The organism is Streptomyces sp. MUM 2J (assembly GCF_022414535.1).
In the GTDB taxonomy this organism is placed as follows: domain Bacteria; phylum Actinomycetota; class Actinomycetes; order Streptomycetales; family Streptomycetaceae; genus Streptomyces.
Genome location: NZ_JADWYM010000007.1, coordinates 57,672 through 171,903, shown reverse-complemented (window position 1 = coordinate 171,903; position 114,232 = coordinate 57,672). Strand labels below are relative to the sequence as shown.

The following is a 114,232-nucleotide window of genomic DNA, read 5'->3' as shown; positions in this document are numbered from 1 at the left end:
GCGCGTCCAGGACCTGGGCGATGTACCAGGCGCCGTAGTTCGAGGGCCAGTTGGAGTGCTCGGTGAAGGCCTCGGGAGCGGCGATCCAGGAGATCTGCGGGAGCGTCCCGGCCCTGACGTCGGCGCGCAGCTCGTCGAACCAGCCGTCGCCGTTCTTCACGTCGGTGCCGGTGCGGGCCTTGTCGTAGAGGGGGTCGCCGGGTCGGGCGTCGCGGTAGGCGTCGAAGTAGAGGAGCGAGTTGTCGCCGTAGTTGCCGCGGTAGGCGTCGCCGATCCAGCCCCAGGATCCGGCCGCGTCCAGACCGTCGCCGCTGTCCTGGTAGATCTTCCAGGAGACGCCCGCCCGTTCCAGGCGCTCGGGGTAGGTCGTCCAGCCGTAGCCCCGCTCGTCGTTGCCGAGGACCGGGCCGCCGCCCGAGCCGTCGTTCCCGGTGAACCCCGTCCACATGTAGTAGCGGTTCGGGTCGGTGGAGCCGATGAACGAGCAGTGGTAGGCGTCGCAGACGGTGAAGGCGTCGGCGAGGGCGTAGTGGAAGGGGATGTCCTCGCGGGTGAGGTACGCCATCGTCGTGGTGCCCTTCGCGGGGACCCACCTGTCGTACCTGCCGCCGTTGTAGGCCGCCTGGCCGTCCGGCCATCCGTGCGGCAGCCCTTCGAGGAACTGCATGCCGAGTTCGTCGGCGTCGGGGCGGAACGGGAGGACGTCCCTGATCCCGTCGGGCTGGTACCAGACGGGCTTCCCTCCGGGGTGGAGCACCGGGCGCGGGTCGCCGAAGCCCCGCACGCCGCGCAGGGAACCGAAGTAGTGGTCGAAGGAACGGTTCTCCTGCATCAGGACGACGATGTGCTCGACGTCCTCGATCGATCCCGTGCGGTGGTTGGCGGGCAACGCCGCCGCGCGCTGGATACTGCCGGACAGCGCGGAGAACGCCGTGGTGGCTCCGGCCAGTTGGAGGAATCGGCGCCGGTTGACTTCGGGCATGACGGAGGAACCTCTCTGCCTGAGGACGAATCGGCCGGCCGGGTGTGAGCGAACGCGCGCGGAAGGAGTGTTCCAGGAGCACCGAACGTCAGGGAAGGGTGCGATGGCGCGCGCGTGAAGGTCGTCGGTACGGGCGGTGCGCGGGCCCGACTCGCCCCGTTCACCCCGTCGCAGCAGGGGCGGACGACGACCGTGCCGGTGTCGCGAGCAGTGGCTCCGTGGGCCGTCGGGCACGCAGCCAGACCGCGGTGTCCCGCGGTAGCAGCCCCCGGCCGTCCAGGGGGCCGCTGCGGAGGAGGATCTCGGAGTGCGCGGGCAGTTGGACGGGTGTGGCGGCGAGGTTCACCACGCACAGGGCCCGGCCGCCCGCGCGGGCGAAGGCGAGAACGCCGTCGGGAGCCGGCAGCCAGGTCATCGGGCCGTCGCCGAAGACCCGACGCGCGGCGATCGCCGCGCGGTAGAGGGTGAGCATGGAACCGGAGTCGGCCTCCTGACGGTCGACCGCGTACGAGGCCCAGTCGTGCGGCTGCGGCAGCCAGGGCTCCCCGCGCGACCCGAATCCCGCCCAGGGGGCGTCGGCCACCCACGGCAGCGGCACCCGGCAGCCGTCGCGGCCGGGGTCGGTTCCGCCGGAACGGGCGTGCATCGGGTCCCGGACACGGTCCACCGGGATCTCCGCCTCGGGCAGACCCAGTTCCTCGCCCTGGTAGACGTAGACCGTGCCGGGCAGTGCGAGGGACAGCAGGGCGGCGGCCCGCGCCCGCCGCGTTCCGAGGTCCGGGTCGGAGGGTGTGCCGAAGGTCTTGGCCGCGAGGTCGAAGCCGGTGTCGGCGCGCCCGTAGCGGGTGACGGTGCGGGTCACGTCGTGGTTGCACAGCACCCAGGTGGCCGGGGCGCCGACCGGCGCGTGTTCGGCGAGGGTCTCGTCGATCGACGCGCGCAGCCGTGCGGCGTCCCAGGGACAACTGAGGAAGGCGAAGTTGAACGCGGTGTGCAGTTCGTCGGGGCGCAGGTAGCGGGCGAAGCGCTCGGCGTCGGGCAGCCAGACCTCGCCGACGAAGATGCCGCCGTGGTCGTCGGCGATGCGCCGCCAGGAGCGGTAGACGTCGTGGAGTTCGTCTCGGTCGAGGTAGGGGTGCGGGTCGCGGCCCTCGGTGAAGTCCGGCAGCAGGGGGTCCTTGACGAGCAGGGCGGCGGAGTCGATACGGACGCCCGCGACGCCCCGCTCGAACCAGAAGCGCAGGACGTCCTCGTGCTCCCGGCGGACGGTGGGGTGGGACCAGTTGAGGTCGGGCTGTTCGGGTGCGAACAGGTGCAGGTACCAGTCGCCGTCGGGAAGCCGGGTCCAGGCGGGGCCGCCGAACTGCGACTGCCAGTCGTTGGGCGGGAGTTCCCCGTGCTCTCCGCGCCCGGGCCGGACGTGGAACAGGACGCGCTCGGGCCCCCCGGCCAGCGCGGCGCGGAACCACGGGTGCTGGTCGGAGACATGGTTGGGGACGATGTCGACGATGGTGCGGATGCCCCGTTCCCGGGCCTCGGCGATGAGCCTCTCCGCCTCGGCCAGTGTGCCGAACGCCGGGTCGATCGCGCGGTAGTCGGCGACGTCGTAGCCGCCGTCCTTCAGCGGTGAGAGGTACCAGGGGCTGAACCACAGCGCGTCCACACCGAGTCGGGCCAGGTACGGCAGCCGGGAGCGGACGCCGGCGAGGTCGCCGGTGCCGTCCCCGTCACCGTCGGCGAAGCTGCGGACGTACACCTCGTAGATCACGGCGGAGCGCCACCAGCCGGGTCGGTCCGGGGCGTGGACGGGCTGTCCCACGGTGCCTGCCTTTCGTGATGCGCTGTGACGCCCCCGCGGCCCGCCGGCGGCTGACGGCGCCCGGACCGCGGGGCCGCCGGGCCGGGCGCCCAGGACCCGTGAGAGCACTGGGCAGCGGTGGCGCGCCGGTGGCGGAGGGGGCCGTCGGCACACCCCCGCCGCCCGGGGCGCCGTCGGCGACCTGAACGCCGGCGGTGCCCGATCAGGGTTCGGGGGTGGACACCACCGTGAGGTGGGCGGCCTGGCGGCGCGGGCGGCGGGGCCGCGATGGCGGGGCGACGCGGCGAACCTCCCGCAGGACCATCGTCAGCCGGGTGCACCCCAGTTCCTGGAGCGTGCGGGGCGTCTCGTCGACGATGCGGCAGTCGGTGGCGCCGCGGCGGGGATCCGGGTGGATCAGCGGTCGGACCGCACCGTCGTGGCGCACCGCCTCCTGGCCGACCGCGCTGATCCAGTGCGGCAGGCCCTGCCGGTAGGCGGCCTCCATGATCGGGTCCAGGGCGAGGTCCCGGCGGATCGCCTGGAGCCCGTGGTCGTGGGGGTGGTTCTCCAGCCCGGTCCGCAGCTGCGCCAGCATGGGCAGGCACCAGCTCGACTCGTGGTCCCCCAGCACCGCGGCGGCGTCGGGGTGGAACAGGACGAACCGGAGGAAGTTGTCGCCCGGCATGGCGGTCGGATGCGGGCCCACCCCGCGGAAAAGTGACGCGAAAGCGCTGTTGGCCGTGCGCACGTCCCAGCGGTGGTCGACGACGAACGACGGAACGGAGACCGCCTCCACGAGCACGGCGTAGTCCTGGAGGTACGCCTGCACCTCGGAGCTCTCGGGGACCGGCCGCGGCGCCGGCCACTGCCCTCCTGCCTGGTATGCCATCGGGAGGTCACCCCTCTTGCCTCTGCGGCCTTCACGCGGCGCCCCGATCCTGGTGCCCCGACACAAGTCGTGTCAACTATCGTGGCATTTCACGCTCGTTGACGGCTGAAATTGGCCACAGTTGTGGCGAGACCTGGATGTGAGTTCGAACCACCGAGTAATCTCCGGGCAGTTCGCAGTAACCGCGCCAGCGCGGCCCGGCCGCCGGTGAGCGGGCGGTGAGAGACGTAGGAGATCTGTCGGTGACGGATGGCTTCGAGGTTCCCGGCGCCACGGCGACGTCCGGTCTGACCGCCGTCGCCACCCGCGTCGCTGTGCTCGCGGACCGGCTGGGTGTCCCGCACGCCGAGGTGTTCGACACCGCGCGGCTGTCGGTGGCCTGCGGCGTTCCCGAACCGGTCGTCAGGGCCCTGCTGCGCGGCCGGCCCGCCGGGGAGCCCGACGTGCAGGCCCGTTTCCTGCAGCGTCTGGACCTGCTGCGCCGCACCCGGCTCAAGCCCAACGGCCGCAGATACACGCAGCAGGAGATCGCCGACGGTGCCGGCATGTCGCGGCAGCAGGCCGGCGCCCTCATCAACGGCGACCGGCGCCCCACCATGGAGCACTGCGACGCGCTGCAGCGCTTCTTCCGCGTGCACGCCGGCTTCCTCACCGCCGAGGATCCCGAGGCGCTCGCCGGTGCCCTGCAACGCACCGAGCAGGAACTGCTGCAGAAGCTCGCCGACCGCGAGCGGGAGGCGGCCGAGGCCGTGGACGACCCGCTGGAGCGACTGCTCCAGGACCACGGCGTGCGCGGCATCGCCTGGCGGGCCGCGCAGCTGCCCACCGACCAGCATCGCGACAAGGTCGCCGAATGGCTGGACATGCTCCTGGAGAGCGTCAAGCGGCCCGAGTCGTGATCGCGGGAGAGAACTGTGGGCATCGGTAAGGACATGCGCCGCCTGTGCGGCGAACTGGTCGACGCGCTGGATCTCCCTGCCCCGGCCCCGCCCTCCGCTCTGTACACCGCGCTGTGCTCGGCGATGAGCCGGCGCCGCGGGCGACCCGTCCACTTCCGCACCTCCTCCTTCCCGCCCGGAACCGCCAGCGGACTGTGGCTCGACATGGCCGACCAGGATCTGGTCGTCATCGAGGAACGCACGGCCCCCGAGCACCAGTTGGTGATCCTCGGCCACGAGCTGTGGCACATGCAGGCCGGGCACAGCGGGCACCACGTCGACGGCGCGACGGTGGCGGCGCGGCTGCTGCACGACGACGGCGACCTCGCTGCCGCCGTCCGCGCCGTCGCCGCGCGCACCCGCTTCGACCTGGACGACGAGCGGGAGGCCGAGCGGTTCGGCCTCCTGCTGGCCACCAAGTGCCGTACCTGGCTGACCGGGTCGGCGCTGCGGAGCGCCGCGCGCGGGGAGCATCTGGCGGGGCGGATCGAGGCGTCGCTGGGATACCGGGGCTGAGCGCACGCCGGCCGGTGGCCGCCCCGCCACCGTGCCGGACCGGCGGCGGCCCCACCGGAGGCCCTCGCCGCTCCCGGATCCCCCGGGCGGGCGAACCGCGCTTCGGTTCGCCCCGGTTGTCAGTGGGGGGCGGCAAGCTGGTGGGGCGGGGAGACTTCCCGCCGTGCCCGGATCGACACGGGGAGATCCGTACCATGCCGACCGCCGTACCGACCGACCGCGAACGCACCGCCGTACAGGCCTATCTGCGTCTGCTGCACACGGTCCGGGCCGCCTTCGCGCACGCGGACACCGCTCCGGACGGACCGCGGGAGGCCGCCGTGGTGCCGCCGGCCGTGCTCGCCGAGGCCGAGCAGGCGCTGGACCGCGCGGGCCTGGCGGGCAACGAGGTGGCGTTCTTCCGGCTGCTGGAGCTGTGGTGCCCACGGCCGTGACGGCCCCTCAGCCGTGCGGCACCGGCACCGCCGTCGCCACCAGCCCCTGCCGGACCGTCCAGCGGCCCTCGAAGGTCTGGACGCGGCGGCCGTCCACCGTCGGCCCGGGCACCAGGAGTTCGGCGCGCAGACCGCCGTGGCCGGGTTCGGCGGAGCCGGGTTCGGCCCACAGGTCTATGTCGGCCTCGGAGAAGTCAAGCCAGAGCCCGGTGAGCGGGAACCACGCCTTGTAGACCGATTCCTTGGCACTGAACAGCAGGCGGTCCCAGTGGATGTCGGGGCGGGCGGCGGCCAGCCGCAGCAGCCGGTCCCGCTCCGCGGGCAGCGTCACGACGGGCAGCACACCTTCGGGCAGCGGCCCGTGGGGCTCGGCGTCGATGCCGAGGGACGCCAGGTCCCCGGTGCGCACCAGGGCGGCGGCACAGTAGCCGTCGCAGTGGGTCATGCTGCCGGTCAGGCCCTCCGGCCAGCGCGGGGCACCGCGTTCGCCGGACAGCACGGGCTGCGGCGGTACGCCGAGCTTCTCCATGGCCTGGCGGGCGCAGGAGCGTACGGCGGCGAACTCGCGGCGTCGCTTGGCCACCGCCTGGGCGACGAGCGCGGCCTCCTCCGGGTGGAGCAGGGCCTCGTCCGCCGCGGCCGCGGCTGCGTCGTCGTCGACACGGGCCTCCACGGCCACCACCGACGCGGGCAGCAGTTCCTCGATCACCGGGCTGCGACCTCCAGCGGCAGGATGCGGCGCAGCCGACCGGGTTCGTCCGCCCGCTTGCGCCATTCGCGGGGGTAGCCGACCGACACCTCCTCGAATCGGACGCCCTCGTGGTGGGTGGTACGGGGGATGTGCAGATGCCCGTAGACCATGGCCGCGACGCGGAAGCGGCGGTGCCAGTCGGCGGTCATCCCGGTGCCGCACCACATGGCGAATTCGGGGTGCCACAGAACCTCGGTCGGGTGCCGGTGCAGCGGGTAGTGGTTGACCAGCACCGTGGGCAGGTCGTCGGGCAGTTCCGACAGACGGCGCTCGGTCTCGGCGACCCGGGCCCGGCACCAGTCCTCGCGGCTCGGGTACGGGTCCGGGTGGAGCAGGACCTCGTCGTTGCAGACGATGCCGGTGCCGTGCGCGTAGGCCAGGCCCTCCTCCTTGGTGGTGCAGCCCTCGGGCAGGAAGGAATAGTCGTACAGCAGGAACAGCGGGGCGATCGCGACCGGGCCGCCGGGGCCCTCCCACACGGGGTAGGGGTCCTCGGGCGTGAGGACGCCGAGGTCGCGGCAGATCGCGACGAGGTGCTGGTAGCGCTCGACGCCGCGCAGGGTGACCGGGTCGCGGGGGTGGGTCCACAGCTCGTGGTTGCCGGGCGCCCACACCACCTGCCGGAAGCGGCTCGCCAGGGTCTTGAGGGCCCAGCGGATGTCGGCGGCCTTCTCCGAGACGTCGCCGGCGACCAGCAGCCAGTCGTCGTCCGTCTCCGGGCACATCCTTTCCACCAGAGCACGGTTCTCCGGGTACCCGATGTGCAGATCGCTGATGGCCAGCAGCTGCCCGGCTCCACCGGCCGTCGACGCCACGTTCCCTCCCCCGTCCGGTCACACGAATGGGATCACGACAACACATTCACCGGCGGTGGACAAGCACATTCCCAGCCGGTCACCGAGATCGTGGAAGCACGGGCCTTCCGGTCGGAAATCCGTAACCCGGGCGTTGCACGCGGGGGCACGGGAAAGCCGTATGATCGCCCCCAACACCGCCGCCGGAACCTCTCTTCGCGCAGTGCGGTCCGATGTCCTTCCCTCTCTCCGTCCTGCCCGGGCACGGGCCCGCTTCGCCCTGCCCGCGACCCCTGAAAGGCGGCCTGCATGGCCTCTCGCGTACGCGTCTGGCTCAACCGCACGTACGCGGAGAACGTGTTCTTCATGGATCAGCTGCGCCGAAATCCAGCCGACCGGGCCGTGGAGATCCATGCCACGCACGGTGACGCGGACTCCCCGGTGCTGGCGGCGGCCGACTCGGCGGAGCTGGAGCCCAAGGGCCTGTCCGCGGCGGGGTACGTGGAGTACGCCCTCGACCAGTGCCAGCGGCGCGGCATCGACGTGTTCGTGCCGCGGCTGCACCAGGCGGCGATCGTGGCGCACCGCGCCGAGTTCGCGGCGGTCGGTACGGCGCTGCTGGCGCCGCCGCCCGAGGCGGTCGCCGTCTTCCAGGACAAGGTGGTCGCCTACGAGGCCGTGCAGGCGATCGGGGTACCGGTGCCGCCATGGTGGCGGGTCCGCACGGCCGACGAACTCATATGCGCGGTGCAGGAGTTGGAGGCTGCGGGACACAAGGCTTGCTTCAAGCCGGCGTCCGGTGCAGGTGGGGTGGGATTCCGCGTGATCACTCGCACCCCCTTCTCGCTCGTGCACCTCGGCGGCTTCCCCAGCCCGTACGTGCCGCTGGAGCTGGTGGTGGACGCGGTGCGGCGGGCCGGGGAGCCGGTGGACTGGCTGGTGATGCCGCGTCTGGAGGAGCCGGAGGTGTCGGTGGACTGCCTGACCGGTCCCGACAACCGGGTCCGGCTCGCCGTGGGCCGCACCAAGAAGGGCCGGCGCCGGGGCTTCACCCTGCACGAGCAGTGGCTGGAGCCTGCCCGGCGGATCGCGGAGGGCTTCGGCCTGCACCATCTCTGCAACATCCAGTTCCGGATGTACGGCGACCGGCCGGTGCTGCTGGACGTCAACACCCGGCCGGCCGGGGGGCTGCACCAGCTGTCCCTGTGCGGCGTCAACGCCCCCTGGGCCGCCGTCCGGTTGGCGCTGGGGGAGGACCCCGGGGAGGTGGTGCCGCCGTTCCTCGGGCAGGACTACACCGTGGTGGCGGGACCCCGGCCGCTGTGGCCGGTGACGCTGCCGCAGCAGCGGGGACCGTCTGCGTCGGCCTCCGCTGCGCCCGCCCGGCCCGTCGAGCCGGCACAGACGGCACAGGCGCTGCCCCTCTGACCCGAACTCCCAACAGGTATGGACCAGTTCACCGCATCCTCTTGACAGCGCGATTGGTCCATACCAACTTGGTTGCGCACCATCGAGCACGTCCGTGCCTCCCGAACACCCCCACTCCTCCAGGGAGATCGTGTGCGCACCTCACTTCCCCGACGCCCAGGACGCCGTCTGCTCGCCCTGCTCGGCACCGCCGCCCTCGCCTTCACCGGCGCCGTCGCCCTGCCCGGCACGGCCGAGGCGGCCAACATCCTCGCCAACCCCGGCTTCGAGTCCGGCCTGGCCCCCTGGACCTGCGCCGGCAACCTCGGCTCCGTCGTCTCCTCCCCCGTACACGGCGACTCCAAGGCCCTTCAGGGGGCCGCGAGCGCCAGTGACAACGCCCAGTGCAGCCAGACCGTCGCCGTGCGGCCCAACACGACGTACAGCCTCAGCGGCTGGGTGCGCGGCTCCTACGTGTACCTCGGGGTGAACGGCGGCCCCTCGACCTGGACGACCTCCCCGTCGGCGTACAGCCGGCTGTCGGTGTCGTTCACGACCGGCGCCTCACAGACCAGCGCCACGGTCTATCTCCACGGCTGGTACGCGCAGGGCTCGTACTACGCCGACGACATCAGCCTCGACGGCCCCGGTGGCGGAGGCGGGTCCGACACCCAGGCGCCCACCGCGCCCACGGGCCTGACCTCCACCGGCAGGACCTCGTCGAGCGTGTCGCTGGCGTGGAACGCCGCCACGGACAACGTGGGCGTGACGGGGTACGACGTCTACCGCGGTTCGGGCAAGGTGCTCAGCGTCTCCGGCACCGCCGCGACGGTCGGCGGACTGGCGTCGAGCACCTCCTACACCTTCACCGTCCGGGCACGCGACGCCGCCGGGAACACGTCGGCCGCCTCGAACGCCGTGACCGTGACCACCGGCGCGGGCGGCGGCGGAGGGTCCGGCTTCAAGCAGGCCGCTCCCTACCTGTACGAGGGCTGGGGCGACCCGCCCAACCCCCAGACCGTGATGAACGCGACCGGCATCAAGGCGTTCACGATGGCGTTCGTCCTGGACTCCGGCGGCTGCACCCCCGCCTGGGACGGTCAGCGATCGCTGACCGGCGGTGTCGACCAGACCGCCATCGACCGGATCCGCGCCGCGGGCGGTGACGTGGTGCCGTCGTTCGGCGGCTGGCAGGGCAGCAAGCTCGGCGCCAACTGCTCCTCCGCGAGCGCACTCGCCGCGGCGACGCAGAGGGTGATCGACGCCTTCGGGCTCAAGGCCGTCGACTTCGACATCGAGAACTCGGACGAGTTCGAGAACGAGGCCGTGCAGGCGAGGATCCTGACCGCGCTGAAGACCCTCAAGGCGAACAACCCCGGTCTGCGGACCATCGTGACGTTCGGGACGTCGACGACCGGGCCGACGTACTACGGCAACCGGCTGATCGAGCAGGCCAGGTCGATCGGCGCCGACATCGACGTCTTCACGATCATGCCGTTCGACTTCGGCGGTGGATCCGACATGTACGGCAACACCGTGAACGCCGCCGAGGGACTGAAGAGCAAACTGAAGTCCACCTTCGGCTGGGACGACGCCACCGCCTACGCGCACATCGGCATCTCCGGCATGAACGGCCTGTCCGACCAGCGGGAGAACACCACGCCCACGATCTGGACCCGGATCCGCGACTGGGCCGACGGGCACCACATCGCCCGGCTCGCCTTCTGGTCGGTCAACCGCGACCGCCCCTGCCCGGGCGGCGGGGTGACCAGCAACTGCTCCGGGATCAGCCAGAGCGACTGGCAGTTCACCTCCATCACGGCCGGATTCACCGGCTGACCGCACCCGCAGGCGCTCCGGGCCGGCACCCGGACTCCCCCCGGTCACAGACCGGGGGGACTTTTTTCCGAAGGGGGTGTATCAGGAGACCCGGCTGCCGCTCATACGAGAGTAAGGATGACGGGGGAACCGCACGGGGGAACGGGGGAACGGGGGGGGGAAGCACGGGGGAAGACGGGGGAGGCACACGGGGGCTCGGGTCGGTCGGCCGTGGTACGGGGGTCGGCCGACCGGCCCGAGGTGCTCACGTGCGGCGCCCCGGCTCCCGGCCGGCCGGCTCACCGCAGGTAGGCGAGGCCGGGGTGGACGGCCGTGTATCCCTCCACGAGGCGGCGGGCGACGGACACGGAGTCGACGAGCGGATGCAGCGCGAAGGCCCTCACGGCCGTCGCGCGGGAGCCGGACGCCGCGGCGGCGAGGATGTCCCGCTCGACCGACTTCACCGCCCGGACCAGCCCGGCGGCATGGCCCGGCAGCGGGTCGGCGGTGATCGGGTGCGCGCCGTTCGCATCGACCAGGCAGGGCACCTCGACGACGGCGTCGCCGTCCAGGGCCGACAGCGTGCCGCGGTTGCGGACGTTGAGGACGAGCGTGGTCCGCTCGTCGCGGGCGACGGCCCGCATCAGCGCCAGGGCGACCTTCTCGTAGCCGCCGGACAGGTCCTCGGCCTCGCGCGCACCGGCCCCGGCGGTCCGCCGGTTCTCGGCCATGTAGGTGGCCTCCCGTTCGGCGCGGGTGCGGTCCCAGGCGGCGAGCGCCCGGGCGTCGGGATCCCGCATCTCCTCGTAGAAGCCGGCCTGCTGGTCGCGGAGGAAGGCGCCGCGCGTGCGCTCGGCCTCCTGGTAGGCCCGTACGGTCTCCCGGTTGAAGTAGTAGTAGTGCAGGTACTCGTTGGGGATCGCGCCCAGGGACTGCAGCCAGGAGGCACCGAAGAGCCGGCCCTCCTCGAAGGAGCCCAGCAGGTCCGGGTCGGCGAGCAGTTCGGGGAGCCGGTCCCGCCCGGCCACGCGCAGGGCACGCACCCAGCCGAGGTGGTTGAGGCCTGCGTAGTCGACGAACGCCTCACGGGGGTCGGCGCCGAGCACCCGGGCGATGCGGCGGCCCAGGCCCACCGGGGAATCGCAGATGCCGACGACGCGGTCGCCGAGGTGGCCGGACATGGCCTCGGTGACCAGCCCCGCGGGGTTGGTGAAGTTGATGACCCAGGCCTCGGGGGCGAGGCGGGCCACCCGCCGGGCGATGGCGGCGGCGACGGGAACCGTGCGCAGTCCGTAGGCGATGCCGCCCGCACCGACCGTCTCCTGCCCCAGGACACCCTCGGCGAGCGCGACCCGCTCGTCGTCGGCCCGGCCCTGGAGGCCACCGACGCGGATCGCGCAGAACACGAAGTCGGATCCGCGCAGCGCCTCGTCGAGGTCGGTCGTGACGCTCACCTCCGGCGCGTCCGGTACGCCCGCCGCCTGCTCGTGCAGCACCCGGGCGACGGCCCGCAGGCGACTGCCGTCGAGGTCGTGCAGCACGACCCGCGTCACCCGGCCGGCGCCGCGGTCGCCGAGCAGCGCCCCGTACACCAGCGGCACCCGGAACCCGCCACCGCCCAGAATCGTCAGTCTCACGCCCGCACCTCTCGTACGCGACCGCCTCGACGCCGGCCAACAGCGGCGGGATCCGCGCCACCGCGACGGCCGGCGCCTCCGTCGTCCGGAGGACGGTCCGGTCACCGGCCTCCATCATGGCGCGCGGAACCGGCACCGTGGAGTCCGCGCCACCGCGGTCCGTCCGCCGGGCACGCCCCGGACGGGGAACCCCGCTCCCTGGCGTCCGCCGGCGTACCGACCCGGGCGCGGCGGGGGTCACTGCCACTCCCAGCGGATTCCGGCGTGGCCCGGCTGCTGGTCCAGGGAGACCAGGTGGGCGCTGGCCGAGGCACCGAGCCAGAGCTGGTGGCGGGCCCGGTCGGTGTCGGAGCCCGGGTCGCGCTCGTAGCGGTAGCAGTGGGCGGGGGCGGCGCCGGGGGTGAACTGGACCTGGAGCACATACTGGCGCACCGGTACCGCGAAGCGCCGCCCGTAGCAGGTGGCCGGGCTGTCCGCGGTGAACCGCACCTCGTACTCGAAGACGGTGGTGTCACCGATGCTCAGGGGCGCGTCGAGCAGCAGTTCCGCGGCGACGATGCGTGCCGTGGGCTGGTAGCGGACTCGGCCGAGGCGGGCATGGCGCACCGCACCGATCCGGGGAGGTTCGTCGGTGTCCTCGTCGGCGGCGTGGACGACCAGACAGCGGGAGACACCGTTGGCGCTGGCACGCACCACCTGGTTCATGCGCAGCACGCACTCCCCGGGGCTGGAGGGCACCTGCAGCGTGTCATGGATGCTGAGCCGCTCCAGGTCGTCGTCGAGGGTGACCTTCAGTTCCTCGCAGACCTCCGCGATCCACCGCTCCTCCGGCCACAGCTCGGTGGGGTGGAGGCGTTCGGCGGCCGGTGGTACCGCCGCGTGCCGGCCACGGGGGCGAGGTGGTCCGAGCAGGGCGCTGAGAGCGCCGGGGGGCAGCTCCAGCACCTCCTCGAGCAGTTTGACCGCGAGCATGGACGGGGCCCGTTCGGGCTGGCTGCGGCCACGTCGCCAGTAGCTGAGGGTGGTGACGCTGATACGGACGCCGCGCGCGGCGAGGGCGTGCCGGATGCGGTCCAGGCTGAGACCACTGGTCTCGATGGCGGCGTGCAGGGCGTCGGCGAAGGTGGCGCTCTGGGGCGGGACCGGTCGTGTGGGCTCCTTGAGTTGCCGCGTCGGCGCCATGCCCGTCCTCTCCCTCGCACGGCGGACCGAGAGGTGTCGGTCCGGTTCCGGACCACGCCACCGAGTTGGATGGACAGTACGCAATTTGAGGTGTGCGCGTCACTGCATATCCACTATGAGAATGCCCACGCGAAACGCGGCACCCCGCCGGGGCAGGCGACCGTGGCCTTCCCCGGCGGGGCATCGGAAGGATCGTCAGGAGACGTTCAGGGCGGTGTCGTCGATGACGAAGCTCGTTCCCAGCGAGGAGTCCTCGGTGCCGGTGAACTTCAGCGTGATCGACTTGCCCGCGTAGGACGACAGGTCGAACGACTTCTGGACGTAGCCGGAGGCCGCGTTCAGGTTGGAGTAGGTGGCCAGGGTGCCGAGCACCGTGCCGCCGGAGCTGACCGCCTGCACCTGGAGCTTGTCGTAGGCGGTGCTGCTGGTGTTCTCGTCGGTGTCGACGTGCATCCAGAAGGAGAAGGTGGCCTTGCACCCGGAGGCGATGGTCACGCTCTGGGAGAGGGTGTCCGTGTGGGTGCTGCCGTAGCCGTCCAGCCAGGCCTTCCAGGAACCGCCGTGGGCGGGCTCGGAGGCGGAGCTGTCCACCACGCCGGACGAGGCGGACCACGGCGAGGCGCTGCCGGTCTCGAAGCCGTTGTTGCCGAGCAGCTGTGCCGTGGTGCAGGTACCGTCACCACCGCTGGAGCCGCCGCCGTCGCCTCCGGTGCCACCCATCAGGGCGCTGGTGAGGCCGTCGGCGATCGGGGAGCCCCAGCCGGTGACCCGGTCGTAGCCGGTGGCGGTGCTGTAGTCCTGGTTGCTGCCCGAGGTGATGTCGTGCAGCGCCGAGGAGTAGCCGCTGCCGCTCGCCACCGAGTAGATCTTCGGGTTGACCTCGCCCAGGGCGGACTTGCCGGCGGCCGCGGCCTTCTGGTTGTACAGCGCCGCATAACCGGACCACAGCGGGGCGGCGGCGCTGGTGCCGCCGTAGACCTGCCAGCCGCCGACGGTGTAGATGGCGAAGCCGGATGCCGGGTCGGCGTTGGAGGACACGTCGGGCACGGTGCGCATGGTCGCGGTGCCGGTCTGCCAGGACGGCCTGGAGAAGACGGTGGAGATGCCGCCGCCACTGGTGCTCCACGCCCGCTCGGAGCTGTAGGTGGTACCCGAGACGGACAGGTTGGTACCGCCGACGGCGGTGTTGTACGGGCTGGAGGCGGGGAAGTCCACGGCCCTGACGGACGATCCGCTGGTGCTGCGGCTGCAGTCACGGGAGCCGTCGTCACCGGAAGCGCTGAAGATGCTGATGCCCTGCGCCGCGGCCTGCTTGAAGGAGTTGTTGACCGAGGTCATCGAGGAGGACGTGGTGTCCGGCTCGCAGGAGCCCCAGGAGATCGAGATGACCGAGGCACGGTTGTCCGAGACGATCTTGGCGGCCATGTCGACCTCGCCGGCGTCCGAGTTGGGCGCCTCGTAGATCAGCTGGGTGGCCTTGGGGGCGACCCCGCGGACGATCTCGCTGTCCAGTTCGACCTCGCCCTGGCCGTCGCCGGGCGAGCTGTCGTAGCTGGCACCGTCGACCGAGACGGTGCTGACGGACGGCCCCGTGAGGCCGTACTGGCTGTCGTACGTGGTCAGGTTGCTCTGCTTGTAGCCGTCGAACTCCCAGAGCGCGACGGTCTGGCCGGTGCCGTCCGCGCCGAGCTTGTCGAAGCGGTACGCGCCGTCGTACTGGCTGGGGCCGAGTCCGCTGGACGCCGCCCGGGGTGCGGCGGCCGGCCGGACCAGGTTGTGATGGCGCACCGTGTGGTTGTCGAGACCGGAGACACCCTGGACCGCGGCCGCGACGTCGGACGGCAACGTGGCCGCCTTGTCGTTGGCGTAGAAGTGGCGGTGCCGGGCGGTGTCGAGGTAGTTGGTCTCGTGGGTGCCGAAGGCCTTGTTGATCTTGCTGACCGAGCCGGTGGCCGACACGACCTGACGGTTGCCGCTGACGCCGGTGACGGTCAGGCCCTGGCTGCGCAGGTAGCTGCGGACCCTGTCCAGATCGGCCTTGGTGGGCGCGAAGCGGGCGGCGAACTGGGCCGGAGTCAGGTAGTGGCCGTACTCGGGCGATCCGGGGGTGCCGACCGCCGCGAGGAAGCGGTCGAGCCCGGCCGAGTCGCGGAGCTTGAGGCTCACGGAGACCGAGAGCTTCTGCCCGACGGGGAGGTCGCCGATCCGGTGGGAGTGGCCGACCGAGGGGTTCACGGTCTGGGGGAGCGCGACGCGTGGGTTCGACGCGGCGTCGGCGTTGGTGGCACCGAGCGCCGTGATGCTCAACGGCAGCAGCACGAACACGGCTGCCGCGGTGCCGAGGTGACGGGGTATCACGTGGGGGTCCTCCTGGATGTGTGCGTCCCGTGGGGGTGGAAACGCACGTATGAACCTCGCAGGGATTCCCGTGAAAATTGACAATGTACTGACAATGGCTTGTCAAAGAACAGTCAAACGTTCATATACAGTGAGTGCGCGACCCCGGACGCAGCCGGAGGCACGCCACGTTCCCTCCGGCCGGTGTCCGGCGCCGCCGCGCGGCGCCGGACGTGCCCCCGCCCAGCCGTCGTTCCCCGCTCAGCAGGACGGCGCGGTCAGGGTCCGGTGCGCGAAGCGGTCGCCGAGCCAGCCGACCGCGTCGTTCACCGCCCGGGCGTCACCGAGCAGGTGGTCGGCCCCGTACGTCTTCCACTCGGCGGGGATCCCCGCGGCGCAGTACGCCCTGCGGGTGGCCGCGACGCTGCCGATCGGGATCACCTCGTCGAGCAGGCCGTGGTACTCCAGGACGGGGAAGCCCACCTCGTAGCGGGCACCGGAACCGGGGCGGCCCACACCGACGCCCAGCCGGCTCTCCTCTGCGACGTCGCTCCACGTCGTGCCGTCCGGGCCGCTGAGCGCGTATATCTGCTCAAGGCTCAGATGGTCCGCGGTGAGCCGGTCGACCCGGGTGCCGGCGAAGCGCGCCACGGTGCCGACCGCGCACAGCGTCTCGGCGTCGCGCACCGCCGTGCGGCCGGTGTCGCCGAGGATGCCGTCGAAGGGCAGGTCCGGATGGGTGACCGACAGGCCGATGAGCGCGTCGACCAGGAACCCCGCGAAGGGGGAGCCGTCGAGGTTCCGGGCGGCAGCCTTCAGGTCGGTCGGCGCGCCGCCGGACGCGACGCCGACGATGTTCAGTTCGGGGGCGTAGGAGCCGGCGAGCTGCGCGGCCCACAGGCCGCCCGCACCGCCTTCGGAGTAGCCCCAGATGCCGACCTGCGCCCGCGGGCTCACCCCGCTGCCGGGCACCCGGGCCGCCGCCCGCACCATGTCGAGGACGGCGTGTCCGGCGTCGGGGCCGGAGACGTACGGGTGGACCTCTCCGTCGAGGTAGCCGGCGCCGTCCGTGGCGGCGACGGCGAAGCCCGCCCGGAGCAGGGCGGTGATGTTGGGCCCCTCATAGGCGTCCTGGTAGGCGCCGGAGAGCTGCTTGGAGAACGCGCACTGCGACCCGATGCCGAGCGTGCCGGGGGTGAAGGCGACCACCGGCCGCTCCCCCGCCCCCCGCCACGGCGCGTCCGGCACGATCACCGTGCCGGCCACGGCGGACGGGTTGTCGTGACCGTCCGTCGAGGCGTACAGCGCCTTCCAGGCGTGGAAGGCGGGGGCACCCACCACCATGGGCAGCGAGTCGACCGCGCGGCAGGCGAGCACCGTACCGGGAGCGGCCGTCACGGAACCGGGCGGCCGGTAGATCGCGGAGTCGGCGGCGGTGCACTGGGGCACCGGATCGGCGGCTGCGGCCGTCGAGGGCAGGGCGAAGGCCCCGCCGAGCACGGCGGCGGCGCCGAGGAGTGCGGCTCTGCGCAGCGAGGACTTCCTCGTCCTGTGTGACATCACCTCAGAGCGTCCCTTCTGTGGGGTGAAGCGCCGGAGGAATTGCGGATGGAGCCGAGCAGGGCGTGACGTTACGGATCCCCGGGTGAGCACTGCTAGTTAAATGACGACGAACCGGCGGAGCGACGACTGCGCGTCCATGACAACAAGGCGGGGCACCCCTCCCCCGGCACCCCCGCCAACACCTCCGCCCCCTGGCCACTCACCCCTGCCGGCGTGCGCCTTCCCCGGGTACCCGACGCACGCAAGGGCCCCTCCACGGGCACCCGGGACGGCATGGGCCACCCGGGCGCCATCAGTCACCCCCGGGCGCCACGCGCCCCGCCCGGAGGGCCGGGCCCGCATCGCACCGTTCACCGTGTGAACTCAGCACACCCCGAACGACTTTCACTGTTTCAAGCCTTGACGACCGGATCCACGGGGAGCACATTGAGCGCACATCCTGAGAGCGCTCTCACAAGCAGCCCGGTCAGAGCGCCTCTCGACGGACACCCGCACACCGACACCCCGTACCCGGGAGGGATCCCCCATGAGTGACAGCTCCGGCACCCGCGGACGGCGCCCGCTCCGCCGAGCGCTCGTCGCCGCGCTCGGCACCCTCGGCCTCGCGGCGGCGGCCGCCACGGCCGGCGCCCCGTCCGCGAGCGCCTCGGCACCCACGCCCCCGTCCGGCTGGACGCGGGTCTTCGCCGACGACTTCAACGGCCCCGCCGGCTCCGGCGTCGACACCGCCGACTGGCGCTACGACACCGGCACCTCCTACCCCGGTGGCCCCGCGAACTGGGGCACCGGCGAGGTCGAGAGAATGACGTCGAGTTCCGACAACGTGGCACTGGACGGCAACGGCAACCTGCTCATCACCCCGCGGCGCAATGCGGGCGGCGCCTGGACCTCGGGCCGCATCGAGACCAACCGCACCGACTTCCAGGCGCCGTCGGGCGGGAAGTTGCGTGTGGAGGCGCGCGTCCAGATGCCGAACGCCACCGGTGCCGCCGCCAAGGGCTACTGGCCGGCGTTCTGGATGCTGGGCGCACCGTACCGGGGCGACTACCAGAACTGGCCTTCGGTCGGCGAGCTGGACATCATGGAGAACGTCCAGGGCCTGAACACCGTGTGGGCCACGATGCACTGCGGCACCAGCCCGGGCGGGCCCTGCAACGAGACGTCCGGCATCGGCAGTTCGACGTCCTGCCCCGGCACCACCTGCCAGGCCGGCTTCCACACCTACGCGATGGAGTGGGACCGCTCGGTCAGCCCGGAGGCGATCCGGTTCTCGGTCGACGGCAGCGTCTACCACACCGTCACGGCGAACCAGGTGGACGCGGCCACCTGGGCCGACGCCACCGGCCACGGCTTCTTCGTCATCCTCAACGTCGCGATGGGCGGCGGGTTCCCGAATGCCTTCGGCGGCGGTCCCGACGGCGGCACCGAGCCCGGCCACCCCATGGTCGTCGACTACGTCCAGGTGCTGTCCGCCGGCGGCGGCACCACTCCGCCGCCGGGCGGCGACCGGAACGCCTACAGCGCCATCCAGGCAGAGTCGTACGACAGCCAGTCCGGTGTGGGCACCGAGACCACCGGGGACTCCGGGGGCGGGCAGAACATCGGCTGGATCGCCGACGGCGACTGGGCGCTCTACCAGGGCGTCGACTTCGGCTCCACACCGGCCAGGCAGTTCTACGGCCGGGTCGCGAGCGGCGCCGCCCCCGGGGTGAGCGGTCTGGTCGAGGTGCGTCTGGACAGCCGCGGCAACGCGCCCGTCGGCAGCTTCGCGGTGGGCAACACCGGTGGCTGGCAGTCCTGGCGGACGGTCCCGACGAACATCAGCCCGGTGACCGGCACCCACGACGTCTACCTGACCTTCGCCAGCGGGCAGCCCTCGGACTTCGTGAACGTCAACTGGTTCGGCTTCGGGCACTGACCGCCCTCACAACCCCGGCCCCGGCCGGGCCGGGCCGCACTCCGTGGGTCCGGTCCGGCCGTGCGGGCGCCCGTTCAGGCTGAACGTTTCGGCCGGACGGAGCCACCGACGGTGTCGCGTGGACCGGCCGGCGGGGGGAGGGCCGACAGTGCCCGCATGACGCGTACCCGCAGAATCTGGCTGTGTGCCGCCTCCGTCCTGGCGCTGACCCTGCCCACCGCGCCCGCCGTCTCCGCGCCGGCGCCTCACCGTCCCCCGCACACCTGCGGCCCCACGCCCGCAGCGTCGCACGACCTGGCCCGGAAGATCACCCGCGTCGTGCGGCAGGCCCGCAGGGAACTCGGCCTGAACGCCGTTCTGGCCAGTGCGACCGTGCACGGCCGTGAGGTCGTCACCACCGCCGCCGGCGAGTCGATGACGGGCGTGCCCGCGACCACCGCCATGCACTTCCGCGTCGGCGGGATCGCGATCGGCTATCTGAGCACGGTCCTGCTGCAACTCGCGGACGAGCACCGGGTGGACCTGGACGCACCGGTGGCCCGCTGGCTGCCCCGGCTGCCGCACGGCGACCGGATCACCCTGCGGATGCTCGCCGATTCCACGTCCGGCCTGTACGACTACGTGCCCGACGCCGATTTCCTCAGGGCCCTGCGGGACGATCCCTTCCGGCAGTGGACGCCCCGCGAGCTCGTCCGCATCTCCACGAGCAGGCCTCTGTGGTACGAGCCGGGCACCAACTGGAACTACTCCCACGCGAACTTCGTGCTCCTCGGCGCCGCCCTGGAGAAGATCACCGGCACGCCGCTGGACCGGCTGCTGCGGGAGCGCGTCCTGACCCCCCTGGGCCTTCGTGGGACCCGCAGCAGTACCACGCCCGGCATCCCGGGTCCGGTGCTGCACGCCTTCACCGACGAGCGCGGCCGCTACGAGGAGTCCACGTTCTGGAACCCCTCCTGGACGATCGCTCCGGGCGCGGTGATGACGTCGACCGTCTGCGACGTGGTCCGCTCGGCGCGGGCCATCGGCTCGGGTGAGCTGATCTCGCGTCAGGCCCTGCGGACGCTCCGCGACCCGGGCACCGTCGGCATCGGCGGTCCGACCGCCACCTGCCCGGCGACGGTGTGCCGGGCGCAGACGGAGGAGGCCCACTTCGGCCTCGGCATGGTCGTCCGCGACGGATGGATCTTCCAGAACCCGCGGTTCTCCGGCTACGGAGCCGTCATGGCCTACCTGCCCGAGGAGGACCTGGCGATCGCGGTCGCGGCGACCGACGGGCCCTCCGCCGCCGCGGGCAACACCGCGGAGCCGGTCGCCTCCCGGATCGCCGCGCTCCTCGCCCCGGACCACCCCCTGTTCGGCTGAGGTCCGTGCACCGCCGTCCGTGCGCTACCGCAGTTCCGCCCGGAACCGCGCCGGCGTCAGGTCGGTGCGCTGGTGGAAGAACTTGGAGAAGTTCGCCGCGTCGGGGAAGCCGACGGCGGCTCCGACACGGCCGATCGGCAGGTCGGTGTGGGCGAGGAGGCGCTTGGCCTCCAGGACGACACGCCGGTCGATGAAGCCCTTGGGGGTCTGGCCGGTGGCGGCGCGGACCGCGCGGACCAGGGTACGGCGGGAGTAGCCGAGGGCGTCGGCGTAGGCGCTGACGGTGTGGTTGGTGGCGAAGTCCTGCTCCACGGCGTCCCGGAAGAGGGTGAAGGCGGTGTCGGCCTGGTGCCGGTCCGCCTCCCCCGAGGTTGCGGCGAGGTGCGCCAGGCGCAGCAGGAACGCCGTCAGCGCGTGCCGCAGGACGGCCGTGTACAGGGCCGGCGGCAGGGTGGCGGTGGTGGCGGCGTCCTCGTACTCGCCCCGCAACCGGGTCAGGGCCGCCCGGAGTGCCACGAGCCGGACCGGATCGGGCCGCAGCAGCGGGGGCAGGTCGTAGCGGTACAGGCCGGTGGCCTCCACGGTGGCGCGGGGCAGGAAGCCGGGCTGCATGGTCAGGACGGTTCCGCGGTACGCGCTGCGCCCGGAGAAGCGGTGGACCTGGCCCGGACGGATCCACAGCACGTCACCCGCTGCCGCCTCGTACTCGGCGAAGTCGACCATGTGGCGCACGGGTCCGGCGTCGAAGAAGAGCACGACGTGGAAGTCGATGCGGTGCACGCGCTGCAGGGCGGCGTCCGCGGGCCAGGTGCGGCCGGCGCCCATCGGGCCGATGTGCAGGCCGGCACCGCCGACGTTCGGGTCGACCGGGAAGGGGAGTGTTCTGATCGCCCCCTCGCCGCCGGCTCCCGCAGCAATGGATCTGTCCGCCATGTCCTTCTCGTACCGCCCGGCTCCCGCTCTCGGTGTCCCACTTTCACCACAGACTGGCACACCCCGACCTTCCGGCAAAAAAGTCAGACTTTTAAGTTTGAACGCGTCAGACCAGCGAGATCGCTTCCACCGAGGACTTCTTGAAGATGAGCACGCAGCCCCGCGGCAGGTGTGGCGTGCGCCGCACGCGACCGGTGTGCCGCCCGTCCCACGGACGCCCCGGCGGCCGGTGGGGGTCAGTGGACCGGGAACGGGCATCCGGATGCGGCGCCGCGTCCGGCCCCGCCCGTGGATGCGCCCCTTCAGAAGGTGATGCGAAACGCCCGGCCGCGGGCCGAGCCCCCGGGAACGTCGCCACCGCAGCCCGGGAGTCACCGGCTGCCGCGCATGGTTGATCCGATCGCCAGAAAGAAGATGATCATTGTGACCGAAGCAACCGCCACCGCGGGGGCCTCCGAACGCCTCCGGGACGAGGGCGTGTCGATCTGGCCGGACGACCTGTCACGTGAGCGGATCTCCTCCGGCGATCTCGCCGGACCCGTCGGAACCGGGAGCGTCGTCGACGTCACCGCCGGCCCGTCCGTCTTCCGGGCCGCCATCGGCTCCACGGTGTGGGGGTCCCGCTCGGCCGGCGGGGCGGAGCGCGGGGGAGGCCACCCGGCGTGGTTCGCCGACCTGGCGGCCGTGGAGCGGCTCGGGCTCCCCCACGACGAGGTCGTGCGGCAACTGGAGGAGGAGGGCGTACGGAAGTCCGAGGCGGCCTGGCCGGAGCTGCTGGACGCCGCGGCGAAGGCACGGGACGACGAGGGGGTGGACGCGGAATGACCGCGGCCCCGCTGACGGAGCCGACGACTCCGGCCGACGGCTGGAGGAACCCGCTGCGCGATCCGCGCGACCGCCGGCTGCCGCGCGTCGCCGGCCCCTCGGGTCTGGTCGTCTTCGGCGTGACCGGTGATCTGTCCCGCAAGAAGCTGATGCCGGCCGTGTACGACCTCGCCAACCGGGGTCTGCTGCCGCCGGGCTTCTCCCTGGTCGGCTTCGCCCGGCGCGACTGGGAGGACCAGGACTTCGCCCAGGTCGTGCACGACGCCGTCAAGGAGCACGCGCGCACCCCGTTCCGCGAGGAGGTGTGGCAGCAGTTGTCGGAGGGGATGCGGTTCATCCCCGGCGACTTCGACGACGACACCGCGTTCGCGCAGCTGCGCGACACCGTCGAGGACCTGGACCGGGCCCGGGGCACCAGCGGCAACTACGCCTTCTACCTGTCCGTGCCGCCGAGGTTCTTCCCGAACGTGGTCCAGCAGCTGAAGAAGCACGGCCTGGCGGATGCGCCGGCCGGCTCCTGGCGGCGCGCGGTGATCGAGAAGCCGTTCGGCCGCGACCTGGCCAGCGCCCGCGAGCTGAACGGGATCGTCCACGAGGTGTTCGCCCCCGACCAGGTGTTCCGCATCGACCACTACCTCGGCAAGGAGACCGTCCAGAACATCCTGGCACTGCGGTTCGCCAACCAGATGTTCGAGCCGATCTGGAACCGGTCGTACGTGGACCATGTGCAGATCACCATGGCCGAGGACATCGGCATCGGCGGCCGGGCCGGCTACTACGACGGCATCGGCTCGGCCCGTGACGTCATCCAGAACCACCTGTTGCAGCTGATGGCGCTGACCGCGATGGAGGAGCCCTCCTCCTTCGACGCGGAGTCGCTGCTCACCGAGAAGCTGAAGGTGCTGAAGTCGGTGAAGCTGCCGGAGGACCTCGGCCGGCACACCGTGCGCGGTCAGTACGGGCCCGCCTGGCAGGGCGGTGTCAGGGTACGCGGCTACCTGGGGGAGGACGGCACCGACCCGGGCTCCGCCACCGACACCTACGCCGCGATCAAGCTCGGCATCGACAACCGCCGCTGGGCGGGCGTCCCGTTCTACCTGCGCACCGGCAAGCGGCTCGGCCGCCGGGTCACCGAGATCGCGGTGGTCTTCCAGCGGGCGCCGCACTCCCCCTTCGACACCACGGCGACGGAGGAGCTGGGCCAGAACGCGATCGTCATCCGCGTCCAGCCCGACGAGGGCGTCACGGTCCGGTTCGGCTCCAAGGTGCCCGGCACCTCGATGGAGATCCGGGACGTGTCGATGGACTTCGCCTACGGCGAGTCGTTCACCGAGTCCAGCCCGGAGGCGTACGAGCGCCTCATCCTGGACGTGCTCCTCGGCGACGCCAACCTGTTCCCCCGTCACCAGGAAGTGGAAGAGTCCTGGAAGATCCTCGACCCGATCGAGGGGTACTGGGCGGCGCACGGCAGGCCCCCGGCGTACCCGTCGGGCAGCTGGGGACCGAAGGAAGCGGACGAGATGCTCGCACGAGACGGACGGAGCTGGCGCAGGCCATGAGGATCGACCTGACCGACACCACGGCAAGCAAGATCAACAAGGCGCTGGTGCAGGGGCGGCGCGCGCTCGGCACCCCGGCCGTGGGCATGGTCCTGACGATGGTGATCGTCACGGACGAGGAGAACGCCTACGACGCGATCAGGGCGTCCGAGGAGGCGTCGCACGAGCACCCCTCGCGCACGCTCGTCGTCATCAGGCGGCAGGCCCGCACCCCCCGCGACCGCACCCGGTCCAAGCTGGACGCCGAGGTGCGGGTGGGCGCGGACGCGGGCACCGGCGAGACGGTCGTGCTGCGGCTGTACGGCGAGGTGTCCGAGCACGCCGACTCCGTCGTCCTGCCGCTGCTGCTGCCGGACGCCCCGGTGGTGGTGTGGTGGCCGGTGGACGCCCCGCAGAACCCGGCGAAGGACCCGCTCGGGGCGCTGGCCCAGCGGCGCATCACCGACCTGTACGCCGTGGAGAACCCGCTGGAGGTCCTGGAGATGCGGGTCCGCTCCTACGCGCCGGGCGACACCGACCTGGCCTGGACGCGGCTGACGCCGTGGCGTTCGATGCTGGCCGCCGCCCTGGACCAGGCCCGCACCAGGGTGACCTGGGCCGCGGTCGAGGCGGAGGCGGACAACCCGGCCGCCGAGTTGCTGGCCCGCTGGCTGGGGGCCCGGCTGGAGGTGACCGTGGACCGGGTGGTCACCGCCGGTCCGGTCGTCACCGCCGTGCGGCTGGGCACCGGGGACGGCGAGATCGTCATCGACCGTCCCGAGGGCCCGCTGGCCACCCTGAGCCTTCCCGGGCAGCCCCCGCGTTCGCTGGCGCTGAAGGTCCGCGCCACCTCCGAACTCATCGCCGAGGAACTGCGTCGGCTCGACGCCGACGAGATGTACGCCGTCGCACTGCGCGGCAAGGGCACCAAGGAGAACGTCTGACATGACCGAGACCCCCCAGCTGACGCGGCGTCCCGAGTGGACGGCCCTGGAGGACCACCGCGCCGAGTGGCACGCCCACCTGCGCGGGCTGTTCGCCGCGGACCCCGGCCGCGCCGAGCGGTACGTCGTCACCGTCGGTGACCTGCGCATCGACTACTCCAAGCACCTCGTCACCGACGAGACACTCGCCCTGCTCCAGGAACTGGCCGCCGCGACCGACGTGTTCGCCCTGCGCGACGCCATGTTCCGCGGCGAGAAGATCAACGTCACCGAGGGGCGGGCCGTGCTGCACACCGCGCTGCGCGCCCCCCGCGACGCGGTGGTCGAGGTCGACGGCGAGAACGTGGTACCCCATGTGCACGCCGTGCTGGACCGCATGAGCGCCTTCGCCCGGCGGGTCCGCTCCGGGGAGTGGACCGGCCACACCGGCAGGCGCATCAGGAACGTCGTCAACATCGGCATCGGCGGCTCCGACCTCGGCCCCGCGATGGCCTACGAGGCGCTGCGCGCCTTCACCGACCGGGACCTGACGGTGCGTTTCGTCTCCAACGTGGACGGCGCCGACCTGCACGAGGCGGTGCACGACCTGGACCCGGCCGAGACGCTGTTCATCGTCGCGTCCAAGACCTTCACGACGATCGAGACGATCACCAATGCCACCTCGGCACGGGCCTGGCTGCTGGAGGGACTCGGCGACGGGGACGCCTCGGGGACGGGCGACGCCGGCGGCGCCGTGGAGAAGGCGGTGGCCAGGCATTTCGTGGCACTGTCGACGAACACGGAGAAGGTCACCGCGTTCGGCATCGACGTCGACAACATGTTCGAGTTCTGGGACTGGGTCGGCGGCCGGTACTCCTACGACTCCGCGATCGGCCTGTCGCTGATGATCGCCATCGGCCCCGACGCGTTCCGGGAGATGCTCGACGGCTTCCACACCGTCGACGAGCACTTCAGGACCGCTCCCGCCGAGGCCAACGCTCCCCTCCTGATGGGCCTGCTGGGCGTCTGGTACGACAACTTCTTCGACGCCCAGTCGCACGCCGTCCTCCCCTACAGCCACTACCTGTCGAAGTTCACCGCCTACCTCCAGCAGCTGGACATGGAGTCCAACGGCAAGTCGGTGCAGCGCGACGGCGAGCCGGTGGAGTGGCAGACCGGACCGGTGGTGTGGGGCACGCCCGGCACCAACGGGCAGCACGCCTACTACCAGCTCATCCACCAGGGCACCAAGCTCATCCCCGCCGACCTGATCGGCTTCGCCCGCCCGGTCGCCGAGCTGGGCGACCGCCTCAGGGCCCAGCACGACCTGCTGATGGCCAACCTCTTCGCCCAGGGCCAGGCGCTCGCCTTCGGCAAGACCGCACAGGAGGTGCGCGCCGAGGGCGTGCCCGAGGAGCAGGTCCCGCACCGCACCTTCAAGGGCAACCACCCCACCACCACCGTCCTCGCGCGCGAGCTGACCCCGTCGGTACTCGGCCAGCTGGTCGCCCTCTACGAACACAAGGTGTTCGTGCAGGGCGCGGTCTGGAACATCGACTCCTTCGACCAGTGGGGCGTGGAGCTCGGCAAGGTCCTCGCCAAGCGGGTGGAGCCCGCCCTCACCGAGGGCGCCGACGTCCCCGGCCTCGACCCGTCCACCGCCGCCCTCGTCGCGGCCTACCGCGACCTCAAGGAAGTGAAGTAGCCATGCAGCTCGGTCTCATCGGTCTCGGCAGGATGGGCGGCAACATGCGCGAGCGGATCCGCCGCGCCGGCCACACCGTCGTCGGCTACGACCGCGACCCCGGCGTCTCCGACGTCGCGAGCCTCGCCGAACTGGTCCAGCAGCTCCAGGCGCCGCGCGCGATCTGGGTGATGGTCCCGGCCGGCGCCGCCACGCAGTCCGTCATCGACGAGCTGAGGGACCTCCTCTCCCCCGGCGACCTCGTGGTGGACGGCGGCAACTCCCGCTGGACGGACGACGAGAAGCACGCCGTGGAACTCGGCATCAGGGGCATCGGCTTCGTCGACGCCGGTGTCTCCGGAGGTGTGTGGGGCCTGGAGAACGGCTACGCCCTGATGGTCGGCGGCGACCGGGAGAACGTGGAGAGGCTCCACCCGGTCTTCGAGGCGCTCAAGCCGGAAGGCCCCTACGGGTTCGTCCACGCCGGCAAGGTCGGTGCGGGCCACTTCTCCAAGATGGTCCACAACGGCATCGAGTACGCCATGATGCAGGCCTACGCCGAGGGCTGGGAGCTGCTGGAGAAGGTCCCGTCCGTGGAGAACGTCCGGGAGGTCTTCCGGTCCTGGCAGGAGGGCACCGTCATCCGCTCCTGGCTGCTCGACCTCGCGGTCGGGGCCCTCGACGACGACGAGCACCTGGACAAGCTGCGCGGCTACGCCGAGGACTCCGGCGAGGGCCGCTGGACGGTCGAGGCGGCCGTCCACAACGCCGTCCCGCTCCCGGCCATCACCGCCTCCCTCTTCGCCCGCTTCGCCTCCCGCCAGGACGACTCACCGCAGATGAAGATGATCGCCGCGCTGCGCAACCAGTTCGGCGGCCACGCCGTGGAGTCGACGAAGTAGTCCCGGAGCAGTGGCGGGTCCTTGGCCCGGCACCCCGGTCCCACATCAACACCCGTCCAGCAAAAGCCCGTTGACATGAGCGTCCGGCCGGGTCAGAGTCCCGACGATGGAGATCGGTGATCTGACCCCGGCCGAGCGGCGGGTGCGGGACGCCTTCGCGACAGGCGTCCACCTGGACTTCCGCCCGTCCCCCGACGACCGCGCCGCCGACGGAGCGGGCTGGGGGGCGGAACGGACCGTGCGCGCCCACGTGCTGCGGGCGCTGCTGCTCGACGGCCCGCGGCAGGACGGCGAGATACCGGCACTGAACGTGGCGGGCGCCAGGATCACCGGCCGGCTCGACCTCCAGTACGCCGCGATCGACCACCCGGTGCGGCTGCGGCACTGCCACTTCGCCGAGGCGCCGCGCTGCTACGCGGCCCGGCTGCGCGAACTGAACCTGAGCGAGTCCGTCCTGCCGGGGCTCGTCGCACACGCCGTGCACGTCGACGGCGTCCTGCGGCTGACCCGCACCCGGTGCACGGGCACCGTACGGCTCGGCGGGGCCCGGATCAGCGGCAGTCTGTACCTGGAGGGCGCCGAGGTGTCCGCGCCCGACGGCGACGATCCGGTGCTCCAGCTCAACCAGGCCGCGATCGGCGCCGACCTCTGGGCGCCCGGCCTGCACGTCCGGGGGCAGGCACGGCTCAACGGTGCCGGCATCGCCGGGACGGTCAACCTCAACGAGGCCCGGCTCCACCACGCCGGCCGTGCCGCGTTCGACGCCGAGACCCTCTCCGCCGGCGGTCATGTGCTGCTCCGCGGTGCCGAGGTGCTCGGCTGGGCGGGGCTGCGCGGCGCCCGGATCCCGGGGCGGCTCGACCTGTCGTACGCCCGCCTGTCCAACCCCGGCGGTCCCATGCTGCGGGCGAGCAGCTCGACGATCGGCGAGCTGTGGCTGCGCAAGGGCCCGCCCATGGAGGGCAGCCTCAACCTGCGCCGCGCCCAGATCGAACGGCTGGTGATCGAGCCGGAGTCGATGCCGGGCGAGGTGATGCTGGCCGACCTCACCTACACCTCCCTCACCCCGCACGAACCGGCCGAGCGGCGCCTGCCCATGCTGACGCGGGACCGCAACGGCTACGTCCCGCACGCCTATCAGCAGCTCACAGCCGCCTACCGCCGCATCGGCGACGACCACGCGGCGCGGCTCGTGCAACTGGCCAAGCAGCGACGGCACCGCAGGACGCTGCCCTGGTACGGCCGGCTGTGGGGCCTCGTCCAGGACGTCGCCGTCGGCTACGGCTTCCGCCCGCTGCGCGCGGCCGGCTGGCTGCTGTCCCTGCTGGCGATCGGCTCCGTCGCCTTCGCCCTGCACCATCCGCACCCCTTGAAGGCGGACGAGGCACCACCCTTCGACCCGGTCTTCTACACCCTGGACCTGCTGCTGCCGGTGATCTCCTTCGGGCAGGAGGCGGCCTTCGCACCGGCCGGCTGGTACCAGACGCTGTCGTACGTGCTGGTCGTCACGGGCTGGATCCTGGCCACGACGGTCCTCGCGGGCGTGACCCGCTCGGTCAGCCGCCAGTGAACCCGGCACCGGCTGGCGGCTGACCGAGCGGGTCACGGAGGGCGCTGGCTCCGCCCGGCCTTCGCGCCCCGCGAGTGCACGTGGGCGGTCGTGATGCCTCCGGAGCCGGGACCGGGACGGCGTGGTCACGCGTCCGGCACCCGCCGTCCGGCGTCCGGGCCGGTCCCGGCAGCTGATGGCTCACATCGGCGATCTTCCCCCCGGTGGGCAGGGGAGCGGCTGGTGCACGCGGCGGTCACCGGCCGAGCTGGCCCACGGCGTCCAGGTGGGGCAGGTGGTGGTCGAGCCTCTCCCGCTTGGTCCGCAGGTAGGTGATGTTGCTCTCGCACGGCGGGATCAGCAGCGGCACCTGCTCGGTGACCCGGACGCCGTGCCGTATCAACGCCTCCCGCTTGCGCGGGTTGTTGGACATCAACCGCACCGACCGCACGCCCATGTCACGCAGGATGCCCGCGGCGGCCCCGTAGTCGCGGGCGTCCACCGGCAGTCCCAGGGCGAGGTTGGCCTCGACGGTGTCCAGGCCGTCCGCCTGCAGGGCCATCGCGCGCAGCTTGGCGAGCAGGCCGATGCCCCGACCCTCGTGCCCTCTGAGGTAGACGACGACGCCGCTGCCCTCGGCGACCACCGCGCGCAGCGCCGCGGCCAGCTGGTCCCCGCACTCGCAGTGCTGGGAGCCGAAGGCGTCGCCGGTCAGGCACTCCGAGTGCAGCCGGGTCAGGACGTTCTCCGCGCCCGGCTCGCCGTACACGAGGGCCACCTGCTCGTCGCCGGTGTCGCGGTCCAGGTAGCCGACCGCCCGGAACTCGCCGTACACCGTGGGCAGCGGGGCGGTCACGACGTGTTCCACTCCGATGCGGGCCGGCGACTTGGTTCCGAGGAGGCCGAGGGGCGCGGGGCTGTTTTCTGTCATGATCTGGTTCCTAAGCATTCCCAGGCAGTCCGACCGGAGAGGTCGGGCTGAACGGACTGAGCCGGCTGAGCGAGCCGAGCGAAGCGGGCAGAGGCGAAAGGCCATGAGGCGATGGACGGTTCGGGCAGGCACACGGCGGCACACGGTCTGGTGCCGGCGGACACCGCGGAAGACGTACGGGCACGGGCGGCGGACGTCTCAGCACAGGTCGCCGTCCTTCCCGTCGGCAGCTACGAGCAGCACGGCCCGTACCTTCCGCTGGCGACCGACACGCTCGTCGCCTGTGCCGTCGCGCGCGAGATCGCGGCAGCGCACCCGGTGCACCTCCTTCCTCCGCTGACGGTCTCCTGCTCGCACGAGCACGCGGCCTGGCCGGGGACCGTGAGCATCTCCTCCGTCACGCTGCACGCCGTGGTCCGCGACATCGCGGACTCCCTGCGCCGCTCCGGCGTCCAGGCGCTGGTGCTGGTCAACGGACACGGCGGCAACTACGTGCTGGGCCATGTCGTACAGGAGTCCGCCGCCCGTGGGGAGAGGCTTGCGCTGTTCCCGGCCGCCGAGGACTGGGAGACGGCGCGCGAGCGGGCCGGGGTGGCCACGTCGCTGCTCACCGACATGCACGCGGGGGAGATCGAGACGTCGATCCTGCTGCACACTCATCCGGAATGGGTCCGCCCTGGATACGAGTCCGCCGATCACACCGCGGACGACCGCCGTCATCTGCTCACCGCCGGCATGTCCGCCTACACCGACTCGGGGGTCATCGGCCGTCCCTCCCTGGGCTCGGCGGACAAGGGGAAGGCACTGCTGGCGAGCCTGGCGGACTCCTTCGGCCCGTACCTGTCCCTGCTCGCCTCCGACGTCGCCCCCGGAGCGCCGGACCGTCCCTGACGGCCGCCGGACGGGGCCGTCCGCCGGCGCACGAGGAGGACGAACGCGCCCGGCAGTGCGGCCGCGAGACTGAGCGCCCCGTAGACGACCGCGGTCGCCAGGCCGGTGCCCGCGCCGAGGCCCGCCGCGCCGAAGGCCCAGGCGGTGACGCCCTCGCGCGGCCCGAAGCCGCCGATGTTGAGCGGCAGGCCCATGGCGATCAGGGCGAGGACCGCGAGCGGCAGCAGCGCGAGCAGCCCGGCGTCGGTCCCGGCGACCCGGGCCGCGACGAGAAACGTCGCCACGTGCCCGGCGAGGACCACGACGGAGGACACGGCGACCCGGGGGCCGCTCGGCCGCGACAGCAGCCCCCGGCGCGCCTCGGCCAGCGCTGCCCGAAGGGTCCGGGCCCGCCGCGAGGCGGACGCACGGTGCGGGGTGCGGCTCATCCGCACGGCCAGCACCACGGCCAGCGCACCGACCGCCCCCAGGGCGGCGAGCGGGAGCACATGGCGTACGTGGGCGCGGACCGGGGAGTCGACGACGAGCAGGACGGCCGAGCCGGCCGCGGCGAGGGCCACTTGGCCGGCGGTGCGTTCCAGGACCACCGCCCGGACGCCCCGGCCGAGGTCGCCCGCGCTCTGTCCGTGCCGCACGGCCCGGTGCACGTCGCCGAGGACGCCGCCGGGCAGGGCGGCGTTCAGGAACAGGGCCCGGTAGTAGTCGGCGACGGCGGTGCCCAGCGGCAGCCGGATGCGCAGCGCGCGGGCGACCACGGCCCAGCGCCAGGCACTCCCCACGGTGGTGATCGCGCCGATGCCGAGCGCCGCGAGCAGCGCGGGCGCGTCGATCCGCCGCAGCCCGTCCAGGAACGCGCCGGTGCCCAGCCGCCACAGCAGGATGCCGAGCAGGGCCGCGCCTGCGAGGGTGCCGAGGTGCCGGCGCAGGGCGGGGCGGGCCGGGGCGGCCGCGCGGGGCGGCGTGCGGAACAGGGTCTCCGCGGCGGGCAGCGCCGGTGCGGGCGCCTGTGCCGTACTCACGGGGTGCCTCCACCCGTGCGGGACAGCGCGAGCAGGTCGCTGTGGTGGACGGTGACGTGCAACTCGCCAGCCTCCAACTGCTCCAGGCGGTACGTCAGGTAGGTCTGTGCGTACTCGCGCAGCTTCGGCCGCTGTTCGGCGGCGGCACCGACCCAGCCGCGCAGCCACTGCGCGGTCAGTGCGGCGTCGCCGGGACCGAGACGCCAGGGGCTGGGGCGGACGTGGACGGGCGCGCCATGCTCGGCGAAGGCCTCGCAGGCGGCGGTGACGGCGTCGGGGCCGAGGAGGCCGCTTCGGCGCTGATGGTCGTTGAAGGCGGCGGTGATCTCCGCGTCCAGCGGATCGGCCGGGGTGAGATCGACGCGTCCGGCCACCGACAGGGTGAGCAGCGCGGGGCAGCCGGCACCGGCGCAGGCCGCGGCGAGCGCGCCCACCTCCTCGTGGGTGAGGACGTCCAGCAGGGCGGAGGCGGTCACCAGACCGGCTCCGTCCAGGGCGTCCGGGGTGAGCCGGGCGACGTCGCCGCGGCGGGTCTCGACGGTGACGCGGCTGCCGTCGGCGGCGGCCTGCGGGGAGGCCACGGCGGCGAAGTGCAGCAGGTAGGGGTCACGGTCGTGGAGCACCCAGTGCTGGGCGCCGTCCAGGCGGGGGGCGAGCCAGCGCCCCATCGAGCCGGTGCCGCAGCCCAGGTCGTGCACGACCAGACCACCGGTCCCGCCCGGCGCGCCGGAGGGCCTGTTCCGCAGCGGATCGAGCAGTTCGACGGCGCGCGCGGCGGCGTCGGCGCTCTCCCTCAGCTCCAGCCACTCGGGCGCGTACCGGGGCGCTTCCTCGGTCGTGCTCCCGTCCTCGCGCAGCCGCACGGTGGCCCGTTCTCCGGGGCGGACCACGGGCCCGGCCCCGGCGATCACGTCGTCGTGGCCACGCGGCGCCGGGGCCGCCGACCCGTCCTGCGGGACCGCGCCGGGCGCCCCGGACGGGGGTCCCGCCGGGTCCGCCCCGCGGGGCGACTGCGCCGGTCCGGGCTGGGTGGGCAGGGCTTCGCCCGGCACGGTCGTCGGCCTGCTCATGCCGCCCTCCTCGGTTCCTCCGGGAGCCGGCCCAGGACGCCGGCCAGGCTCTGCGCGGTCGCGGCCCACCCGCCGAGCGCGGCGCGCCGGGCGCGGGCGGCGGACTTCAGCCGGCGGCGTACGTCCGCCTCGCCGAACCAGCCGCGCAGTTCGGCGGCGAGGGCGGCGGGGTCCTCCGGCGGGACGAGGATGCCGGGCACACCGCCGTCGGGTGCGCGGCCGACCGCCTCCGGTACCCCGCCGACGTCGGTGGCCAGCACCGGGATGCCGCGGGCGAGAGCCTCGGTGACCGCCATGCCGTAGGTCTCGGCGTAGGAGGCGAGGACCATCAGGTCGGCGGTGGCGTAGCTGGTGTCGAGCGCGGCGCCGGCCTGCGGTCCCGCGAGGTGGACGCGGTCCACCAGACCGTGCGACGCGATGAGGCCGCGCACCTCGGCGACGTACTCCGGGTCGTGGTTGAGGCCGCCGACGCACACGCAGCTCCACGGCAGGTCGGTCACCGCCGCGAGGGCGTTCACCAGGCGGTGCTGGCCCTTGCGCGGTGTGACGGCGGCGACGCACAGCAGACGGGAGACGCCGTCGGTGCCGGCGGCCAGCGGGGCGATGTCGGCGCCGGGAGCGGCGACGTGCACCCGCTCGGGTGCCAGGCCGTGGTGGGAGACGAGGCGGCGGACGGCCCAGTCGCTGGTGGCGACCACCGCGGGCACCGCCCGCAGCACCTCACGCTCCCGCGCGTCCAGTGCGGCCGCGGTCTGCGGGGCGAGGCCGGTCTCGTCGCCGAGCGGGAGGTGCACGAGGACGGCGAGCCGCAGCCGCTGCGCCTCGGGCACGACGACCTCGGGCACGCCGCAGGCGACCAGTCCGTCCAGCAGGACGACGGCGCCGTCCGGCAGCGCGCCGAGGACGCGGCCGAGTTCCGCGCGGGCGGCCGGGCCGGGGTCGGGCCAGTCGCCGTCCACCAGGTGCTGCGCGACGCGCCAGCCGAAGCCGGGCAGGTCGAGGCAGATCCGGCGGTCGTAGGCGTTGCCACCGCTCGGTGTGGCCGGGTCGGCGACGCCGCCCGGCATCACGAAGTGCACCAGGCGCAGCGACATGGGCACGATGTCGGCCCGGGCGAGCGCCGGGTGCTGGGCGGGGATGTGGCCGAGCCGGTTCCGGGCCCGCTGGTCCGCGGCCGGGTCGGTGACGGGCGCGTGGGTCGTGTGGGTGATGGTCGTGTGGGTCACAGCGCACGCTCGTAACTCGCCCACGCGACGTGCGACTCGTGGAGTGTGACGGCGATGCCGGCGATGCCCCGGGCGCCCTCGCCCAGTGCCCCCTTGTGGATGCGTTCGGCGAGCCGGTCCGCGATGACGCGGGCAAGGAACTCGGTGGAGGTGTTGACGCCGGCGAAGTCGGGCTCGTTGTCGAGGTTCCGGTAGTTCAACTCGCCTACGACAGCGCCGAGTTCGCGGGTGGCCAGTCCGATGTCGACGACGATGTTGTCGTCGTCCAGCTGCTCGCGCCGGAAGGTGGCGTCCACCAGGAACGTCGCTCCGTGCAGTCGCTGCGCGGGACCGAAGACCTCGCCGCGGAAGCTGTGGGCGACCATGATGTGATCGCGGACGGTGACACTGAACAACGGACGACCCTCCAGGTGCGGTGCGTCGGACCCCGGCCGGCGGTGGCCGGGGATGCCGTGTAGTACGGCTCCTGGCTTCCCCGCGTTCAGTGCCGTCTCACCCTTTTCTCAGGTCAGGCGCTTCGGCCGGCCTCTTCGTAGCGGATGCGGTGGCACAGCGCCGGGATCGCGCCCGAGGCCAGTTTCGGCATGACGGCGGGCAGTTCCCCGAACGCGGACTCCCCGGTGACGAGCGCGTCGAAGACGGGGTCGGCGAGCAGGCCGAGGGCGAGGGCGAGCCGGTCGGCGTAGGTGCGGGTGCCGGAGCGGGCCGGGGAGACCGTACCGACCTGGCTGCTGCGGACGGTCAGCCGCCGCGAGTGGAAGGCCTCGCCGAGCGGCAGGCTCACCCGCCGGTCGCCGTACCAGCTCAGTTCCAGGACGGTGCCCTCGGCGCGGAGCAGTTCCAGGGAGCGGGCGAGACCGGCCTCGGTGGCGCTGGCGTGGACGACGAGGTCGCAGCCGCCGCGGGCCTCCTCGGGTACGGCGAAGCCGACGCCGAGAGCTTCGGCGGTCGCGGCGCGACCCGGGTCGGCGTCCACGAGCTGGACGTCGACACCCGGGAAGCGGGCGGCGAGCGCGGCGACGGAGCAGCCGATCATGCCACCGCCGACGACCGCGATCCGGTCCCCCACCAGCGGCGGGGCGTCCCACAGCGCGTTCACGGCGGTCTCCACGGTCCCCGCGAGCACCGCCCGCTCGGCGGGCACCGCCTCCGGCACGACGGTCAGGGCACTCACGGGCACCACGTACCGCGTCTGATGCGGGTACAGACAGAAGACGGTGCGTCCGGCCAGGTCGTCGGGGCCCTCCTGCACCACGCCGACGTTGAGGTAGCCGTACTTGACCGGCGCGGGGAAGTCGCCTTCCTGGAACGGGGCCCGCATCACCGCGTGCTGGCTCGCCGGGACGCCGCCGCGGAAGACCAGCGTCTCCGTGCCGCGGCTCACCCCGGACCACAGGGAGCGGACCACGGCCTCGCCCTCGGCCGGCTCCGGAAGCACGACGTCGCGGATCTCGCCGTGCCCCGGTGAACGGAGCCAGAAGGCGCGGGCGGACCGGTTCATCGGATTCCTCCTGAACGATCGGGAATCAGTTCGCGTAAGCAGAAGTACCAGGCCGCGCACAGTACGCGGCGTTGATCGACTCTGTCACTCGGCCGGAGGGTGTGCGGTGGCCCTGAACAACCTTTACGACGCGAGGCCGGTCCAGCAGGAGACCGCCGTGGGAGCGGGGGTGCAACTCCTGCTGCTGGCCCTGCTCGGCACGGCGATCGGCATGGGCCCGGCGGGCTGGCTGACCGGCCTGGCCTTCGCCCTCGCCAGCTGGGCGGTCCTCTCCCGCGCCCTGCACCGCTCCGGCCTGGCCTCCTTCGGCCCCGCCAACCGTGTCACCCTGGGCCGCGCCACGCTGGTGGGCGGGGTGACGGCGCTGGTGGCCGACTCCTTCGAGAGCACTCCGCCGGTCGCGCTGCTGGTCGCCCTGACCGCGGTGGCGCTGCTGCTGGACGGCGTCGACGGCAAGGTGGCGCGCCGCACCGGCACCTCCAGCGCGCTGGGCGCCCGCTTCGACATGGAGGTCGACGCGTTCCTGATCCTGGTGCTCAGTGTCTACGTCGCCATGCAACTGGGCCCCTGGGTCCTGCTGATCGGCGCGATGCGCTACGTCTTCGTCGCCGCGGCCCGGGCGTGGCCGTGGCTCAACGCCCCGCTTCCGCCGAGCACGGCCCGCAAGACGGTCGCCGCGCTGCAGGGGATCTGCCTGCTGGTCGCGGGGTCGGAGCTGCTGCCGGCGACGGTCAACACCGGTGTGGTGCTGCTGGCGCTGGGCTCGCTGGTGTGGTCCTTCGGCCGGGACGTTTTGTGGCTGTGGGACCGGCAGCGGGGCATCCGGGCGGCCGGCGCGGAGGAGCCGTCGCTGCGGGCCGAGGAGACGCGGCAACTGGTGGCGCGGTGACGAGGCGCAGGTACGGGTCTCCGCCCTCGCCGACGGCGCGGAGGACTCCGGGGGCGTCGTCGACGGCATGCCCGGCGAGAGCGAGACGGATCACGTGACCACCGTCGAGACGCCCGGCAAACGGTACTTCGGTCCGGAGCCGGTCCTCAGGCCGACTCTCGACCGCAGCGCCCGCCGCGCACACCTCGGGGCCCGGCGGATGGTCCGCAGCAGGGAGCGGTGGGAGCACGTCCGACGACATCGGGGCCCGGCGCGGCACATGCGTCGGGCCCCGAGGTGTGCCTCGCGGGTGTGGGTTCAGCGCCCGGCGGCCATCCGGACGAACCCGGCCCACGCCGCGGCCCCGAAGACCAGCCGGTCCCCTGCCCGCCGCTTCGAGTCCCGGACGAGGACCGTCTCGCGAGCCGCGGCGACCTCGACGCACTCGCCCCCATTGCCTGTGCTGTAGCTGCTCTTGATCCACGCGGCCTCGGGCACAGCCGTCTTGCTGTGCTGCACGCTCATGTCTCTCCCATCAGTTTCTCAATGGACGCCATCGATTCACTGGGTGACAGCGCCTGTGACCGGAGGATGCCATAGCGCGCTTCAAGCGTGCGCACGTAGCCCGCATCGGTGTAGAGGCGGCTGTGGTCCTGTACTTCCGCGTACGCGACGCGCTGTCCCCTGTGGGTGTCGATCAACGTGAAGGGCCCGCCAAGTGCGGCGTTGTCCTCGCGCGCGATCGGCATCACCTGCACCTCCACGTTCCTAGACTGAGCCGTGAGAAGGATTTGTTCCAGGGTCTCGCGCATGACGGTCAGACCCCCGATGGGCCTCCTCAGTACGGCCTCCTCGATCACGAAACTCAGCAAGGGGGCCGGTCGTCGGCAGTAGATCTCCTGGCGCACCATCCGCGCTTCAAGCCGCTGTTCGATCACCTCGTCGTCGAGCAGAGGCCGCTGCATCTGGAAGACGGCTCGCGCGTACCCCTCCGTCTGCAGCAGGCCCGGTACGGCATAGACGGCGTAGAGGTTCAGAGCCGTGGCATTGGCTTCCAACCGGGCCATATCGCGGAAGAAGGCAGGGTATTGGGCCCTTCCCACCTCTTCCTTCAAGGCCGTGAGCACTCCCCCGGCCTCCAGCACCTCGTCCGCCCGCTCGATGAAACGGGCCTGGGGGATGCGTCTCCCCTGTTCGATGGAGGCCACCGTCTCCGCCGAGTAGCCCATCCGCCGGCCGAACTCCACCCGGTCCAGCCCCGCCCGCAACCGCAGCAGCTTCAGTTGCCGCCCGAAGGCCGTCACGACGCCCGTTCCCGGTTCGTCCTCCGGCCCGCGTGAGTGTTGCTGCTGCTCCGCCGTCTCCTCGTCCCGCACGGTCACCGCTCGCCGCCTTCCACGTACCGCCTCGTACCGGGGCCGCGCCGTCACGGACGAGGGCCCCCCGTCGGCGCGTCACCCCTGGTCACGCTACGCCACCAACGGCGACGGTGAGTGCATGACCGCAACACAATCACCCCTGACGACACACCACTTCGCGATGTGCTTCACCTCGACGCCGCGCGGAGCCCGCCTGGCACGGCGGCTGTGCGGGCACCGGCTCGCCGCGTGGGGCGTTCCGTACGGCGGCCGCGCGCACGACACGATCACCCTGGTCGTGGCCGAGTTGTGCGCGAACGCGGTGCGGCACGGACATGTGGCCGGACGGGACTTCCACGTCCTGATGTCCGGGGACCCGGACACGGCCACCGTGCGGATCGAGGTCAGCGACACCCGCGGCGAGCTCCTTCCCCACGTGCCGCTCGTCCCGCCCGCCCCTCCGGCCGTGCGGCCGGGCCTCCCGGACGGCGGGCGCGGGCTGCTGCTGGTGCAGGTACTGGCGGATCGGTGGGGCTGCTGCCCGCGCAGTACGGGCGGTCCGGGCAAGACGGTATGGGCGGAGTGCGCCGCCCCGGGCATGGAGACGCCCGGCTCCCCCTCCTGGCGGAGTCCGGCGCGCGAGGGAGGCGGGGAAGACCACGGCGTGGGAGAGCGGTGAACCCTCGACGGACGGCCCGCGGACCGGGTTCACCGAACTCCCGGCCCGGGGCGCCGATGCGCCCGGCCGGCCCCCGCGACCGTGCGACATGGCGGTGACGCTCCCGAGATCCGGGCGCCCACGCGGAGCCGGACGACGTCACCAGCCCGGCTGGCAACAGGCGTGCAGGACCACGCCGGGTGCGCGGCGGATCCCCTTGTGGCCGCCGCGCACCCGCGCGGATGACGTCGTCCGCGGTGAAGCAGACCGACGGGGCGCTGACGCCGGCCCGCAACGGGCCGACGTCGGGAAACCCGCCGTGGGCTCCGCCCGGGGTGTCACCGAGCGCCGACCCGAGTCATCCCGCGGCCCCGGGGCCGCCGCGCAGGAGCCGCCCCCGGTGGTCCTTCCCTTGCGACGGGGAGGCGAACTCCCCGTCGCGCGCCGGACTCACAGGCCCGCGCGCGCCAGCAGCACGGGCAGTGCCTCCGGCTTCACCTTCTGCACGGAACGCACTTGACCCAGCATCAGTTCCTCCCGGCCCACGGGCGTCCGGTACAGCCTCTTCGTGGCCTCGGTCAGCAGGGTCGCGGCGACGACGTGGGAGACGTCGGGGTCCTCGGTCTCCTCCCAGGGCTCCTCGTCGATCCGGGCCACCGCGGCGACCGCCGCCTCCGGGTGGCTGAAGAAGAACCACAGGCGGTCGCCCGGGCTCATGCGGTAGCGGCGGCTGAGCCAGAACTCCAGCTCCGGTTCCTCCTCGGCCAGCCGGCGTATCGTCTCCTTGCCGGACGGCTCCCCGTCCAGCGTGTCCTTGTTCGGGTTGAGGATGTAGATCCAGTCCGCCACTGCGTTTTCGCCCCTCGGTCACGGCACTCGGCCCATGAGTGAGCCGGACACGCACGGCACGGGCGGCAGTCTCCTGCCCTCGGGAGTTCACTCCCCCGACACCCCGTCGCCGGCCGTTCGCGTCGCCACGCGCGTCCGCCTCCTGCACGATGATCGCATGCACGGAGGGGTGGGTGTGAGGCCGGAGACGGCAGTGGGTGTTCACCGATCGTTGAGCGTCTTGAGCCCTCACACCCCGATGGTGACGCCTCGGCACCCGGGGCGAAGCTCGTTGTCGATGAACTGATCGGCCTCGCCCGGCAGAGTGTCGTTGGTGAGGAACAGCCACACCCTCACGTCACGGTGTTCCTGACTCGGACGACCCGACGCCGAACGGAGATCCGGGCGCCCCGCCTGGACCGCGCGTTGAAGAAGGCAGCCCACCACCCGTCCCCTGCGCGCTCTGCTCGCCCTGACGACCCTGGAAGTCAACCGCCGGCAGGGGACCCTCTTCTGGCCGGCTACCAGGAGTTGCTCACCCGCTCGGTTGCCGCAGGACGGATCGGCCCACAAGGGCGGTGTCAAGGTCTCGATTTCGCCTGCGGCCGAAAAATGCCGCCTGTCGTCGGCCGTGCGCTGTGTGTAGCTTTTTGGCGTCATGCCGCACTTGGAGGGGAATCGACGATGCCTGCGGTGAATCCGGAAGTGGGTTACTCGTACGGGCTGAAGAACAAGCGCACGGGCCTTTGCCTGACCAGCGCCGACTTCAGCGCGAGCACCTGCGCAACGATCTCCCCGTCCGTCGCCGGCGGGCAGGGGCGGCTGGCCCGGACCTGGAACGTGCCGAGCCTGGACAACGGCGAGTACCCGATCGAGCAGAAGGTCGGCGGGAGCCGTCCTGACCGCGGACAACTACTCCAGCGGCACGGTGCGGGTCAACCTCGACAACCCGTGGAACACCGCGAACGTCGCCGTCCGTCGAACCAGGACACGGTCGACAGCGTCTACGCTCCCGCCACCGGCTGACGGCCGCAGCGTCGAACTGACCGGCGGCACCCCCGCAGCAGGGGCCGCCCGCCTGCCACCGCCCGGTCGCCGGTCCCGGCAGGGTTCGACGCGGTGAACAGGCTGCTCCGGCACGGGGCGGTGTCCGCAGAACACGACAGGCCAGGCCCGTCCGCCGCACTCGTCGGCCGACGGGGTGCATTTCATCCACAGGAGTACCCGATTGCCGTACGCAGGTGGCTACCAGAGCCAGGTCTTCGCCGCAGGCGGAAGCCCTTTCCCCTTCACCGCTCAGGGGCTGGAGGACGCGGCCCGCGAGGCGCTGCCGCGTCCCCGGTTCGACTACATCGCGGGGGGTGCCGGACAGGAGCGGACGGTGGCGGCCAATGAGGACGCCTTCGCGCGCTGGGGCCTGAACTACCGCGTCCTGCGCGACGGGACGGCCGGCGATCCCTCCTGCACGGTCCTGGGGACCCCCATGGCTGTGCCGGTGATGCTGGCCCCGGCCGGAGTGGCTGATCTGGCCCATCCCGAGGCCGAATCGGCGGCGGCCCGGGCCGCTGCCGACGTGGGGGTCGTGCAGGTGCTGTCGTCGGCGACCTCGACCTCGCTGGAGGAGGTCGCCGAAGCCGCCCCCGGGGGACGAAGGTGGTTCCAGTTCGCCTGGCCCGACGACGAGAAGCTGGCCCGCTCGCTCATCGGGCGGGCGGAGAACGCCGGGTACTCCGCCGTCGTCCTCCAGGGGGACTGCCACGTCGCGGGCTGGCGCACTCGCGAACTCGACTCCGGGTTCTTCCCGTTCCGGCACGGTCACGGAATCGGGAACTACCTCTCCGATCCCCGCTTTTGCGAACTGGCGGGAACGGGCACCCCGCCTGCCCGGGGCGCCGCCCCGGACCCGGCGGACGTGCAAGCCGCCGCAGCCGCCTGGAACCGCCTCTACACCCGACCCGCGCTCCGTCCCGCGGACCTCGCTCTCCTGCGGTCCTGGACCGACCTGCCCGTGGTCGTGAAGGGGGTCTGCCGACCGGACGAGGCCGTACTCCTGGTCGACGAGGGTGTCGACGGGCTCATCGTCTCCAACCACGGTGGCCGCCAGCTCGACAGCGGAGTGGCGGCGCTCGACTGCCTGCCCGGCGTGGCCGGGGCCGTCGCCGGCCGGGTGCCCGTCCTGTTCGACTCCGGCGTCCGCACCGGGACCGATGTCCTGATCGCCCTCGCGCTCGGGGCGAGTGCCGTCATGATCGGCCGACCCTGGCTCTACGGCCTCGCTGTCGGAGGCCGGGACGGCGTCGCGCACGTCCTGCGCTGCTTGGAGGCCGAGTTCACCGGCGCCCTCACCCTCACCGGACACCGTCGTCCCGGCACCCTCTCGCCCGCCGACCTCACCCCCGCCAGTTCCCACCGACCCCGGAGTGCCCGATGACCACCCGCACTGAACGCTACGGCGACCAGATCTTCAGCCACACCGGCGCGGACGAGAGGGCCCGGCTCTCCGCCCTGGCCGACGTCCTGGACCCGGTATCCGTCGACGCCCTGGCCGCGCCCGCCTCCGGCCCTGTGCGGCGCTGTCTGGAACTCGCCGCGGGCACCGGCAGCGTGGCCCTTCGGATGCTCGACCTCTTCCCCTCCGCCCACGTGACGGCGACCGAACTCGACCTCCGCTTCCTCGAAGAGATACGTGGGGACCGCCTGGACGTCCTGCGCCACGACATCACCACCGACGAGTTCCCCGACGGCTCCTTCGACGTGATCCACGTCCGCTACCTCCTGCACCACCTGCCCACCCGTGCGGAGGTCTTCGCCCGGATCGTCCGCTGGCTCGCTCCCGGCGGCCGGCTGGTCATCGAGGAGCCCGCACTGTTCTCCCTGGAAGCCGCACGAGACGAGACCTACCGGAGGGTCTCCCTGGGCGCCCTGCAGGTCCTGACCGACCGCCTCGGCACCGACTGCACCCGCTGGGGCCTCGACCTGCCCCACACCGCCGCCGCCCACGGCCTCACGGACGTCAGCCTGCGCACCACCGTGCCGACCGTCGCCCACAACACCCCCATGGGCCGCTTCTGGCGCCTCACCCTGGACCATCTCGGCCCGGGCATCGCCGAGCTCCCCGGCGTCCTGCCCGGTGACGTCCCTGCCGTCCTCGACCGACTCTCGCGGCCCGGGCCCGTCGAGATGGGCATGGCGACGGTCACCGTCACAGCGACCAAACCCGCGTTCTGACAACGGGCCGCGAACCGAATCCCCCACGAAGGGTCGTTTGGAGGCTGGAAGCCCTTGTTCTGGAAGCACGAGAGGGTTCCTTCACTCCCTCGTGATCACGTCGGGCGATGCGTCCGCTCCCCGATGCGATGGGGAAGAGAATGCGTGAAGCCCGACCCGAGTGTCATGCACGGCCTGCCTGCGTGGCTTGAGGAGACCATCATCCCGGTCGAGGAGATTGAGCACTTCGGGCGGCAGTTGCAGGAGATGGGAGCTCGATAGCAGCTCTTGAACCGCCCGGGGCCCGTATCCCGCGGGGCAGGGCGCTGAATCGTGGCGGGGTCCTGGTGGCGTCGACCACCACCGCGCGCAGGCGATCGCCGGCCTCGGCGCGAGGGTGTCCGACCGCCACGAGGGGTGCTTGAGCCGGTCGATGAGACCGAGCGGCTCCCGGGTGGGGGGATGGCGTGCGGTGACGCTCATGGCGCAGAACGCGGCTGCGGGGATGCCCCCGAGGTGTCAGTTCTCCCGGTGTCCGCTCAGAACAGTGCCAGGTCCTCGCCGCTGGTGTCGGCGATGACCGGCCGGGACTGGGCGGGGAGGCCGTCCAAGCGGTCAGGACCCGCGGCGGCGGCCACGGCGGGGGCCGTCTCGGCCAGCCAGATGTGAAACCGCTCGGTGGCTTCGCGATAAGGGACTTGCGCCAGGACTCGGTGTTCGCCGGAGGGGCAGAAGTCGACAGCGACAGTGAGCAGGCAGGAACGGGGCGCGTTCTGACTGCCCGTCCAGGACACGCGCAGGATTCCGCAGGGTTTGCGCCCGCGGGGGGCGCGGTGGGTGGGGCGCAGCGATCGGCAGGCTGTGTGGGCGGTCCATGCGGCGAGGTGCGGTAGGGGCAGGGTGGTACGTGCGCGGCAGCCGGGGCAGCGGTGCCAGTGGCGAAGCCAGTCGTCGGCGTCGGTGTCGAAGAGGTGTGTGTAGCGGTTCGCCACGCGGATGTCGTTGCCGTACAGGTGGTCGGGGCGCTCCTGCGTGTTGCAGGACTGGCAGAGGGGGGCGCGGACGTAGCCGTGTTCGTGGCAGTGGTCGAGTACGGTGGCGGGCGCGGTGCGGCAGACGGCGCACGCCCAGCCGGCCACTCTGCGGGAGGTGCCGGGCTTCCGGCTGAGCACCGAGTACAGCTGGCCTTCCAGCTCTTTGCCGTACGGGCGCAGTGAGGCGGTGGGGTCCTCACGGCTCGTCGTCTGCCGACCGTCGGTGTCCCGGGCCTGCCGGGGGCGGGAGGGCGGCTCGGTGGCGGCTGCGCCTGCCTGGCGGGTCGGTGCGGCGTGCACCCACTGCTTCTCGGTGTGCTCGGCGAAGTCGAGCAGCCTGACCACGGCGCGCGGCAGCCACCACGTCCGCTGCGTCCCGTCCCGGGCCTGCTCCACGAGTATCCGACGCCAGTCGATCCCCGCCAGGTGGTACGCCCGGCCGTCCGCACATCGTGCTGCCCCCTCGGGACCGTCCGGCTCGCCCAGTTCCCGGGTGATGCGCTGGCGCCAGCGCAGCGGCGGTTCCTTGTTGACCTCCTGCTTCGGCGCCCCTCGGAACGGACCGATGCGGACCAGGTCCCGCCGGTCCATCCCCACCGCGTTCAGTTGCGCGGCCGCCCGGCGCACCTCAGCCTCGGGAACACCCCACCGACCGCCGCTCGTCCTTGCCGTCGCCACCGGATGGCCGCCGAGCAGGACGTACCCCGCCCCGGCATGGGCCGGAGAGCGGGTGAGTGCTCCAGGCGCCGTCGGCACGGCACTGTCGGCCGTCAGATCGACCCACAGAGCGTCCGCGGCACCCAGGGTGATCAGGCCGTCCGTACGACCGGGCATGACACGCTCTGACATACCGACAGGCTATCGGCCCCCGACGCGGCAACCAGGGCGGCAGGCGCCGGAGGCATCGCGGTGTGCGCCGCCGTCAGCCTCGTCATCGGCACGATCGCCGGGCGGTCCTCGGTCAGGGCCGCCGTACGGTGGCGCGCCACCGATGGCTGAGCGCCTCAAGCGTGTGGCCCCCCGTCACGCGGGGCGGGCCCGAGGCGGTGGGCGTGGGCTCCCGCACCCGTGCCCACCGCCCGGCACCGGGTCAGGCCGCCTCGGCGGCCCGCTTCCGGTGGCTGCGGATGATGTCCGCGTAGCGGTGTCCGGAGTCCTTGATCGTGCGGGCCTGTGTGGCGTAGTCGACGTGGACCAGGCCGAAGCGCTTGTCGTAGCCGTACGCCCACTCGAAGTTGTCCAGCAGGGACCAGGCGAAGTAGCCGCCCAGCGGGGCGCCGCGGCGGGCGGCGCGGGCGCACGCCGCGAGGTGCCGGACCAGGTACTCCTGGCGTGCCGGGTCGTCGACCGTGCCGTCGGGCCGTACGACGTCCGGATAGGCGGAGCCGTTCTCCGTGACGTACAGGCGCCGCGCGCCGTACTCCTCCGTCAGGCGCAGCAGCAGCGTCTCGATGCCGCTCGCGTCGACCTCCCAGTCCATGCCGGTGCGCGGGACGCCGGCGCGGCGGACGGCGCGGGCGTGCGGGACCGGGCCGGCGGGGTCGTCGGCGACGGTGGCCGGGAAGTAGTAGTTCAGGCCGAGCCAGTCCAGGGGGGCGGCGATCACGGACAGGTCGCCGGGGTGCTCGGGCAGCTCGACGCCGTACACCTCGCGCATGTCGTCCGGGAAGCCGCGGCCGTGCACCGGGTCCAGCCACCAGCGGTTGGTGTGGCCGTCCATACGGCGGGCCGCGGCGACGTCCTCGGCGCGGTCGGTCGCCGGGTGGACGGTGGAGAGGTTGTTGACGATGCCGACCCGTGCCCGCGGGGACACGGCGCGGATCGCGGCGGTGGCGAGTCCGTGGCCGAGCAGCAGGTGGTACGACGCCCGGACGGCGGCGGTCAGGTCGGTCAGGCCCGGCGCCATCAGGCCCTCCAGGTGGCCGATCCAGGCCGAGCAGAGGGGTTCGTTCAGGGTGGTCCAGTGGGTGACGCGGTCGCCGAGGCGTTCGGCGACCACCGCGGCGTACGCGGCGAAGTGCTCGGCCGTGGCGCGCTCGGGCCAGCCGCCGCGGTCCTGCAGCGTCTGCGGCAGGTCCCAGTGGTAGAGGGTGACGGACGGGGTGATGCCGGACGCCAGCAGGCCGTCGACGAGCCGGTCGTAGAAGTCCAGGCCCTTGCCGTTCACCGGACCGTCGCCGCCCGGCAGCACGCGCGGCCAGGCGACCGACAGGCGGTAGGCGTTGGTTCCCAGACGGCGCATCAGGTCGATGTCCTCGCGCCAGCGGTGGTAGTGGTCGCAGGCGATGTCGCCGTGGTCGCCGTTGTCGGTGCTGCCGGGGGTGTGCGAGAAGGTGTCCCAGATCGACGGCGAGCGGCCGTCCTCCGCCACGGCCCCCTCGATCTGGTACGCCGATGTGGCCGTGCCCCACAGGAAGTCGTGCGGGAGTGCGGCGAGGTCGATGGTCACGGAGGGCCTTTCGGAGGGCGAGGGGGGCAGGTGGGACGTGCGGGGCGGGACAGCGGGGTGCGGGGCCCGCGGGGCGCGGTTCGGGGGCGCGGAGGGGTTCACTTCACCGCTCCGGCCGTCAGCCCCGCGACGAGGTAGCGCTGAAGGAGGAGGAAGCCGCCGACCACCGGGACGCTCACCACGAGGGAGGCGGCCATGATCTGGTTCCAGTAGACGTCGTTGAGGGTGGAGTAGCCCTGGAGCCCCACGGCCAGCGTGCGGGTGGTGTCGTTGGTCATGACGGAGGCGAAGAGGACCTCGCCCCAGGCGGTCATGAAGGCGTAGACGGCGACCGCCACGATGCCGGGAACCGCGGCGGGGACGACGACGCGGAACAGCGCGCCGAGCGGGCCGCAGCCGTCGACCAGTGCGGCCTCGTCCAGGTCGCGCGGCACGGAGTCGAAGTAGCCGATCAGCATCCAGATGGAGAAGGGCAGGGAGAAGGTCAGGTAGGTCAGGATCAGGCCGCCGCGCGAGCCGAACAGGGCGACCCCCGTGGCGTTGCCGATGTTGACGTACAGCAGGAACAGCGGCAGCAGGAAGAGGATGCCGGGGAACATCTGCGTCGAGAGCACCGTCACCGTGAAGACGCGCTTGCCGCGGAACCGGTAGCGGCTGACGGCGTAGGCCGCGAAGACCGCGACGACCACCGAGCAGGCCGTCGCGGCGCCCGCGACGATCAGGGAGTTGGCGAAGTACCTGGCGAGCGGGACGGTCGACCAGATGTCGATGTAGGGGCGGACCGTGAGGCCGCTGGGCAGCCAGCGGAACTTCCCCGACACGTCCGCCAGCGGCTTCAGGGAGCTGGAGACCATGACGTACACGGGGACGAGGACGAAGCAGGCGAGGACGGTGAGCAGGATCCGGCGGGTCCACAGGAAGGAGACCGGGGGCGCCATGGGTGAGGTGCGGGGCGGGGTCGGGGCCCGGCTAGGCATCGGCGGTCCTCCGTCCGCGCGAGGTGACGGCCAGGTACACACCGGTCACGAGCAGCAGGAAGAGCAGCAGCAGGACGGACATGGCCGAGCCGGTGCCGAAGTTCCAGGTGACGAAGGACGCCTGGTAGATGTGGACGGAGATGAGGTCCGCGGCCTGTGGGGCCGCCTTGCCGAACAGGACGTACGGCGTGTTGAAGTCGTTGAACGTCCACAGGAAGAGGACGAGGACGAGGACCTGGTTGACCGGGCGCAGGGACGGCAGGGTGATCCGGCGGATCTGCTGCCACATCCCGGCGCCGTCCAGGGCCGCCGCCTCGTACAGCTCGCGGGGGATGTTCTGCAGGCCGGCCATGACGATGAGGAAGGCGAACGGCCAGCCCTTCCAGACCGAGACGGTCAGCAGCGCCCAGAAGCTGTTGTCGCCGATCAGCCAGAAGGACGGCTGGTCGGCGAGGTGCAGCTGGTCGTGCAGGACGTGGTTCACCAGGCCGTTGTCGTGCTGGAACATGAACACCCAGGTGATGACGGCCGCGTAGACCGGCAGGGCGTAGGGGACGAGGAAGAGGGCCCTGAGCAGTCCCCGGCCGCGGAAGGTGTCCTGCATGCAGATCGCCGCCGCGGTGCCGATGAGCCAGCACAGGCCGACCGAGAGGAGGGTGAAGGCGACCGTGACGAGGAAGGAGTGCAGCAGCGCCTCGCCCACGGGGGCGTTGAACTCCACCGACATGCGGTAGTTGTCGAGGCCGGACCAGGGCGCGGTGCCCCAGTCGCGGATGTGGAACTGGGTGAGTTCCTTGAAGCTCATCACCGTGCCGATGACCATCGGTACCAGGTGGACGAGGAGTTCGAGGACGAGGGCGGGCAGCAGGAGCAGGTAGGGCAGTCCGGCGCGGCGGAGCCGCCCCGGGCGGCGGCGGGGGGTTCCCCGGGGTGCCGCACCGGGGGTGCTCCTGCCCACCGGCCGTTCGGTGGTGGTGGTCATCGTGCTCACTTCGCCGGCATCTGCTGCTGGGCCTTCTCCAGCTTCGCCTTCACCGATGCGACGGTGACCGGGCGTCCGGCGGCGGCGTCGGCGAACAGTTCCTTGACGGCGGTGCCGACCGTCGTCTCGAACTGGGATTCGTCGGCGACCTGCGGCAGGGCGGCGGCGCTCGTGGCCAGGGTGTTCTTCAGCACGGCGGTCGCGGGGGCGCTGAAGGCGGGGTCGTCCTGAGCGCTCGCCACCGGCGGGATGGTGCTGTAGGCCTTGTTGAGGATCTTCTGCTCGTCGTCGCTGGTCATGAACTTCACGAACCGGGTGGCGCCGTCGAGGTTGTCGGTGTTCTCGAAGACGGCCAGGTTGATGCCGGCGACCATCGAGTTGACCTGGGTTCCGGTGCCGGGTGTGCCGGACTGCACGGGGACCGGGGCGATGCCGTAGGCGTCCTCGCTCATGCCCTGGGACCTGAGGTTGGCGGAGGCCGACTGCCACAGCAGCATCGCGGTCCTGCCCTTGGCGAAGTCGCTGACGGACTGGTTCTGGGCGTACTCGGCGTCGCCGGCCGGGATGACGTGGTCCGCGGCCATGAGGTCGACGTACTGCTTCACCGCGGTCACCACGCCGTCGTCGGTGAAGTCGGCCTTGCCGTCGTCGGTGAAGAAGCGGGCACCGTGCTGCCGGGCGAAGACGAAGACGTGGTGGATGTTCTCGGAGACGTTGGCACCCTCGGCGCCGAGTGCCTGCTTGCCCCCGGCCTGGATCTTCTTGGCGTCGGCGGTCAGTTCCGCCCAGGTGGCGGGGGGTTGGGCTATCCCGGCGTCGGCGAAGACCTGCTTGTTGTAGTAGAGGGCGTACGCCATCGAGTACAGCGGCACCGCGGCCGGGTCCTTGCCCGGGGCGCCGGTCGAGCCGAGCGCGGAGGCGACGAAGCGGTCCTTGCCGCCGATCTTCCCGAAGTTCCGTGCGTCCCAGGGCAGCAGCGCGCCGGTCGCCTGGAGGGAGGCGGACCAGGTGTTGCCGATGTTCAGCACGTCGGGGCCCTGCCCGGAGGTGGTGGCGGTGAGGATCCGGTTGAGCAGGTCGGACCAGGGCACGACCTCCAGCTCGACCTTGATGCCGGTCTGCCTCCGGAACCTGTCGAGCTCGGGTTGCAGGACCTTCTTGTCGATCTCGATGCTGGCGCCCTGGTTGGAGGCCCAGTAGGTCAGGGTCGTGGGCCTGTCGTTCGATCCGCCGCCGGCGGACGAACCGCCTCCGCAGGCCGAGGCGGTGAGCGCGAGGGAGAGAGTGACGGCGCCTACGGCCGCGGCTCGGGTGCTGCGCATGGCTCCTGGTGTCCCTTCCGGGAAGTGATCACGACTTAATTTAGGACGTGAGTTAAACCTCGCCGGCCTCGTTCGTCAAGGGTTTGCACAGACCTCGCCGAACTCTGCCGGACCTCTTGACGCATTCATTTCAGCAATGAACCATTCCCCGACAAGAGAGCGCTCCCATCACCACCGGCCGTTCACTTCCCGAACCTGCCGGTGCTCCCCGACGCTGACGACACAGGAGAGCCGCCCCATGTCTTCCGCCTCCCGCGACTCCGCACCCCCGCACCACCCGGCCGTCGGTCGCAGAGCCGTACTCGGCGCCGCCGCCGCGGTCGCGCCCGCGCTGGCCGGGCTGTCGGCAGGACCGGCGTCCGCCGCCCCCGCCTCCCGCCGGCCCTGCCGCCCCGTACTGCGCGGCGGCGGCGACCTCGGGCCGAACGTGCTCGTCTTCGACCCGTCGACGCCCGGCATCCAGGAGCGGCTGGACGACGTCTTCCGGCGGCAGGAGTCGGCCCAGTTCGGCACCGGCCGCCACGCACTGCTGTTCAAGCCGGGTACCTATGACGGGCTCAACGCGCAGCTCGGCTTCTACACCTCGATCGCGGGCCTGGGTCTCTCCCCCGACGACACCACGATCAACGGCGATGTCACCGTCGACGCCGGCTGGTTCGGCGGCAACGCCACCCAGAACTTCTGGCGCTCCGCGGAGAACCTCGCCCTGGTCCCCGCCAACGGCACCAACCGCTGGGCGGTCGCCCAGGCCGCTCCGTTCCGGCGGATGCACGTGCGCGGGAGCCTGAACCTGGCTCCCTCCGGCTACGGTTGGGCCAGCGGCGGCTACATCGCCGACAGCCGCGTCGACGGCCAGGTCGGGCCGTACTCCCAGCAGCAGTGGTACACCCGGGACAGCGCGGTCGGCGGCTGGGTCAACGCCGTGTGGAACATGGTGTTCTCCGGTGTCGAGGGCGCGCCCGCGCAGAGCTTCCCGAACCCGCCGTACACCACGCTCGACACCACACCGGTCTCCCGCGAGAAGCCGTTCCTCCACGTCGACGGCGACGCGTTCCGCGTCTTCCTGCCGGCGAAGCGGACGAACGCGCGCGGTGTGAGCTGGGACGGCGGCACACCGCGGGGCACGTCCCTGCCGCTGGAGCGGTTCTACGTGGCCGCGCCCGGCGACGGCGCGGCCACGCTCAACCAGGCCCTGGCGCAGGGACTGCACCTGTTGCTGACGCCCGGTGTCTACCACCTGGACGAGCCGGTCCGGGTGAACCGGCCGAACACGGTCGTCCTGGGGCTCGGCTACGCCACTCTGGTGCCCGGCAACGGCGTCACCGCCCTGAGGGTGGCCGACGTCGGCGGGGTCCGGCTGGCCGGGTTCCTCGTCGACGCCGGGCCGGTCGGCTCCCCCGCCCTGCTGGAGATCGGGCCCCGCGGCGCGTGGCGCGACCACCGCGCCAACCCGACGACCGTGCAGGACGTGTTCGTCCGCGTCGGAGGGGCCGGCGCCGGACGCGCCGCCATCGGCATGGTGGTGAACAACCGGCACACCATCGTCGACCACACCTGGATCTGGCGCGCCGACCACGGCACCGGGGTCGGCTGGGAGACCAACCGGGCCGACTACGGCCTCGTCGTCAACGGTGACGACGTACTGTGCACCGGCCTGTTCGTGGAGCACTTCAACAAGTACGACGTGCAGTGGTACGGGCAGCGCGGACGCACCGTCTTCTTCCAGAACGAGAAGGCCTACGACGCCCCCGACCAGGCCGCGATCCAGAACGGCTCCGTCAAGGGCTACGCCGCGTACAAGGTCGGCGACCACGTCACCGAGCACGAGGCGTGGGGGCTGGGCAGCTACTGCTTCTACAACGCCGACCCGACGATCGTGCAGCACCACGGCTTCGCCGCCCCCGAGCGTCCCGGCGTGCGCTTCCACGACGTGCTGGTGATCTCGCTCGGCGGCAACGGGCAGTACGAGCACGTGATCAACGACACCGGGGCACCGACCTCGGGGACGTCCACGATCCCGTCCACCGTGGTGTCCTACCCGTAGGTGCCCTTCCGCCCCGCCCCCCGCCACCGCCGCTCGCCCGACCCGGGTGGCCCCGCCCGCGCAGGGGCGGGGCCACCCGGCACCCCCTACGCCGCCGCGGACGGCGCCGGGGCCGGCGCGTAGCCGCTGGGCCGGGCCGTGAAGGTGCCGCGGCCCCGGGTGCGGCTGCGCAGCCGGGTGGCGTAGCCGAACAGCCCGGTCAGCGGCACGGTCGCGGTGACGACCGCGGCCCCCGGGCGGACCTCCGAGCCGGTGACCTGTCCGCGGCGGGCCGCGAGGTCGCCGAGGACCGTGCCGACCGCGTCCTCGGGCACCGTGACGGTCACCTCGGCGACCGGTTCCAGCAGGGTCATCGCGCAGGCCCGCAGCGCCTCGCGGAGCCCGAACCGGCCGGCCGTGCGGAACGCCGTCTCCGAGGAGTCCTTCACATGGGTCGAGCCGTCGGTCAGCGTCACCCGCAGACCGGTCACCCGGTGCCCGCCGAGGGGGCCCTCGGCGAGGGCCTCCCGGCAGCCGGCCTCGACCGCGCGGACGTACTCCTGCGGCACCCGGCCGCCGACGACGGCGGAGCGGAACTCGAAGCCGCCGTCGACGCCCAGGGGGGCGACGTCGAGGACTACGTGCGCGAACTGGCCGGCCCCACCGTCCTGTTTGACATGCCGGAACACCAGCCCGGACACACCACGCGCCACCGTCTCACGGTGACTGACAGCCGGCCGGCCGACGTTGACCTCCAGACCGTGGTCACGCCGCAGTCTCTCCGCCGCGACCTCCAGGTGGAGTTCGCCCATGCCGGACAGCACGGTCTGGCCCGTCTCCGGTTCGGTGCGCACGGCCAGCGACGGGTCCTCCTCGGCGATCCGCGCGAGCGCGCCGGCCAGCCGCCCGGTGTCGGTGCCGCGCCGCGCCTCGACCGCGACCGAGACCACCGGGTCGGCGACGCCCGGCGGTTCCAGGACCAGCGGGGCCCCGGGGGCGCACAGGGTCGAACCGGCGCGGGCGGACCTCGGCCCGGTCACGGCGACGATGTCGCCCGCGACGGCCCGCTCCAACGGCGCGTGCCGGTCGGCGCGCACGCGCAGGATCCGGCCGATCCGTTCGGTGCGGCCGGCGCCGGCGTCCCGCACGGTGTCCCCCTTCTCGATCGTCCCCGAATAGATCCGCAGGTACGTCAGGCGCCCCGTCGGCGTGGCCTGCACCTTGAACACCAGCGCCGCGAACGGCGCCGCCGGGTCGGCGGGCCGCTCCTCGTCCGCGCCGTCCAGGACGCCCCGCACGGGTGGCCGCCCGGCGGGCGAGGGCAGATAGGCCACGACGGCGTCGAGCAGCGGTTCGATCCCACGGTTGCGGTAGGCCGACCCGCACAGCACGACCACACCCTCGCCGCTGCCGGTCAGCTCCCGCAGAGCGGCGGCGAGCGTGGGCGCCGACACCTGCGACGCGGTGCAGAACTCCTCCAACGCGCCCGCGTGCAACTCGGCGACCTGCTCCTCCAGCAGCCGCCGCCGTTGCCGCGCCTGCTCGTCGAGCTCCTTCGGGACGGGCCCCTCGGCCACGCCGTCACATCCGTCCGTCCAGGTCAGCGCCCGCATGCGGAGCAGGTCGACGACGCCGGTGAAGCCGTCCTCCGTTCCGATGGGCAACTGGACGACCAGCGGGGCCGGATGGAGCCGCTTACGGATCGAGGCGACGGCCGCGTCCAGGTCGGCGCCCGCCCGGTCCAGCTTGTTGACGAAGGCGATGCGCGGGACCCCGTGCCGGTCGGCCTGGCGCCACACCGTCTCACTCTGCGGTTCCACGCCCGCCACGGCGTCGAACACGGCGACGGCGCCGTCCAGGACGCGCAGCGAACGCTCCACCTCGTCGGCGAAGTCGACGTGCCCGGGGGTGTCGATCAGGTTGACGCGGTGGCCGTCCCAGGCACAGCTGACGGCCGCGGCGAAGATGGTGATGCCGCGGTCTCGTTCCTGCGGGTCGAAGTCGGTGACGGTGGTGCCGTCGTGGACCTCGCCGCGCCTGTGGGTGGTACCGGTGGTGTAGAGGATCCGTTCGGTGACGGTGGTCTTGCCGGCGTCGACGTGGGCGAGGATGCCCAGGTTGCGGACGGTTCCGAGCGGGTCGACGGGGTGACGGTCGTATGCGTGGCGCACGGCCCTTGGTCCTTCGAAGTGGTACGGCAGGGGGCAGCGCGATGTCCCGGACGTCGTTCGGATGCCGGTACGGCCGATCGGTGGGCGTACTCAGGTGGACGTCGCGGGCCTCCGGTGCCGGCCGCGCAGCGGGCACCGGACGGCAGGAGACACGAGGATCACCTCGTAGCGGGCGCGGGAAGCGGCGACAGCGGTGCGGTCACGCACGGCCGGGCTCCCCTCACTCGTCGACTGCGGCGCGCCGCCGGTCTTCCGTCCTGGGGCGGCGCGCGCTGGCGTTGCGAGTGTAGGGAAGCGGGCCGTGAGGGGGCACGCGGTTTTCCGCGTGCCGGACGCCCGGCATCGGGCGGCGGGTGCCGGGTGCCGGATGTCGAGCGGCGGGTGCCGGGTGCCGGATGTCGGGCCCCGAAAGCCGGGGTCGTCAGCGGTACTCGGCCAGGAAGGCCTTGATGTCGGCCCACACCGAGGGGTGTTCGCGCAGGAGTTCGTTGCCGTGCGCGGCGCCCGGCACGATGTCGAGTTTCGCGCCCGCCGAGTTCCTCGCCAGCGCGCTCAGCTCCCGGGCCTCGTCGGCGGGCAGGCCGTCGTCCTCGGCCGCGATGAAGTACATGGGCAGGGACAGGTCGGGCACGATCGCGGCGGCGTCCATGGCGTTGAACCGGGAGCGGCCGGAGATCGACACCACGGCCGCGACGGACGGCTTCACCTGCGGGACGGCGACGAGGGAGGCGGTGCCGCCCTTGGACGTCCCCATCAGGAGCAGTTTGCGCACGCCCTGGCCGCGCAGCACCTCGGCGGCGCCGCGGATCTCCCCGACCTCGGAGCCGTTGCTGTTGACGGCGATCACCCGGTAGCCGTCCTCCGCCAGTTCGTCGGCCCGCGGGATCCAGGCGCACACGTCGTTGTCGACCTGGTGGGACAGGATGACGCCGGTGGTGCCGCTGCCCGTCTCGTAGGCGTGGACGTCGTTGCCGTCGGTGTCCTTGAAGAGGATCGACCTGTCCTTCTGCTTTCCCTTCAGGCAGCCGAAGTCCTCGGTGGACGGGGCAGCACTCGCGGGCGCCGCGGCGGGTTCGGAGACCGCGGGCAGTGCCTGGTCCTGCGCCCCTGCCTCCGTACCGGACGCGGACGCGCCCGCACTGCCGTCGTCGTCGCCACACGCCCCCAGGGTCAGTGCCCCCGCGCACACCAGAGCCAGCGCGGCCGGTACGGACCGTCTCATACGTCACTCTCCCCATCGGGAGGGTGGGGGCACCTCCCCGGCCTCCACCCGCGATCCGCCGAAAAGTAGCGACAGCGTCGACGCACAGTCAACGGACGGGAAATAACGAAAAGCGATCATGAGGTCGATCCGTCCCGGATCGACTCACCGGCAAGGTAGAAGGCGCGGCGGACACGGAGCAGCCAGGCCTCGGCGGCCGACTCGTCGGGGCGGTGCGGCAGGACGCTCGGGGTGGTGTCGAAGGCCTCCTCGAACCTGCGCATCAGGGGCGCGGCGGCCGTGGGATCCGCGGCGACCCGCTCGCCGAAGCGGTGATAGGCCTCCGGGTCCTCGACCCGGACGGTCAGCCGGCCCGTCGCGTACAGTTCGAGGCCCTGCGCGCACAGCCGCTTCAGATGGCGGGCGTGCTTGGCGGTGCGCCGGCCCACTTCGGCGGAGAGGGCGCCGTCGCCGCGGCCGAGCAGCTTCCTGAACTGCTGCGTGGCGTAGCCGAGGTAGGCATCGCGGACCCGGGTGGCGCTCAGGAAGGACGCGCGGATGCCGATGAGTTCGTCGCCGAGCGGGGTGCGCACCTCGTAGAGCTCCTCGGGCAGCCAGACGAGTTCCGTCACCGTCGGGTTGCCGCCGAGCGCAAGCCGGCACCACTTGCCTGCCTCGTGGAACGTGCGGTCCGGTGCCGTGCCGACGTGGGACTCCTTCGGCCGGTGCAGGCCGTGCAGTTCCTCGGTGGGCGCGGCGAACAGGCCGAGCCGGTCGATGTCGGAGCCCTCGCGGGCCAGGCCGTAGGCGGTGGAGCCGACCACGCCGGCCAGCAGGACGTTCTTGACGGTCATGGTTCCCCCAGGCGGTGCCGCGCCGTGCCGCCGGTCGCGATCACGGCACGCCCATGATGCCGGGAGAGCCTTCCCGCCCGCCTCAGCATTTCCGCGGGGCGGATCGGCGCCGCCGGCGACCTTACCGGCCCGGGCACAGGGCCGGGGCGAGCCGCGGGTGGGGGCAGAGCGGTACTCTCTCGAGTGCACCGGCGCCACGCCCTTCTCTCGGCCGCACCGAATCGCCCTTCGAGCCTGAAGAAGAGGAACTGCGGCTCGGCGGCGAGAAGGTCCGAGATCCACCCTGGCACGGACCTGGGGAGCACGCGTCGGGGACGGTTATCCCGGCGCGCGAGGGCGCGCAGCGCCAGACACGTACCTGTTGCGATCAGGATTGACCTAAGAAAGAGCCATTCGAGACAAATCCCGCGTACGCCCGGAGCCGGAGGCCACACTGGTCGCCTCGACAAGAGGGGGTGCCAGTGGGAACCGTTCGGATGAGGTCTGAGGACGACCGTCTGATGGACGAGCTTGGCGACTGGCTCCGCCGGGAGCCACGATTGCGCGGCCTCCTACGCCGGGAGCATTCGCCGACGCCCGGGTCCTTGGGGTCTCTTCCCGAGTTGGTGATCGAAAGTTGCATCTCAGGGGCCGCAGGGGCGCTCGCCACCACGCTGGGCCAGTCTCTGACCGGCTGGCTGAGATCCCGGCGGGCCCGCGGCACGGGATCGTCGGGGGCGATGCTGACCCTCACCACGCAGGACGGGCGCAGCCTGAGCCTGGACGCCAGGCGTCCTGTGGACGCAGCGGAGGTCGGCCGGTTCCTGGAGGCCGCTTTGGGCGGGCCCGTGCTGGCGCCGGACGCCACGCCCACCACACCGGTCGACGGCGACAGGACCACCTGAGAGTGCGGCTGCCCGACCCCGCGCGATCGCAAGCGATACTGATCGGCACGAGCACCCACCGATCGCCCGACCTCCCGGACGTGCCGGCGGTCCGACGCAACCTCACCGACCTCGCGGCGATCCTGGGGGACCCTGTGCTCGGGTCGATCCCGGCCGGACAGTGCACGGTGGTGTCGGATCCGGCCGACGCACGAGCGGCGTACGGCGCATTGCAGAGCGCGGCGAGGGCGGCCGAGGACACGCTTGTCGTCTACTTCGCCGGTCACGGGCTGCTCGGCGCACGGGGCGAACTCTTCCTGGCAATGGCGGACACGGATCCGGCGGAGCTGAGGGTAAGCGCTCTGGAGTACGACGTACTGCGGGAGGTGTTGTCACAGTGTGGTGCGGACAACCGGATCGTGGTACTCGACTGCTGTTTCAGCGGGCGGGCCGTTCCCGGCCTGGGTGCGGTGCTCAGTCTGACGGCGATCCAGGGGACGTACGTACTCGCCTCGGCCCCGCCGAACGGAGTCGCCCTCGCGCCCGAGGGAGCTGTGCACACCGCGTTCACCGGCGAGCTGATCGCCTTGCTGCAGGACGGCGTTCCCGACGGGCCGGAACTGCTCGGCCTGGGCGAGATCTATCGCAGGGTGCTGTGGGCAGCCGTGAGAAAGGGGCTTCCGCGGCCGGAGGGCAGCGGCACCGGCACGGCGGATCTGGTGGCGCTGGTACGCAACTCGGCCCTTCGCCCGCCGGTTCCGGCTACCGCCGCAGACTCAGAGGTTCCCGACACCCCGGAGCCACCCCACGCCCCTTGGGTCCCGGACAGCCCTGGGGGACCGGAGCGCGTCCCGCCGACGCCGCCCGAGGCCGCCAAGGCTTCCGGTACACCGTCCGATATCCCGCTCGCCGTGTCACCCGCCATGTGGCCCGGCCCCACTCCTGCATGGCCCTCACGACGCCGGGCGCTGGCCTCCCTGGCCGCGGTCGCCGTGGGCGGAGGCGGCCTCGGGATCGGCATCGCGGCGTGGAAGAGCCTTGACGAGGAGCGGCGAGGCGCCGGTGGCCCAACGCCGGCCGATCGCCCGTCCACCAGCCCGGACAGCATGACCACGACCGCCACCGCCAGTCCCGGTGCGACCGTCGACGCTGAGAGCGGCGGCGGAGCGACCGCCGGAAGCAGTCCCACCGCGAGCCACTCTTCCGCGAGCAAGTCCGCCCCCGACGGCGGCGTTCCCAACGAGCGCGGTACCGCTGCAGGGGAAAGCGACGCCTCCGCGGGGAAGGTGATCGCAGAAACGGCGGACATCCCCGTCGGCGGCGGTCTGGTCCTGGTGGAGCAGCAAATCGTCGTCACCCAGCCTGAACCGGACGTGTTCCGGGCGTTCACCGCAGTTTGTACACATCAGGGCTGCACAGTGACCGAGATCAGCGATGGCGCGATCCATTGCCCGTGTCACGGCAGCACGTTCGCCGTCGAGGACGGCACGGTGCTGGGCGGTCCTGCGACCGGACCACTGCCGAGTGCCCGGATCCAAGTGCGCGGAGCCCGCATCGAGATCGCGGCGGACACCTAGAAGAAGGCGTGCCGCCCGGGCACGCGGGACAACGTACGCAGTCGGAGTGCAGGTCGGCCTTCGCTCCGCAGACCACCGCCCGTGCCGGCGGCAGCCGTGTCCGCTACTCGACACAGCTGGGCTCCGCACCGGATGCGGTGAAAGAAACCCCCACAAGCATGCAGGGGCGATCATGTCCGACGCGCCTGGCATCGGGGCACAGATGTGGAACGCCCGCGCGAACCCCTGCCCACCGAAACGAAGAACCCCGGCCCCAACCGGGACCGGGGTTCAAATGATCCTGCTTCGGTGTCCGAGGGGGGACTTGAACTCTCCTCTCGGGCACCAGCCCCCAACCACTCTGACCTGGGAAAACGCCCGCTGACAGGCTTGATTTCGGCGGGCGCTTCTCCTGTTCTTTCCTGCTGTTTCAGGGGGTTTCCTGCCCTTGTTGGTCATGCGTTGGTCACGTGACCAACCCTCCTCCGAGGCGTCCGTACCTGGGTCGCGTCAGGCCTCCCGGACGGCGCCACGGGGCTACGCCCAGTCTGCACGGTCGCGGACGTGACCGCGTACCGGGGTGGGCTGGAGCGGTCGGAGACCTGTTTATGCGAGGACACGCATAGTCGCGTTCACGCATAGACGCGTAGTGTCACCCCCTCTACTGTCGTTGGCCAGGCGGCCCAAACGGGGCCAGAGCAAGGGGGTTTGGCATGTCCGAACGTTCGGCACTCACCCGGCTCACGGGCAACGGCAACGGCGAGTGCGGAGAGAAGGACTGCCCGAACGTGTACCGCACGGCCACCGGCTCGTTCGTGGTGCAGGGCGACGTGTCCGACGCCTTCACCCCGCCCACCGGGGAAGGGCTCGTGGAAATCCCGGAGGCGGTTCTCAGGGAGGCGTTCCGTGCACTTGGATGGTGACGCGTGGAATGACTGCTTCGATTCCATGGAGCGTGAGGCGTGGCGGCTGGAAACGCTGCCCGGCTACACCATGCCCCAGGAAGCGGAAAAGCTGAAGCGCTTCCTTGCCGGGGAGAGATCCCCGGACGATTACACGTCGGCTTGGATGGACGAGGTTCGGCAATGGACCTTGGAAGGGAAGAGCGTCGGCAGGGTGCACGTCGTGACTCGCCCGCTCTCGGACTACCTCCGGTTCGAGTTCGAGTATTACTACCGACACCACGTGAAGGCGGGCGAGGATATCCGCATTCTCGACCTCACCGACCGAGAGAACCCGGGACTTCCGGAACAGGACTTCTGGATGTTCGATGAGTCCAAGGTGGTTCTGATGAACTACCGGGCGGACGGGACGCAGATAAACCGAGAACTGTACGAGGGTGACCCTGAGCCGTATCGGCAGTGGAAGCGGATTGCCGTTGCCGAGTCGGTTCCCTTCCTGGAGTACGTGAGCGGGTGACGTTCGACCCTGAACAGTTGGGGCAGCCGAAGCAAGAATTGGCCGCCCTGCTGAAAGAACTACGCAAGCGAGCCGGCCTCACTGGGGACCGGCTCGCTCGGCGTTGCAACATGTCCCAATCGAAGATCAGTCGGATCGAGAACGGGAAAGCGCAACCGAGCCTCCTCGACCTGGAGAGAATCCTCCGAGCTGTCGTTGCTCCGCCCGAGGTCATCGAGGAGGTCATTGCCCTCGCGAGGCTGGCCAATACCGAGTGGCAAGACCTGCGCTCGCTGCGCCGCAGAGGACTGGAAAAGAAGCAGACTGAACTTGCTGCGCTCGAATCCTCCTCTACCGAGTTCCGTTTCTTCCTGCTGTCAATGATTACGGGACTGCTGTCCACCCCTGAGTACATCCGGGCCAGCCTCGCCCATTCTCCGGCTGATGTCACTAAGACGATCGCGAGGAAGCTTGAGCGGCAGGAGATTCTTTATGACACGAAGAAGCGGTTCACCTTCATCCTCACCGAACAGGCCGTGAGGTGGCCGCTTCTACCCCCGGCCGCGATGGCGATGCAGATTGACCGGCTGGCCTCACTGACTCACCTGCCGAATGTGAAGCTCGGTGTCATCCCAATCGCGGGACACAAGCCAATGGCTCCAATGGACACCTTCACTGTCTACGACAACACCCTGGCCACTGTGGAGAACACCACCGGTGTCGTGATCCTGAGAGATCCACGCGATATTGAAATGCATTTGGAACTGTTCTCGACACTGGAGGGGTACGCGCTGTTCGGGGCCGAAGCGCGAGCTTTGTTGACGGAGTGGGCTGCCGCCTTCCGCTCATGATCTTTAGTCCATGACGGGAAAGAACTACACAGCCGCCGCTTTCTGGGCCAATGATTTCCCCCATGACAGCGACCGAGCGAAACGAGAAGCGAGACCGCGTCGGCGTGGGCCGGTTGCTGGACTACCGGCAGACGTTCGGCCCTGATGGTGAGGTGCGCTCATGACCGGGCGTATGACTCTGCGGGTGTCGCACGACGGCGGCCGGACCTATGGCCCGGTGCGTGAGGTTCAGGTGGAGCCGCGCAATGCGGTGATCCTGGGTTCACCGACCAAGTACCCGCCGTGCGGGTGCTCCCGGTGCACGGGCAGCGGCTCGTTGTCTGCCAGCGCTCTCCGCCCCGTGGCGGTGGAGCTTGAGCCGGAGTGATGCGCGGCCTGCGCCTGTGAGTGCTGCGTCGCTTCGGCCGGTACGCGGGTCCGCTCTACCTGGCCATGATCCTCGGCAGCGTGGCCCTGTTCCTCGCCGGAGCCCTAGCGATGCGGTAGCGGCCTCACTGGTTACCGCCCTCCCTGCTTCCCGCCTGATCCCTGGCGGGAGTTCCCGAGAAGAGAGAGGTAAGTCCGATGGTGGAAGAGAACGCCGTTTCGGTCGCCCCCGAAGGGGGTGGCCTGCTCGTCGCAAAGCGGAAGATCGTGGCCGCGCGCACTCGTGCCGAGCAGGAGTCGGACGTCAGCGGTGGCCGTTCCGACGGCAACGACTGACAGGAGCGCCCACGTTGGTTGATGCAGCCTCGTGGGCGGGGCGTCTGGGCGGGGACAAGTTCCTCGCCCGGACGTACCACCGCTGCTACGCGCACTTCCCCGGAGCCGCCGACACGGCGGGGCTGTTCTCCTGGGACGACCTGAATCGGATCATCGCTACGCAACGGCTGGAGCCGCCCCGGCTGCGCCTGTCGGTCGACGGTGAGATGGTCCCGATCCACCGCTACGCGATCCCCACCACGAACCGCCGGTCGGTCACGTGGTCCCGCATCCAGCCGTCCGACTTCCATGCCCAGCTCAGGGACGGGGCGTCGCTGGTCCTCGACGCGGTGGAGAAGATCCACCCCGCCGTGGGAGCGGCTGCCGAAGGGCTGCAACGCTTCCTCGGAACCTCTGTGCAGGCCAACGTGTATGCCTCGTGGACTGAGCGGGAGGGCTTCGGCCGGCACTGGGACGACCACGACGTGGTGGTGGTCCAACTGCACGGCTCGAAGCGGTGGCGCCTGTGGGGCGTGACCCGTGAAGCGCCCACCTTCCGGGACGTGGAGTCGCCGGAGGAGCCGGAGGGCGACCCGGTGGCGGACCTCGTTCTGTCCCCGGGCGACGTGTTTTACCTGCCGCGCGGCTGGTGGCACTCGGTCACCGCTGACCAGGGGACGGAATCTCTCCACCTGACGTTCGGCATGGTCACGCATACCGGCGCTGACCTCATGCTGTGGGTCGTCGATCAGCTTCGGGCGTCCCTCGCGTTCCGCAAGGACATTCCACGGTTCGGCGCGCTGGCGGAACAGGGGGACTTCATCGACGCCGTACGCCGTGAGGTGGCCGACATGATGGCGGACCCCCGCCTCGTGGAGCGGTGGGCGGAGTCGATCGACACGACCGACCTGGGCCACGCGATTCCCTCGCTGCCGTACGTGGACGAGCTCCCCGCACGGAGGGAGATCACGGTCAAGCTCACCGCTCCGAGGGGTCGCCTGACCCCGAACCGTGCAGAGGGCACAGTCACCTTCTCGGCGGCCGGTACGGCGTGGGACTTCGCCGAGTCCGCCGCGCCCGCGCTGGGCACGCTGCTGACCAACCAGCCGACCACGCTCGGGGAGCTTGCCGACTCCGCCGGACTGGAGGTCAAGGACGTGGCCGAACTGGTCTCCGCCCTCATCGACGGCCATGCCGTCGCAGTCGTGGGGACCGCGCTGTGACCGCCGCGCTCTGCCTGGGGACATACCGCGTACGTGCCGTCAGTCAGGCGGCACGCACCGCCCTGGCTGCCGGTAGCCCGTGGGTGGACACGGCACCCAACTACGCCCACGGTCGGGCGCATGAGGAGTTGCGCCCGGTTCTCGGGGAGTACCCGACCGTGCGGGTAGCTACGAAGGCGGGGTTCTTCACGGCGGAGCAAGGCCGCACCGCCCTGGCCGAAGGCGTGCTCACCCGGTATGAGACGGCCAGCAGGCACAGCCTTGAACGGGGCTTCGTCCGATGGCAGACGGAGCGCTCGTTGGCCGCGCTCGGGCGTGTGGACCTGGTGTTCGTACACAACCCGGAGCACCACGGGCACGGCCTTGACCGTGCTGCTCTGCACTGGCGTGTTCGGGAAGCCTTCACGGCGTTGGAAGAGTTCGCCCATGCGGGCAGGATCGGCGGGTACGGCGTCGCCACGTGGACGGGGCTGCGCTCGGGAGCGTTCAGCGTGCCCGAGCTTCTCACGCTGGCGCGGAAGGCGGCGGGTTCCGCCGACCATCACTTCACGGCCTTGCAGATGCCCGTCAGCCTGATCATGGACGAGCCGATCACGCAAGCACTCAACGGCGGCGGGCCGCTCATGCAGGCGAAGGACGCGGGGCTGATCACGTTCGGCTCCGCTCCCCTGCACGGCGGCACACTCCTGGACGCCATGACACCTGAACTGGTGAACCTCATCCGCCCCGGCCTGTCGGCCGCAGCCGCTGCCCTACTGGCTGCTGGCTCGTGTCCTGGCCTCGACGTCGTCCTCACTTCCGCGAGCACCCGCGACCACTGGGACGATGCGGCAAAGGCTCTGGCTGCCCCGCTGGCAGCCCAGGAACTGAGGAGGGTGACTGATGAACTCGCCGCTGAATAGGGACATGCAGACCCTGATGGAAGCCGCCCACGACCGGGCGGCCAAGGCACTGGGCCTCACCTGCACGGGTCCGATGGCATGGGGCTTCCTCGGCGTCACCCTCGGACGCCAAGCGGGGGACCGGTGGCTACGGGTCAGCCGGACGGCGAAGCGCAACGCGGGCAGGAAGCAGGGGGAAGGCATCGTGGGAGCCTCCCTGCTCGTGCCCAACGCTGTCCCGCGCCCGCGCCTGTACGAGGTGCACGACTGGACTGACGGCGAGTGGGCTTTCGAGGCCGAAGTCCTCGACTACGTCACGCAACCCATCGTGTCCCCGGACCGAGCCGACATCGACCACGACCCCGGCTTGCCTGACGAGTGGTTGGCGGACCTTCGCCGAGCCCTTGCCTTGCTCGCTGAAGCGGAGGGGGTGAAGGTCACCGTCCGGGACGGCTGGATCGAACGGGCCTTCCCCCAGTTCCTCGGCGTCCCGGCCCCCGCCAAGGTGGAGCGGGTGACCGGTCATGGTGACCTGCACTGGGGAAACCTCACGGCTGCGCCCCTGTGCCTGCTGGACTGGGAGCGCTGGGGCCTGGTGCCCTTCGGCTATGACGCCGGACTCCTCCACGCGAACAGCCTGCTGGTGCCCGAGGTGGCGGACCGCATCCGGCTGGAGTTCGCGCCGATCCTCGACACCCCTGCCGGCCGAATCGGGGAACTCGCGGCCCTGGCCGAGATGCTGCAAGCCGTAGCCCGTGGCTGGTACCCCGACCTTGCACCCCACCTCGTCGCCCGCGCGGAGGCGCTCACCGGAGTGCGCCCGCCCGTCCCGGGGCGCTCGGAGGTGAGCGCCTGACTGCGTCCCTGTACGCCCGTCTCAGGCGCTCTCTCCGATGTGCCGGTACAAGGTGGCCCGGGAGATCCCCAGGGCCTTGGCGATGGCGGTGACGCTCTCTCCCTTGGCGTGCCGGGCACGGGCTATGGCTAACTTGTCGTCGTCCACGACGGAGGGGCGTCCACCGTGGTTGCCCTTGCGGGCCGCAGTGTCCAGCCCCTCCAACGTCTTCTCCCGGATGCCTTCCCGCTCCACCTCGGCGGCCACGGCCAGGACGGCGAACACGATGGCTCCCGCCCCGTTCGGGTCGTACACGCCCTGCAAGGGACCGGAGAGCAGTTCCAGTTGGATGCCGTCCGCTTGCAGGGTGGAGGACAACGTCATGAGTTCCGCCGCGTTGCGGGCAAGACGCTTCATCTCCACCACCGTCAGGATGACGGGCTGGTTCGGTGCGGCTGTCTTGATCTCCCGCGCCAGAGCCAACGCCTTCTCCAGTTCCGGCCGCTCCTTCGCACGGGTGCTGATCTTCTCCGAGAACACCCGCGTGCAGTCGGCACGGGCAAGCATGTCCAACTGGCTCTGGAGTTCCTGCCCGACCGTGCTGCACCTGGCATAGCCCAGTCGGATCGCTGCGCCCGGCACGGCTTCGGACACCACGGGTACCGGATCACCCTGTACCCACCGCAGCCGCTCCACCTGACGCCGAAGCTTGTCGTTCTCGGCCTCGGCGGCCAATTCTTCCGAGCAGGATCCCGCTCCGCGGCCGAAGCGTCGCCGCTTCTCGGCCGAGTACAAGTTGCGCATCGTCGCCGAGTACGACGCCGCCCCCGCCGGAGACAAGGGCAGCCGCTCGGCCCCAAGAGCGTCCGCCACATCCACAACATCATCTCAGCGGCGCTGGACTCGGTAACCGGACCGAGGAAGCTCCTCACGGTCAACCCGGCCCACACTGCCAACCCGCCCACGGAGCGGCAGATCAAGGCCGCTACGCCGGACTTCCCCACGCTGAACGATCACGAGACGGCGCACTTCCTCCGGGAGATATGGAAACCGTGCGGCAACCGGGCCTGTGACGGCGGGCTGACCCACCACTGCCTTCGGGACGCCCCGCTGTGGACCTCGTACGCGGCCACCTCATGCCGCCGCAGCGAAGTGCTGGGGTGGAAGTGGTCGCTCATCCACTGGGATGAGTGCGCCATCGAACTGGGCTGGGTCGTGGTCGAGGAAGGCAACAGCTACCGGCTGCGGAAGCTCACCAAGGACGGAGACGACAACGCGATCATCTACGTGGACCAAGCCCTGATGAACGTCCTGAAGTGGCAGAAGGAACGCCAGGACGCGGAGCGGGAACGCCTCGGGGATCTCTGGGTGGACCATGACCTTGTGTTCGCCCGCGACGGCTTCAAGCTGTACCGGGGCGAGGCAGGCGGACCACAGGACCCCGAGAAGGTGTCGGCCCGCTGGCGGACGGCACGCAACCGCCTGCACCTGCCGGACAACTTCCGGCTGCACGACTGGCGGGCATCGAAGATCACGAACGATCTCGACAACCACGAGAACCCGGTAGAGGTCTCGGCCAACGCCCGGCACCACTCGCCGGGCCACACCATGGCGCGGTACGGCAGGCGTCGCGCCGAAGGGGCGAAGAAGCTGGCTGCTTCCAGCGCTGCCCGTCTCGGCCTGTCATCCCTGGTCTGACCAGGAAGTTCGCTCCGCTGTTGGTCACGTGGTTGGTCACGCCACAGCCGGAGAAACAGAAAAACCCCAGATCAACTGGGGTCTCTGCTGGTGTCCGAGGGGGGACTTGAACCCCCACGCCCGATAAAGGGCACTAGCACCTCAAGCTAGCGCGTCTGCCATTCCGCCACCCGGACCAGGTGTCCGTCGTCCTGCGGGGCGCTCCCCGCGGCGACATGGACAACCATACCAAGCTTTGGGAGCGCCTCTCACCTGCGTATCCGGGTCTCCGGAGCGGGTCCGCCGGGTGGGAGGGAGGGGGACTTAGAGTCTCACCATGGGTGACTGGATGACTACCGGGGGCTTGCGGGAGGGGCGGCGGCCGAGGGCGCTGTCGCCGTTGCGGGAGCACCTGCGGGACACGTTCTGGTTCGCGCCCGCGGCGACCATGGTGCTGGTCTTCGTGGTGTGGACGGGGGCGTCGAGCCTCGACACCAGGATCGTCGAGACCCTGCAGAAGGCGGGCGAGTACGACACGATCCGCGATCTGGTCGGGTTCGCCGAGGACACGCGGACGGTGGCCAACACCATCAGCTCGGCGATGATGACGTTCATCGGTGTGGTGTTCAGCATCTCGCTGGTGGCCGTGCAGATGGCGAGCGGGCAGTTCACGCCCCGCGTGGTGCGGTTCTACGTGCGCAGCCGCATCACGAAGGCCACTTTCGCCGTCTTCCTGTCGACGTTCCTGTTGTCCCTGCTCGTCCTGACGTCGGCCACCGGCGAGACCGACCCGCGGCGCGTGACCACGGTTCCGCTGGTGCAGTCCCTTCTCATGATCGTCATGCTGGGGCTGAGCCTGGTGCTGTTCGTGATGTACGTGAACGCGACGCTGCGGCTCATGCGGGTCAGCCACGTCATCGACCGGATCACGGCGGAGTCCTTCCGCATGGTCGCGCTCATGCCCACCGCCGGGCCCCCGGGCGCCGAGAAGGAACTCGGGCCCGTGACGGCGTGGGTGGCGCACCGGGGGCGGGCGGGCGTACTGCGCGACGTGAACATCTCCCGGCTGGTCAGGGCGGCCCGGCAGCGGGGGGTCGTGCTGCGGATGGTCCCACGGATCGGCGACTTCGTGGTCCCCGGTACGCCGTTGCTCGCCGTGCACGGCGGGCCGGCGCCGTCGGCGCGCTCGCTGAGCTACACCGTCTCCGTCGGTGTGGAGCGGACCTTCCACCAGGACCTCGCCCTCGGGCTGCGGCAGCTGGCCGACATCGCGTTGCGCGCGCTGTCCCCGGGCGTGAACGACCCGACGACGGCGGTGCAGGCCGTCGACCGCATCGTGCAGTTCCTCGCGACGCTGTCCCGCCGGCCGCTGCACGCGTCGCTGCACCGCGACCGGCAGCGCACCGTGCGGCTGGTGCAGCCGGTGCCGAGCTGGTCCGAGCTGGTGGATCTCGGGTTCGCCGAGATCAGGGGCGCCGCCATCGGCAGTCCGCAGGTCACCAGGAGGCTCGTCGCCGCGCTGGACGACCTGCTGCTGGTCGCCCCGGAGGACCGCCGCCCGCCGCTGGAGCGTCATCGCGAGCTGCTGGCCGAGGCGGTGAGGCAGGCGGTTCCCGCCGCCGCGGACCGCGACTTCGCCCTGCGGCCCGACCGGCAGGGCATCGGATAGGCACCCCGTGACGGGGCAACGCCACGTGCCGGACCGGGCTCAGGAGCCGGAGCGGGCGTGGTAGGCGCGCCGGGTCCGCTCGGTGTGCTCGCGCATCAGCCGGGTGGCGAGTCCGGCGTCGCGGTCGGCGATCGCGGCGGTCAGGGCCTGGTGCTCGGCCCACGAGCGGTCGCCGCGCTGCCGGGCGACCGGCGCGTGGTACCAACGGACCCGGCGTTCCACCCGGGCCGCGAGCCCGGCGAGGACGGCGTTGCCGGCCAGCTCCACGACCCGGGTGTGGAAGCGGGCGTTGAGGGCGACGATGCCGTCCACGTCGGCGGTCTCGACGGCCGTCATGCCCTCGGCGACGATCGCCTTCAGTGCCTCGATGCCCGCGCCGTCGGCGTTGAGCGCGGCGAGCCGGGCGGACTCGGCCTCCAGCAGCGTACGGACCGTCAGCAGCTGGTCGGCCTCCTCCTCGGTCGGCTCGTGAACGAACGCGCCCTGGGCGGGGCGCAGTTCGACCCACCCTTCGGTGTCGAGCCGCTGCAGCGCCTCCCGCACGGGCTGCCGGGAGACGCCGAGGCGCCCGGCCAGTTCGCTCTCGACGAGGTGGGCGCCGGGCTCCAGGGCCCGGGTCGTGATGAGGTCGAGAAGCGTCTCGTAGACGCGTTCGCGCAACGGGCCGGGCCGTTCGAGTCGGGGTGCCGCGCCCTGCGGCGGTCCTGACGGCAGCATCGGTTCCCCTCCTGAGCGAGCGCCGGCCGCCCGGTATCGGTGGTCCTGCGGCCCAGCCTACGGGGCGCAGGGGATCCGGGGCGCGAACTCGGCCCGCCGGCCACCCGATGAACCGGACCCGCTCACGGGCAGCGCACGATCTGTCCCGCGTACGACAGGTTGCCGCCGAAACCGAACAGCAGCACGGGGTCGCCGGTGCGGATCCGGCCCCGCTCGACCAGCTTGGACAGGGCGAGCGGGATGCTGGCGGCGGAGGTGTTGCCGGAGTCGGTGACGTCGCGGGCCACCACGGCGCCGGTGGCGCCGATGCGCGCCGCGAGCGGTTCGATGATGCGCAGGTTGGCCTGGTGCAGGACGACGGCGGCGAGGTCCTCGGGGGCGAGTCCGGCGCGTTCGCAGGTCTGGCGGGCGAGCGGGGGCAGGCGGGTGGTGGCCCAGCGGTAGACGGCCTGTCCCTCCTGCGCGAACCGGGCGGGCTGGCCCTCGATCCGCACCGCGTGCCCCATCTCCGGCACCGATCCCCACAACACCGGCCCGATACCGGGCTCGGCGCCGTCGGGGCAGGGCTCGACCACGGCGGCGCCCGCTCCGTCACCGACGAGGACGCAGGTGGTGCGGTCCGTCCAGTCGGTCACGGCGGACATCTTGTCGGCGCCGATGACCAGTGCGCGGCGGGCGGCACCCGCCCGGAGGGTGTGGTCGGCGGTGGCGAGGGCGTGGGTGAAACCGGCGCACACCACGTTGACGTCCATGGTGGCGGCCTGCGGGACACCGAGGCGGGCGGCGACGCGGGCGGCGGTGTTCGGGGACCGGTCGACTGCGGTGGAGGTGGCGACGAGCACCAGGTCGATCTCGCCGGGGGTGAGGCCGGCCGCGGCGAGGGCCTTGGCGGCGGCGTGCGCCGCGAGTTCGTCGACGGGCTCGTCGGGGCCGGCGATGTGCCGCGTCCGGATGCCCACGCGGCTCCTGATCCACTCGTCACTGGTGTCGACCATGCCGGCGAGGTCCTCGTTGGTGAGCACCTCGGCGGGCTGGTAGTGGCCGATGGCGGCGATCCGCGAGCCGTTCATTGGGTGGTTCCCCCTCGTTGCCTCGGTCAGCGGGATTCACCAGTCTGATCAGTGACCGACGGGTAGCAGGGCGCGTGAAGCAACAGGAATCGGGCGCACGAGTTGTCGGCTTCCCGCAGACCCCGGGGACGCTCCCGGACGCTCCGGGTCGTGTGTCCGCACGGGTGTCCGCACGCCGCCCGAACCTGAGTGCGGGCCGCCGTGCGGGGCCGGACCCACGCCCCGGCGTCCGCGCCTCGGTCCGGGTCGTGCCGCGGGCCTGCCGCGGCAGGCCCGCGCCCCGCACTCCGAGGTCGCGCCCCCGGTGTGCGGCACCCCGCGCCACAGGTACGCGACAATGGGGACCTGGAGGCCACCCCGCGGCACAACGGCCGGGTGACCTGCGGCAACCCGCCGCATCGAGGGCCGCCCCGGCCACCCGCACGGACAGAACCGGGACTGAGACACGACATGGGACGAGTCACGGAACGACGCAAGGTGATCCGCATCCGGGACGGTGCCGTCTCCGCGCGCCCCGACACGCTCGTCGCCGAGGAACCGCTGGAGATCCGGCTGAACGGCAGGCCGCTGGCCATCACCATGCGCACCCCGGGCGACGACTTCGCACTGGCCGCGGGCTTCCTCGTCAGCGAGGGGGTGCTCGGCGAGCAGGGCGACGTGCAGAACATCGTGTACTGCGCGGGCGCCACAGCCGACGGCTCCAACACGTACAACGTGGTGGACGTACGGACGTCCCCGGGCGTGTCCGTCCCGGACATCACCCTCGAACGGAACGTCTACACGACGTCGTCGTGCGGCCTGTGCGGGAAGGCGAGCCTGGACGCGGTGCGCACGACGGCCCGCTGGGCGATCGCCGACACGCCCCCGGTCCGCGTCACGCCCGAGCTGCTGGCGGACCTGCCGGACCGGTTGCGCGCCGCGCAGCGGGTGTTCGACCGGACGGGTGGACTGCACGCGGCAGCGCTGTTCTCGGAGGACGGCGCGCTGCTGGACGTCCGGGAGGACGTGGGACGTCACAACGCCGTCGACAAGCTGGTGGGCCGGGCCCTGGAGAGCGGCCGGCTGCCGCTCTCCAGGGCGATCCTGCTGGTGTCCGGGCGGGCCTCGTTCGAGCTGGCGCAGAAGGCCGTGATGGCGGGCGTTCCGGTGCTGGCGGCGGTGTCCGCCCCGTCCTCGCTGGCGGTGGACCTGGCCGTGGAGACGGGCCTGACGCTGGTCGGTTTCCTGCGGGGCAGCTCCATGAACGTGTACGCGGGCGGGGATCGCGTCGCCCTTCGCCACGCGGTCGCGCGGGGCTGAGCGCCCACCCGCGGCTCACCCCGTCCCGCCGACCCGCGCAGGCGCCGCGCCCCGCCTCTGCCCGCCGTGCCGCACCCCCTCCTCGCCGTGCCGCACCGCCGCTCGGCACGGCGCCGGGGCCGAGGTCACCGCGAGGGCGACGCCGTACCGGCCCCGGGGCGCGCCGTCTCCGACGGCACCGGGGCAGCGGCCGGCTCCGCCTCCGGGTCGTGCGCGCGGCGCTTGGCGATCACCGCGCACACCATGAGCTGCATCTGGTGGAAGAGCATCAGCGGCAGCACCGCCAGCGAGGCGTGCGCGCCGAACAGGACGCCGGCCATCGGCAGCCCGGCGGCGAGGGACTTCTTCGAGCCGGCGAACTGGATGGCGATGCGGTCCTCGCGCCCGAAGCGCAGCGCCTTCGCCCCGTACCAGGTCAGCAGCAGCATCACGGCGAGCAGTACGGCCTCCACGGCGAGCAGTCCACCGAGGCGGGCCGGGCTGACCTGGTGCCAGATGCCCTGCACCATGCCCGCGCTGAAGGCGGTGTAGACGACGAGGAGGATCGAGCCGCGGTCGACGCGGCCCAGCACCCTCCTGTGCCGGGCGACGAAGCCGCCGATCCGGGGCCGCAGCAGCTGCCCGGCCAGGAACGGCACCAGCAGTTGCAGCACGATCTTCACCAGCGCGTCGGTGGAGAAGCCGCCGCTGCCGCTGACGAGCAGAGCCGCCGCGAGCAGCGGGGTGACGACGATGCCGACCAGCGAGGAGAAGGATCCGGCGCAGATCGCGGCGGGCACGTTGCCGCGGGCGATGGAGGTGAAGGCGATCGAGGACTGGATCGTGGAGGGCACCAGGGTGAGGAAGAGCAGACCCTGCTGGAGCTGGTGGGTCAGCAGGCCCGGGACGAGCACGCCGGTGGTCAGACCGAGCAGCGGGAAGGCGACGAAGGTGCAGGCCAGGACGGTGACGTGGAGCCGCCAGTGGCGCAGACCGCCGAGGGCCTCGCGGGTGGACAGCCGGACGCCGTAGAGGAAGAACAGCAGGGCGATCGCCGCGGTGGTGGCGCCGGAGGCGACGTCGGCGGCCGTGCCGCGCGCGGGGAGCAGGGCGGCGAGACCCACCGTGCCGAGCAGCAGCACGATGTAGGGGTCGATCGGCATCCAGCTCGGCCACTGCAGGCGTTTCACGGTGCTCCACGTGCTTCGTCGGTGGTCTGCGCGGGCCGTCAGGACCGTCGCGGCGGAGCCTGGAAGGCCCTCCTCCATCGTCCTCCCCGGGGCACTGATCGGGAATCCGGTACACCGCTCTGACTGTCATCATGATGGGTGATGACCGGGTACGGTGGCCGGTGTGTACGACCCCTCGCAGCTGCGGACCTTCCTGGCGGTGGCACAGACGCTGAGCTTCACGCAGGCCGCGCGGCGGCTCGGGCTGCGCCAGTCGACCGTCAGCCAGCAGGTGCGCCGTCTGGAGGAGGCGACCGGGCGCACGCTGTTCAGCCGGGACACCCATTCGGTGGAGCTGACGGAGGACGGCGAGGCGATGCTCGGCTTCGCCCGGCGGATCCTTGAGGTGCACGAGCAGGCCGCGGCGTTCTTCACCGGGACCCGGCTGCGCGGGCGGCTCCGGTTCGGCGCGTCGGAGGACTTCGTGCTGACCCGGCTGCCGGAGATCCTGGAGGGCTTCCGGCACGACCACCCCGAGGTCGACCTGGAGCTGACGGTCGAGCTGTCGGGCACGCTGCACGAGCAGCTGGCGGCGGGCCGGCTCGACCTGGTGCTCGCCAAGCGGCGCCCGCAGGATCCGCCCGGGGAGCTGGTGTGGCGGGACGACCTGGTGTGGATCGGCGGCCAGCGGCTGCGTCTGGAGCCCGGCCGCCCGGTACCGCTGATCGTCTTCCCGCCGCCGGGCATCACGCGCGCCCTCGCCCTGGAGGCGCTGGAGCGGCAGGGGCGGGCATGGCGGATCGTGTGCACGAGCGGAAGCCTGAACGGGCTGATCGCCGCGGCACGGGCGGGCCTGGGGGTGATGGCCCATTCGCGCGGCTTGATCCCGCCGGGGCTGGCGCGGGTGCCCGACCGGTTCGGGCTGCCGGAGCTGGGCCGGGTCGATTTCGTACTGGTCCACGGCCGGCGCGGCGGCTCCGCCCAGGGCGCGGCCGATGCGCTGGCGGCGGCGATCCTGGCGGGCGGGGACCGCTTGCAGCGGCGCCAAAGGGCCCATCCCGGGTAGAGGGCCGCCCGGCACCGCCCGGCACGGAGCCGGGTCCCGTGCGCGCCGGGCGGGGACGGGACGCGCTGCCTCACGCGGGCCGCGGGCCCGGCGCTCCAAGGGGCGCGGCGGACGCGACGTCCCGCAGGTCCGGCCGGATTGCGGGCCCGCCAGGTGAGGGGACGGCCGGCGAGGGTCCGGGGGCCGCGGGGTGCGCTGGCGGGGCGGTCGGCCGTGCCGGGTTCAGTGACCGACGTCGTGGCGGCCGGCGGCGACGAGTCCGCTCTCGTAGGCGAAGACCACGATCTGGGTGCGGTCCCGCAGGCCGAGCTTGGTGAGGACGCTCGACACATGCGACTTGACGGTCGCGGCCCCGATGCGGAGGTGCTCGGCGATCTCCGCGTTGCTGGCCCCGCGAGCGACGGCGACCACCATCTCCTTCTCCCGTTCGGTCAGCCGCTCGACGCGCCCCGCGACGGCCGGGGTGACGGCGCGGCCCTGCGCGAACCGGCCGATGAGGCGCCGGGTGATCGACGGCGCGAGCATGGCCCCGCCGTCGGCCACGGTGCGGATGGCGACGGCGAGTTGCTCGGGGGGAATGTCCTTGAGGATGAAGGCGGTGGCACCGGCGCTCAGTGCTCGGTAGACGTACTCGTCGGGGTCGAAGGTGGTCAGGATCAGCACCCGGACGTCCCAGTCGGCCTTCTCCAGGATTCTGGACGTCGCCTCCAGGCCGTCCATCCCGGGCATGCGGATGTCCATGAGGACGACGTCCGGGCGGTGCCGGTGGGCGGCCTCGATCGCCTCCTGCCCCGTCCCGGCCTCGGCGACGACCTCGATGTCGTCCTGCACGCGCAGGATCATGGAGAAACCGGTGCGGACCAGGGCCTGGTCGTCGACCACGACGACGCGGATGCTCATGCGGACTCCCCTCCGGCGGGCAGGCGGGCGAGCACGCGGAACCCGCCGCCGGGCCGCGGTCCCGCATCGAGGCTGCCGCCCAGCAGGAGCGCCCGCTCGCGCATGCCGACGATGCCGTGGCCCGCCCCGACGCCGTGGCCGCCCGGCGCCGGCGGCGCGGCAGGGCCCCGGCCGTCGTCGACGATCTCGACGGTGACGTCGCCGTTCCCGTCGCTGCGGACGTACACCTGCGTGCGCGCCCGCGGTCCGCAGTGCTTGAGCACGTTGGTCAGCGCCTCCTGGACGATGCGGTACACCGACAACTCCACCCGTGCCGGAAGGGGGATGCGGCTGTCGCCGCCGAGCGACACGTCCAGGCCCGCTTCCCGCATCTGCTCGACGAGCGCCGGAAGGTCCGTCAGAGCGGGCTGCGGGCCCAGGCCGCCGTGTTCGCCGTCGGGGCGCAGCACGCCCAGCAGGTGCCGGAGTTCGTCCAGCGCCTGGCGGCCCGCCTCCTCCACGGCCGCCATCGCCTGGAGCGCGCTCTCGGGGTCGTCGGGCGCCACCATCCGCGCCGCACCGGCCTGCACGGTCATCATGCTCACCCGGTGGGCGACCACGTCGTGCAGTTCGCGGGCGATGTGGGTGCGCTCCTCGGCGACGATCCGGTTCGCCTCGGCCGCCTGCTCCCGGCGGAACTGCGCCGCCCGCTCCTGACGCAACCGCAGACGCCGGCCGGTGTACCAGGCCACGAACAGGACCAGGGCGCCGAAGCCGATCTCCCCCCAGGGGAGGGCGTCGATGAGACCGTCGGCGGTGACCACGGCGAGCGCCGCGGCGACGCCGAGACCGACGCGTCCGTCGTGCGCGGCGTAGCGGCCCGCGCTGTAGAGGGCGACGATCGTGATGCCTCCCAGGTCGGAGAAGCCGCTGCCGAGGGTCAGGGCCCAGCCGGTCACCGCCGTTCCCAGGACGGCGACCGGAGCGGTCCGCCGCCACCAGAGCGCGGTACCGGCCACGGCGAAGACCAGCAGGGCCGCGGGGGCGACATCGCCGATGGCGCGGACGACGACCGCGTCGCCGGGTGCGTCCTGGAAGAGCGTGGTCGTGACGGTCACGAAGGCGGCGAGTACGGCGTCCGCGGCGCGCGGCCAGCGCGCGAAAGGTCCGCGGAACCTCCGCGTGGCGCGGCCGGGCGGTGTCTCGGTGGGCAGCGCCGTGCGGTTCATCATCGCTCCAGGAAGGGCGTCCACGGCCCCGGCTCGGATCGTCGGGATGTGCGGGGCGAGTCATTGTAGGGACGGGCCGAGCGCCCGGTCACCCGTCGGCGGGGGGACGCCGGGCTCCTTCCGGAGGCGGAGGCGGCGCCCTCCTCCCCCCGCCCCGGGGGCGACGGAAGACCCCCTCCGGTGGCGGGAGACCCCGGCGGCGCCGGGCCCACACGATGGGACCGCCCGTTCGTTCCGCCGCCGCGCCGATGACACCCGGCGGCCGTCGCACCTCCCGGGGCCGTCCCGGCGGGTCGTGTCCTGCCCGGCGCCGCACCTCTGACAGGAGCTCCTTGTCCATGAACCGATTCACCCGGCGTATCGGCGATGCGAGCGCCCGCCGGCCCTGGGTCACGATCGCCTCCTGGGCGGTCGCCCTCCTGTGCCTGCTGTCCCTGGCGGCCACAGTGGGCGGCTCGTTCGCCGACGACCTCGTGGCGCCCGGCAGCCAGAGCCGGAAGGCGATGGAACTGCTGGAGGAGCGCTTCCCCGAGGAGTCCGGCGGCACGGCCATGGCCGTCTTCGCCGCGCCCGGGGGACAGCGCCTGGACCGTCACCGTCCGGCCGTGGACGCGGCGGTCGCCCGCATCGCGGGCGTGGCCCATGTCGCCTCGGTGGCCGGCCCGTTCACGACCGGCACGGTGTCGCCCGACGGCCGCATCGGCTTCGCGGCGATCACGTTCGACGTGGCCGCCACGGACCTGGACCCCGGGCAGCTCCGGGCCGTGTCCGAGGCGATCGAGCCGGTGCGCGCGGACGGGGTCGTCGCCGAGCTGGGGGGCGACGCCGCCTTCATCAACGCCGAGACGGAGACCTCGGGCGGGGAGGCGGCCGGTCTGCTGGTGGCCCTGGTGGTACTGGTCGTGGCGTTCGGTACGGTCGTCGCCGCCCTGGTCCCGGTCGTGCTCGCGCTGGTGGCCGTCGCCACCGGTCTGGGGGCCGTCGCACTGCTCGCCGGCGCGCTGGAGGTGTCCACCGTCGCCCCGACGATCGGCGCGATGATCGGACTGGGGGTCGGCGTCGACTACGCCCTGTTCATCACGGTCCGCTACCGCGAACACCGTGCCGCCGGGCAGGACAACGCCACCGCGCTGTCGAACGCCATGGGCTCGTCGGGCGCGGCCGTGGTGTTCGCGGGCGGCACCGTCGTGGCGACGACGGGTGCTCTCGCGCTGACGGGTCTGGGCTTCCTGACCTCGATCGGTGTCAGCACCGCCCTGGTCGTCCTCCTCGCCGTGGGAACCGCGCTCACGCTGCTGCCGGCTCTGCTGTCGCTGCTGGGCGACCGCGTCGACCGCGGGCGCCTGGGTCGCAGGCGTCCGGCGAAACGGGCCGAGGACACCGCGTGGTGGCGTTTCGCGCACCGGGTGTCGAGCCGGCCGCTGCGTCACCTGGCCGTCGGTGCGGCGGTGCTGTGCGCGCTGGGAGCCCCCGCGCTGGGCATGCAGACCGGTTTCCCGGACGCAGGCGACGACTCGCCGCGTACCACGCACCGCCGCGCCTACGATCTGCTGGCGGAGGGCTTCGGCCCGGGCGTCAACGCCCCGCTCGTGATCGTCGCCGACCTGCGCGCCCCGGGGGTGGACGCCCGCGCCGTTCCGGCACTGGCTGAGCGCATCGCCGCGGACCCCGGCATCGCGTCGGTCGGCGCGCCCCGGACCTCCGCCGGCGGGGACACGGTCGTCCTGCCCGCGCTTCCCACCACGGCGCCCGCGGACCCCGCGACGTCCAAGACCCTCGCGCGCGTCCGCGCCCTCGTCCCCGGCAATGTCGCGGTGTCGGGGCTGACCGCCATGACCGACGACCTCACCGAGCAGCTCTCCGACACCCTTCCGGTCCTCGTCGCCGCGGTCGTCGGCGCGTCGTTCCTGCTGCTGACACTGGTGTTCCGGTCCCTCGTCATCCCGCTGAAGGCGGCCGTGATGAACCTGCTGTCGATCGGCGGCGCGTACGGCGTCGTGGTCGCGGTGTTCCAGTGGGGCTGGCTCGGTTCCCTGCTGCATCTGGAAGGTACGCTCCGGATCGCCTCGCCGCTGCCGACGATCTTCTTCGCGGTCCTGTTCGGCCTGTCCATGGACTACGAGGTGTTCCTCCTCTCGCGCATCCGCGAGGAGTACGACGCCACGGGGGACAACACCGAGTCGGTGGCGCGCGGCATGGCGGCGACCGGCCGGGTGATCACCTCGGCCGCTCTGATCATGACGGCGGTGTTCGGGAGCTTCGTCGTCAGTCCCTCCCCGCTGGTGAAGATGATGGGCCTGGGGCTGACGACCGCGGTCGTGCTCGACGCCACGGTCGTCCGGATGGTGGTGGTGCCGGCGGTCATGGCACTGATGGGGCGCGCGAACTGGTGGCTGCCTCGCGTGCTGGACCGGCGGCTCCCCCGCGTCGCGGCGCACGGGTCGCCCGTCCCGGACCAGGCTCGGAGCGGAGCGCCGGCCGCCGCGGGAGCCGACGGGGCGGATCTGCACCGCCTCCCCGGGTGACGGGCCGGCGAGGCTCCCCCGGGTCCTGCCCGGCTCGGCCGGCGGGGTGCGGACGGCGGCGGCGAGGCCCGCCCGCCGTCCGCACCCCGCCGGTCCTCCGGTCCCCGCCTCCCCCGCTCCCCCTGTGCACCGGCCCCCTCACGGCCCGCCGCACCGCCGCGTCCCGAGAGTGACGGAAACGGCCGCGCCGACGCAGAGCGGAGTGAGGGTTCCGGCACCGGGGACGTCACGCAGGGTGCCCGGCCGGTACAGATTCGGTGGAGATTTCGGTGCCGGTCTCCGCCCGGAACTTACGGAACCGTCGGTTTTCTGTCCGACCCTTCCGCATGTGTGCGCATTTTCCCCCGCTGACCGGCCCTGCCGTGAGCGCCGGCGACCGCCGCCGCCCCCTCCCGGCGGCCCGCCGGGTGGGGTAGCTTTCACGGCGCCGTGCGGAGCGCCGCACGAGGGACGTGGCCTCGGGAGGGAGTGGGTTTGCGCGAGTACACCAACCCCCCGTCGGTGTCGGAACCGCCGGTGGGCGGTCTGGCCGATGTCGTCTTCCGGCATGCCGAGACCGATCCGCGGCATGCGGTCCTCGGCCGGAAGGACGCCGGGGGACGGTGGCGGGACGTGACGGCCGTCGAGTTCCGGGACGAGGTCCTCGCCCTGGCCAAGGGACTGCTGGCGAGCGGCATCAGGTTCGGCGACCGCGTCGCGCTGATGTCCCGCACCCGCTACGAGTGGACGCTGTTCGACTTCGCGCTGTGGACCATCGGTGCCCGGGTTGTGCCGGTCTACCCGACGTCGTCGGCCGAACAGTGCTTCTGGATGCTGTACGACGCCGAGGTCTGCGCGGCGATCGTGGAGCACGAGGACCACGCGATGACCGTCGCCACGGTCATCGACCGGCTGCCGCAGCTGCGCCGACTGTGGCAGGTGGACTCGGGCGCCGTGCAGGAGCTGTACGACGCGGGTGCCCACCTCGACGACGACGTGGTGCACCGGCACCGCGAGGCGGTCACCCCGGACACCGTCGCGACGATCATCTACACCTCGGGCACCACCGGCCGGCCCAAGGGCTGCGTCCTGACCCACGGCAACTTCCAGTACGAGGCGGACACCGTCCTGGAGCGGTGGCAGCCGCTGTTCCGCTCCACGCGGGGCGGGGACGCCTCGACCCTGCTCTTCCTGCCGCTGGCGCACGTCTTCGGACGGATGGTGCAGGTCGCCGCCATCCGCGGCAGGGTCCGCTTCGGGCACCAGCCGCAGATGAACGCCGAGGCCCTGCTGCCCGACCTCGCCGCGTTCCGGCCGACGTTCGTCCTGGCCGTGCCGTACATCTTCGAGAAGGTGCTCAACGCCGCCCGCCGCAAGGCCGAACGGGAGGGCAGGTCCGGGCCGTTCGAGAAGGCCGTCGAAGTGGCGGTGCAGTACGCCGAAGCGCTGGAGACCAAGGCCTGGGGCCTCGGGCCGGGCCCGTCGGCGGGGCTGCGGATGCAGCACCAGTTCTTCGACAAGCTGGTGTACGCCAAGGTGCGCGCGGCGTTGGGCGGCCGGATCCGCAACGCCATGTCCGGCGGATCGGCGATGGACCGGAGGCTGGGCCTGTTCTTCGCCGGCGCGGGCGTGCAGATCTACGAGGGGTACGGACTGACCGAGACGACCGCGGCGGCCACCGCCAACCCGCCCGAGCGCACCCGCTACGGCACCGTCGGGCAACCGATCCCCGGCGTCACCGTGCACATCGCGGACGACGGCGAGGTCTGGCTGCGCGGCGGCAACGTCTTCCAGGGCTATCTGAACGACCCCAAGGCCACCGACGGGACGCTGCACGACGGCTGGCTGGCCACCGGCGACCTCGGGGCCCTCGACGCGGACGGCTATCTCACCATCACCGGCCGCAAGAAGGAGATCCTCGTCACCTCCGGCGGCAAGAGCGTCTCGCCCGGCGCGCTGGAGGAACGGGTGCGTGACCATCCGCTGGTCAACCAGTGCATCGTCGTCGGCAACGACCGCCCGTTCGTCGCCGCTCTGATCACCCTCGACCAGGAGGCCGTCGAGCACTGGCTGCAGGTGCACGGCAAGCCCCGGATGACGGCACAGGAACTGGTCCGCGATCCGGACCTGGAGGCGGAGGTACGGCGCGCGGTGGTCGCCGCGAACACCCTTGTGTCACAGGCCGAGTCGATCCGCACCTTCCGCATCCTCGCCCAGCCCTTCACCGAGGAGCACGGGCTGCTCACCCCGTCGCTGAAGCTGAAGCGCAGGGCGATCGAGAAGACGTACGCGCGCGAGGTCGAGGCCCTGTACCGGGTGTGAGGCGCCTGAGTGGCCGGATTCGGCGATCAGGAATGCATTGCCACCCGTGATCGTTGACGATGTGAGTATCACCCGTCGGACAACCGAAGGATCAAGAGCCCGTGAGCAGCAACGTCCCCCCGATCATCCTCAACAACGGCGTCGAGATGCCCCAGCTGGGCTACGGCGTGTGGCAGGTGCCGGACGACGAGGCGGAGCAGGCCGTTGCCACAGCCCTGGACGCCGGGTACCGCAGCATCGACACGGCCGCGATCTACGGGAACGAGGAGGGCACCGGCAAGGCGATCGCCGCCTCCGGTCTGCCCCGCGAGGACATCTTCGTCACCACCAAGCTGTGGAACGGCGACCAGGGGTACGACTCCACCCTGCGCGCGTTCGACACCTCGCTGGCCAAGCTCGGCCTGGACTACGTCGACCTGTACCTGATCCACTGGCCGCTGCCGAACCGCGGCACGTACGTCGACACGTACAGGGCGTTCGAGAAGCTGTACGCGGACGGCCGTGCCCGCGCGATCGGCGTCTCCAACTTCCTGCCGGAGCACCTGGAGCGCCTCATCGGCGAGACCTCCGTCATCCCGGCGGTCAACCAGATCGAGCTCCACCCCTTCCTCCAGCAGCACGCGGCGCGCGCCTACCACGCCGAGCAGGGCATCGCGACGGAGGCCTGGTCGCCGCTGGGACAGGGCAAGAGCCTGCTGGAGGTCCCGGCGATCGTGGCCATCGCGCAGAAGCACGGCCGCACCCCCGCCCAGATCGTGCTGCGCTGGCACCTCCAGGTCGGCACCGTCGTCATCCCGAAGTCCGTGACGCCGTCCCGGATCGTGGAGAACATCAGTGTCTTCGACTTCCGCCTCGACGAGGAGGACCTCGCCGCGATCAGCGCGCTGAACGAGGACCGGCGCCTGGGCCCGGACCCGGCCTCCTTCGACCTGCGCTGACGCCACGCCGGCGCCGCACCCCGGTCCCCGCGGTCCGGGGCGCGGCGCGCGGCCACGGGGACCGGTGCGTCCGGACGGGGAACCTCCGGCCCGGCCCCTGCGTCCCTCCAACGTGCACACTCGACGACTGACGCTCGCCGCGGCCTGTGCCGCGGTGCTGCTCGCCGCCTCCCTCACCGGTTGCGGCACCTCGGCCCCCGCCGGAGGGGGCGGCGTGAGCGCCGCCGCGCTGCTGGCCAGGACCCGCTCGTGCGACCGCATCTCCCACGGCACCTACCGCACCGACCAGGAGAAGCCGCCCTCGGTCGCGGTGTGCGGCGCGAAGGGTGCCGTGTTCTGGACGGCCGACCTGGACGTCGACTGCGACGGGCTGCGCACGTCGCGGTGCAACGAGCACACCGACCCCTGGTACCAGGACGACACGGCGTTCCACCAGTCCGACGGCCGGCCGCTGCAGGCCGACCGGGTGCCGTACATCGTGGTGCCGGGCGCGAGTGCCATCTGGGACTACCGCGGTGCGCGGCTGCGGGGCGGCGAGGTGGTCGCCGTCGTCCACGGCGACCGGGTGGAGTACGCCGTGGTCGGTGACCTCGGCCCGAAGGAGATCATCGGCGAGGCCTCGTACGCCGCCGCCCGTGCCCTGGGCATCGACCCGGACCCGGCCCGGGGCGGCACCGACGAGGCCGTGACCTACGTGGTGTTCACGGGTTCCCGGGCCGCGCCGATCGAGAGCCGGGGCGCGGCCCGCGCCGTCGGCGAGCGGCTGGCCCGGCAGTTCGTGCGCGCGGGCTGACCACGCGCGGGCTCGGGTGGGCTGCCCCGGCTGCCGGACGGCGACCGCCCACCCCCCTGTGTCGTCCGTGTCCGTTTCCGGCGGGCAGACGGTCACGTGGAGTGCCGTCGGAGTCGAGCCGCCGTCACGGGCGTTCAGTCAAGAGGGTTCAGTGCGGGCGCACCGCGGTGTGCACCGTGTGCGCGGTGAGGACGAACACGTCCGGCCGGTGGTGCACGCTCTCCGGAGCGCCGGGGTCGAGGAGGAGGTCGAGGGTGGCGCGGTCCTCGGGGTCGAGGCCCTCGCCGACGTTGTCGCGCAGGCGGCCGAGCCAGTCGGCGGCATAGGCGCGGGCCCGGTCGGTGGCGGGCGCGGGCAGGTCGAGCAGGAAGCTGCGGGTGCGGGTGTGCTTCAGGCCCGCGGCGGTGAGCAGCGCGGGCCAGTCCTCCCGCTCGGCGACACTGCCGGGCAGCTCGGCCCGCATCCGGGCGAACCACTCCTCCTCCAGCACGTCCAGGCGCGCCTGGAGTCCCGGCCGTCCGATGCCGATGTCCCGGGGCAGGAAGCGGGTGGGCAGGCCCCCCTCCATCAACGCCAGAGTGCCGTCGGGCGCGACCCGTTCGGCGAACGCGGCCAGGGCGGCGCGCTGGTCGCCCAGGTGGTGCAGGCTGCGGCTGGCCCACAGCAGGTCGGCGGGGTAGTCCAGGTCGTCCAGGGCCTCCGGCAGCTCGCCGGCCACGGTGGCGAAGCGGTCGGCGACGCCGGTGCGGGCGGCACGGTCCCGGGCGCGTTCCAGCAGCGGCTCGGAGCCGTCCACGGCGACCACCCGGGCGCCGGGGAACGTCTCCGCGAACAGGCAGGAGATCACGCCGGGCCCGCTGCCGGCGTCGACGATGAGCCCCGGTTCGGTCACCTCCTTCCCCAGCCAGGCCAGGGCCCGCTCGTACAGGGGCGTGAACAGCTCGGCCTGCGCTTCGAGATGCGCGGCCATCTCCGCCCAGTCGATGTCGGTGCCGTGGGTGTCGTGGTGGTGACCGGGATGCCGGGGGCCGTGGTGGTGGCCCTGCTCTGCCTGCTCTGCCTGGTGGCCTCGGTCGTCGTGCGCCATGGGGTCAGCCTCTCTTCCGGATGGCCCCAGCCTGCGCCGACGCACCGCGGGACGGCCACTGAAGTTGCGGGCGCGGCAAATCCCCGGCCGCGCACGGACACGGTCGCGCTCGGGGTCGAGGTTGAGGCAGGGGGGCGGGGGTCGGGGTCCGCCGGGACAGGTCCCCACGGTCGGGGAACCGGTTCGGCGAGCCCGCACCGCCACACCACCGAAGACAGGGGTTCCGGCTCACCCCGGACGTGGCCCTCACCAACCGCGGTGCGGACGCCATCGACGGACGTGGACCCTGGCGTGCACGGACACGGGCCACCGGCGGCCGGCCAACGGCTGCAACGGCGTCTGGAGCCGGTCCGGCCGGGCTCGCGGTTCACGGCATACGGCTCACACCGTGCCGAGTGCGGCTCACTCCTTGCCGAACCCACGCACGCTGAACACCGGGTCGGGGCGCGGCCGGTCCTGGTCGGGTAGGGCGGACAGGCGGGTGGCGAACTCCTCGGCGAGGGGCTCGCCCGGCGGGAGCGTGACGAACCAGCCGCGCCGGAGATCAGTGATGGCGCGCTGGGGGCTGCGGCCCTGGCCGTGGCCGGTGAAGCGGGCCCGACCGGTGGGGGTCAGGCCCTGTTCTGCGGCGTAGGCCTCGATCAGTGCCGCGGCGTCCCGGGACGGTGTGGGTGGGCGGGTGGCGAGGACGGCGTCTATGTCGCTGCCGACGTTGTGCGAGGCGCCCTTGTCGACGGTCGTGACGTACACCCCGCCCGGCCGCAGAACCCGGGCGCACTCGGCGACCACGGTCCGCGCATCGGCCGGGTCGTCGACGAGGTGGAGCAGCCACACGCTCGTCACGGCGTCGAACACGCCGTCCGGGAAAGGCAATCGGCGGCTGTCCGCGCGGACGACCGCTCCGGGCAGCCGGGCCGCGGCGCGCCGGGTCATGGCCTCGGCCAGATCGGCGCCGGTCACCCGCAGTCCGGCCCTGGCCGCGGCGAGGCGCCGGGTGACGATGCCGGTGCCGCAGGCCACGTCGAGCAGGCGGGTGGCCCGTGTCGGCACCAGGCTCAGGACGGCGTCGGCCGCCGCGATCGCCCTGGGTTCCCCGCCGCGCAGGATGTCGTAGCGCTCGGCTTCCTTGTCGTAGTCCAGCATGGGCGCTCCCCCCGCCGCCGGATCAGTGCGCGCCGTGCGCGGGGGCCAGTTCCTGGATACGGCGCGCCAGCTCGGCGTCGAGCCCGGTGACCCTGCCTCCGACGCTGTGCGTGTTCACGGCGACGGAGACGGTGTTGTAGCCGAGGGTCAGGTCGGAGTGGTGGTCGAGCTCCTCCTGGACCTGCGCGATGTGGATGACCAGTGCCGTCGCCGCGAAGTGGTTCGCCAGCCGGTAGGAGCGGACGAGCCGGTCGTCGTCGAGCGACCAGCCCGGCAGGTCCGCCAGCCGGTCCTCGATCTCCTTCTGCGACAGCGGTTCCACGGCCATGGCCCGGCTCCCTTCGGCAGCAGCGCGTTCCCGACCAGCCTGCCACAGCGGGGCGGCCGTGGCCCTCGGCGCGTTCCGGCCGTACGGGTGGCGGAATGCGGCCGCCCTGCGCCGGCGCAGGGCGGCCGGTACGGCGTACATGATGGATCACCTTCCGTCAGGAGCGGGAGCGGGAGCGGGAGCAGGACGCGCGGCGCACGATCGCGCGGTGCGGCGCCCGCGGGCCGGTTCCCGGGCCGGGGTGCGCCGGCCCGGGAACCGCCGGCCTCACGATCCCGTCCCGCACCCGGGTGGGCCGACTACCCCCGAGGTCATGGGCGTTGAACGGGGGCCGAGTGGTGAGCGCCTCACCCGGGGGCCCGTGAGATGCGCGCCGGAACATGACAGACTGCTCGCGTGGTTCGGCTGCCAGGGCGCGTAGAGGGAGACGTGGCGTGAGTGAGCGGCGGCCCGCGCCGACCGTGGGCCAGGTGGTGCTCGGCAAACGCCTGCAGGAACTGCGCGAAGTGGCCGGGCTGCGGCGTGAGGAGGCCGCGCAGATCCTCCGGGTGGCCCCGGCGACCGTACGGCGCATGGAGACCGCGGAGGTCGCGCTGAAGGTGCCGTACGTACAGGTGCTGCTGGAGGCGTACGGCGTGTCGGCGCAGGAGGCGTCGGTCTTCGTCGACCTCGTCGAGGAGGCCAACCGCCCCGGCTGGTGGCAGCGCTTCCACGACGTGATGCCGGACTGGTTCAGCCTGTTCGTCAGCCTGGAGGGCGCCGCACGGATGATGCGCTCCTACGAGCCGCACTTCGTGCCCGGGCTGCTGCAGACGGAGGAGTACGCGCGTGCCGTGCTGGAGGCGGGCACGATCGGGCGGACGACGCCGGAGACCATGGAGCGGCACGTGTGCCTGCGCATGGAGCGGCAGCGGCTGCTGGAGCGCGCGGATGCCCCCCACCTGTGGGTGATCATGGACGAGACGGTGCTGCTGCGCCCGGTCAGCATCCGTTCCGGTGTGATGCGCGACCAGTTGGACAAGCTGCTGGAGTACGCCGAACGGGACCGGGTGACCCTGCAGGTGGCCGAGTTCGCCGCGGGTCCCCACCCGGGCACGTACGCGCCGTTCTCCCTGTTCCGCTTCGCCGAACCGGAGCTGCCCGACCTGGTGGTCACCGAGTACCTCACGGGCGCGCTGTACCTGGACTCCCGGCACGAGGTATCGGCGCACCTGGAGGTCCTCGACCACCTCACCACCCACGCCGCCTCCGCACAGCGCACGAAGAAGATCCTGAGCGAGTACCGCCGGACGTTCTGACCGAGGAGAGCACCGCGCATGACCGGTTCCCAGGCCGACCCCCTCCGCATCGACACCGGCCGGCCGCATCCGGCCCGGGTGTACGACTGGTGGCTGGGCGGCAAGGACAACTACCCCGTCGACGAGGAGCTGGCGCGGCGCATCCTCGCCGTGGACGGCACCGCGGTGCGCGGGGCGCGCGCCAACCGCCGCTTCATGCACCGAGCGGTGCGTGCGGTCGCCGAGGCGGGCGTACGCCAGTTCCTGGACATCGGCACGGGCATCCCCACCGAGCCCAACCTGCACCAGGTCGCCCAGGGGGTGGCCGCGGAGGCACGGGTGGTCTACGCGGACAACGACCCGCTGGTACTGCGGCACGCCGAGGCCCTGCTGCACTCCACGCCCGAGGGTGCGACGCACTACGTGCACGCCGACGTCCGCGACGTCGGCGCCCTCCTGACCCGGGCCGAGGAGGTCCTGGACCTGTCCCGGCCGGTGGCGCTGTCGCTGGTCGCCCTGACCCACTACCTGGACGACGAACCCGACGGCGACGACGTGTACGGCCTGCTGCGCCGCTACGTCGCCGCGCTGGCCCCCGGTAGCCACGTGATCCTGTCGCAGGTGACCGCGGACCTCAACCCGGAGGCCGTGCAGCGGGCGGCGGAGCACTTCCGGCGCAGCGGCACCCCCTTCCACCCGCGGTCGGTCACCGAGTTCGGGCGCTTCTTCGACGGTCTGGAACTGCTCGGGCCGGGCGTGATCCCGGTGACCGGCTGGCGGCCCGGACCGGAGGACGTCGACGCGCAGGCGGAGGGCGTCGTGCCGGTCTACGCGGGCGTCGCCCGCAAGCCCTGACGGCGTCACCCCGCAGGGCTTCCCCCGCGCGGGTGCACCGGGCGCCCACACTGCCGGGCCTGCGCCCGCGACAGCACCGGGCGTCCCCTGCCGGCCCCCGTTCGGGTGCACTGAACGGGTGTGGTCCGCGGCACCGCCCTAGGGTCTGTTGCGGACGCCCGTCGTCCACGACAGGACGGTCCCCGCGGCGTGCGGTGCCGTGCGATCGCGTGACGCGGCGCCGCCCCGCACCGGGTGCGGTCCCCCGCTCGGGCCGAACCGAGCGCGGGGAGTGCGTGCCGGGTGTCCGCCGTGTCGCCGGTCACCGGCCACGGCCCGGTCGAAGCCGATCCGGAGGAGGCTCTGCGATGCCCTCGGACGCCGTGCTGTACCAGGCAGCCGCACTGTGCCTGACCTACCCCGACGAGGGCTTCTGGGCCCGGCTTCCGCTGCTGCGCGAAGCCGCCCCGCAGCTGCGGGAGTTCAGCGACCACGCGGCCGTCACCCCGCCGCGGGAGCTGGCCGCTCACCACGTGCGGGTCTTCGGCGCGGGAAACGGGCACCGTCTGCATCTGAGCACGTGGTGCGACGAGGACGCGCGGCGGCGTGGGAAGTCGCCGGCACGCTACGAGGAGCTCTACCGCGCGCACGGTCTGGAGTTCACCGGGGAGGCGCTGCCCGACTACCTGCCGGCGGTGCTGGAGTTCACCGCCCGTACCGGCGACACGGCCCTGCTCACCGAGTACCGCGACGCCGTGGAGAGGCTGCGCTCCGGGCTCACCGAGTACGGCACACCGTACGCGGCCGTCCTGGACGCCGTGTGCGCCGTGCTGCCGGCCGCGCCCGACCGGGACCGCGGATGACGGCGCCGCCGCGGGGCTCCCCTACCGCTGGTCGCGTTCGTCGTCGACGATCTCGGCGTCGACGACGCTCTCCTCCTCCGGGTGCGGTGCGGTGTGCTGCTCGCCGTCCGGCTCCTGCTGGGCCGGCCCCTGCTGGGCCTGCGCGTACATGGCCTGCCCCATCTTCTGGCTCACCGTGGCGAGTTCCTCCACCCCGGAGCGCAGCGCGGCGGTGTCGGCGTTCTGCTCCAGCAGGGTCCGGAGGGAGGTGACGGCCGACTCGACCTCGGAGCGGGTGTCGGCGGGGACGCGGTCGCCGTTCTCCTGGAGGAACCTCTCGGTCTGGTAGACGAGTTGCTCGGCCTGGTTGCGGGTCTCGGCGGCCTCACGGCGTGCGCGGTCCTCCTCCGCGTACTGCTCCGCCTCCCGCATCATGCGGTCGATGTCGTTCTTGGGCAGGGCCGAGCCGCCGGTGACGGTCATCTTCTGCTCGCGGCCGGTGGCCAGGTCCTTGGCGGAAACGTGCATGATCCCGTTGGCGTCGATGTCGAAGGCCACCTCGATCTGCGGTACGCCGCGCGGGGCGGGCGGCAGCCCGGTGAGGTCGAAGACGCCGAGCTTCTTGTTGTAGGCGGCGATCTCCCGTTCGCCCTGGTAGACCTGGATGCCGACGGAGGGCTGGTTGTCGGCGGCGGTGGTGAAGATCTCCGAGCGCCGGGTGGGGATCGTGGTGTTGCGCTCGATGAGCTTGGTCATGATGCCGCCCTTGGTCTCGATGCCGAGGGACAGCGGGGTGACGTCGAGCAGCAGGACGTCCTTGACGTCGCCGCGGATCACACCGGCCTGGAGGGCGGCGCCCACGGCGACGACCTCGTCCGGGTTGACGCCCTTGTGCGGGTCCTTGCCGGTCAGCTCCTTCACCAGCTCGGTGACGGCGGGCATCCTCGTCGAGCCGCCGACCAGGATCACGTGGTCGATCGCGGACAGTTTCACGCCCGCGTCCTCGACCGCCCGGTGGAAGGGCTGCTTGCAGCGCTCCAGGAGGTCGGCGGTCAGCTCCTGGAACTGGGCGCGGGTCAGCTTCTCGTCGAGGTGGAGGGGCCCTTCGGCGGTGGCCGTGAGGTAGGGCAGGTTGATCGTCGTCTCCGAGGAGCTGGACAGCTCGATCTTGGCCTTCTCCGCGGCCTCGCGCAGCCGCTGCACCGCCATCCGGTCGGCGGCCAGGTCGATGCCGTGGCGTCCCTTGAACGCACCGGCCAGGTGCTCGACGATCCGCTGGTCCCAGTCGTCGCCACCCAGATGCGTGTCGCCGTTGGTGGCCTTGACCTCGATGACGCCGTCGCCGATGTCCAGCAGCGAGACGTCGAAGGTACCTCCGCCGAGGTCGAACACGAGGACGGTCTGCTCCTCACCGCGGTCGAGGCCGTAGGCGAGGGCGGCGGCGGTCGGCTCGTTGATGATCCGGAGCACCTTCAGCCCCGCGATCTCCCCGGCCTCCTTGGTGGCCTGCCGCTGGGCGTCGTCGAAGTAGGCGGGCACGGTGATCACCGCGTCGGTGACGTCCTCACCGAGGTAGGCCTCGGCGTCCCGCTTCAGCTTCTGCAGGACCCGCGCCGACAGCTCCTGGGCCCGGTAGCGGGTGCCGTCCACCGAACCGTGCTCGGGGAAGCGCCAGTGTGCGTCGCCCATGTGCCGCTTGACCGAGCGGGCGGTGCGGTCGACGTTGGTCACCGCCTGCCGCTTGGCCACCTCGCCGACGAGGACGTCCCCGTTCTTGGCGAAGGCCACGACCGAGGGTGTGGTCCTGGCCCCCTCCGCGTTGGCGATGACCGTGGGCTCACCGCCCTCCAGCACCGCCACGACCGAGTTGGTGGTCCCCAGATCTATGCCGACCGCCCGTGCCATAGCCGTCCCCTTCCGTCAGGGCGCGCCTCCACCCCTCCAGCACAGAACGCGGGCAGGTGGTTGTCAATGCCACCCCCGATGTCAGGGCCGTGCGGCGCCGGGTGCGCCGGCACGGGCGGGCCGGACGCGGTACGGCTGCGGGGTGCCGGGCCGGGTGGTGGCGGTACCGCCGGGCGCTCGCGCGGACCGGCTCCCGCCGGGGTGCCGGTCCGCGCGACGTGCGTGCTCAGGTGAGCTTCGCGGACAGGGTGATCGGCACGGCCTTCAGGGCCTGGCTGACCGGGCAGTTCACCTTGGCGTCCTCGGCGGCGGCGGCGAACGCGTCGTCGTCGATGCCGGGAACGGTGCCTTCGACGGAGAGGTGGACGCCGGTGATGCCCTCACCCGGCTGGAACGTGACGTCGGCCGAGGTGACGAGCTTGGTGGGCGGGGTGCCGGCCTTGGCGAGGATGTTGGAGAAGGCCATGGAGAAGCAGCTGGAGTGGGCGGCGGCGATCAGCTCCTCGGGGCTGGTCCTGCCGTTCGGCTCCTCGGCGCGGGAGGGCCACGACACGGGCTGCTGGTCGATCGCGCCGGAGGAGTCGAAGGTGACGACGCCGCTGCCCTGGAGCAGGTCGCCTTCCCAGACGGTGTGTGCGGAGCGCGTGGTAGCCACGGTAGGTCCTTTCACGTGTGGTCCCGTGCCCGGGATTCCTGCCCCCATCCGATCACATTCCGGCGCGCGGCACGCGGAAGACCTGCCCCGGGTCGGGGGACGGCGGACGCGGGCCGGGACGTGCGCCTCACGGCGGCAACACGGCGGAGCCCTGTGGGCGTTGGGCCCGCGCTCCCCGGCCGGTGCGGGTGCCCCTGCCGGGCCCGCTCGGCCGGCCGGGCAGCGGTGCCGGGCGGGGGCCGGACCGCGGTGGGCGGTGGGCGGTTCCCGGGCGCGCGGCGGGTGCGGCAGGAGCGTCGCCGTGCCGGGGAGGGCGCCCGGGGTGGAGGGCTACGGTCCGGGGTCCGCCGGCGGCCGTCCGCGCACGGGGAGCGGCCGGAGCCGCATCCCGTCACGCGCTCCTGTCCCGCGCGCCGGTGTCCGGCACCGTCCGGGGGGCGCCGCCGGGGGCCGCGGACCGCGGGGTGTCCACCGGGACCACGGGGGGTGCCGGGGCCGCGGGCGCCGCCGGGAGGTGGGTTCCGTCCGCCTCGTGCAGCCAGCGGCGCAGGACGCGGTGGACCTGTTCGGCGCCGGCCGGCTCCGTCCCGTCCTCGGCGGGCGGCGAGAAGGCCAGCGGGGACAGCAGGAACGGCCTGCTCTGGGCGCCGCCGAGGCCGCCGTGCGAGCCGATCTGCTCCTCGAAGGCCAGGACCTCGCCGTCCGAGGGGTCGTGGACGGAGTTGACCATGATGTCGGCGGTGTTGGGGAAGGCATGAGTGCGGCGTACGGCGTCGGCGGCGCCCGGTCCGAACGCGTCGAGCGGGCCGGAGCCCTCGTCCAGCCGGTCCAGCGGGATCTCGGCGCCGCGCGCACCGAGGACGACGCCGCCGTGATCCCGGTCGGCGACGAGGAGGAAGCCGATGCCGGGGTGATCGGCGAGGGTCGGCAGCAGGGCGGGGTGCCGGGCGTCGATCTCCTGCCGGGTCATGCGGTGCGGCACGTCCGGGAAGGAGACCAGGCCCAGGTTGCCGGAGGCGAGCACGATCGGCTCCGAGCGCCGGGAGGGCCGGTGCCGCTCCCCGCCCTCCTCGACCGGGCGGCGCAGGGCCGCACGGACGGCGGCCCGGGCCTCCGCGCCGCTGTGGGTGCGCTCCGCGCGGCGCGGCACGGGCAGTCCGCACCCGGCCCGCACCAGGTCGGCGAGGGTCAGGCCGTAACGGGCACGGAACGTCTCACCGGGGCTCTGGCCGTGGTCGGACAGGACGACGATCCGGTACGGCCGCGGGGCGTGCTCGGCGACTTTCTCGATCAGCGCGAGCGAGCGGTCCAGCCGCTGCAGCACCTGCGCGGCGTCGCGGCTCACGGGACCGGAGTGGTGGGCGACCTCGTCGTAGGCGACGAGGTCGGCGTAGACGGCGGTGCGTCCGGCGAGCATGTCGCCCATCACGGCGGCCACCACCACATCGCGTTCCACGACGGTGGCGAAGGCCCGGACGAGGGGGTAGAGGCCGCCGCGGGAGACGCGTGGGCGCTGATCGCGCACCCGGGCCCGGGTGGACTGGCCGAGTTCGCGGCAGGCGTCGGCGACGAAGGACAGCGCGGTGCGCACGGCGTTCGCCGGGTCGGAGAAGTAGGCGAAGTATCCGGCCCGGGACCGGTTGTCGCGGCCGCGGCGGGCGGAGACGGACAGCACCAGGGCGAGTTCGCCGGCGCCGCCGCTGAAGAGGTTGCCGCGGCTGGCGCCGTCCGTGACGAGCAGTCCGCCGTCCCCGGTGCGCGCGATCGCGCGGCGCTGGAGTTCGGCGGCGCTGCTGGGCCGGTTGCAGACCATGACCTCGCCGCGGTCCTTCTCGTACCAGCGGAAGGCGGGCACACCGTCGTTGGTGCCGTGCAGGATCCCCAGCTGGCTGGCGCCGGTCTGGCTGGACCAGTCGGTGCGCCACGGGGTGAGCCGGTGGGTGGCGGCGCCCCCGTCGCCCTCGCCGAGCCAGCGGGCGACGGTCGGCATCAGCCCCTTGCCGGCGGCTTCGCGCAGGACGTCGTGGCCCACCCCGTCGAACTGCACGAAGACGGTGCCGGGGGTGGAGGCGCAGGGCGGGTGGTGGCGGCGCCGGCGGTCGGCGAGCCGGTACAGACGGCGCCGGTAGGCGTCGTCGTCGCGCACGGCGAGGGCGGCACCGGTCGCCGACGCGACGGCGGACATCACGGCGGCGACGATGACGGCGGTCTCGAGGTCGGCCTCGCTGGCACCGGAGGGGTTGATGCGCAGGGCGACGAGCAGCAGGGAGCCGTTGAGGAAGAAGACCAGCAGGCCGAGGACGAGCGCGGGCACCAGCAGCAGGAGACGTACCAGGGCGGGCCAGACCAGTGCCGACAGCAGACCGAAGGCACCGGCGCCCAGCGCGGCCGTCACGGCTATGCGGGTGGCGCTGTCGCCGTCGGGGGACTGGAGCTGGAAGTCGGGCAGGACTCCGGCGAGGACCAGCATGGTGACCGTGGACACCGCCCACACCACGACGCTCCGCCCTGTCTGCCCGGCGATCCGCCGCCAACGCCCTCCGTCCACGCTGTGCCCACCTCACGTCCCGGCCCGCGCCCGCGACGGGCCTGGCTCCACCCTGTCACACGCCCCGGAGCGGGCACGGGCCCACGGTGGCCCTCGCCGGTCCGGCCGGGGTCCGGTCCGCGGGCGGAGCGGGCGCGGGGGCGGCACCGGCCGTGCGCACCGGCGCCGGGTCCCGAGGGGGGACGGTGCCCCGGACGGGAGGGCGGGCTGCGCAGGCGGGCGCCCGGGGCGGACGGGCGCCGGGCCCGGGAGCCGCCGGCGGCGACTACCTGCCGTCGTATCCGGCCGTGGGCATCGACAGCCGCCGGTGCACGCAGGCCTTCATCCGGGCGTCGTAGGACGGCTCGGCGCAACCCACCGTCTCCACCCGCACTCCGCGCCGGGCGCACTCGGCGGTGAACTCGTCCACGGAGGCGAGGGCGCTCTCCAGCACCCGGCGGCTGGGCGCCACGAAGACATCGACGCCCGACCGGACGCCGTCCCACAGCGCACCGTGGTCGGGGCGCAGTCCGCTGACGAGCAGTTCGCGGCTGACGACGTACCCGCGTTCGGCGGCCCAGCGGGCGCAGACGGCGTGCTGGCTGCGGGAGTCCACCAGGAACGGATCGCTGTCCAGTGCCTCCAGCGGTGTCAGACTCGCGATCGCCGTGACGCGGGTCGGTCCCATGGCGCTCCCCTCACCTCCGGGTTTCGCCGCCGACCCTACTCCTGCCCGTAGGCTTCGGGGAGTCGCGCGAAGGAGGCGAAGGGGTGCCGGTGGAGATCACCTGGTGGGGGCACGCCACCTGCACGGTCGAGGATTCGGACGTCCGTGTCCTCACCGATCCTCTGTTCGCCCGCAGGCTCGCGCATCTCAGGCGCCGCCGCGGGCCCGTACCGCCGCCGCAGGCCCGGCGGGCGGACGTCGTGCTGGTCTCGCACCTCCACGCCGACCACCTCCACGTGCCCTCGCTGGAGACCCTCGCGCCGGGCACGCGCCTGATCGTGCCCCGGGGTGCGCCGCGCGCCGTCCCGGGCCTGCGGCGCCTGAGGCACCTGCGGCTGTACGAGGTGGCGCCCGGCGACGAGACGGCGATCGGCGATCTTCTGGTGCGTGCCGTGCCGGCCCGGCACGACGGGCGGCGCCTACCGGTCGGACCGCACCGCTCCCCCGCGCTCGGGTACGTCGTGGAGGGCGAGGCGCGCACCTACTTCGCCGGGGACACCGGGCTGTTCGCGTCGATGGCCGAGGAGGTCGGGCCGGTCGACGTGGCGCTGCTGCCGGTGGGCGGCTGGGGGCCGTACCTCGGCGACGGCCACCTGGACGCGGGGCGCGCCGCGCAGGCACTGGCCCTGCTCGCGCCGCGCAGCGCGGTACCGGTGCACTACGGCACGTACTGGCCGATCGGGATGGACGCGGTGCGCCCGCACGAGTTCCACGCCCCCGGTGACGAGTTCGTGCGGCTGGCCGCCGTGCGGACGCCGGCGGTGGCGGTGCACCGGCTGCGGCACGGGGAGAGCGTCCGCCCGGAGGTGGCCCCGTGACGCTGCTGGCCCAGGCGCTGTCCGCGGCACGCTCGACCGTGCCGCCCGAGTCGACCCAGCAGGCGATCGGCTATCCGTCGCTGTTCCTGCTGGTGCTGATCGGCGCGCTGGTGCCGGTGGTGCCGACGGGGGCGCTGGTGAGCTCCGCGGCCGTGGTGGCCGTGCATCAGACGGCGCCGTTCGCGCTGGCGCTGGTCTTCGTGACGGCGTCACTGGCCGCCTTCTGCGGGGACGCGGCGCTGTACGCGCTGGGGCGGCGCGGCATGGGTTCGAAGAACGGATCCCGCTGGCTGGAGGCGATCCGGGCGCGGGCGCCGGAGGAGCGGCTCACCCGGGCCCAGGACAGGCTCGCCGAGCACGGGGTGGCGGTCCTGGTGCTGTCCCGGCTGGTGCCGGCCGGGCGGATCCCGATCATGCTGGCGTGCCTGCTCGCGGAGTGGCCGCTGCGGACGTTCGCCCGCGGCAACCTGCCCGCCTGTCTGGCGTGGGCGGTGACGTACCAGCTGATCGGCATCCTCGGGGGTTCCCTGTTCCCCCAGCCCTGGCAGGGCGTGGTCGCGGCGGTCGCGGTGGCGCTGCTGATCAGCGGCACGCCCACGGTGTGGAGGCGCCTGCGCGGATGAGGTGTCCGGGACCACCGGGCGGGTGCCCGGTGGCGGGTGCGGGGTGGCGGGTGCGGGCGGCATCGGTCGTCCCGGGCGGTCGGCGGGTGCCTGTCCCGTGGCGGGCCGCGCGGCGATCCGGTGGTGCGTCCGGCGGCCCGTCTCAGGGCGCCTCCAGCACCCGTGAGGCCCCGACCGGCAGGTCCCACAGGTCGTCGCGGTCCAGCCCCGCCGCCTGCCAGGCCGCCCGCACGCGGGTGAGCGGTTCCAGGACCGGCTCGGCGGAGAGGACGAACGTGCCCCAGTGCATCGGTGCCATGCGGCGGGCCCCCAGGTCCTGCGCTGCCCGCACCGCCTCCTCCGGGTCGCAGTGGACGTCGCTGAGCCACCACCGCGGGTCGTAGGCCCCGACGGGCAGGAGCGCGAGGTCGATGCCGGGATAGCGCCGGCCGATGCGGCCGAACCAGTGGCCGTAGCCGGTGTCGCCGGCGAAGTGGACGCGCTGCCCGTCGGGGGCGGTGAGCACCCAGCCGCCCCACAGGGAGCGGCAGGTGTCGGTGAGGGTCCGCTTGGACCAGTGGTGGGCGGGGACGAAGTCGAAGCGGACACCCGCCGGGCGCCCCCCGCGCTCCCCGGCCGGGGTGCCCGCCGCCGTTCCCCTCGCCGCCAGCTCGGCCCCCTCCCACCAGTCCAGCTCGGTGACACGGCTGAACCGGCGCCGGTGGAACCAGCGGCCGAGGCCGGCCGGCACGAACACCGGGGTGTGGCGTGGAAGCCGGCGCAGGGTGGGGGCGTCGAGGTGGTCGTAGTGGTTGTGGCTGATGACGACGGCGTCGACGGGCGGCAGCGCGCTCCAGGCGACGCCGACGGGCGTGATGCGGGCCGGGGTGCCGAGGATGCGGCGGGACCACACCGGGTCGGTCAGGACGGTGAGCCCGCCGATGCGGATGACCCAGCTGGCGTGCCCTGCCCAGGTGACGGCGACGGTACGGGCGTCGACGCCCGGCAGCGGGCCCGGCTCGAAGGGCAGCCGCGGGATGTCGGCCAGGCCCTCCTCGCCGGGGCGCACCGAGCCCTCGCGGGCGAAGCGGGCGAGCGCCTTCAGGCCGGGCAGGGGTGCGGTGAGCCGGTCGTGGAAGGTCCGCGGCCACACCCGCCGTTCGCCCAGCGGACGCGGGTCCGCCAGCGGGGGGACCTCGGGTGGGCAGGCGGCGGTGCCGACCGGACGGGTCGCCGTTCCCTCCGCGGCGGCGGTACCGGCGGTGGCCGTCGTGCTGTTCGACTCGGGCTGCTGCGTCATCGAGGAGGCTCCCGTCGCTGGGCGTCGTCGCGGAGATCGTCGAAGACCGACCTCACCGTGTTCAGGGCGCGGTGCACGTGCGGCAGGTCCAACGGGGCGGCGGAGGTGAGGCATTCCGCTCGCTCGGCGTCCGTGCCGCCCAGCAGCGGACCGGTGGAGAGCCGCACGCGCAGGGCCCCGAGGTCGTCCCCGAAGCGGTGACCGCCGGGTGCGGGCATCCCGAGACGGACGGTCAGGAAGTCCTCCAGTTCCTGTGCGTCGCCCACGCCGTGGCCGGACAGGGCCGGGCGGAGCGGGCCGAGGTCGGCGTACAGGTGGCGGCCGGCCTGCGGAGGGCGGGCCAGCGCGCCCGCGGCCACGACGGCCGCCTGCACGGCGGCGGCCACCCGGGCGTGCAGGCCCACGGCGGCGGCCACCCGCGCGGTGACGGCCGCGGGCTCGGACAGCGAGTGGACCGCCGCCGCGGCGACGGGCGCGGCCACGCGGGCGCCGAGCGCGGTGAGGACGTCGAGCACGCGCGCGTGGAGGCCGTCGCCGTGACCGTTCGCGGGGAAGCGGGCGACGGCGGCGGGCCAGCCGACCGGCAGCAGCGCGCCGGCCAGGTCGGAGACGACGGTGACCCGGTCGGGCAGCATCTCGGCGGGGCTGAGCAGCACGGTGTCGTGCGGGCGGTGCAGGGTGTCGCGCCAGGTCTCGTCGCTGACCAGGTGCAGACCCTCGCCGACGGCGGCCTCGACGGTCTCGTGCAGGACCTCGGGCGGCGCGACGGTGGCGGTGGGGTCGTCGGCGACGGACAGCACCAGCAACCGCGGGTCGCCGCCCTCCGCGCGGACCCGGCGCACCGTCTCCAGCAGCGCGTACGGGTCGGGCACGCCGCCGCACTCGGCGGGCGTCGCGACGTGGAACACCGGTCTGCCCAGCAGGCGCGCGTAGGGCGCCCACCAGGCGGCGCACGGCCGGGGCACCAGCACGTCCCCGCCGAGCGCGGCGGTGAGGGCCAGCAGCAGTGCGGGGGCGCCCGGGGCGGCGGCCACGCGGTCGGGCCCGGCGGGCAGCCCGCGGCGGGTGAACCAGCCGCAGGCGGCGTCCAGGAGGGCGCTTCCCCCGCCGACCGGCTCGGCCTCGGTGCGGCCCGCGGCGGCGGCGACCACCGCAGTCAGCTCGGGCAGCACCGGCAGCCCGTCGCCGGGGAGAGGCGGCCCGTAGCGGACGGGCCCGTGGTCCTCGGGGTCCGTGCGCCGCATGCCTGCCTCCACCCGGACCCAGGTGCCCGCCGTCGCCGCCCGGATCCTCGTCGATCTTCGGTCCCTCGGAATCGGAGTACCCACGGACCCCGTGTGCCATGGGCACCCGCACGGGTTGCCCCGGTCACACCCGCCGGCCGCGCCGGTCGGAGTGCCCCCGCCGCAGCCGGTGCACGGCGGCGCCGGCAGCGCCCGCGACGAACAGGCCGCCGGCGACGAGGGCGGGGACGGAACCGGTGAAGGCGCCGCCCTCGCCCGCCCGGACGCCGTGCTGGATCACCGGGCCGCCGCAGGAGGTGTCGTGCGGCTCGGGGCAGGACGACGGGGTGCCGTGGTGGTCGGGCCCCCGGTCGACGTCGAAGGTGGCGCTCCACGGCCGGTCCTGCCCACCGGGGGGTGCCGGGCAGTCGCCGTCGACGATCCACGCCGTGTCCGGCCCGGTCCCGTCGGCTCCCTCGAAGTCCTCGGCCGGGGAGATGCGGGCGGTGCCGCGGTAGGCGGGCTCCCCGGCGGCGCGGTCGCCGCCCGCGGGCACCTTGCGCAGTTGGACGGTGCCCTCGTCGAAGGCCGGGGAGGTCGCCTCCAGGGTCTCCGGCACGGCCCCGCCCAGGGCGTCGCAGGAGACGGAGACGGTGACGGTCCCGCCCGGCCGCACCGCCCCCGGGGCGACCTCGGCGGCCGGCCCGGCAGCGGGCTCGGCGACCGCGTGCGGCGCAACGGCGGCCACCGCGGCCCCGCTGAGCAGGGCGACGGCCAGGACACGGGCGGTGCGGCGCATGGGGCGGGCTCCTTCCGGGCGGCACGGCGTGTGCGTGCCCCCGCGGACATCACAGCCCCCCGGGCCCGGGGGCGCGCGCGGCCGTCCTCCATTGGCGGGAAGAACGCAGCCGACCGGGTGACGGGGACGCCCCCCGGCTGCGGTGCACGCCGGCCGGGGTTTCCGGTCGTCCTCCACGGTGACCCGGCAGACCCCGGCCGCACCGGTGTCGGCGCCGGTCCGCCGGGTACGCGGGGGAAACGTTCGAGGATCTGGAGGGAGACATGCAGCGAGGCAGCGACCGGATGAGCGTGTACCGCGACGAGGAGAGGAAGCACGAACTGCAGGGCCTGCTCCGCTCCGGCCACCCCACGCGCCTGGAGGAGTGGCAGGACCCGGAGCCGGCTGCCGAGGACGACCCGCAGGTCTGGGGCGGCTCCGTGGCGCCGGGCGGCGGGGCAGCGTCCCTGGAGACGGTGCGGCTGGAGCTGGCCCGGATCCTGGGCCGCGGCGCCTTCCCGGCCGACGCGGCCCAGCTGGCCGGCGTCCTGCACCGCAGGAACGCACCGGACGCGCTCGTCGACGCGCTCCGGACGCTGCCGCGCCGGGAGCGCTACGGCAACGTCCAGGAGCTGGCCGAGGCGGTCACCGGAACGGCACGGCACGGCGGTCGGTGAGGGCGCCCGCGACGACGCTTACGCCGCGCGACGACAGCGCCACCGGGGTACCGGGCGGCGTGAGACGCCGGAGGGCCGGGCTCTCGTGGACGGGACCCGGCCGGTCCGTGTGCACGAGGGCGTGTGCACGAGGGCGTACGGGCCCGTGCGCGGCTCCCGGCAGGGTGTGCCGCGCCGCCCCGGGCGCGGCACGGGCTTCGCCCCGGGTCAGGCGGGGGGTGCCGCCGACTCCCCGCCACGGCGCTCCCGGGCGCCCTCGCGGGTCCGTCCGGCGGCGACGGTGCGCCGCGGGTTGCGGCGCAGGTACTCGCCCTCCAGTTGCGCCATGCGCTCGTTGTGGGCGCGCAGCGCGTCGCCCGAGCCGTACAGCAGGGTGTCGTGGCGCGTGCGGTGGATCGTCTCCAGCTCCCTCATCAGCTGCTGGTCGTCCAGTCGCGCCGGGTCGACTCCGCTCATGGTGGTGCCCTGTTCGTCGTCGCTACGTCGTGTTCGTCCCTGCGGTCCGGGTACCCACCCCGGTGAGCACACCACGACTTCCGAGCGGCGTCCGGGAGGGAGCCATGGATCTCGCCTATCTGCATCCACTCTACGAACAAACCGGGTCCTGGGCCTCCGCGTACGTGGACCTCTCCCACGGTGCCGGGGAACGGCCCGCCCGGGGCGAGCCGACGGCCCGTGCGATGGCCCGGGAGCTCGCGGCGCAGGGGGCGGACGAGGCGACGTGCCGGGCGGTGCGGCACGCCGTCGACGACCTGGTGCACTCCGCCGACCCGTACGGCCGTGCCCTGTTCGCCCGGTCCGGCGAGGTGGTGCTGGATCCGCCGCTCGCCCGGCCCCCGCGGGACGGCGGTTCCGCGCAGTGGGCCCCGCTGCCGCGGGTGGCGCCGCTGCTGGAGCTGGCCGGGGAGGACCCGGTGTGCGTGGTCGCCTATCTGGACCGCAGGGGCGCGGACTTCGAGCTGCGCGGCGGGCCGGCGGGCCACGAGGCGGACGCGGTGCCGGGATGGCAGTGGCCGGTGCGCCGGACGGGCTCGGCGGACCGGTCCGAGCGGCGCTTCCAGCTACGGGTGGAGAACGCCTGGGAGCACAACGCGGCGGAGATCGCCGACGCGCTCGCCGTGTGCCAGGAGGAGACCCGTGCCGACCTGCTGATCCTGGTGGGCGACGACCGCGAGCGGCGGGCCGTGCAGGAGCGGCTGCCGCGGCGGCTCCACGACCGGGTCGTGGAGACCGGCACGGGCTCGGGCGGCAGGCTGCTCGACGAGGAGGTGGACCGGGCGCGTGCCGAGCATGTGCGCCGCGGGGCGCGGAAGGACCTGGACCGCTTCCTGGCCGGTCGTGTCCCGGATGCCCGGGGCCGGGCCACGGCCGTGGAGGGCGTGCCCGCTCTGGTGGAGGCCGCCCGCGAGCACCGCATCGACGAGCTGCTGATCCGCCCGGAGGGGCCGGACACGCGTCGCGAGGTGTGGATCGGTCAGGAGCCGGACCGGGTCGCGGTACGCCGTACGGAGCTCACGGCGCTCGGCGCACCGCCCGCGTGGCAGGCCCGTGCCGACGACGCCCTGCTGCGGGCCGCCGTCGAGGCCGGCGCGCCCGCCGTCTGTGTCACGCCGGCCCTGCCCGACGCGTCCGCGGACACGCCGTCCGGTGGTCTGGGCGCGCTGCTGCGCGGGTGGTGAGGCGCCGGGCGGACGGGAGGGAGCGGCACGGCGGGCGTCAGCGCACCCGCTCCACGCGCCGTTCGTCCCACACGGGCCCGGGTGTCTCGCGGACCCGGCCGTCGCTGCCGAAGACGAGGAAGCGGTCGAAGGAGCGGGCGAACCACCGGTCGTGGGTGACCGCGAGGACCGTTCCCTCGAAGGCCTCCAGGCCGTCCTGGAGGGCCTCGGCGGACTCCAGGTCGAGGTTGTCGGTCGGCTCGTCCAGCAGCAGCGACGTGACGCCCTGGAGTTCCAGCAGCAGGATCTGGAAGCGGGCCTGCTGGCCGCCGGAGAGCCGGTCGAAGGCCTGCTCGGCCTGGTGGGTGAGTTCGTAGCGCCGCAACCGGGACATGGCCGCGCCGCGGTCCTGTGCGTGCTCGCGCCACAGGATGTCAAGGAGGCTGCGGCCGTGGAGTTCGGGGTGGGCGTGGGTCTGCGCGAAGTGGCCGGGCACGACCCGTGCGCCGAGCTTCCACCGCCCCGTGTGCGCGACGTCGTCCCCGGCGAGCAGACGCAGGAAGTGCGACTTGCCGGAGCCGTTGGAGCCGAGCACGGCGACCCGCTCGCCGAAGAAGACCTCCAGGTCGAAGGGCCTCATCAGGCCGGTCAGCTCCAGCCCGGTGCAGGTGAGGGCCCGCTGGCCGGTCCGGCCGCCCCTCAGCCGCATCCTGATGTCCTGTTCGCGCGGCGGCTCGGGCGGCGGTCCGGCCTCCTCGAACCTGCGCAGCCGGGTCTGCGCGGCCCGGTAGCGGGACGCCAGATCGGCGCTGTTCTCCGCGGCCTGACGGAGGTTCAGCACCAGCTTCTTCAGCTGGGCGTGCTTCTCGTCCCAGCGCCTGCGCAACTCCTCGAAGCGGGCGAAGCGTTCGCGGCGGGCCTCGTGGAAGGTGGCGAAGCCGCCGCCGTGCACCCAGGCGTCGGCGCCGGCCGGGCCGGGCTCGACGGAGACGATCTTGTCTGCGGCTCGGGCGAGGAGTTCGCGGTCGTGGGAGACGAACAGGACGGTCTTGCGGGTCTCCTTCAGCCGTTCCTCCAGCCAGCGCTTGCCGGGCACGTCGAGGTAGTTGTCGGGCTCGTCGAGCAGGAGCACCTCGTCGGTGCCACGCAGCAGCGCCTCCAGGACGAGCCGCTTCTGCTCACCGCCGGACAGTGTGCTCACCTGCCGCCACTGGGCCCTCTCGTAGGGCACGCCGAGGGCGGCCGTGGTGCACATGTCCCACAGCGTCTCGGCCTCGTAGCCGCGGGCCTCGGCCCAGTCGGCGAGTGCCTGCGCGTACCCGAGCTGGGCTGCCTCGTCGTCAACGGTCATGACGGCGTGTTCGGCGGCGTCGACGGCGCGTGCGGCCTCGCGGATGCGCGGCGGGGCGACGGAGACGAGCAGGTCGCGCACGGTGGTGTCGTCGCGTACGGAGCCCACGAACTGGCGCATCACGCCGAGCCCGCCGCTGACGGTGACGGTGCCGCCGTGCGGCTTCAGCTCGCCGGAGATCAACCGCAGGAGGGTGGTCTTGCCGGCGCCGTTCGGCCCGACGAGGGCGCCGGCGGCGCCGTCGCCGACCCGGAAGGAGACGTCGCCGAGGAGAGCCCTCCCGTCCGGAAGGTAGTACTCCAGATGCGCTGCTTCCAGGTGTCCCATGGGGACGCATTCTGCGGGCGGGCCGCGGGAACGGGCAAACGCTTATCCGCCGCGCCCGTGCCGCTCCCGGTGGAACCGGTTCCACCGTGCCCCGGCCGGGCCCCGCCCGCCGGGCCCGCGATCACGCCACGCCGGGCGCATCCGGCCGTCCCTCCGCGTGGACGCGGTCAGACCCCGCCCACCGGGTGGCCGGTCGGGCCCTCCGCCCCGGACGGGGTCACCGACTCGCCCGCCCAGGTCAGGGCCTTCCAGCCATCGGACGGGGAACCCTCCAGGACGACCACGCCGGTGTTCCTCAACGGGTGCGCGGCGGCGAAGGGGACGTCGACGTTGTCGACGCGGGCGGCGGTCCACATGCGGATGGCGGCGCCGTGACTGACCAGGGCGACCGTGCCGGCCTGGAGGGCCGCGGCTTCGGCGACCACGGCGTCGTAGCGGCCCAGCGCCTCGTCTCCGTTCTCGCCCCCCGGGATGCGCAGCGCGGTCCGCCCCGCCGGCCAGGCGAACACGGTCCTCATGTAGAGCTCCCCGCGCTCGGAGTCGCCGCGCAGCATCTCCAGGTCGCCCGCGGAGATCTCACGGATGCCGTCGCGGACGGTGACCTCCAGACCGCGGGCCGCAGCCAGCGGGGCGGCAGTGAGCTGGGTGCGGACGAGGGTGGAGGCGAAGACGGCGCCGATGTCCTCGTGGGCGAGCGCGGAGGGGAGGGCGGCGGCCTGCCGCTCACCGAGATCCGTCAGGCCCGGTCCGGGGACGCTGGTGTCGAGGACGTACTCCAGGTTGGACGGGGTCTCACCGTGGCGGATGAGGAGCAGGCGCATGCAGGGTTCCTCCGGGTGGACGATCCGCCGGTCGGGAGAACGGCCACTTCAGGGTACCCAGGGGCCGTATGAGCCCTGCTGTCGGGCTCACCACGCCCCTGTCCGCCCGTCACCGGCCGCGCGGGAAGCCGCCGGCCCTCGGCTCCCGGCTGTTCGAGTTCGCCGCCGAACAGCGAGCCGCCGCAGGCGCTTACCGGCCGGCCCCGCAGAGCCGACCCGGAACCGGCCCCCGGAACCGACACACCGTCAGCTCACATAATGGACACCATGTCTCACCATTCGGCGCCAGTGCGTACGGTGTCGCCCATCGCCCGACCGGGTCGGCCCCGGCGGGGACCGGTACGAGTGGAGGGGCACGCATGACGAACCCGCGGGAGACGGCCGTCTACACGCACGGGCACCACGAGTCGGTGCTGCGTTCGCACACCTGGCGCACCGCCGCCAACTCGGCGGCGTACCTGCTCGGCGTCCTCCGGCCCGGCATGCGGATCCTGGACATCGGCTGCGGTCCCGGCACGATCACCGCCGACCTGGCCGCGCTGGTCCCCGACGGACAGGTCACCGGCATCGACCGGGCACCGGAGATCCTGGACCGGGCGCGGGCCACGGCCGCGGCGCGCGGCGTGCGGAACGTCGGCTTCGCGGTCGGCGACGCGCACGCTCTCGCCCACCCCGACGACGCGTTCGACGTCGTCCACGCCCACCAGGTGCTGCAGCACGTGGGCGACCCCGTGCGGGTGCTGCGGGAGATGGGGCGGGTGACCGCGCCGGGCGGGTTCGTCGCCGCGCGCGACGCCGACTACGCGGCCATGACCTGGTATCCGCGGGTGCCGGGACTGGACGACTGGCTGGCGCTGTACCAGCGGGTGGCCCGCGCGGGCGGCGGCGAGCCGGACGCCGGGCGGCGCCTGAAGGCATGGGCGCGGCAGGCAGGCTTCGCCGACATCACCGCGACCTCCGGCACCTGGACGTACGCCTCGCCCGAGGAACGCCGATGGTGGAGCGAGCTGTGGGCGGAACGCACGGTGGCCTCCTCCTACGCCCGGCTGGCCGTCGACGGGGGGCACGCCACCGAGGCGGAACTGCGGGCCGTGGCGGACGCCTGGCGGGAGTGGGGGCGGCAGGAGGACGGCTGGTTCGCCGTGCTCCACGGGGAGATCCTGTGCCGGAAGGAACCGTGATCCTTCCCCGGATCCGGCCCCGTCGGGTCGGCCCGCACGCTGCCGGGCCGGTCCGGCGGCGCCGACGGGACGGCCGTTCCCCGGCCGTCCCGCGCCCCTGCCGGGGCCGCCACCGCACGCCGCGTCGGGTTCGGTCCCGGCGCCGCTCCGGCGGTCACTCGTACTCGTCCTCCACGAAGGAATAGGCCGCCCACGGTCCGGTGAGTTCCACCCTGGTCTCCGGGTCCTCGCCCTTGGTACGGTCCACCGCTTCCACGAATTCCTCACAGCGGGTGCGCGGGACGAGGTAGGAGGCGTGGAGGACACGGTGCCCGGATGCTTCCGGCTCGCCGGACGGCACGCCGCTCCACAGGGGGTCGGTCCGGGAGTCCTCCGCGTATCCGGAGAGTTCCGCGTGCAGCCGCCCGGCGAACTGCTCCGCCTTGCGCCGCGCGTTCTCCCCGGGTCCGGCGTCCTGTTCCGCCCCGGTGTCGGCGTACACCCGCACACGCCACTCCACCCGTCCCTCCAGCCGGTCCAGGGTGCGGTTCAGGACGTGCTCGCGTTCCTCGATCATCGTGCGGACGCCGCTGTCGTCCCGGAAGACGGTGCCCGGCCGCAGCGGCAGCGGGGTCGTCACGACGGTGAGCGCGTCGACGACACCCTGATGGGCGCGGGCGGTCGCGGTCAGCCAGTCGGGATCCTCCAGGCGGGCCCGCAGCTGCGCCTCGGCGAAGTCGCTCTCCGGGACCTCGCTGAACACGGCGACCAGTCCGCGGTGGACGAGCCGCCGGGGCGGCGCGCCGGCCACCCCGGTCAGCTGTGCCTGCAGGGGCGCGCCGAAGGGCCGGCAGATGGCGTACACGTACCGGAGTCCGGTCAAGGGGTCTCCTCCCGTCGGCGGACGGACGACGACGGCTCGGGAACCACCGGCGGCTCGGGCCCGTGCCCGTCCGGGGCGGGTTCACCGCACCGGACACACGGGGACGGCTCCGGGTCGTCCTGCCACCAGTCGACACCCGTCTCCTCGGCTTCGTCCACCATGGCGGCGACAGACCGCCCGGCAGTGAGCGGTGCGACGTCCTGGGGGCGTGGGGCGCGTACGTGCCGCCCCGGCCGCCCCCGCCCTCCTTCTCGTCGCCGCGGTCGGCGTCGCGGATCACGTCGGCGGTCTCCGCACGTCCTGCCCCTCCGGAGCGGCAAGGCGGGCGGGGTTCGCCAGGCCGAACCGGAACACGGCCCCGGCGAAGGACTCCGTTCCTTCGGAGTCGCCCACCTCCCCGTCCAGGGCGACGAGGTGGCGTGCGGTTCCGAGAGCGACGAACACTCGGCCTCAGTCTCCGTCCGCGTCGGGGGGAGCATCGGTGCGCCGAACCGGTCCGGGAGCGGGATGCTCCTCGAAGAGCCTGTCGGGCGCGGGCTGGTTCTTCGCAGGCTCACCACCGGGCTGGTTCTTCGCAGGCTCACCACCGGGCTGGTTCTTCGCAGGCTCACCACCGGGCTGATTCACAGGCTCACCACCAGGCTGGTTCCGGGCAGGTTCCGGGGTCGCCCTGTCCCGGGCAAGCCCGGCCAGGGTGCGGGCCGCCCGGTATCCGGCGAAAGCCGGCACCGGCGATCACGATGCGGGGTCGACTCACGGTTCGCCTCCGGCGTCAGGGTGCTCGACACGTGCGTGTCCGCGTTTCCCATGCCCGGGGCGTCAAACGTGGTCCGGCTCGACGCGGCCGGACCGAAGGGCTTGCGTACGGGACCCGGGGCAGCCGGTGGGCGGCCCTCGCTCCCTGCCGCGCAGGCACCGCCTCCCGTCCGGGCACGGCAGCGTCTTCCCCTCGCGCCCCGGAGCGGGCACGGCCCCGGCGGTCCTGTCGGCCCGGTCGTGGGACGCCCGTGTCCGGACGGATCCTGCGAAACGATCACTCGCCGCCGCGGCTCCCACTAGGCTCGCGGCATGGAGATCCTGGGTGCCACCCTCCGTGTCTGCGTCGCCGACCTCGAGGCCGCGATCCCCTTCTACGAGCGTCTGGCCGGCGGCAGAGCCCTCCGCTCCGGGCGCGGCGGCGTGCAGGTGGCCGCGGTCGGCTGTTTTCTGCTGATGAGCGGTCCGGAGACGGAGTTGGAGCTGTTGCGGAAGGTGGCGGCCACGATCGCCGTCACCGATGTCGACGAGGCCCGGGCGGTACTGACCGCGAGCGGCGCGGAGGTCATCGCCGGCCCGTTGCCGACTCCGGCAGGCCGCACCCTGATCGCCCGGCACCCGGACGGCACGGTCTACGAGTACGCGGACCGCCGCGGAGTTCCTTCGAACACGCCCTGAACCGGCGGGCCCGACGGTATTCCCCGTGCGCTCCCGGCGGCCCCGCCCTTAGAGTCGGGCCTCTGCCGACCCGCACGAAGGAGCGCACCAGCCGATGAGCGAGCAGCACACGTACCGCGTGATCGTCCGAGGTACCTGGGACGAGCTGACCGACGAGGCCCGCACGCGGCTGCTCGCGGAGGCGGGCGAGCACGGTCTGGCGAGCATGCGGTTCACCGAGGAGGGGACGCTGAGCTACGAGCCGCGCCCACTGAAGCACTTCTCCTTGCGGTACGTGGTGGTGTCGGACGCGGACGACGGCGAGGAGATGGCCGGGGCGATCGGTGAGGACCGCGCCGAGCGCACCCTGCGGGAACTGGGCTACGGCTTCCGTGAGCTGAAGTCGACGGTCACGGATCTCGACACGATGAAGATCAACCGGAAGCCCGCATCTCGGCGGTGAGTGCCCAGCGCTCGTGATCCCGCCAGGCCCCGTCGATGAAGAGCATCTTCGGCGAGAAGCCCTCCAGGCGGAATCCGCAGGAGCGGGCGAGGGCGATGGAGGCGGCGTTTCCAGGCTGTACGTTGATCTCCAGCCGGTGCAGCCGCATCCGCCCGAAGGCGTGGCCGACGACCAGGCCGAGTCCCTCCTTCATCAGTCCGCGTCCTGCGGCGTGCGCGAAGGCCCCGTAGCCGAGGGCCCCGCACTGGAACGCGCCCGTCACGATGTTGTTGATGTTGATGAAACCGGCGATGGCACCCCCGTCCCGCTCGCACACCAGGAACCCGGCCTTCGTCGGGTCCTCGATCAGCCGGCCCGCGTACGCGGTGTACGCGCCGGCGGTGTCCGGCGGGAACAGCCAGGGGTGGTGCAGGCCCTTGCTCTCCCTGGCGCGGGCGGTGAACTCGGGGCCGTCGGCATGGGTGAAGTGGCGTATGCCCACGCGGGGGCCCTCGGCGAGGTGACGGGACGCGGTGTGCGGCATCCGGCCACCTTACGACGGCACCCTGCGACGGGCCTGCCCGGTCGGGGCGCTGCCGCCGGGGCGGGAAGGGCCGCCGGAGCAGCCGGCACCGGCCCCGCACCGACGGGGCGGACTGCGAGCGCCGCACGAGGCGTGACCGATCCACCGCTGGGCGCGCTCGGTGCCGCAACGGGCGACGTCCGCCCCGTCACGGAACGCTGCCTGCTGCGGCACTAGCTTCTGTGTCTCATGAAGGCGGCACTAGTTTCTGCGTCTCATGAAGTACGCCCCGAACAGGGCCCCGATCAGTCCCGTGGCCAGCAGGGCCGTCCACAACGGCACGGTGACCTCGGGAATCAGCAGACGGATCTTCGTCGAGCGGGTGTTCTCGAAGATGAAGATCACGGCGAGGACTGCGAGCACCAGGACGGTGATCCGGGCGGGTGTCAGCGTCACACCCCGGCGTGTCCGTGTGCCGGTGCTCTCGGATGTCTTCGAGCTCATAGCACCAGGGTCCCCCCAGGCGGCCGGTCACGCACGGTGAGGCCCCGGGGATGTCCGGCGTGCCGGTGGCGGGTGGCTCCGCCCGCCCCGGCGTCGCGGGACGCTGTTGGGGGCGCCGGTCAGGTGAGCGCGGGCGCGTCCAGGGTCACGGTCCCCGCGTCCGCGTCGAGTTCGGCGGCGACGCCGAAGGGGATCGTCAGCGCGCCCTCGCCGTGGCCGAACCCGAACTCCTCGGCCACCGGCACCCCGAGCCCGGCGAGCCGGTCGGCGAGCAGGGCCCGCACCCGGTCGTAGGGCCCGCAGTTCTCCCACGAGCCGAGCAGCACCCCGCGGACGCCGTCCAGCCAGCCCGCGCGCAGCAACTGGGTGAGGTAGCGGTCGAGCCGGTAGGGCTCCTCGCCGACGTCTTCCAGGCACAGCAGGCCGCCTGCCGCGGACGGCCGGGCGTGCGGGGTGCCGAGTTCCGCGGCGAGCAGGGCGAGACAGCCGCCGAGCAGCACCCCCCGGGCCCGGCCGCCGGTGAGGGCGCGTCCGGCGGAGCCGATCGTGCGGACCGTCTCCGGTGCGAACAGCGTGGCCTTCAGATGGTCCTGGGCGCGGGAGTTCTTGAGGAAGTCCACGCCCGCCGCCATCGGCCCGTGCAGGGTGACCAGGCCCAGCCGGGCGGCGAACGCCTCGTGCAGTGCGGTGATGTCGCTGAAGCCGACGAAGACCTTCGGGCCTGCGGCCCGCATCGCCTCCCAGTCCACCAGGTGGACCATGCGCTGCACACCGTAGCCGCCGCGGGCGCAGAGTACGGCGTCCACCGCCGGATCGCACCAGGCGGACTCCAGGTCGGCGGCCCGGTCGGCGTCCGTCCCCGCCAGGTAGTCGAACGCGTCGTGCCGGTCCAGGACGTGGGGGGCCACGACGGGGTCGAGATCCCAGCCGCGCAGCACGTCGAGCCCGGCCTCCAGCCGCTCCTCGGGCACGGGCCCACTGGGCGCGACGACGGCCACACGGGCGCCGGGTGCGAGGCGGGCCGGGCGGATCAGTTCCCTCACTTGGCGAGCTCCAGCGTCGGGATGCCGGGCACACTCAGCCCGAACACCTGTGCGTACAGGGAGAGTTCGGCTTCCAGGGCGCGCACCATCGTGTCCGCGCGGCGGAAACCGTGCCCCTCCCCTTCGAAGGCGATGTAGGCGTGCGGCACCCGTCGGCCCGCCATGCGGGCCAGAAGCCGCTCGCACTGGGCGGGCGGGCAGATCACGTCGTCCAGGCCCTGTAGCAGCAGGAACGGCGCGGTGATCCGGTCGGCGTGCTCCACCGGCGAGCGCTCGGCGTACCGGGCCGGCACCTCGGTGAACGGGCCGACCAGCGACTCCAGGTAGCGGGACTCGAAGTCGTGGGTCTCCCCCGACGCCCAGCCGGTGAGGTCGAGGACCGGGTAGATGATGGTGCCGCAGGAGTAGACGTCGGTCACCGCGAGGGAGGCGGCCGTCGTCCAGCCGCCCGCGCTGCCGCCCCGCACCGCGAGCCGCTCCCGGTCGGCGGTGCCCTCCTCGGCGAGGGCGAGCGCGACGGCCGCGCAGTCCTCGACGTCGACCACGCCCCACTGCTCGCGCAGCCGGTCACGGTACGCGCGGCCGTACCCGGTGGAGCCGCCGTAGTTCACCTCGGCCACGCCGATGCCGCGGGAGGTGAAGTAGGCGATCTCCAGGTCGAGCACGAGGGGCGCGCGCCCGGTGGGGCCGCCGTGTGCCCAGACGACGTACGGGGCGGGCCGGTCGCCGGGGGCGCCGCAGACGGGGTTGTGGGGCGGGTAGACGTGCGCGTGGATGTCGCGTCCGTCGGGTCCGGTGAAGGTACGGATCTGGGGTTCGGGGTAGTGGACGGGGTCGACGGCGTCGCTGTGCGCGGCGCCCACCACGCGGGCCCGGCCGGTGCGGGTGTCCAGCTCCACCACCTCGTAGGCGCTGCGTGGGCTGGCGCCGACGGCGAGGACCCGGTCGCCGTGGACGGCGAGCGTGGGCGCGAACTCCGTCCACGGTCCCGCCACGTCGACGACCTCGCCGGACTCGGGGTCCAGGATCCCGAGCACGGTGGCGCCGCGGCCGTGCACGACGGCGATCAGGCCGCTGTCGAGAGGGGCGAACCAACGGTGGCCGAGCTTCCACAGCGCCCCGCCGAACTCCTCCTCCCGCGGAGCCAGCGGTGTGCCGTCCCGGTAGAGGTTCCACCAGCCGCTGCGGTCGCTGACATACAGCAGGCCCCCGTCGGGGGCCCAGTCGACCTGGGCGATGGACTCCTCGGGGCCGCCGGCGACGGAACACGCTCCGCTCAGGGTGCCGTCGGCCTGGACGTCGGCGACGATCAGCTCGGTGCCGTCCCAGGGCATCCGCGGATGGTCCCAGGCCAGCCAGGCGGCCCGGCCGCCGTCGGGAGCAAGGCGCGGGCCGGTGACGAACCGGTGCCGGTCGTCGGTGAGTTCGCGCACCGCGCCGCGGTCCTCGGCGGCCGACCCGTCCAGTGGCACGGCGGCCAGGACGCGGCGCACGTCCCCGGGCCCCTCGCCGGTGAACTCCTCCAGCACGCACCACACCTCGGCGCGCCCGGCCAGTACCTGCGGCTCGGCCCAGCGCAGCCCGCCGCCCACCCCGGAGACCGGCGTGAGCGGACGCGGCTCACCGCCGGGCTCCCACCGGTACAGGCGCTGGTCGGCGAAGTGGGTGAACACCACGACCGTTCGCCCGTCGACGACGGCACCGCCCCAGGGCCGGCCGCCGTACTCGATGACGCGGCTGCGCACGTTCCACGGGGCCGGCAGCACCGGCTCCTCGCGGCCGTCCGCATGGCGCCGCACCAGGGTGCGCCGTCCGCCCTCCTCGGGCCGCGGCTCGGTCCACCAGGCCTCGTCGGCGACGAAGCCCACGTACTCGGGATGCCCGTCGTGGGCGGCGGCGAGGGCCGCGTCGATGGGCGACGGCCACGCGCCGTACGGCAAAGTCTGCACTCTCTCCCCCAACTCGCCTACGCCGTCCGCAGGAAGCGGTCCAGCACCTTCACCCCGAAGTGCAGTGCCTCGACGGGCACCCGTTCGTCGACGCCGTGGAAGAGGGCCTGGTAGTCGAAGCCCTCGGGCAGCTTCAGCGGTGCGAAGCCGTAGCCGGTGATGCCCAGCCGGGAGAACTGCTTGGCGTCGGTGCCGCCGGACATGCAGTACGGCACCACGTGCCCCTCGGGGGCGAACTCCTCGACGGCGGCACGCATCGCCGCGAAGGTCGGCGCGTCGACGGGCGCCTGGAGGGCGACCTCGCGGTGGTGGAAGCTCCAGTCCACGTCCGGTCCGGTGAGTTCGTCGAGGGTGGTGCGGAACTCGTCCTCGAAACCGGCCAGGTAGCGCCCGTCGACGTAGGCGTGGGCTTCGCCCGGGATGACGTTGACCTTGTAACCGGCGCTCAGCATGGTCGGGTTGGCGCTGTTGCGGACGGTGGCCTCGACCAGTCCGGCGGCGGGGCCGAGCTTGGTCAGCAGTCCGTCCACGTCGTCGAGGTCGGCGTCGAGGCCGTAGAGCGCGGCGAGTTCGGTGAGGGCGGCCCGCACGGTCGGGGTGAGCCGGAGCGGCCACCGGTGCTCACCGATCCGGGTGATCGCCGCGGCGAGCCGTGTCACCGCGTTCTCCCGGTTGACCTTGGACCCGTGCCCGGCCCGGCCGCGCGCGCTCAGCCTGAGCCAGCCGGTTCCGCGCTCGCCCGCGGCGATCGGGTAGATCTGCCGTCCGCCGCCGTCGTGGAACGTGAACGCGCCGGACTCGCCGACGCCCTCGGTGCAGCCCTCGAAGAGTTCGGAGTGCCGGTCGGCGAGGAAGCCGGAACCGTCCTCGGCGCTGTCCTCCTCGTCCGCGGTGAAGGCGACGACGATGTCGCGGCGGGGCCGGAACCCCTCGCGGGCCCAGCTCCGGACGACGCCGAGGATCATCGCGTCCATGTTCTTCATGTCGACGGCGCCGCGCCCCCACACGACACCGTCGCGGATCTCGCCGGAGAACGGGTCGACGCTCCAGTCCGCGGCCTCGGCGGGCACGACGTCGAGGTGGCCGTGGACGAGCAGCGCGTCGGCGGCGGGGTCCGTGCCCTCGACCCGGGCGACGACGTTGGTGCGGCCCTCGGTGCGCTCCAGGAGCACCGGCTCCAGCCCCGCTCCGGCGAGCTGCTCGGCGGCGTACTCGGCGGCGGGCCGCTCCCGGCAGTCGCCGCCGCCCCGGTTGGTGGTGTCGATCCGGATCAGCTCGGACGTGAACCGGACCACCTCGTCCATCGCCTGCTGGTCAGCCATACTGCTCCTCCACCGCCGACGAGGCGATCGTGGTGACCGCCTTGAACGTGCGGATGCCTTCGTACATCGTGCCGCTGGTGTACGCCACCTTCCGCTCCCCGATCCGCGCCACTCCCGGTACCACGGTGACGGCCATCGCGAGGTGCTCGGCGTCGAACTCGACGGCGACCGTACAAGGCCCCTCGTCGACGGGATCACGGCGGACCGCGAGGGAAGCCGCCTCCTTGGCCGCGGCCCGGATGTCACCCGCCGTCCTGGCCGGTGTGCGGCACACGGCGGCGTAGCGTGAGACATGGTCCTTGACGGCGACCTTGAGCGCCTCGGGCGCGTAGCCCAGGGCGTCCTCGCAGGCCACGTCGTCCCCGGTGACGAGCACGACGGGGACCCCGTACTCGGCGACGACGCGCGCGTTGAGCAGGCCCTCGCTGGCGCGCACGTCGTTCAGCCACACACCGGTGATCTGGTTGGCCAGGTAGGTGTGGGCGAGGACGCCCTCCATACCGGCGCCGGCGTGGTAGCCGAGGAAGGCGATCCCGTCGACGTCGCCGTGCTGGACTCCCTCCACCATGGACAGCGCCTTGTGCCGCCCGGTGAGCATCCGGACCCTGGGGTCGAGCTGCTCCAGGAGCAGGTTGCGCATGGTCGAGTGGGCCTCGTTGACGAGCACCTCGTCGGCGCCGCCGTCGAGGAAGCCGAGGGCTGCCGCGTTGACGTCCGAGGTGAACAGGGCGCGGCACCGCTCCCACTGAGGGGTGCCCGGCAGCACGTCGGCGGGCCAGGTCACGCCCGTGGCGCCCTCCATGTCGGCGCTGATGAGGATCTTCATGGGGCCCACGTTACGCACCGGGAAGGGGGTCGGCCAGGGACGGCGGCGCACCGCGCAAAGCCGTCGTCGCCGCCGGGCCGCCGCGGGCGGCACGGCGGCACCGCGGGCATCAGGACCCGCGGCTGGGCGCGTCGCGCGGTCGTGCCGTCCCGTCAGCCGGTGCGTCCGGCCACCAGCCACCGGGACGGCAGCCGGATCGGTGCCCCGTCGGGCCCCGCCTCGGTGGTCGTCAGCGGCAACTCGCCGCTCGCCAGGACCGTCAGCCCGGCCGCGCGCAGATACTCCGGGAGGGCGGCGTCGGTCACCTCGGCGGGTGCGATGCCGTGCCGCAGGACCGGTGCCAGCTTGGCCGGCGGCCCGGCGGGGCTCGCCGCCAGGCCCTGGAGCGCGACGCCGGCGGCCTCGGCGAGTTCGACGACGAAGGCCCGGCCGCGGGTGCCGACGAGCGCGGCGACGGCGTCCGCGAACGGCTGCCGGTCGTCCGGCTCGCACTGGTGGATGACGCCCCGCAGGTAGACGTTGGCGTCGCCGAGCTCCGTGTGCAGCGCCTCGGTCCCTGCCTCGTCGGCCGCGTCGAGCTGCCGGTACCGGGCCCGGCCCGCGGGGTCGGCGTGTCGTGCGTGCTCCAGGGCAGCCGCGGACAGGTCGGCGCCGACGACCCGGGCGAAGTGCTCGGCCAGGAAGCGGGTCTGGGTGCCGTTGCCGCAGCCCAGATCCACCAGTGGCAGCTCCGGGTCGGCCAGGTGCGGCCGGAACAGCGCGAGATGGAGGCGCGCGGTCACCGCGGGCGAGGCGTCCCAGAGAGCGGCTCCCTGCTCGTCGGGGACCTCCTGCCAGAAGCCCTCCCAGGCCGCGCGGTACCGACTCGTCACACTCATGCCCAACTCCCCTTGGGTGCAGCGACGTTCCGTCGTGTGATGACGGGTCAGTACGGTCTATCGTCCCCGGGTCGCGGCCACAAGCGGGGGCACACGATCGTTCACGGCGCGTTCGACCGGTGTGCGGGGTCACGTGCCGTACCTGCGGTCCGACGGCCGGCCGGGTAGCGCACCCGGCCGGGTCGGGGGCCGCGGCCGGGTCAGTGCCTCGGCAGGGTCAGTTCGCACCAGACCGTCTTGCCCGTGGCGGTGCGGCTCGTCCCCCACTCCCGGGCCAGTGCGCCGACGACACGCAGGCCGCGCCCGGCCTCGTCGGTGGGCCCCGCGTTCAGCAGGGTGGGCAGCTCGTGGGAGTCGTCCTCCACCTCGCACAGCAGGGTGTCCCCGCGCACCAGACGCAGCTCGACGGGGTGTGCGCGGGCGTGTCGCAGGGCGTTGGCGGCCAGCTCGCCGACCAGCAGCTCGGCGGTGGGGGCCAGGGCGGACAGCCCCCAGGTGTGCAGCTGCTCGCGCACCGCCGCGCGGGCACGGCCGGCCTCGGAGGGGTCGAGGTCGAGCCGCCACACGGCGACCTGGTCACCGGCGACGCCGTTGAGGCGGGCCATCAGCAGGGCCACGTCGTCCTTCCGGCCGCCGCGGGCGCCCAGGGTACGGATGATCGTGTCGCAGGCCGCGTCCATGGACGCGGCCGGGTGGGCGGCGGACGCGCACAGCGTCGCGAGGCCGACGCCGATGTCCTCGCCCCGCATCTCGACCAGTCCGTCGGTGCACATCACCAGCCGGTCGCCGGGACGCACGGGCACGCGCACCGCCTCGAACGGCACCCCGCCGACGCCGATCGGTGCCCCCGTCGGCAGGTCGAGCAGCTCGCTGCGGCCGTCGTCGGCGCGCACCAGCACCGGCGGTATGTGGCCGGCGTTGGCGAGGTGGAGGTCGCCCGCGACCGGATCGTAGACGGCGTACAGGCAGGTGGCGAGATACGCGTCGCCGAGCCGCTGGGCGAGGTCGTCGAGGTTGCGCAGCAGTTGCGACGGCGGCAGGTCGAGCGCCGCCATGGTCTGTACGGCGGTCCGCAACTGGCCCATCATGGCTGCGGAGTTGAGGCCGTGTCCCATCACGTCCCCGACGACGAGGGCGGTACGCGCGCCGGGCAGTTTCACCGCGTCGAACCAGTCGCCGCCGACCCGGCCGAGCAGGGTGCCGGGCAGGTAGCGGGTGGCGATGTCGCAGCCCGTCATGTGCGCGGGGATGTGCGGCAGCATGCTGTCCTGGAGCGTCTCGGCGACGTTCTCCTGGTAGGTGTACATGCGTGCGTTGTCGAGCACGAGGCCCGCGCGGGCGGCGAGTTCGGCGCCGGTGGCCCGGTCCATGTCGTTGAAGACGGGCCGTTCCGGGTGGCGCAGCAGGATCATGAAGCCCAGCACGACGTTGCGTGCCTTGAGCGGGACGACCAGCATGGAGCGGCCGGTGATCAGCGGCCTGATGTCCCGCTTCTCGAACTGCGAGGCGATGGCGTGGCCCATCTCCTCGGTGATGCACGGCACGAGGACGGGCTCA

Annotated in this window: 102 protein-coding genes, 1 tRNA gene and 1 pseudogene (2 of these 104 only partly in view); 47 read left to right on the top strand and 57 right to left on the bottom strand. The window is 72.8% G+C overall.

The window, feature by feature from the left end:
- The 3 genes from I3F54_RS09950 to I3F54_RS09940 form a co-directional block, all read right to left on the bottom strand.
- Positions 1–982, bottom strand: the 5' end (the start) of a protein-coding gene (locus tag I3F54_RS09950; protein WP_240118287.1) for a phosphocholine-specific phospholipase C. It extends 1,070 nt beyond the left edge of the window; the window shows 982 of its 2,052 coding nt (coding positions 1–982); the start codon lies at positions 980–982; its stop codon lies beyond the left edge, outside the window.
- Positions 983–1,142: 160 nt separating this feature from the next.
- Positions 1,143–2,801, bottom strand: coding sequence for an alpha-amylase family glycosyl hydrolase (locus I3F54_RS09945; protein ID WP_240118286.1), 1,659 nt, complete (start codon positions 2,799–2,801; stop codon positions 1,143–1,145).
- Between the two features lie 202 nt (positions 2,802–3,003).
- Positions 3,004–3,672 (bottom strand): hypothetical protein, encoded by a 669-nt coding sequence (locus tag I3F54_RS09940; protein ID WP_240118285.1) that lies wholly within the window; start codon positions 3,670–3,672, stop codon positions 3,004–3,006.
- Between the two features lie 242 nt (positions 3,673–3,914).
- Between I3F54_RS09940 and I3F54_RS09935 the strand changes: the two genes are divergently transcribed.
- The 3 genes from I3F54_RS09935 to I3F54_RS09925 all read left to right on the top strand — a co-directional run bounded on the left by I3F54_RS09935 (position 3,915) and on the right by I3F54_RS09925 (position 5,560).
- Positions 3,915–4,571 (top strand): helix-turn-helix transcriptional regulator, encoded by a 657-nt coding sequence (locus I3F54_RS09935; RefSeq protein ID WP_240118284.1) that lies wholly within the window; start codon positions 3,915–3,917, stop codon positions 4,569–4,571.
- A gap of 33 nt (positions 4,572–4,604) precedes the next feature.
- Positions 4,605–5,126: a toxin-antitoxin system, toxin component gene (locus tag I3F54_RS09930; RefSeq protein WP_240118330.1), complete on the top strand. Its 522-nt coding sequence runs from the start codon at positions 4,605–4,607 to the stop codon at positions 5,124–5,126.
- Positions 5,127–5,320: 194 nt separating this feature from the next.
- Entirely contained in the window at positions 5,321–5,560 is a 240-nt protein-coding gene (locus I3F54_RS09925) for a hypothetical protein (protein ID WP_240118283.1), read from the top strand.
- 7 nt (positions 5,561–5,567) lie between these two features.
- Here I3F54_RS09925 and I3F54_RS09920 read toward each other — a convergent pair whose 3' ends face one another.
- The gene (locus I3F54_RS09920) at positions 5,568–6,269 is read right to left on the bottom strand and encodes a 4'-phosphopantetheinyl transferase superfamily protein (RefSeq protein ID WP_240118282.1); all 702 of its coding nucleotides are present in this window, start codon (positions 6,267–6,269) and stop codon (positions 5,568–5,570) included.
- Positions 6,266–7,126, bottom strand: a complete 861-nt coding sequence (locus I3F54_RS09915; RefSeq protein ID WP_240118281.1) for a metallophosphoesterase — start codon at positions 7,124–7,126, stop codon at positions 6,266–6,268. The genes I3F54_RS09920 and I3F54_RS09915 overlap by 4 nt, the downstream gene beginning before the upstream one ends.
- A 288-nt stretch (positions 7,127–7,414) precedes the next feature.
- Here I3F54_RS09915 and I3F54_RS09910 point away from each other — a divergent pair, with 288 nt between their 5' ends.
- Positions 7,415–8,533: an ATP-grasp domain-containing protein gene (locus I3F54_RS09910; protein WP_240118280.1), complete on the top strand. Its 1,119-nt coding sequence runs from the start codon at positions 7,415–7,417 to the stop codon at positions 8,531–8,533.
- A gap of 132 nt (positions 8,534–8,665) precedes the next feature.
- A complete protein-coding gene (locus tag I3F54_RS09905; RefSeq protein WP_240118279.1) occupies positions 8,666–10,351 on the top strand; it encodes a carbohydrate binding domain-containing protein in 1,686 nt (561 codons plus the stop codon).
- 278 nt (positions 10,352–10,629) lie between these two features.
- Here I3F54_RS09905 and I3F54_RS09900 read toward each other — a convergent pair whose 3' ends face one another.
- The 4 genes from I3F54_RS09900 to I3F54_RS09885 form a co-directional block, all read right to left on the bottom strand.
- The gene (locus I3F54_RS09900) at positions 10,630–11,967 is read right to left on the bottom strand and encodes a 6-phospho-beta-glucosidase (protein WP_240118278.1); all 1,338 of its coding nucleotides are present in this window, start codon (positions 11,965–11,967) and stop codon (positions 10,630–10,632) included.
- A 237-nt stretch (positions 11,968–12,204) separates the two neighbouring features.
- Positions 12,205–13,149 carry a hypothetical protein gene (locus I3F54_RS09895; protein WP_240118277.1) on the bottom strand — a complete coding sequence of 315 codons (945 nt, stop codon included), beginning with the start codon at positions 13,147–13,149 and terminating at the stop codon, positions 12,205–12,207.
- Between the two features lie 195 nt (positions 13,150–13,344).
- Positions 13,345–15,507 carry a S53 family serine peptidase gene (locus I3F54_RS09890; protein ID WP_240118276.1) on the bottom strand — a complete coding sequence of 721 codons (2,163 nt, stop codon included), beginning with the start codon at positions 15,505–15,507 and terminating at the stop codon, positions 13,345–13,347.
- 240 nt (positions 15,508–15,747) lie between these two features.
- A complete protein-coding gene (locus tag I3F54_RS09885; RefSeq protein ID WP_240118275.1) occupies positions 15,748–17,046 on the bottom strand; it encodes a lipase family protein in 1,299 nt (432 codons plus the stop codon).
- Between the two features lie 529 nt (positions 17,047–17,575).
- Here I3F54_RS09885 and I3F54_RS09880 point away from each other — a divergent pair.
- Positions 17,576–18,967, top strand: a complete 1,392-nt coding sequence (locus tag I3F54_RS09880) for a glycoside hydrolase family 16 protein (protein ID WP_240118274.1) — start codon at positions 17,576–17,578, stop codon at positions 18,965–18,967.
- A gap of 156 nt (positions 18,968–19,123) precedes the next feature.
- Positions 19,124–20,329: a serine hydrolase gene (locus I3F54_RS09875; RefSeq protein ID WP_240118273.1), complete on the top strand. Its 1,206-nt coding sequence runs from the start codon at positions 19,124–19,126 to the stop codon at positions 20,327–20,329.
- Positions 20,330–20,353: 24 nt separating this feature from the next.
- Here the strand turns inward: I3F54_RS09875 and I3F54_RS09870 are convergent, their stop codons facing one another.
- Positions 20,354–21,262 carry an AraC family transcriptional regulator gene (locus tag I3F54_RS09870; RefSeq protein WP_240118272.1) on the bottom strand — a complete coding sequence of 303 codons (909 nt, stop codon included), beginning with the start codon at positions 21,260–21,262 and terminating at the stop codon, positions 20,354–20,356.
- Positions 21,263–21,685: 423 nt separating this feature from the next.
- Here I3F54_RS09870 and I3F54_RS32500 point away from each other — a divergent pair, with 423 nt between their 5' ends.
- The 6 genes from I3F54_RS32500 to I3F54_RS09840 all read left to right on the top strand — a co-directional run bounded on the left by I3F54_RS32500 (position 21,686) and on the right by I3F54_RS09840 (position 28,704).
- The gene (locus I3F54_RS32500) at positions 21,686–22,087 is read left to right on the top strand and encodes a hypothetical protein (protein ID WP_374205881.1); all 402 of its coding nucleotides are present in this window, start codon (positions 21,686–21,688) and stop codon (positions 22,085–22,087) included.
- On the top strand, positions 22,084–23,646 hold the full coding sequence (gene zwf, locus I3F54_RS09860) for a glucose-6-phosphate dehydrogenase (protein ID WP_240118271.1): 1,563 nt from the start codon (positions 22,084–22,086) through the stop codon (positions 23,644–23,646). Before I3F54_RS32500 ends, zwf begins: the two co-directional genes overlap by 4 nt.
- A complete protein-coding gene (opcA, locus tag I3F54_RS09855) occupies positions 23,643–24,569 on the top strand; it encodes a glucose-6-phosphate dehydrogenase assembly protein OpcA (protein ID WP_240118270.1) in 927 nt (308 codons plus the stop codon). The genes zwf and opcA overlap by 4 nt, the downstream gene beginning before the upstream one ends.
- 1 nt (position 24,570) lies before the next feature.
- Positions 24,571–26,253: a glucose-6-phosphate isomerase gene (pgi, locus tag I3F54_RS09850; RefSeq protein ID WP_240118269.1), complete on the top strand. Its 1,683-nt coding sequence runs from the start codon at positions 24,571–24,573 to the stop codon at positions 26,251–26,253.
- A 2-nt stretch (positions 26,254–26,255) separates the two neighbouring features.
- Positions 26,256–27,134 carry a phosphogluconate dehydrogenase (NAD(+)-dependent, decarboxylating) gene (gene gnd, locus I3F54_RS09845; protein WP_240118268.1) on the top strand — a complete coding sequence of 293 codons (879 nt, stop codon included), beginning with the start codon at positions 26,256–26,258 and terminating at the stop codon, positions 27,132–27,134.
- Between the two features lie 106 nt (positions 27,135–27,240).
- A complete protein-coding gene (locus I3F54_RS09840) occupies positions 27,241–28,704 on the top strand; it encodes a membrane-associated oxidoreductase (RefSeq protein WP_240118267.1) in 1,464 nt (487 codons plus the stop codon).
- A 235-nt stretch (positions 28,705–28,939) separates the two neighbouring features.
- On the opposite strand, the gene ribA is transcribed toward I3F54_RS09840, so the two are convergent.
- Positions 28,940–29,614, bottom strand: a complete 675-nt coding sequence (ribA, locus tag I3F54_RS09835) for a GTP cyclohydrolase II (RefSeq protein WP_240118266.1) — start codon at positions 29,612–29,614, stop codon at positions 28,940–28,942.
- 111 nt (positions 29,615–29,725) lie between these two features.
- Here ribA and I3F54_RS09830 point away from each other — a divergent pair, with 111 nt between their 5' ends.
- A complete protein-coding gene (locus tag I3F54_RS09830) occupies positions 29,726–30,505 on the top strand; it encodes a creatininase family protein (protein ID WP_308373313.1) in 780 nt (259 codons plus the stop codon).
- Positions 30,506–30,621: 116 nt separating this feature from the next.
- On the opposite strand, the pseudogene I3F54_RS09825 reads toward I3F54_RS09830, so the two are convergent.
- From I3F54_RS09825 to I3F54_RS09805, 5 genes and pseudogenes are all read right to left on the bottom strand, one after another.
- A pseudogene (locus I3F54_RS09825) lies at positions 30,622–31,524 on the bottom strand (lysylphosphatidylglycerol synthase transmembrane domain-containing protein); the annotation flags it as partial.
- On the bottom strand, positions 31,521–32,594 hold the full coding sequence (locus I3F54_RS09820; RefSeq protein ID WP_240118265.1) for a trans-aconitate methyltransferase: 1,074 nt from the start codon (positions 32,592–32,594) through the stop codon (positions 31,521–31,523). The gene I3F54_RS09820 and the pseudogene I3F54_RS09825, both read right to left, overlap by 4 nt.
- The gene (locus tag I3F54_RS09815; protein ID WP_240118328.1) at positions 32,591–33,733 is read right to left on the bottom strand and encodes a glycosyltransferase family 4 protein; all 1,143 of its coding nucleotides are present in this window, start codon (positions 33,731–33,733) and stop codon (positions 32,591–32,593) included. Before I3F54_RS09815 ends, I3F54_RS09820 begins: the two co-directional genes overlap by 4 nt.
- A gap of 83 nt (positions 33,734–33,816) precedes the next feature.
- On the bottom strand, positions 33,817–34,215 hold the full coding sequence (locus I3F54_RS09810) for a 6-carboxytetrahydropterin synthase (protein ID WP_240118264.1): 399 nt from the start codon (positions 34,213–34,215) through the stop codon (positions 33,817–33,819).
- Positions 34,216–34,328: 113 nt separating this feature from the next.
- Entirely contained in the window at positions 34,329–35,321 is a 993-nt protein-coding gene (locus tag I3F54_RS09805; RefSeq protein WP_240118263.1) for a zinc-binding alcohol dehydrogenase, read from the bottom strand.
- A gap of 106 nt (positions 35,322–35,427) precedes the next feature.
- Here I3F54_RS09805 and I3F54_RS09800 point away from each other — a divergent pair, with 106 nt between their 5' ends.
- Entirely contained in the window at positions 35,428–36,210 is a 783-nt protein-coding gene (locus I3F54_RS09800; protein ID WP_240118262.1) for a CDP-alcohol phosphatidyltransferase family protein, read from the top strand.
- A gap of 297 nt (positions 36,211–36,507) precedes the next feature.
- On the opposite strand, the gene I3F54_RS09795 is transcribed toward I3F54_RS09800, so the two are convergent.
- Positions 36,508–36,714, bottom strand: coding sequence for a DUF397 domain-containing protein (locus I3F54_RS09795; RefSeq protein WP_240118261.1), 207 nt, complete (start codon positions 36,712–36,714; stop codon positions 36,508–36,510).
- Positions 36,711–37,571, bottom strand: a complete 861-nt coding sequence (locus I3F54_RS09790) for a helix-turn-helix transcriptional regulator (protein ID WP_240118260.1) — start codon at positions 37,569–37,571, stop codon at positions 36,711–36,713. The genes I3F54_RS09795 and I3F54_RS09790 overlap by 4 nt, the downstream gene beginning before the upstream one ends.
- Before the next feature lie 115 nt (positions 37,572–37,686).
- On the opposite strand from I3F54_RS09790, the gene I3F54_RS09785 reads away from it, so the two are divergent.
- A complete protein-coding gene (locus tag I3F54_RS09785) occupies positions 37,687–38,226 on the top strand; it encodes an ATP-binding protein (RefSeq protein ID WP_240118259.1) in 540 nt (179 codons plus the stop codon).
- A 429-nt stretch (positions 38,227–38,655) separates the two neighbouring features.
- Here the strand turns inward: I3F54_RS09785 and I3F54_RS09780 are convergent, their stop codons facing one another.
- Entirely contained in the window at positions 38,656–39,054 is a 399-nt protein-coding gene (locus tag I3F54_RS09780) for a hypothetical protein (protein WP_205386781.1), read from the bottom strand.
- Between the two features lie 672 nt (positions 39,055–39,726).
- Here I3F54_RS09780 and I3F54_RS09775 point away from each other — a divergent pair.
- From I3F54_RS09775 to I3F54_RS09765, 3 genes are all read left to right on the top strand, one after another.
- Complete coding sequence (locus tag I3F54_RS09775; RefSeq protein ID WP_240118258.1) at positions 39,727–40,059, top strand: hypothetical protein; 333 nt, start codon at positions 39,727–39,729, stop codon at positions 40,057–40,059.
- Positions 40,060–40,261: 202 nt separating this feature from the next.
- The gene (locus tag I3F54_RS09770; RefSeq protein WP_240118257.1) at positions 40,262–41,464 is read left to right on the top strand and encodes an alpha-hydroxy-acid oxidizing protein; all 1,203 of its coding nucleotides are present in this window, start codon (positions 40,262–40,264) and stop codon (positions 41,462–41,464) included.
- Positions 41,461–42,261: a trans-aconitate 2-methyltransferase gene (locus tag I3F54_RS09765; protein ID WP_240118256.1), complete on the top strand. Its 801-nt coding sequence runs from the start codon at positions 41,461–41,463 to the stop codon at positions 42,259–42,261. Before I3F54_RS09770 ends, I3F54_RS09765 begins: the two co-directional genes overlap by 4 nt.
- A 518-nt stretch (positions 42,262–42,779) precedes the next feature.
- Here I3F54_RS09765 and I3F54_RS09760 read toward each other — a convergent pair.
- The 5 genes from I3F54_RS09760 to I3F54_RS09740 form a co-directional block, all read right to left on the bottom strand.
- Positions 42,780–44,123 carry an endonuclease domain-containing protein gene (locus I3F54_RS09760; protein ID WP_240118255.1) on the bottom strand — a complete coding sequence of 448 codons (1,344 nt, stop codon included), beginning with the start codon at positions 44,121–44,123 and terminating at the stop codon, positions 42,780–42,782.
- Between the two features lie 241 nt (positions 44,124–44,364).
- Positions 44,365–45,723 carry a GH1 family beta-glucosidase gene (locus I3F54_RS09755; protein WP_240118254.1) on the bottom strand — a complete coding sequence of 453 codons (1,359 nt, stop codon included), beginning with the start codon at positions 45,721–45,723 and terminating at the stop codon, positions 44,365–44,367.
- 98 nt (positions 45,724–45,821) lie between these two features.
- Positions 45,822–46,700, bottom strand: coding sequence for a carbohydrate ABC transporter permease (locus I3F54_RS09750; protein ID WP_240118253.1), 879 nt, complete (start codon positions 46,698–46,700; stop codon positions 45,822–45,824).
- Positions 46,693–47,682: a carbohydrate ABC transporter permease gene (locus I3F54_RS09745; protein WP_240118252.1), complete on the bottom strand. Its 990-nt coding sequence runs from the start codon at positions 47,680–47,682 to the stop codon at positions 46,693–46,695. Before I3F54_RS09745 ends, I3F54_RS09750 begins: the two co-directional genes overlap by 8 nt.
- 5 nt (positions 47,683–47,687) lie before the next feature.
- A complete protein-coding gene (locus tag I3F54_RS09740; RefSeq protein WP_240118251.1) occupies positions 47,688–49,004 on the bottom strand; it encodes a sugar ABC transporter substrate-binding protein in 1,317 nt (438 codons plus the stop codon).
- Positions 49,005–49,242: 238 nt separating this feature from the next.
- Here I3F54_RS09740 and I3F54_RS09735 point away from each other — a divergent pair, with 238 nt between their 5' ends.
- Positions 49,243–51,048, top strand: coding sequence for a coagulation factor 5/8 type domain-containing protein (locus tag I3F54_RS09735; protein ID WP_240118250.1), 1,806 nt, complete (start codon positions 49,243–49,245; stop codon positions 51,046–51,048).
- Positions 51,049–51,134: 86 nt separating this feature from the next.
- Here the strand turns inward: I3F54_RS09735 and fusA are convergent, their stop codons facing one another.
- From fusA to I3F54_RS09720, 3 genes are all read right to left on the bottom strand, one after another.
- Complete coding sequence (gene fusA, locus I3F54_RS09730) at positions 51,135–53,198, bottom strand: elongation factor G (RefSeq protein WP_240118249.1); 2,064 nt, start codon at positions 53,196–53,198, stop codon at positions 51,135–51,137.
- A 421-nt stretch (positions 53,199–53,619) separates the two neighbouring features.
- Complete coding sequence (locus tag I3F54_RS09725; RefSeq protein WP_240118248.1) at positions 53,620–54,420, bottom strand: alpha/beta hydrolase; 801 nt, start codon at positions 54,418–54,420, stop codon at positions 53,620–53,622.
- A 116-nt stretch (positions 54,421–54,536) separates the two neighbouring features.
- Complete coding sequence (locus tag I3F54_RS09720) at positions 54,537–55,253, bottom strand: DNA polymerase beta superfamily protein (protein ID WP_240118247.1); 717 nt, start codon at positions 55,251–55,253, stop codon at positions 54,537–54,539.
- A 476-nt stretch (positions 55,254–55,729) separates the two neighbouring features.
- Between I3F54_RS09720 and I3F54_RS09715 the strand changes: the two genes are divergently transcribed.
- The 9 genes from I3F54_RS09715 (at position 55,730) to I3F54_RS09675 (ending at position 63,562) form a co-directional block, all read left to right on the top strand.
- Positions 55,730–56,137, top strand: a complete 408-nt coding sequence (locus I3F54_RS09715; RefSeq protein ID WP_308373307.1) for a hypothetical protein — start codon at positions 55,730–55,732, stop codon at positions 56,135–56,137.
- 80 nt (positions 56,138–56,217) lie between these two features.
- Complete coding sequence (locus I3F54_RS09710) at positions 56,218–57,693, top strand: Rieske 2Fe-2S domain-containing protein (protein WP_240118245.1); 1,476 nt, start codon at positions 56,218–56,220, stop codon at positions 57,691–57,693.
- A gap of 692 nt (positions 57,694–58,385) precedes the next feature.
- On the top strand, positions 58,386–58,595 hold the full coding sequence (locus tag I3F54_RS09705; RefSeq protein ID WP_099202101.1) for a hypothetical protein: 210 nt from the start codon (positions 58,386–58,388) through the stop codon (positions 58,593–58,595).
- Complete coding sequence (locus I3F54_RS09700; protein WP_374205879.1) at positions 58,579–59,091, top strand: DUF6879 family protein; 513 nt, start codon at positions 58,579–58,581, stop codon at positions 59,089–59,091. The genes I3F54_RS09705 and I3F54_RS09700 overlap by 17 nt, the downstream gene beginning before the upstream one ends.
- Positions 59,088–59,921: a helix-turn-helix transcriptional regulator gene (locus I3F54_RS09695; protein ID WP_240118243.1), complete on the top strand. Its 834-nt coding sequence runs from the start codon at positions 59,088–59,090 to the stop codon at positions 59,919–59,921. Before I3F54_RS09700 ends, I3F54_RS09695 begins: the two co-directional genes overlap by 4 nt.
- Before the next feature lie 564 nt (positions 59,922–60,485).
- A complete protein-coding gene (locus I3F54_RS09690) occupies positions 60,486–60,623 on the top strand; it encodes a hypothetical protein (protein ID WP_240118242.1) in 138 nt (45 codons plus the stop codon).
- A 14-nt stretch (positions 60,624–60,637) separates the two neighbouring features.
- Entirely contained in the window at positions 60,638–61,825 is a 1,188-nt protein-coding gene (locus tag I3F54_RS09685; RefSeq protein ID WP_240118241.1) for a cupin domain-containing protein, read from the top strand.
- Entirely contained in the window at positions 61,822–62,727 is a 906-nt protein-coding gene (locus I3F54_RS09680; protein ID WP_240118240.1) for an aldo/keto reductase, read from the top strand. Before I3F54_RS09685 ends, I3F54_RS09680 begins: the two co-directional genes overlap by 4 nt.
- Complete coding sequence (locus I3F54_RS09675; RefSeq protein WP_240118239.1) at positions 62,708–63,562, top strand: hypothetical protein; 855 nt, start codon at positions 62,708–62,710, stop codon at positions 63,560–63,562. The genes I3F54_RS09680 and I3F54_RS09675 overlap by 20 nt, the downstream gene beginning before the upstream one ends.
- 21 nt (positions 63,563–63,583) lie before the next feature.
- Here the strand turns inward: I3F54_RS09675 and I3F54_RS09670 are convergent, their stop codons facing one another.
- Positions 63,584–64,345 carry a recombinase family protein gene (locus tag I3F54_RS09670; protein WP_240118238.1) on the bottom strand — a complete coding sequence of 254 codons (762 nt, stop codon included), beginning with the start codon at positions 64,343–64,345 and terminating at the stop codon, positions 63,584–63,586.
- 348 nt (positions 64,346–64,693) lie between these two features.
- Here I3F54_RS09670 and I3F54_RS09665 point away from each other — a divergent pair, with 348 nt between their 5' ends.
- The gene (locus tag I3F54_RS09665) at positions 64,694–65,239 is read left to right on the top strand and encodes a hypothetical protein (protein ID WP_240118237.1); all 546 of its coding nucleotides are present in this window, start codon (positions 64,694–64,696) and stop codon (positions 65,237–65,239) included.
- A gap of 88 nt (positions 65,240–65,327) precedes the next feature.
- Here I3F54_RS09665 and I3F54_RS09660 read toward each other — a convergent pair.
- A tRNA-Leu gene (locus I3F54_RS09660) sits at positions 65,328–65,415 on the bottom strand.
- Between the two features lie 140 nt (positions 65,416–65,555).
- Between I3F54_RS09660 and I3F54_RS09655 the strand changes: the two genes are divergently transcribed.
- Positions 65,556–66,887, top strand: coding sequence for a DUF2254 domain-containing protein (locus I3F54_RS09655; RefSeq protein ID WP_240118236.1), 1,332 nt, complete (start codon positions 65,556–65,558; stop codon positions 66,885–66,887).
- Positions 66,888–66,926: 39 nt separating this feature from the next.
- Here the strand turns inward: I3F54_RS09655 and I3F54_RS09650 are convergent, their stop codons facing one another.
- Positions 66,927–67,604: a GntR family transcriptional regulator gene (locus I3F54_RS09650; protein WP_240118235.1), complete on the bottom strand. Its 678-nt coding sequence runs from the start codon at positions 67,602–67,604 to the stop codon at positions 66,927–66,929.
- A 122-nt stretch (positions 67,605–67,726) separates the two neighbouring features.
- Positions 67,727–68,674: a beta-ketoacyl-ACP synthase III gene (locus tag I3F54_RS09645; protein WP_240118234.1), complete on the bottom strand. Its 948-nt coding sequence runs from the start codon at positions 68,672–68,674 to the stop codon at positions 67,727–67,729.
- A gap of 450 nt (positions 68,675–69,124) precedes the next feature.
- On the opposite strand from I3F54_RS09645, the gene fdhD reads away from it, so the two are divergent.
- Positions 69,125–69,973, top strand: coding sequence for a formate dehydrogenase accessory sulfurtransferase FdhD (gene fdhD / locus I3F54_RS09640; RefSeq protein WP_240118233.1), 849 nt, complete (start codon positions 69,125–69,127; stop codon positions 69,971–69,973).
- Positions 69,974–70,098: 125 nt separating this feature from the next.
- On the opposite strand, the gene I3F54_RS09635 is transcribed toward fdhD, so the two are convergent.
- Complete coding sequence (locus I3F54_RS09635; protein WP_240118232.1) at positions 70,099–71,142, bottom strand: bile acid:sodium symporter family protein; 1,044 nt, start codon at positions 71,140–71,142, stop codon at positions 70,099–70,101.
- 163 nt (positions 71,143–71,305) lie between these two features.
- On the opposite strand from I3F54_RS09635, the gene I3F54_RS09630 reads away from it, so the two are divergent.
- Positions 71,306–72,187 carry a LysR substrate-binding domain-containing protein gene (locus tag I3F54_RS09630; protein ID WP_240118231.1) on the top strand — a complete coding sequence of 294 codons (882 nt, stop codon included), beginning with the start codon at positions 71,306–71,308 and terminating at the stop codon, positions 72,185–72,187.
- Positions 72,188–72,409: 222 nt separating this feature from the next.
- On the opposite strand, the gene I3F54_RS09625 is transcribed toward I3F54_RS09630, so the two are convergent.
- Positions 72,410–73,087 carry a response regulator transcription factor gene (locus I3F54_RS09625; protein WP_240118230.1) on the bottom strand — a complete coding sequence of 226 codons (678 nt, stop codon included), beginning with the start codon at positions 73,085–73,087 and terminating at the stop codon, positions 72,410–72,412.
- A complete protein-coding gene (locus I3F54_RS09620; protein WP_240118229.1) occupies positions 73,084–74,298 on the bottom strand; it encodes a sensor histidine kinase in 1,215 nt (404 codons plus the stop codon). The genes I3F54_RS09625 and I3F54_RS09620 overlap by 4 nt, the downstream gene beginning before the upstream one ends.
- Positions 74,299–74,633: 335 nt before the next feature.
- Here I3F54_RS09620 and I3F54_RS09615 point away from each other — a divergent pair, with 335 nt between their 5' ends.
- From I3F54_RS09615 to I3F54_RS09600, 4 genes are all read left to right on the top strand, one after another.
- Positions 74,634–76,820, top strand: coding sequence for an MMPL family transporter (locus tag I3F54_RS09615; protein ID WP_240118228.1), 2,187 nt, complete (start codon positions 74,634–74,636; stop codon positions 76,818–76,820).
- Between the two features lie 474 nt (positions 76,821–77,294).
- Entirely contained in the window at positions 77,295–79,121 is a 1,827-nt protein-coding gene (locus tag I3F54_RS09610) for a long-chain fatty acid--CoA ligase (RefSeq protein ID WP_240118227.1), read from the top strand.
- Positions 79,122–79,222: 101 nt separating this feature from the next.
- The gene (locus tag I3F54_RS09605) at positions 79,223–80,059 is read left to right on the top strand and encodes an aldo/keto reductase (protein WP_240118226.1); all 837 of its coding nucleotides are present in this window, start codon (positions 79,223–79,225) and stop codon (positions 80,057–80,059) included.
- A 112-nt stretch (positions 80,060–80,171) separates the two neighbouring features.
- Positions 80,172–80,852, top strand: coding sequence for a glycoside hydrolase family 75 protein (locus I3F54_RS09600; protein WP_240118225.1), 681 nt, complete (start codon positions 80,172–80,174; stop codon positions 80,850–80,852).
- A gap of 148 nt (positions 80,853–81,000) precedes the next feature.
- Here I3F54_RS09600 and I3F54_RS09595 read toward each other — a convergent pair whose 3' ends face one another.
- The 3 genes from I3F54_RS09595 to I3F54_RS09585 all read right to left on the bottom strand — a co-directional run bounded on the left by I3F54_RS09595 (position 81,001) and on the right by I3F54_RS09585 (position 83,410).
- Positions 81,001–81,939: a trans-aconitate 2-methyltransferase gene (locus I3F54_RS09595; protein ID WP_374205877.1), complete on the bottom strand. Its 939-nt coding sequence runs from the start codon at positions 81,937–81,939 to the stop codon at positions 81,001–81,003.
- A gap of 402 nt (positions 81,940–82,341) precedes the next feature.
- Complete coding sequence (locus tag I3F54_RS09590; RefSeq protein WP_240118224.1) at positions 82,342–83,082, bottom strand: class I SAM-dependent methyltransferase; 741 nt, start codon at positions 83,080–83,082, stop codon at positions 82,342–82,344.
- A gap of 22 nt (positions 83,083–83,104) precedes the next feature.
- The gene (locus I3F54_RS09585; protein WP_240118326.1) at positions 83,105–83,410 is read right to left on the bottom strand and encodes a 4a-hydroxytetrahydrobiopterin dehydratase; all 306 of its coding nucleotides are present in this window, start codon (positions 83,408–83,410) and stop codon (positions 83,105–83,107) included.
- A 434-nt stretch (positions 83,411–83,844) separates the two neighbouring features.
- On the opposite strand from I3F54_RS09585, the gene I3F54_RS09580 reads away from it, so the two are divergent.
- The 3 genes from I3F54_RS09580 (at position 83,845) to I3F54_RS09570 (ending at position 86,384) form a co-directional block, all read left to right on the top strand.
- Positions 83,845–84,708: a helix-turn-helix transcriptional regulator gene (locus tag I3F54_RS09580; protein WP_240118223.1), complete on the top strand. Its 864-nt coding sequence runs from the start codon at positions 83,845–83,847 to the stop codon at positions 84,706–84,708.
- 18 nt (positions 84,709–84,726) lie between these two features.
- The gene (locus I3F54_RS09575; protein WP_240118222.1) at positions 84,727–85,542 is read left to right on the top strand and encodes an SAM-dependent methyltransferase; all 816 of its coding nucleotides are present in this window, start codon (positions 84,727–84,729) and stop codon (positions 85,540–85,542) included.
- A gap of 347 nt (positions 85,543–85,889) precedes the next feature.
- The gene (locus tag I3F54_RS09570; RefSeq protein WP_240118221.1) at positions 85,890–86,384 is read left to right on the top strand and encodes a nitrate reductase molybdenum cofactor assembly chaperone; all 495 of its coding nucleotides are present in this window, start codon (positions 85,890–85,892) and stop codon (positions 86,382–86,384) included.
- A gap of 21 nt (positions 86,385–86,405) precedes the next feature.
- On the opposite strand, the gene dnaK is transcribed toward I3F54_RS09570, so the two are convergent.
- From dnaK to I3F54_RS09550, 4 genes are all read right to left on the bottom strand, one after another.
- Complete coding sequence (dnaK, locus tag I3F54_RS09565) at positions 86,406–88,268, bottom strand: molecular chaperone DnaK (RefSeq protein ID WP_240118220.1); 1,863 nt, start codon at positions 88,266–88,268, stop codon at positions 86,406–86,408.
- A 226-nt stretch (positions 88,269–88,494) separates the two neighbouring features.
- Positions 88,495–88,923, bottom strand: coding sequence for an OsmC family peroxiredoxin (locus tag I3F54_RS09560; protein ID WP_240118219.1), 429 nt, complete (start codon positions 88,921–88,923; stop codon positions 88,495–88,497).
- A 391-nt stretch (positions 88,924–89,314) separates the two neighbouring features.
- Positions 89,315–91,471 carry a phage holin family protein gene (locus I3F54_RS09555; RefSeq protein ID WP_374205876.1) on the bottom strand — a complete coding sequence of 719 codons (2,157 nt, stop codon included), beginning with the start codon at positions 91,469–91,471 and terminating at the stop codon, positions 89,315–89,317.
- Between the two features lie 265 nt (positions 91,472–91,736).
- Positions 91,737–92,138 (bottom strand): hypothetical protein, encoded by a 402-nt coding sequence (locus I3F54_RS09550; RefSeq protein WP_240118218.1) that lies wholly within the window; start codon positions 92,136–92,138, stop codon positions 91,737–91,739.
- An 83-nt stretch (positions 92,139–92,221) separates the two neighbouring features.
- Here I3F54_RS09550 and I3F54_RS09545 point away from each other — a divergent pair, with 83 nt between their 5' ends.
- Together I3F54_RS09545 and I3F54_RS09540 are read left to right on the top strand one after the other, a co-directional pair.
- Positions 92,222–92,995, top strand: a complete 774-nt coding sequence (locus I3F54_RS09545) for an MBL fold metallo-hydrolase (protein WP_240118217.1) — start codon at positions 92,222–92,224, stop codon at positions 92,993–92,995.
- Positions 92,992–93,618, top strand: coding sequence for a DedA family protein (locus tag I3F54_RS09540; RefSeq protein WP_240118216.1), 627 nt, complete (start codon positions 92,992–92,994; stop codon positions 93,616–93,618). The genes I3F54_RS09545 and I3F54_RS09540 overlap by 4 nt, the downstream gene beginning before the upstream one ends.
- 142 nt (positions 93,619–93,760) lie before the next feature.
- On the opposite strand, the gene I3F54_RS09535 is transcribed toward I3F54_RS09540, so the two are convergent.
- The 3 genes from I3F54_RS09535 to I3F54_RS09525 form a co-directional block, all read right to left on the bottom strand.
- A complete protein-coding gene (locus I3F54_RS09535; RefSeq protein WP_240118215.1) occupies positions 93,761–94,897 on the bottom strand; it encodes an MBL fold metallo-hydrolase in 1,137 nt (378 codons plus the stop codon).
- On the bottom strand, positions 94,894–96,141 hold the full coding sequence (locus tag I3F54_RS09530; RefSeq protein ID WP_240118214.1) for an aminotransferase class I/II-fold pyridoxal phosphate-dependent enzyme: 1,248 nt from the start codon (positions 96,139–96,141) through the stop codon (positions 94,894–94,896). Before I3F54_RS09530 ends, I3F54_RS09535 begins: the two co-directional genes overlap by 4 nt.
- A 124-nt stretch (positions 96,142–96,265) precedes the next feature.
- Positions 96,266–96,919 carry a hypothetical protein gene (locus tag I3F54_RS09525; protein ID WP_240118213.1) on the bottom strand — a complete coding sequence of 218 codons (654 nt, stop codon included), beginning with the start codon at positions 96,917–96,919 and terminating at the stop codon, positions 96,266–96,268.
- A gap of 263 nt (positions 96,920–97,182) precedes the next feature.
- Here I3F54_RS09525 and I3F54_RS09520 point away from each other — a divergent pair, with 263 nt between their 5' ends.
- Entirely contained in the window at positions 97,183–97,575 is a 393-nt protein-coding gene (locus tag I3F54_RS09520) for a DUF2795 domain-containing protein (RefSeq protein ID WP_240118212.1), read from the top strand.
- A 207-nt stretch (positions 97,576–97,782) separates the two neighbouring features.
- Here I3F54_RS09520 and I3F54_RS09515 read toward each other — a convergent pair whose 3' ends face one another.
- Positions 97,783–98,031: a DUF6158 family protein gene (locus I3F54_RS09515; RefSeq protein ID WP_240118211.1), complete on the bottom strand. Its 249-nt coding sequence runs from the start codon at positions 98,029–98,031 to the stop codon at positions 97,783–97,785.
- Between the two features lie 104 nt (positions 98,032–98,135).
- Here I3F54_RS09515 and I3F54_RS09510 point away from each other — a divergent pair, with 104 nt between their 5' ends.
- Positions 98,136–99,254 carry a Vms1/Ankzf1 family peptidyl-tRNA hydrolase gene (locus I3F54_RS09510; RefSeq protein WP_240118210.1) on the top strand — a complete coding sequence of 373 codons (1,119 nt, stop codon included), beginning with the start codon at positions 98,136–98,138 and terminating at the stop codon, positions 99,252–99,254.
- Between the two features lie 37 nt (positions 99,255–99,291).
- Here I3F54_RS09510 and I3F54_RS09505 read toward each other — a convergent pair whose 3' ends face one another.
- Positions 99,292–100,911, bottom strand: a complete 1,620-nt coding sequence (locus I3F54_RS09505; protein ID WP_240118209.1) for an ABC-F family ATP-binding cassette domain-containing protein — start codon at positions 100,909–100,911, stop codon at positions 99,292–99,294.
- A 167-nt stretch (positions 100,912–101,078) separates the two neighbouring features.
- On the bottom strand, positions 101,079–101,732 hold the full coding sequence (locus I3F54_RS09500) for a histidine phosphatase family protein (RefSeq protein WP_240118208.1): 654 nt from the start codon (positions 101,730–101,732) through the stop codon (positions 101,079–101,081).
- 359 nt (positions 101,733–102,091) lie between these two features.
- Between I3F54_RS09500 and I3F54_RS09495 the strand changes: the two genes are divergently transcribed.
- On the top strand, positions 102,092–102,913 hold the full coding sequence (locus tag I3F54_RS09495; protein WP_240118207.1) for a methyltransferase domain-containing protein: 822 nt from the start codon (positions 102,092–102,094) through the stop codon (positions 102,911–102,913).
- Positions 102,914–103,067: 154 nt separating this feature from the next.
- Here I3F54_RS09495 and I3F54_RS09490 read toward each other — a convergent pair whose 3' ends face one another.
- Entirely contained in the window at positions 103,068–103,775 is a 708-nt protein-coding gene (locus tag I3F54_RS09490) for a GvpL/GvpF family gas vesicle protein (protein WP_240118206.1), read from the bottom strand.
- 276 nt (positions 103,776–104,051) lie between these two features.
- Positions 104,052–104,219, bottom strand: coding sequence for a hypothetical protein (locus tag I3F54_RS09485; RefSeq protein ID WP_240118205.1), 168 nt, complete (start codon positions 104,217–104,219; stop codon positions 104,052–104,054).
- Positions 104,220–104,843: 624 nt separating this feature from the next.
- Between I3F54_RS09485 and I3F54_RS09475 the strand changes: the two genes are divergently transcribed.
- Positions 104,844–105,209: a VOC family protein gene (locus I3F54_RS09475; RefSeq protein ID WP_240118204.1), complete on the top strand. Its 366-nt coding sequence runs from the start codon at positions 104,844–104,846 to the stop codon at positions 105,207–105,209.
- A 94-nt stretch (positions 105,210–105,303) separates the two neighbouring features.
- A complete protein-coding gene (locus I3F54_RS09470; protein WP_240118203.1) occupies positions 105,304–105,651 on the top strand; it encodes a DUF6204 family protein in 348 nt (115 codons plus the stop codon).
- Here the strand turns inward: I3F54_RS09470 and I3F54_RS09465 are convergent.
- The 8 genes from I3F54_RS09465 to I3F54_RS09430 all read right to left on the bottom strand — a co-directional run.
- Positions 105,623–106,174: a GNAT family N-acetyltransferase gene (locus I3F54_RS09465; RefSeq protein ID WP_240118202.1), complete on the bottom strand. Its 552-nt coding sequence runs from the start codon at positions 106,172–106,174 to the stop codon at positions 105,623–105,625. The genes I3F54_RS09470 and I3F54_RS09465 overlap by 29 nt on opposite strands.
- 240 nt (positions 106,175–106,414) lie before the next feature.
- Positions 106,415–106,657, bottom strand: a complete 243-nt coding sequence (locus I3F54_RS09460; protein ID WP_240118201.1) for a DUF1049 domain-containing protein — start codon at positions 106,655–106,657, stop codon at positions 106,415–106,417.
- Between the two features lie 119 nt (positions 106,658–106,776).
- Positions 106,777–107,700 carry an LD-carboxypeptidase gene (locus tag I3F54_RS09455; RefSeq protein ID WP_240118200.1) on the bottom strand — a complete coding sequence of 308 codons (924 nt, stop codon included), beginning with the start codon at positions 107,698–107,700 and terminating at the stop codon, positions 106,777–106,779.
- Positions 107,697–109,649: a prolyl oligopeptidase family serine peptidase gene (locus I3F54_RS09450; RefSeq protein ID WP_240118199.1), complete on the bottom strand. Its 1,953-nt coding sequence runs from the start codon at positions 109,647–109,649 to the stop codon at positions 107,697–107,699. The genes I3F54_RS09455 and I3F54_RS09450 overlap by 4 nt, the downstream gene beginning before the upstream one ends.
- Positions 109,650–109,666: 17 nt before the next feature.
- Positions 109,667–110,971 carry a M20/M25/M40 family metallo-hydrolase gene (locus I3F54_RS09445; protein ID WP_240118198.1) on the bottom strand — a complete coding sequence of 435 codons (1,305 nt, stop codon included), beginning with the start codon at positions 110,969–110,971 and terminating at the stop codon, positions 109,667–109,669.
- Positions 110,964–111,797 carry a M55 family metallopeptidase gene (locus I3F54_RS09440; RefSeq protein WP_240118197.1) on the bottom strand — a complete coding sequence of 278 codons (834 nt, stop codon included), beginning with the start codon at positions 111,795–111,797 and terminating at the stop codon, positions 110,964–110,966. Before I3F54_RS09440 ends, I3F54_RS09445 begins: the two co-directional genes overlap by 8 nt.
- 152 nt (positions 111,798–111,949) lie before the next feature.
- Positions 111,950–112,675, bottom strand: a complete 726-nt coding sequence (locus I3F54_RS09435) for a class I SAM-dependent methyltransferase (RefSeq protein ID WP_240118195.1) — start codon at positions 112,673–112,675, stop codon at positions 111,950–111,952.
- A 200-nt stretch (positions 112,676–112,875) separates the two neighbouring features.
- On the bottom strand, positions 112,876–114,232 hold the 3' portion of the coding sequence (locus I3F54_RS09430; protein ID WP_240118193.1) for a SpoIIE family protein phosphatase. Its footprint extends 1,148 nt past the window's final position; 1,357 of the gene's 2,505 nt are visible here — the last part of the coding sequence; the start codon falls outside the window, past its right edge — the gene reads right to left on this strand; the stop codon is at positions 112,876–112,878.

Coding starts and splice junctions, on each gene's coding strand:
- I3F54_RS09625 (WP_240118230.1), bottom strand. CDS start 73,087: ATGAGCATCCGCGTCGTCGTGGTCGACGACCAGGCCCTGGTCCGCACC.
- I3F54_RS09805 (WP_240118263.1), bottom strand. CDS start 35,321: ATGAACCGGTCCGCCCGCGCCTTCTGGCTCCGTTCACCGGGGCACGGC.
- I3F54_RS09435 (WP_240118195.1), bottom strand. CDS start 112,675: ATGAGTGTGACGAGTCGGTACCGCGCGGCCTGGGAGGGCTTCTGGCAG.
- zwf (WP_240118271.1), top strand. CDS start 22,084: ATGACCGCGGCCCCGCTGACGGAGCCGACGACTCCGGCCGACGGCTGG.
- I3F54_RS09575 (WP_240118222.1), top strand. CDS start 84,727: ATGACCGGTTCCCAGGCCGACCCCCTCCGCATCGACACCGGCCGGCCG.
- I3F54_RS09550 (WP_240118218.1), bottom strand. CDS start 92,138: ATGGGACCGACCCGCGTCACGGCGATCGCGAGTCTGACACCGCTGGAG.
- I3F54_RS09720 (WP_240118247.1), bottom strand. CDS start 55,253: ATGACCGTCAAGAACGTCCTGCTGGCCGGCGTGGTCGGCTCCACCGCC.
- I3F54_RS09675 (WP_240118239.1), top strand. CDS start 62,708: ATGAACTCGCCGCTGAATAGGGACATGCAGACCCTGATGGAAGCCGCC.
- opcA (WP_240118270.1), top strand. CDS start 23,643: ATGAGGATCGACCTGACCGACACCACGGCAAGCAAGATCAACAAGGCG.
- I3F54_RS09595 (WP_374205877.1), bottom strand. CDS start 81,939: ATGGCGCACGACGACCGAGGCCACCAGGCAGAGCAGGCAGAGCAGGGC.
- I3F54_RS09505 (WP_240118209.1), bottom strand. CDS start 100,911: ATGGGACACCTGGAAGCAGCGCATCTGGAGTACTACCTTCCGGACGGG.
- I3F54_RS09570 (WP_240118221.1), top strand. CDS start 85,890: ATGCCCTCGGACGCCGTGCTGTACCAGGCAGCCGCACTGTGCCTGACC.
- I3F54_RS09715 (WP_308373307.1), top strand. CDS start 55,730: ATGAGGTCTGAGGACGACCGTCTGATGGACGAGCTTGGCGACTGGCTC.
- I3F54_RS09820 (WP_240118265.1), bottom strand. CDS start 32,594: ATGAGCAGGCCGACGACCGTGCCGGGCGAAGCCCTGCCCACCCAGCCC.
- I3F54_RS09525 (WP_240118213.1), bottom strand. CDS start 96,919: ATGCGCCGCACCGCCCGTGTCCTGGCCGTCGCCCTGCTCAGCGGGGCC.
- fdhD (WP_240118233.1), top strand. CDS start 69,125: ATGGGACGAGTCACGGAACGACGCAAGGTGATCCGCATCCGGGACGGT.
- I3F54_RS09470 (WP_240118203.1), top strand. CDS start 105,304: ATGAGCGAGCAGCACACGTACCGCGTGATCGTCCGAGGTACCTGGGAC.
- I3F54_RS09750 (WP_240118253.1), bottom strand. CDS start 46,700: ATGCCTAGCCGGGCCCCGACCCCGCCCCGCACCTCACCCATGGCGCCC.
- I3F54_RS09445 (WP_240118198.1), bottom strand. CDS start 110,971: ATGGCTGACCAGCAGGCGATGGACGAGGTGGTCCGGTTCACGTCCGAG.
- I3F54_RS09760 (WP_240118255.1), bottom strand. CDS start 44,123: ATGTCAGAGCGTGTCATGCCCGGTCGTACGGACGGCCTGATCACCCTG.
- I3F54_RS09590 (WP_240118224.1), bottom strand. CDS start 83,082: ATGCTGGACTACGACAAGGAAGCCGAGCGCTACGACATCCTGCGCGGC.
- I3F54_RS09615 (WP_240118228.1), top strand. CDS start 74,634: ATGAACCGATTCACCCGGCGTATCGGCGATGCGAGCGCCCGCCGGCCC.
- I3F54_RS09870 (WP_240118272.1), bottom strand. CDS start 21,262: ATGGCGGACAGATCCATTGCTGCGGGAGCCGGCGGCGAGGGGGCGATC.
- I3F54_RS09840 (WP_240118267.1), top strand. CDS start 27,241: ATGGAGATCGGTGATCTGACCCCGGCCGAGCGGCGGGTGCGGGACGCC.
- I3F54_RS09795 (WP_240118261.1), bottom strand. CDS start 36,714: ATGAGCGTGCAGCACAGCAAGACGGCTGTGCCCGAGGCCGCGTGGATC.
- I3F54_RS09500 (WP_240118208.1), bottom strand. CDS start 101,732: ATGCGCCTGCTCCTCATCCGCCACGGTGAGACCCCGTCCAACCTGGAG.
- I3F54_RS09880 (WP_240118274.1), top strand. CDS start 17,576: ATGAGTGACAGCTCCGGCACCCGCGGACGGCGCCCGCTCCGCCGAGCG.
- ribA (WP_240118266.1), bottom strand. CDS start 29,614: ATGACAGAAAACAGCCCCGCGCCCCTCGGCCTCCTCGGAACCAAGTCG.
- pgi (WP_240118269.1), top strand. CDS start 24,571: ATGACCGAGACCCCCCAGCTGACGCGGCGTCCCGAGTGGACGGCCCTG.
- I3F54_RS09895 (WP_240118277.1), bottom strand. CDS start 13,149: ATGGCGCCGACGCGGCAACTCAAGGAGCCCACACGACCGGTCCCGCCC.
- I3F54_RS09520 (WP_240118212.1), top strand. CDS start 97,183: ATGCAGCGAGGCAGCGACCGGATGAGCGTGTACCGCGACGAGGAGAGG.
- I3F54_RS09705 (WP_099202101.1), top strand. CDS start 58,386: ATGTCCGAACGTTCGGCACTCACCCGGCTCACGGGCAACGGCAACGGC.
- I3F54_RS09725 (WP_240118248.1), bottom strand. CDS start 54,420: ATGAGACGGTCCGTACCGGCCGCGCTGGCTCTGGTGTGCGCGGGGGCA.
- I3F54_RS09830 (WP_308373313.1), top strand. CDS start 29,726: ATGGACGGTTCGGGCAGGCACACGGCGGCACACGGTCTGGTGCCGGCG.
- I3F54_RS09530 (WP_240118214.1), bottom strand. CDS start 96,141: ATGCGGCGCACGGACCCCGAGGACCACGGGCCCGTCCGCTACGGGCCG.
- dnaK (WP_240118220.1), bottom strand. CDS start 88,268: ATGGCACGGGCGGTCGGCATAGATCTGGGGACCACCAACTCGGTCGTG.
- I3F54_RS09670 (WP_240118238.1), bottom strand. CDS start 64,345: ATGCGCAACTTGTACTCGGCCGAGAAGCGGCGACGCTTCGGCCGCGGA.
- I3F54_RS09885 (WP_240118275.1), bottom strand. CDS start 17,046: ATGTCACACAGGACGAGGAAGTCCTCGCTGCGCAGAGCCGCACTCCTC.
- I3F54_RS09620 (WP_240118229.1), bottom strand. CDS start 74,298: ATGATGAACCGCACGGCGCTGCCCACCGAGACACCGCCCGGCCGCGCC.
- I3F54_RS09650 (WP_240118235.1), bottom strand. CDS start 67,604: ATGCTGCCGTCAGGACCGCCGCAGGGCGCGGCACCCCGACTCGAACGG.
- I3F54_RS09690 (WP_240118242.1), top strand. CDS start 60,486: ATGGTGGAAGAGAACGCCGTTTCGGTCGCCCCCGAAGGGGGTGGCCTG.
- I3F54_RS09745 (WP_240118252.1), bottom strand. CDS start 47,682: ATGACCACCACCACCGAACGGCCGGTGGGCAGGAGCACCCCCGGTGCG.
- I3F54_RS09785 (WP_240118259.1), top strand. CDS start 37,687: ATGACCGCAACACAATCACCCCTGACGACACACCACTTCGCGATGTGC.
- gnd (WP_240118268.1), top strand. CDS start 26,256: ATGCAGCTCGGTCTCATCGGTCTCGGCAGGATGGGCGGCAACATGCGC.
- I3F54_RS09495 (WP_240118207.1), top strand. CDS start 102,092: ATGACGAACCCGCGGGAGACGGCCGTCTACACGCACGGGCACCACGAG.
- I3F54_RS09940 (WP_240118285.1), bottom strand. CDS start 3,672: ATGGCATACCAGGCAGGAGGGCAGTGGCCGGCGCCGCGGCCGGTCCCC.
- I3F54_RS09930 (WP_240118330.1), top strand. CDS start 4,605: ATGCGCCGCCTGTGCGGCGAACTGGTCGACGCGCTGGATCTCCCTGCC.
- I3F54_RS09585 (WP_240118326.1), bottom strand. CDS start 83,410: ATGGCCGTGGAACCGCTGTCGCAGAAGGAGATCGAGGACCGGCTGGCG.
- I3F54_RS09510 (WP_240118210.1), top strand. CDS start 98,136: ATGGATCTCGCCTATCTGCATCCACTCTACGAACAAACCGGGTCCTGG.
- I3F54_RS09875 (WP_240118273.1), top strand. CDS start 19,124: ATGACGCGTACCCGCAGAATCTGGCTGTGTGCCGCCTCCGTCCTGGCG.
- I3F54_RS09740 (WP_240118251.1), bottom strand. CDS start 49,004: ATGCGCAGCACCCGAGCCGCGGCCGTAGGCGCCGTCACTCTCTCCCTC.
- I3F54_RS09910 (WP_240118280.1), top strand. CDS start 7,415: ATGGCCTCTCGCGTACGCGTCTGGCTCAACCGCACGTACGCGGAGAAC.
- I3F54_RS09735 (WP_240118250.1), top strand. CDS start 49,243: ATGTCTTCCGCCTCCCGCGACTCCGCACCCCCGCACCACCCGGCCGTC.
- I3F54_RS09475 (WP_240118204.1), top strand. CDS start 104,844: ATGGAGATCCTGGGTGCCACCCTCCGTGTCTGCGTCGCCGACCTCGAG.
- I3F54_RS09515 (WP_240118211.1), bottom strand. CDS start 98,031: ATGAGCGGAGTCGACCCGGCGCGACTGGACGACCAGCAGCTGATGAGG.
- I3F54_RS09460 (WP_240118201.1), bottom strand. CDS start 106,657: ATGAGCTCGAAGACATCCGAGAGCACCGGCACACGGACACGCCGGGGT.
- I3F54_RS09465 (WP_240118202.1), bottom strand. CDS start 106,174: ATGCCGCACACCGCGTCCCGTCACCTCGCCGAGGGCCCCCGCGTGGGC.
- I3F54_RS09645 (WP_240118234.1), bottom strand. CDS start 68,674: ATGAACGGCTCGCGGATCGCCGCCATCGGCCACTACCAGCCCGCCGAG.
- I3F54_RS09765 (WP_240118256.1), top strand. CDS start 41,461: ATGACCACCCGCACTGAACGCTACGGCGACCAGATCTTCAGCCACACC.
- I3F54_RS09440 (WP_240118197.1), bottom strand. CDS start 111,797: ATGAAGATCCTCATCAGCGCCGACATGGAGGGCGCCACGGGCGTGACC.
- I3F54_RS09655 (WP_240118236.1), top strand. CDS start 65,556: ATGGGTGACTGGATGACTACCGGGGGCTTGCGGGAGGGGCGGCGGCCG.
- I3F54_RS09535 (WP_240118215.1), bottom strand. CDS start 94,897: ATGACGCAGCAGCCCGAGTCGAACAGCACGACGGCCACCGCCGGTACC.
- I3F54_RS09925 (WP_240118283.1), top strand. CDS start 5,321: ATGCCGACCGCCGTACCGACCGACCGCGAACGCACCGCCGTACAGGCC.